At 71.9% G+C, this 112375-nt stretch carries 101 protein-coding genes, 1 tRNA gene and 5 pseudogenes (1 of these 107 cut by a window edge); 43 read left to right on the top strand and 64 right to left on the bottom strand.

Going from position 1 to position 112375, the window contains the following annotated elements; translation table 11 throughout:
- Positions 1–231: 231 nt before the first annotated feature.
- The 4 genes from whiA to uvrC are packed head-to-tail and all read right to left on the bottom strand — an operon-like array spanning position 232 to position 5382.
- On the bottom strand, positions 232–1221 hold the full coding sequence (whiA, locus tag ACFY4A_RS26240) for a DNA-binding protein WhiA (RefSeq protein ID WP_390831796.1): 990 nt from the start codon (positions 1219–1221) through the stop codon (positions 232–234).
- Positions 1212–2306, bottom strand: coding sequence for a uridine diphosphate-N-acetylglucosamine-binding protein YvcK (yvcK, locus tag ACFY4A_RS26245; RefSeq protein ID WP_390831797.1), 1095 nt, complete (start codon positions 2304–2306; stop codon positions 1212–1214). Before yvcK ends, whiA begins: the two co-directional genes overlap by 10 nt.
- The gene (rapZ, locus tag ACFY4A_RS26250; RefSeq protein ID WP_390831798.1) at positions 2303–3304 is read right to left on the bottom strand and encodes an RNase adapter RapZ; all 1002 of its coding nucleotides are present in this window, start codon (positions 3302–3304) and stop codon (positions 2303–2305) included. Before rapZ ends, yvcK begins: the two co-directional genes overlap by 4 nt.
- Positions 3301–5382, bottom strand: a complete 2082-nt coding sequence (gene uvrC / locus ACFY4A_RS26255) for an excinuclease ABC subunit UvrC (protein WP_390831799.1) — start codon at positions 5380–5382, stop codon at positions 3301–3303. Before uvrC ends, rapZ begins: the two co-directional genes overlap by 4 nt.
- 278 nt (positions 5383–5660) lie before the next feature.
- Here uvrC and ACFY4A_RS26260 point away from each other — a divergent pair, with 278 nt between their 5' ends.
- Complete coding sequence (locus ACFY4A_RS26260) at positions 5661–6608, top strand: hypothetical protein (protein ID WP_390831800.1); 948 nt, start codon at positions 5661–5663, stop codon at positions 6606–6608.
- Between the two features lie 22 nt (positions 6609–6630).
- On the opposite strand, the gene ACFY4A_RS26265 is transcribed toward ACFY4A_RS26260, so the two are convergent.
- Complete coding sequence (locus ACFY4A_RS26265) at positions 6631–7059, bottom strand: Rieske 2Fe-2S domain-containing protein (RefSeq protein WP_390831801.1); 429 nt, start codon at positions 7057–7059, stop codon at positions 6631–6633.
- Positions 7060–7223: 164 nt separating this feature from the next.
- Here ACFY4A_RS26265 and ACFY4A_RS26270 point away from each other — a divergent pair, with 164 nt between their 5' ends.
- Positions 7224–8135 (top strand): carbohydrate kinase, encoded by a 912-nt coding sequence (locus ACFY4A_RS26270; RefSeq protein WP_390831802.1) that lies wholly within the window; start codon positions 7224–7226, stop codon positions 8133–8135.
- A 66-nt stretch (positions 8136–8201) separates the two neighbouring features.
- On the opposite strand, the gene uvrA is transcribed toward ACFY4A_RS26270, so the two are convergent.
- Positions 8202–11240: an excinuclease ABC subunit UvrA gene (uvrA, locus tag ACFY4A_RS26275; protein WP_390831803.1), complete on the bottom strand. Its 3039-nt coding sequence runs from the start codon at positions 11238–11240 to the stop codon at positions 8202–8204.
- Positions 11241–11474: 234 nt separating this feature from the next.
- Here uvrA and ACFY4A_RS26280 point away from each other — a divergent pair, with 234 nt between their 5' ends.
- Together ACFY4A_RS26280 and ACFY4A_RS26285 are read left to right on the top strand one after the other, a co-directional pair.
- Positions 11475–12161 carry a maleylpyruvate isomerase family mycothiol-dependent enzyme gene (locus tag ACFY4A_RS26280; RefSeq protein WP_390831804.1) on the top strand — a complete coding sequence of 229 codons (687 nt, stop codon included), beginning with the start codon at positions 11475–11477 and terminating at the stop codon, positions 12159–12161.
- 48 nt (positions 12162–12209) lie between these two features.
- The gene (locus tag ACFY4A_RS26285; protein WP_390831805.1) at positions 12210–12866 is read left to right on the top strand and encodes an MBL fold metallo-hydrolase; all 657 of its coding nucleotides are present in this window, start codon (positions 12210–12212) and stop codon (positions 12864–12866) included.
- A gap of 245 nt (positions 12867–13111) precedes the next feature.
- Here ACFY4A_RS26285 and aroQ read toward each other — a convergent pair whose 3' ends face one another.
- From aroQ to ACFY4A_RS26320, 7 genes are all read right to left on the bottom strand, one after another.
- The gene (aroQ, locus tag ACFY4A_RS26290; RefSeq protein WP_390831806.1) at positions 13112–13585 is read right to left on the bottom strand and encodes a type II 3-dehydroquinate dehydratase; all 474 of its coding nucleotides are present in this window, start codon (positions 13583–13585) and stop codon (positions 13112–13114) included.
- An 83-nt stretch (positions 13586–13668) separates the two neighbouring features.
- Positions 13669–14769 (bottom strand): calcium:proton antiporter, encoded by a 1101-nt coding sequence (locus tag ACFY4A_RS26295; RefSeq protein ID WP_390831807.1) that lies wholly within the window; start codon positions 14767–14769, stop codon positions 13669–13671.
- Between the two features lie 70 nt (positions 14770–14839).
- Entirely contained in the window at positions 14840–15859 is a 1020-nt protein-coding gene (locus tag ACFY4A_RS26300) for a TerC family protein (RefSeq protein WP_390831808.1), read from the bottom strand.
- 124 nt (positions 15860–15983) lie between these two features.
- Positions 15984–18062 (bottom strand): TerD family protein, encoded by a 2079-nt coding sequence (locus tag ACFY4A_RS26305; protein WP_390831809.1) that lies wholly within the window; start codon positions 18060–18062, stop codon positions 15984–15986.
- Positions 18063–18124: 62 nt separating this feature from the next.
- A complete protein-coding gene (locus ACFY4A_RS26310) occupies positions 18125–18703 on the bottom strand; it encodes a TerD family protein (protein WP_141361975.1) in 579 nt (192 codons plus the stop codon).
- Positions 18704–18835: 132 nt separating this feature from the next.
- On the bottom strand, positions 18836–21010 hold the full coding sequence (gene uvrB, locus ACFY4A_RS26315; RefSeq protein ID WP_390831810.1) for an excinuclease ABC subunit UvrB: 2175 nt from the start codon (positions 21008–21010) through the stop codon (positions 18836–18838).
- A 40-nt stretch (positions 21011–21050) separates the two neighbouring features.
- Positions 21051–21929, bottom strand: coding sequence for an MHYT domain-containing protein (locus ACFY4A_RS26320; RefSeq protein ID WP_390831811.1), 879 nt, complete (start codon positions 21927–21929; stop codon positions 21051–21053).
- Positions 21930–22226: 297 nt separating this feature from the next.
- Between ACFY4A_RS26320 and ACFY4A_RS26325 the strand changes: the two genes are divergently transcribed.
- Positions 22227–23105 carry a glycerophosphodiester phosphodiesterase gene (locus ACFY4A_RS26325; RefSeq protein WP_390831812.1) on the top strand — a complete coding sequence of 293 codons (879 nt, stop codon included), beginning with the start codon at positions 22227–22229 and terminating at the stop codon, positions 23103–23105.
- 56 nt (positions 23106–23161) lie between these two features.
- Positions 23162–23716, top strand: a complete 555-nt coding sequence (locus tag ACFY4A_RS26330) for a methylated-DNA--[protein]-cysteine S-methyltransferase (RefSeq protein ID WP_390831813.1) — start codon at positions 23162–23164, stop codon at positions 23714–23716.
- A 46-nt stretch (positions 23717–23762) separates the two neighbouring features.
- On the opposite strand, the gene ACFY4A_RS26335 is transcribed toward ACFY4A_RS26330, so the two are convergent.
- Positions 23763–24191 (bottom strand): VOC family protein, encoded by a 429-nt coding sequence (locus tag ACFY4A_RS26335; RefSeq protein ID WP_390831814.1) that lies wholly within the window; start codon positions 24189–24191, stop codon positions 23763–23765.
- Between the two features lie 100 nt (positions 24192–24291).
- Between ACFY4A_RS26335 and ACFY4A_RS26340 the strand changes: the two genes are divergently transcribed.
- Together ACFY4A_RS26340 and ACFY4A_RS26345 are read left to right on the top strand one after the other, a co-directional pair.
- Positions 24292–25197, top strand: coding sequence for a pseudouridine-5'-phosphate glycosidase (locus ACFY4A_RS26340; RefSeq protein WP_390831815.1), 906 nt, complete (start codon positions 24292–24294; stop codon positions 25195–25197).
- Positions 25194–26108 (top strand): carbohydrate kinase family protein, encoded by a 915-nt coding sequence (locus tag ACFY4A_RS26345; RefSeq protein ID WP_390831816.1) that lies wholly within the window; start codon positions 25194–25196, stop codon positions 26106–26108. The genes ACFY4A_RS26340 and ACFY4A_RS26345 overlap by 4 nt, the downstream gene beginning before the upstream one ends.
- A gap of 233 nt (positions 26109–26341) precedes the next feature.
- On the opposite strand, the gene ACFY4A_RS26350 is transcribed toward ACFY4A_RS26345, so the two are convergent.
- Positions 26342–27226 carry a methyltransferase domain-containing protein gene (locus ACFY4A_RS26350; protein ID WP_390831817.1) on the bottom strand — a complete coding sequence of 295 codons (885 nt, stop codon included), beginning with the start codon at positions 27224–27226 and terminating at the stop codon, positions 26342–26344.
- A 155-nt stretch (positions 27227–27381) separates the two neighbouring features.
- On the opposite strand from ACFY4A_RS26350, the gene ACFY4A_RS26355 reads away from it, so the two are divergent.
- Complete coding sequence (locus ACFY4A_RS26355; RefSeq protein WP_390831818.1) at positions 27382–28473, top strand: magnesium and cobalt transport protein CorA; 1092 nt, start codon at positions 27382–27384, stop codon at positions 28471–28473.
- A gap of 85 nt (positions 28474–28558) precedes the next feature.
- Here ACFY4A_RS26355 and ACFY4A_RS26360 read toward each other — a convergent pair whose 3' ends face one another.
- A complete protein-coding gene (locus tag ACFY4A_RS26360) occupies positions 28559–29200 on the bottom strand; it encodes a uridine kinase (RefSeq protein ID WP_390831898.1) in 642 nt (213 codons plus the stop codon).
- Positions 29201–29281: 81 nt separating this feature from the next.
- On the opposite strand from ACFY4A_RS26360, the pseudogene ACFY4A_RS26365 reads away from it, so the two are divergent.
- Together ACFY4A_RS26365 and ACFY4A_RS26370 are read left to right on the top strand one after the other, a co-directional pair.
- Positions 29282–29976 (top strand): annotated as a pseudogene (locus tag ACFY4A_RS26365) (DUF2293 domain-containing protein).
- Between the two features lie 129 nt (positions 29977–30105).
- A complete protein-coding gene (locus tag ACFY4A_RS26370) occupies positions 30106–31593 on the top strand; it encodes a glutamate synthase subunit beta (protein ID WP_390831819.1) in 1488 nt (495 codons plus the stop codon).
- Between the two features lie 49 nt (positions 31594–31642).
- Here the strand turns inward: ACFY4A_RS26370 and ACFY4A_RS26375 are convergent, their stop codons facing one another.
- The 3 genes from ACFY4A_RS26375 to ACFY4A_RS26385 form a co-directional block, all read right to left on the bottom strand.
- Entirely contained in the window at positions 31643–32431 is a 789-nt protein-coding gene (locus ACFY4A_RS26375) for an SAM-dependent methyltransferase (protein WP_390831820.1), read from the bottom strand.
- A 92-nt stretch (positions 32432–32523) separates the two neighbouring features.
- Positions 32524–32796 (bottom strand): DUF397 domain-containing protein, encoded by a 273-nt coding sequence (locus tag ACFY4A_RS26380; RefSeq protein ID WP_390831821.1) that lies wholly within the window; start codon positions 32794–32796, stop codon positions 32524–32526.
- A complete protein-coding gene (locus ACFY4A_RS26385; protein ID WP_390831822.1) occupies positions 32797–33657 on the bottom strand; it encodes a helix-turn-helix domain-containing protein in 861 nt (286 codons plus the stop codon).
- A gap of 247 nt (positions 33658–33904) precedes the next feature.
- Here ACFY4A_RS26385 and ACFY4A_RS26390 point away from each other — a divergent pair, with 247 nt between their 5' ends.
- Together ACFY4A_RS26390 and ACFY4A_RS26395 are read left to right on the top strand one after the other, a co-directional pair.
- Complete coding sequence (locus tag ACFY4A_RS26390) at positions 33905–34555, top strand: ATP-binding protein (protein WP_390831823.1); 651 nt, start codon at positions 33905–33907, stop codon at positions 34553–34555.
- Positions 34546–34998: a hypothetical protein gene (locus tag ACFY4A_RS26395; RefSeq protein ID WP_390831824.1), complete on the top strand. Its 453-nt coding sequence runs from the start codon at positions 34546–34548 to the stop codon at positions 34996–34998. Before ACFY4A_RS26390 ends, ACFY4A_RS26395 begins: the two co-directional genes overlap by 10 nt.
- Before the next feature lie 97 nt (positions 34999–35095).
- Here ACFY4A_RS26395 and ACFY4A_RS26400 read toward each other — a convergent pair whose 3' ends face one another.
- Positions 35096–35281, bottom strand: a complete 186-nt coding sequence (locus ACFY4A_RS26400) for a hypothetical protein (RefSeq protein WP_390831825.1) — start codon at positions 35279–35281, stop codon at positions 35096–35098.
- 811 nt (positions 35282–36092) lie between these two features.
- Between ACFY4A_RS26400 and ACFY4A_RS26405 the strand changes: the two are divergent.
- Both ACFY4A_RS26405 and ACFY4A_RS26410 read left to right on the top strand, forming a co-directional pair.
- Positions 36093–36323: pseudogene (locus ACFY4A_RS26405) on the top strand (hypothetical protein); the annotation flags it as partial.
- Positions 36324–36394: 71 nt separating this feature from the next.
- Positions 36395–36517 carry a hypothetical protein gene (locus ACFY4A_RS26410; protein ID WP_390831826.1) on the top strand — a complete coding sequence of 41 codons (123 nt, stop codon included), beginning with the start codon at positions 36395–36397 and terminating at the stop codon, positions 36515–36517.
- A gap of 107 nt (positions 36518–36624) precedes the next feature.
- On the opposite strand, the pseudogene ACFY4A_RS26415 reads toward ACFY4A_RS26410, so the two are convergent.
- Positions 36625–37296, bottom strand: a pseudogene (locus ACFY4A_RS26415) (nucleotidyltransferase domain-containing protein); the annotation flags it as partial.
- A 208-nt stretch (positions 37297–37504) separates the two neighbouring features.
- Between ACFY4A_RS26415 and ACFY4A_RS26420 the strand changes: the two are divergent.
- Both ACFY4A_RS26420 and ACFY4A_RS26425 read left to right on the top strand, forming a co-directional pair.
- Complete coding sequence (locus ACFY4A_RS26420) at positions 37505–37915, top strand: RidA family protein (RefSeq protein WP_390831827.1); 411 nt, start codon at positions 37505–37507, stop codon at positions 37913–37915.
- On the top strand, positions 37912–38376 hold the full coding sequence (locus ACFY4A_RS26425) for a GNAT family N-acetyltransferase (protein ID WP_390831828.1): 465 nt from the start codon (positions 37912–37914) through the stop codon (positions 38374–38376). Before ACFY4A_RS26420 ends, ACFY4A_RS26425 begins: the two co-directional genes overlap by 4 nt.
- Here the strand turns inward: ACFY4A_RS26425 and pip are convergent.
- Complete coding sequence (pip, locus tag ACFY4A_RS26430; RefSeq protein ID WP_390831829.1) at positions 38261–39355, bottom strand: prolyl aminopeptidase; 1095 nt, start codon at positions 39353–39355, stop codon at positions 38261–38263. The two genes, ACFY4A_RS26425 and pip, sit on opposite strands and share 116 nt — an antisense overlap.
- Positions 39356–39373: 18 nt before the next feature.
- Complete coding sequence (locus ACFY4A_RS26435) at positions 39374–40114, bottom strand: uracil-DNA glycosylase (protein ID WP_390831830.1); 741 nt, start codon at positions 40112–40114, stop codon at positions 39374–39376.
- A 55-nt stretch (positions 40115–40169) separates the two neighbouring features.
- Here ACFY4A_RS26435 and ACFY4A_RS26440 point away from each other — a divergent pair, with 55 nt between their 5' ends.
- Entirely contained in the window at positions 40170–40664 is a 495-nt protein-coding gene (locus ACFY4A_RS26440; RefSeq protein ID WP_390831831.1) for an RNA-binding S4 domain-containing protein, read from the top strand.
- 26 nt (positions 40665–40690) lie between these two features.
- Here the strand turns inward: ACFY4A_RS26440 and ACFY4A_RS26445 are convergent, their stop codons facing one another.
- Both ACFY4A_RS26445 and ACFY4A_RS26450 read right to left on the bottom strand, forming a co-directional pair.
- A complete protein-coding gene (locus tag ACFY4A_RS26445; protein WP_390831832.1) occupies positions 40691–41152 on the bottom strand; it encodes a DoxX family protein in 462 nt (153 codons plus the stop codon).
- Positions 41153–41247: 95 nt separating this feature from the next.
- Positions 41248–41952 carry a class I SAM-dependent methyltransferase gene (locus ACFY4A_RS26450; protein ID WP_390831833.1) on the bottom strand — a complete coding sequence of 235 codons (705 nt, stop codon included), beginning with the start codon at positions 41950–41952 and terminating at the stop codon, positions 41248–41250.
- A gap of 142 nt (positions 41953–42094) precedes the next feature.
- Between ACFY4A_RS26450 and ACFY4A_RS26455 the strand changes: the two genes are divergently transcribed.
- Complete coding sequence (locus tag ACFY4A_RS26455; RefSeq protein ID WP_390831834.1) at positions 42095–42361, top strand: DUF6343 family protein; 267 nt, start codon at positions 42095–42097, stop codon at positions 42359–42361.
- A 67-nt stretch (positions 42362–42428) separates the two neighbouring features.
- On the opposite strand, the gene ACFY4A_RS26460 is transcribed toward ACFY4A_RS26455, so the two are convergent.
- From ACFY4A_RS26460 to rpsA, 4 genes are all read right to left on the bottom strand, one after another.
- Positions 42429–42791: a tetratricopeptide repeat protein gene (locus tag ACFY4A_RS26460; RefSeq protein WP_390831835.1), complete on the bottom strand. Its 363-nt coding sequence runs from the start codon at positions 42789–42791 to the stop codon at positions 42429–42431.
- A 65-nt stretch (positions 42792–42856) separates the two neighbouring features.
- Positions 42857–43492, bottom strand: coding sequence for a dephospho-CoA kinase (gene coaE / locus ACFY4A_RS26465; RefSeq protein ID WP_390831836.1), 636 nt, complete (start codon positions 43490–43492; stop codon positions 42857–42859).
- 95 nt (positions 43493–43587) lie between these two features.
- Positions 43588–44526, bottom strand: coding sequence for a PAC2 family protein (locus tag ACFY4A_RS26470; protein ID WP_390831837.1), 939 nt, complete (start codon positions 44524–44526; stop codon positions 43588–43590).
- A gap of 176 nt (positions 44527–44702) precedes the next feature.
- The gene (rpsA, locus tag ACFY4A_RS26475) at positions 44703–46193 is read right to left on the bottom strand and encodes a 30S ribosomal protein S1 (protein ID WP_390831838.1); all 1491 of its coding nucleotides are present in this window, start codon (positions 46191–46193) and stop codon (positions 44703–44705) included.
- A gap of 226 nt (positions 46194–46419) precedes the next feature.
- Between rpsA and ACFY4A_RS26480 the strand changes: the two genes are divergently transcribed.
- Positions 46420–47397, top strand: a complete 978-nt coding sequence (locus tag ACFY4A_RS26480) for a class I SAM-dependent methyltransferase (protein ID WP_390831839.1) — start codon at positions 46420–46422, stop codon at positions 47395–47397.
- Between the two features lie 44 nt (positions 47398–47441).
- Positions 47442–50039 (top strand): ATP-dependent helicase HrpB, encoded by a 2598-nt coding sequence (hrpB, locus tag ACFY4A_RS26485; RefSeq protein WP_390831840.1) that lies wholly within the window; start codon positions 47442–47444, stop codon positions 50037–50039.
- Positions 50040–50166: 127 nt separating this feature from the next.
- Here hrpB and ACFY4A_RS26490 read toward each other — a convergent pair whose 3' ends face one another.
- The gene (locus ACFY4A_RS26490) at positions 50167–51930 is read right to left on the bottom strand and encodes a lytic transglycosylase domain-containing protein (protein WP_390831841.1); all 1764 of its coding nucleotides are present in this window, start codon (positions 51928–51930) and stop codon (positions 50167–50169) included.
- A gap of 281 nt (positions 51931–52211) precedes the next feature.
- Between ACFY4A_RS26490 and ACFY4A_RS26495 the strand changes: the two are divergent.
- Positions 52212–53012 (top strand): annotated as a pseudogene (locus tag ACFY4A_RS26495) (DUF4184 family protein); the annotation flags it as partial.
- A gap of 172 nt (positions 53013–53184) precedes the next feature.
- Here the strand turns inward: ACFY4A_RS26495 and ACFY4A_RS26500 are convergent.
- Positions 53185–53571, bottom strand: coding sequence for a hypothetical protein (locus ACFY4A_RS26500; protein ID WP_390831842.1), 387 nt, complete (start codon positions 53569–53571; stop codon positions 53185–53187).
- A gap of 468 nt (positions 53572–54039) precedes the next feature.
- A complete protein-coding gene (polA, locus tag ACFY4A_RS26505) occupies positions 54040–56766 on the bottom strand; it encodes a DNA polymerase I (RefSeq protein ID WP_390831843.1) in 2727 nt (908 codons plus the stop codon).
- Between the two features lie 201 nt (positions 56767–56967).
- Here polA and ACFY4A_RS26510 point away from each other — a divergent pair, with 201 nt between their 5' ends.
- The 8 genes from ACFY4A_RS26510 to ACFY4A_RS26545 all read left to right on the top strand — a co-directional run bounded on the left by ACFY4A_RS26510 (position 56968) and on the right by ACFY4A_RS26545 (position 66714).
- The gene (locus ACFY4A_RS26510; RefSeq protein WP_390831844.1) at positions 56968–59247 is read left to right on the top strand and encodes an FdhF/YdeP family oxidoreductase; all 2280 of its coding nucleotides are present in this window, start codon (positions 56968–56970) and stop codon (positions 59245–59247) included.
- Positions 59248–59330: 83 nt separating this feature from the next.
- The gene (locus ACFY4A_RS26515; protein WP_390831845.1) at positions 59331–59816 is read left to right on the top strand and encodes a PaaI family thioesterase; all 486 of its coding nucleotides are present in this window, start codon (positions 59331–59333) and stop codon (positions 59814–59816) included.
- 205 nt (positions 59817–60021) lie between these two features.
- Positions 60022–60654, top strand: a complete 633-nt coding sequence (locus tag ACFY4A_RS26520) for a Tat pathway signal sequence domain protein (protein ID WP_390831846.1) — start codon at positions 60022–60024, stop codon at positions 60652–60654.
- A gap of 289 nt (positions 60655–60943) precedes the next feature.
- Complete coding sequence (locus ACFY4A_RS26525; RefSeq protein ID WP_390831847.1) at positions 60944–62176, top strand: branched-chain amino acid ABC transporter substrate-binding protein; 1233 nt, start codon at positions 60944–60946, stop codon at positions 62174–62176.
- Positions 62177–62288: 112 nt separating this feature from the next.
- Positions 62289–63221, top strand: a complete 933-nt coding sequence (locus tag ACFY4A_RS26530; protein ID WP_390831848.1) for a branched-chain amino acid ABC transporter permease — start codon at positions 62289–62291, stop codon at positions 63219–63221.
- A gap of 5 nt (positions 63222–63226) precedes the next feature.
- Positions 63227–65059, top strand: coding sequence for a branched-chain amino acid ABC transporter permease (locus ACFY4A_RS26535; RefSeq protein WP_390831849.1), 1833 nt, complete (start codon positions 63227–63229; stop codon positions 65057–65059).
- 3 nt (positions 65060–65062) lie between these two features.
- Positions 65063–66001: an ABC transporter ATP-binding protein gene (locus tag ACFY4A_RS26540; RefSeq protein WP_390831850.1), complete on the top strand. Its 939-nt coding sequence runs from the start codon at positions 65063–65065 to the stop codon at positions 65999–66001.
- Positions 65998–66714, top strand: a complete 717-nt coding sequence (locus ACFY4A_RS26545) for an ABC transporter ATP-binding protein (RefSeq protein WP_390831851.1) — start codon at positions 65998–66000, stop codon at positions 66712–66714. Before ACFY4A_RS26540 ends, ACFY4A_RS26545 begins: the two co-directional genes overlap by 4 nt.
- 84 nt (positions 66715–66798) lie before the next feature.
- On the opposite strand, the gene ACFY4A_RS26550 is transcribed toward ACFY4A_RS26545, so the two are convergent.
- Positions 66799–67470, bottom strand: coding sequence for an ANTAR domain-containing response regulator (locus ACFY4A_RS26550; protein WP_390831852.1), 672 nt, complete (start codon positions 67468–67470; stop codon positions 66799–66801).
- Between the two features lie 106 nt (positions 67471–67576).
- On the opposite strand from ACFY4A_RS26550, the gene ACFY4A_RS26555 reads away from it, so the two are divergent.
- A tRNA-Leu gene (locus ACFY4A_RS26555) sits at positions 67577–67649 on the top strand.
- Positions 67650–67678: 29 nt separating this feature from the next.
- Here ACFY4A_RS26555 and pyk read toward each other — a convergent pair.
- From pyk to ACFY4A_RS26570, 3 genes are all read right to left on the bottom strand, one after another.
- A complete protein-coding gene (gene pyk, locus ACFY4A_RS26560; protein ID WP_390831853.1) occupies positions 67679–69115 on the bottom strand; it encodes a pyruvate kinase in 1437 nt (478 codons plus the stop codon).
- Between the two features lie 158 nt (positions 69116–69273).
- Positions 69274–69738 carry an SIMPL domain-containing protein gene (locus tag ACFY4A_RS26565; RefSeq protein ID WP_390831899.1) on the bottom strand — a complete coding sequence of 155 codons (465 nt, stop codon included), beginning with the start codon at positions 69736–69738 and terminating at the stop codon, positions 69274–69276.
- Entirely contained in the window at positions 69635–70105 is a 471-nt protein-coding gene (locus tag ACFY4A_RS26570; protein ID WP_390831900.1) for an SIMPL domain-containing protein, read from the bottom strand. The genes ACFY4A_RS26565 and ACFY4A_RS26570 overlap by 104 nt, the downstream gene beginning before the upstream one ends.
- Positions 70106–70131: 26 nt before the next feature.
- Between ACFY4A_RS26570 and ACFY4A_RS26575 the strand changes: the two genes are divergently transcribed.
- Positions 70132–71955 (top strand): bifunctional metallophosphatase/5'-nucleotidase, encoded by a 1824-nt coding sequence (locus tag ACFY4A_RS26575; protein ID WP_390831854.1) that lies wholly within the window; start codon positions 70132–70134, stop codon positions 71953–71955.
- A 26-nt stretch (positions 71956–71981) separates the two neighbouring features.
- Here the strand turns inward: ACFY4A_RS26575 and ACFY4A_RS26580 are convergent, their stop codons facing one another.
- The 5 genes from ACFY4A_RS26580 to ACFY4A_RS26600 form a co-directional block, all read right to left on the bottom strand.
- Positions 71982–73403, bottom strand: coding sequence for a lysine N(6)-hydroxylase/L-ornithine N(5)-oxygenase family protein (locus ACFY4A_RS26580; protein WP_390831855.1), 1422 nt, complete (start codon positions 73401–73403; stop codon positions 71982–71984).
- Positions 73400–74785: a pyridoxal phosphate-dependent decarboxylase family protein gene (locus ACFY4A_RS26585; RefSeq protein WP_390831856.1), complete on the bottom strand. Its 1386-nt coding sequence runs from the start codon at positions 74783–74785 to the stop codon at positions 73400–73402. Before ACFY4A_RS26585 ends, ACFY4A_RS26580 begins: the two co-directional genes overlap by 4 nt.
- Positions 74786–74984: 199 nt before the next feature.
- Positions 74985–75404 carry a helix-turn-helix domain-containing protein gene (locus ACFY4A_RS26590; protein WP_390831857.1) on the bottom strand — a complete coding sequence of 140 codons (420 nt, stop codon included), beginning with the start codon at positions 75402–75404 and terminating at the stop codon, positions 74985–74987.
- 193 nt (positions 75405–75597) lie between these two features.
- On the bottom strand, positions 75598–78111 hold the full coding sequence (gene pepN / locus ACFY4A_RS26595) for an aminopeptidase N (protein WP_390831858.1): 2514 nt from the start codon (positions 78109–78111) through the stop codon (positions 75598–75600).
- A gap of 102 nt (positions 78112–78213) precedes the next feature.
- Positions 78214–78576 carry a chorismate mutase gene (locus ACFY4A_RS26600; protein WP_390831859.1) on the bottom strand — a complete coding sequence of 121 codons (363 nt, stop codon included), beginning with the start codon at positions 78574–78576 and terminating at the stop codon, positions 78214–78216.
- Between the two features lie 289 nt (positions 78577–78865).
- Between ACFY4A_RS26600 and ACFY4A_RS26605 the strand changes: the two genes are divergently transcribed.
- The 3 genes from ACFY4A_RS26605 (at position 78866) to ACFY4A_RS26615 (ending at position 81735) form a co-directional block, all read left to right on the top strand.
- Complete coding sequence (locus tag ACFY4A_RS26605) at positions 78866–79765, top strand: hypothetical protein (protein WP_390831860.1); 900 nt, start codon at positions 78866–78868, stop codon at positions 79763–79765.
- A 121-nt stretch (positions 79766–79886) separates the two neighbouring features.
- A complete protein-coding gene (locus tag ACFY4A_RS26610; protein ID WP_390831861.1) occupies positions 79887–80807 on the top strand; it encodes a rhomboid family intramembrane serine protease in 921 nt (306 codons plus the stop codon).
- A gap of 22 nt (positions 80808–80829) precedes the next feature.
- Entirely contained in the window at positions 80830–81735 is a 906-nt protein-coding gene (locus ACFY4A_RS26615; RefSeq protein ID WP_390831862.1) for a chitosanase, read from the top strand.
- A gap of 154 nt (positions 81736–81889) precedes the next feature.
- Here the strand turns inward: ACFY4A_RS26615 and ACFY4A_RS26620 are convergent, their stop codons facing one another.
- The 3 genes from ACFY4A_RS26620 to ACFY4A_RS26630 all read right to left on the bottom strand — a co-directional run bounded on the left by ACFY4A_RS26620 (position 81890) and on the right by ACFY4A_RS26630 (position 89093).
- Positions 81890–83353 (bottom strand): glutamate synthase subunit beta, encoded by a 1464-nt coding sequence (locus ACFY4A_RS26620; RefSeq protein ID WP_390831863.1) that lies wholly within the window; start codon positions 83351–83353, stop codon positions 81890–81892.
- On the bottom strand, positions 83346–87941 hold the full coding sequence (gene gltB / locus ACFY4A_RS26625) for a glutamate synthase large subunit (RefSeq protein ID WP_390831901.1): 4596 nt from the start codon (positions 87939–87941) through the stop codon (positions 83346–83348). Before gltB ends, ACFY4A_RS26620 begins: the two co-directional genes overlap by 8 nt.
- A 420-nt stretch (positions 87942–88361) precedes the next feature.
- Complete coding sequence (locus ACFY4A_RS26630; RefSeq protein WP_390831864.1) at positions 88362–89093, bottom strand: VIT1/CCC1 transporter family protein; 732 nt, start codon at positions 89091–89093, stop codon at positions 88362–88364.
- A gap of 285 nt (positions 89094–89378) precedes the next feature.
- Here ACFY4A_RS26630 and ACFY4A_RS26635 point away from each other — a divergent pair, with 285 nt between their 5' ends.
- The 7 genes from ACFY4A_RS26635 to ACFY4A_RS26665 are packed head-to-tail and all read left to right on the top strand — an operon-like array spanning position 89379 to position 96370.
- A complete protein-coding gene (locus ACFY4A_RS26635) occupies positions 89379–90482 on the top strand; it encodes an ADP-ribosylglycohydrolase family protein (protein WP_390831865.1) in 1104 nt (367 codons plus the stop codon).
- Positions 90479–90607, top strand: a complete 129-nt coding sequence (locus tag ACFY4A_RS26640) for a hypothetical protein (RefSeq protein ID WP_390831904.1) — start codon at positions 90479–90481, stop codon at positions 90605–90607. The genes ACFY4A_RS26635 and ACFY4A_RS26640 overlap by 4 nt, the downstream gene beginning before the upstream one ends.
- Positions 90559–91719 carry an ADP-ribosylglycohydrolase family protein gene (locus ACFY4A_RS26645; protein WP_390831866.1) on the top strand — a complete coding sequence of 387 codons (1161 nt, stop codon included), beginning with the start codon at positions 90559–90561 and terminating at the stop codon, positions 91717–91719. Before ACFY4A_RS26640 ends, ACFY4A_RS26645 begins: the two co-directional genes overlap by 49 nt.
- 8 nt (positions 91720–91727) lie before the next feature.
- Positions 91728–92915, top strand: a complete 1188-nt coding sequence (locus ACFY4A_RS26650) for an ADP-ribosylglycohydrolase family protein (RefSeq protein WP_390831867.1) — start codon at positions 91728–91730, stop codon at positions 92913–92915.
- Positions 92903–94267: an ADP-ribosylglycohydrolase family protein gene (locus tag ACFY4A_RS26655; protein WP_390831868.1), complete on the top strand. Its 1365-nt coding sequence runs from the start codon at positions 92903–92905 to the stop codon at positions 94265–94267. The genes ACFY4A_RS26650 and ACFY4A_RS26655 overlap by 13 nt, the downstream gene beginning before the upstream one ends.
- A 22-nt stretch (positions 94268–94289) precedes the next feature.
- Positions 94290–95507: a CaiB/BaiF CoA transferase family protein gene (locus ACFY4A_RS26660; protein WP_390831869.1), complete on the top strand. Its 1218-nt coding sequence runs from the start codon at positions 94290–94292 to the stop codon at positions 95505–95507.
- A complete protein-coding gene (locus tag ACFY4A_RS26665) occupies positions 95504–96370 on the top strand; it encodes an HpcH/HpaI aldolase/citrate lyase family protein (RefSeq protein ID WP_390831870.1) in 867 nt (288 codons plus the stop codon). The genes ACFY4A_RS26660 and ACFY4A_RS26665 overlap by 4 nt, the downstream gene beginning before the upstream one ends.
- A gap of 84 nt (positions 96371–96454) precedes the next feature.
- On the opposite strand, the gene lgt is transcribed toward ACFY4A_RS26665, so the two are convergent.
- The 11 genes from lgt to hisI form a co-directional block, all read right to left on the bottom strand.
- Positions 96455–97465 carry a prolipoprotein diacylglyceryl transferase gene (gene lgt, locus ACFY4A_RS26670; protein ID WP_390831871.1) on the bottom strand — a complete coding sequence of 337 codons (1011 nt, stop codon included), beginning with the start codon at positions 97463–97465 and terminating at the stop codon, positions 96455–96457.
- Positions 97466–97549: 84 nt separating this feature from the next.
- Positions 97550–98323, bottom strand: coding sequence for a DsbA family protein (locus ACFY4A_RS26675; protein WP_390831872.1), 774 nt, complete (start codon positions 98321–98323; stop codon positions 97550–97552).
- 89 nt (positions 98324–98412) lie between these two features.
- Positions 98413–99249 (bottom strand): tryptophan synthase subunit alpha, encoded by an 837-nt coding sequence (trpA, locus tag ACFY4A_RS26680; RefSeq protein ID WP_390831873.1) that lies wholly within the window; start codon positions 99247–99249, stop codon positions 98413–98415.
- Positions 99246–100529 (bottom strand): tryptophan synthase subunit beta, encoded by a 1284-nt coding sequence (trpB, locus tag ACFY4A_RS26685; RefSeq protein ID WP_390831874.1) that lies wholly within the window; start codon positions 100527–100529, stop codon positions 99246–99248. The genes trpA and trpB overlap by 4 nt, the downstream gene beginning before the upstream one ends.
- Positions 100530–100739: 210 nt before the next feature.
- Positions 100740–100928 carry a tryptophan biosynthesis modulator TrpM gene (trpM, locus tag ACFY4A_RS26690; RefSeq protein WP_390831875.1) on the bottom strand — a complete coding sequence of 63 codons (189 nt, stop codon included), beginning with the start codon at positions 100926–100928 and terminating at the stop codon, positions 100740–100742.
- A 47-nt stretch (positions 100929–100975) separates the two neighbouring features.
- The gene (gene trpC, locus ACFY4A_RS26695) at positions 100976–101785 is read right to left on the bottom strand and encodes an indole-3-glycerol phosphate synthase TrpC (RefSeq protein ID WP_390831876.1); all 810 of its coding nucleotides are present in this window, start codon (positions 101783–101785) and stop codon (positions 100976–100978) included.
- Positions 101786–101959: 174 nt separating this feature from the next.
- Entirely contained in the window at positions 101960–102367 is a 408-nt protein-coding gene (locus ACFY4A_RS26700) for a DUF2752 domain-containing protein (protein ID WP_390831902.1), read from the bottom strand.
- A 178-nt stretch (positions 102368–102545) separates the two neighbouring features.
- On the bottom strand, positions 102546–102791 hold the full coding sequence (locus ACFY4A_RS26705) for an HGxxPAAW family protein (protein ID WP_390831877.1): 246 nt from the start codon (positions 102789–102791) through the stop codon (positions 102546–102548).
- 139 nt (positions 102792–102930) lie between these two features.
- Complete coding sequence (locus tag ACFY4A_RS26710) at positions 102931–103578, bottom strand: TIGR02234 family membrane protein (RefSeq protein WP_390831878.1); 648 nt, start codon at positions 103576–103578, stop codon at positions 102931–102933.
- Between the two features lie 25 nt (positions 103579–103603).
- Positions 103604–105145 carry an anthranilate synthase component I gene (locus ACFY4A_RS26715; RefSeq protein WP_390831879.1) on the bottom strand — a complete coding sequence of 514 codons (1542 nt, stop codon included), beginning with the start codon at positions 105143–105145 and terminating at the stop codon, positions 103604–103606.
- Positions 105146–105156: 11 nt separating this feature from the next.
- Complete coding sequence (gene hisI, locus ACFY4A_RS26720; protein WP_390831880.1) at positions 105157–105558, bottom strand: phosphoribosyl-AMP cyclohydrolase; 402 nt, start codon at positions 105556–105558, stop codon at positions 105157–105159.
- Between the two features lie 160 nt (positions 105559–105718).
- Between hisI and ACFY4A_RS26725 the strand changes: the two genes are divergently transcribed.
- The gene (locus ACFY4A_RS26725; protein ID WP_390831881.1) at positions 105719–106354 is read left to right on the top strand and encodes a TIGR03085 family metal-binding protein; all 636 of its coding nucleotides are present in this window, start codon (positions 105719–105721) and stop codon (positions 106352–106354) included.
- A gap of 24 nt (positions 106355–106378) precedes the next feature.
- Here the strand turns inward: ACFY4A_RS26725 and ACFY4A_RS26730 are convergent.
- The 9 genes and pseudogenes from ACFY4A_RS26730 to hisD all read right to left on the bottom strand — a co-directional run.
- Positions 106379–106702 (bottom strand): annotated as a pseudogene (locus ACFY4A_RS26730) (MFS transporter); the annotation flags it as partial.
- 6 nt (positions 106703–106708) lie between these two features.
- Positions 106709–107464, bottom strand: a complete 756-nt coding sequence (gene hisF, locus ACFY4A_RS26735; protein WP_390831882.1) for an imidazole glycerol phosphate synthase subunit HisF — start codon at positions 107462–107464, stop codon at positions 106709–106711.
- Entirely contained in the window at positions 107461–107865 is a 405-nt protein-coding gene (locus tag ACFY4A_RS26740; RefSeq protein WP_390831883.1) for a RidA family protein, read from the bottom strand. The genes hisF and ACFY4A_RS26740 overlap by 4 nt, the downstream gene beginning before the upstream one ends.
- Positions 107862–108587: a bifunctional 1-(5-phosphoribosyl)-5-((5-phosphoribosylamino)methylideneamino)imidazole-4-carboxamide isomerase/phosphoribosylanthranilate isomerase PriA gene (priA, locus tag ACFY4A_RS26745; RefSeq protein ID WP_390831884.1), complete on the bottom strand. Its 726-nt coding sequence runs from the start codon at positions 108585–108587 to the stop codon at positions 107862–107864. Before priA ends, ACFY4A_RS26740 begins: the two co-directional genes overlap by 4 nt.
- A gap of 4 nt (positions 108588–108591) precedes the next feature.
- A complete protein-coding gene (gene hisH / locus ACFY4A_RS26750; RefSeq protein ID WP_390831885.1) occupies positions 108592–109242 on the bottom strand; it encodes an imidazole glycerol phosphate synthase subunit HisH in 651 nt (216 codons plus the stop codon).
- Positions 109233–109397 carry a hypothetical protein gene (locus ACFY4A_RS26755; protein ID WP_225074244.1) on the bottom strand — a complete coding sequence of 55 codons (165 nt, stop codon included), beginning with the start codon at positions 109395–109397 and terminating at the stop codon, positions 109233–109235. The genes hisH and ACFY4A_RS26755 overlap by 10 nt, the downstream gene beginning before the upstream one ends.
- The gene (hisB, locus tag ACFY4A_RS26760; RefSeq protein ID WP_225074245.1) at positions 109394–109996 is read right to left on the bottom strand and encodes an imidazoleglycerol-phosphate dehydratase HisB; all 603 of its coding nucleotides are present in this window, start codon (positions 109994–109996) and stop codon (positions 109394–109396) included. Before hisB ends, ACFY4A_RS26755 begins: the two co-directional genes overlap by 4 nt.
- Positions 109993–111108, bottom strand: a complete 1116-nt coding sequence (locus ACFY4A_RS26765) for a histidinol-phosphate transaminase (RefSeq protein ID WP_390831886.1) — start codon at positions 111106–111108, stop codon at positions 109993–109995. Before ACFY4A_RS26765 ends, hisB begins: the two co-directional genes overlap by 4 nt.
- On the bottom strand, positions 111105–112375 hold the 3' portion of the coding sequence (gene hisD, locus ACFY4A_RS26770; protein WP_390831887.1) for a histidinol dehydrogenase. Its footprint extends 55 nt past the window's final position; only the last 1271 of its 1326 coding nucleotides appear in the window; its start codon lies beyond the right edge, outside the window; it ends in the stop codon at positions 111105–111107. Before hisD ends, ACFY4A_RS26765 begins: the two co-directional genes overlap by 4 nt.

A 112375-nucleotide genomic window follows, 5' to 3' on the forward strand; every position in this document is an offset into this window, starting at 1 on the left:
GGTCCGCCCCCGGGGGTGGGGCCCGCGCGGCCGCCGGGGGGGGGGGGGGCGGGGGGGCCCGCCCCCCCCCCGCCGCCCCCCCCCCCCCCCCCCCCCGGGGGGGGTGGCCGGGGGGGCCCCGGCAGGGGGTGCGGTGACAGTCGATATGAGGTAGCAGGGCGGTCGCGGACGATCAGGACGCGACGAGGGCCGGTCAGGACGTGGGGCCGGGCCGGTCGCGGTCGGTGGCGGTCAGCCCGCCAGGTTGTCCGCCAGTTCCTCGGAGAGGTTCGCATCGGTGCCGGGGATGCCGAGGTCGGAGGCTCGCTTGTCGGCCATGGCCAGCAGACGGCGGATGCGGCCGGCGACGGCGTCCTTGGTCAGCGGGGGGTCGGCGAGGGCGCCGAGCTCTTCCAGCGAGGCCTGCTTGTGCTCCATGCGCAGGCGCCCCGCGGCGGCGAGGTGCTCGGGGACGTCGTCGCCGAGGATCTCCAGGGCGCGGGCCACCCGCGCCCCGGCGGCGACGGCCGCGCGCGCCGAGCGGCGCAGGTTGGCGTCGTCGAAGTTGGCGAGGCGGTTGGCCGTGGCGCGGACCTCGCGGCGCATCCGCCGCTCCTCCCAGGCGAGCACGGACTCGTGGGCGCCCAGACGGGTCAGCAGGGCGCCGATCGCGTCGCCGTCGCGGACCACCACTCGGTCCACGCCCCGCACCTCGCGGGCCTTCGCGGCGATGGCCAGCCGACGCGCGGCACCGACCAGGGCAAGTGCCGCCTCCGGGCCCGGGCAGGTCACCTCCAGGGAGGAGGAACGGCCCGGCTCGGTGAGCGAGCCGTGGGCCAGGAAGGCACCGCGCCAGGCGGCCTCGGCGTCGCAGGTGGCCCCCGAGACCACCTGCGGCGGCAGACCGCGGATCGGCCGGCCCCGCCCGTCGACCAGACCGGTCTGGCGGGCCAGCTGGTCGCCGCCCGCGACGACGCGCACGACGTAGCGCGAGCCCCGGCGCAGCCCGCCCGGAGCCATCACGATCAGCTCGGAGCTGTGACCGAAGATCTCCAGGATGTCCCGCTTCAGGCGCCGTGCCGCCATGGCGGTGTCCAGCTCCGCCTCGATCACGATCCGCCCGCTGACCAGGTGGAGGCCGCCGGCGAACCGCAGAAGGGCGGAGACCTCCGCCTTCCTGCAGCAGGTCCGGGTGACGGGGAGCCGGGAGATCTCGTCCTTCACCGCTGCCGTCATCGCCATGGGCCGATCCTTCCATGCATCCGAAAAATACGGTCGTACGCGGCGGCCAGCAGCTCCGGGTCGTGCCGCGGAGTTCCGTCCCTCCGGGCCACCGGCGCGAGCTCGACCGCGGCGCCGAACCGCTTGGCGGCCTCGGTGAGCACTTCGCGGTCGGGCACAGCGGCCTCGTCGGCCAGCACCACGTCCAGGGCGAGTTTAGGGGCGTGTCGTCCCAAAACCTCCAAATGACGCTGCGGGGAGAAGCCCTCGGTTTCTCCCGGCTGCGGCGCGAGGTTCAGGGACAGTACCCGGCGTGCTCTGGTCTCGGTGAGCGCGTCGAGAAGCTCGGGCACCAGCAGGTGCGGGATGACCGAGGAGAACCAGGAGCCGGGTCCGAGCACCACCCAGTCCGCGTCCAGGACCGCGTCGACGGCCTCGGGCACGGCGGGCGGGTCGTGCGGCACCAGGTGCACGGACTGCACCTCGCCCGAGGTGAGCGCGACGGTGGCCTGGCCGCGCACGGTGCCGACCTCCTTGGGCCGCTCCGGGTCGTGCCCCTTGACGAGGGCCTGGAGCTCCAGGGGCACGGCGGACATGGGCAGCACGCGCCCGTGCGCCCCCAGCAGCTTGCCCACCAGGTCCAGCGCCTGGACGTGGTCGCCGAGCTGTTCCCACAGGGCGACGATCAGCAGGTTGCCCACCGCGTGGTCGTGCAGGTCGCCCTGGGAGGTGAAGCGGTGCTGGATCACTCGGGCCCAGGTCTGGCCCCAGTCGTCGTCGCCGCACAGCGCGGCCAGCGCCTTGCGCAGGTCCCCGGGCGGCAGTACGCCCAGCTCGTCGCGCAGGCGCCCGCTGGAGCCCCCGTCGTCGGCCACGGTGACGACGGCGGTGAGATCGCCGGTGATCCGGCGCAGTGCGGCGAGCGAGGCGGACAGGCCCATGCCGCCGCCGAGGGCGACCACCTTGGGCTGGGCGCCGCGGCGGCGCGCCCGGCCGCCCCGGGCCTCGGCCGGGCGCCCCGCGCGCGCCGCGTTCGCCTGCCGCGCCGAACGCCCCTCCGGCACCACCCGGCGCAGCCTGCTCAGCCGCGGAGTACGTCCGCTCACTCGCGCCCCATGTCCCGGTGGACGACGACGGTCTCCACGCCCTCGGCCGCGAGCCGCGCGGCGAGCTTCTCCGACATGGCCACCGAGCGGTGCTTGCCGCCCGTGCAGCCGATCGCGATGGTCACGTACCGCTTGCCCTCACGCCGGTAGCCGGCCGAGATGAGCCGTAGCAGCTCGGCGTAGCGGTCGAGGAACTCCTTGGCGCCGGGCTGGTTGAAGACGTACGCGGCGACCTCGTCGTTCAGGCCGGTGTACGGGCGCAGTTCGGGGACCCAGTGCGGGTTGGGCAGGAACCGCATGTCGGCGACCAGGTCGGCGTCGACCGGCAGGCCGTACTTGAAGCCGAACGACATCACGGTGGCCCGCAGTTCGGGCTCCTCCTCACCGGCGAACTGGGCGTCCATCTTGGCGCGCAGTTCGTGCACGTTGAGGCTGGAGGTGTCGATCACCAGATCGGCGTCGCCGCGCAGTTCGCGCAGCAGCTCCCGTTCGGCGGCGATGCCGTCGACGATACGGCCGTCGCCCTGGAGCGGGTGGGGCCGGCGCACCGACTCGAAGCGGCGCACCAGGGCCTCGTCGGAGGACTCCAGGAAAACGATCCGCCGGGTGACGTTCTTGGCCGCCAGGCCGGCCAGGGACTCGCGCAGGTTGTCGAAGAAGCGGCGGCCGCGGACGTCGACGACGACCGCGATGCGTGCCACGTTGCCCTGCGAGCGGGCACCGAGCTCCACCATGGTGGGGATCAGCGCCGGCGGCAGGTTGTCGACGACGAACCAGCCGAGGTCCTCCAGACACTTGGCGGCCGTGGACCGGCCGGCCCCGGACATGCCGGAGATGATCACCAGCTCGGGAATGGCCGTGTCGGGGACGCCGGCCGTGTCGATGCCCGTACTCACCTGTGCTCCGTTTTCCTTGGACGCGCGCTCGTGCTGTTCCTCGCGCGGTCCCTCGTGGGACTGATCTCGCTCGGCGCTTCGCCGTGCGTCGTGCTCGGTCATGTCTCCTGCCCCCGTCGGTCGTCCGGGACGCCCGTGGGCACGGGCGTCTCCGCGTCACCCGCCGCCGTCGCCGGTGGCGCTTCTTCCACGTCTTCCATGATCTCTCCAGTCGCCGTGTTGACGGCGGGTGCGGCCGGGGCCGCCTGGGCGAGGGCCGCGGCGATGGTCTCGGCCGTTTTGCGGCCTATACCGGGTACCCCGCAGATCTGGTCGATTGTCGCGGACCGCAGCCGCTTCACCGAGCCGAAATGCTTGATCAGCGCCTGTTTGCGTGTCTCGCCGAGGCCCGGCACGTCGTCCAGGGGCCCGGCCCGGAAGCGCTTGGCCCGTCTGGTGCGCTGGTAGGTGATCGCGAACCGGTGGGCCTCGTCGCGCACGCGTTGCAGCAGGTACAGGCCCTCGCTGCTGCGGGGCAGGACCACCGGGTCGTCGTCGCCGGGGAGCCACACCTCCTCCAGGCGCTTGGCCAGTCCGCACACGGCGATGTCGTCGATGCCGAGTTCTTCCAGGGCCCGCTGGGCGGCCCCCACCTGGGGCTGCCCGCCGTCGACGACGACGAGCTGGGGCGGGTAGGCGAAGCGCTTGGGGCGGCCGTCGTCCTCGGTGAGGGCGCCGGCGGGGCCGGCGAGTGTGCCGTCCACGGGGACGTCCTCGCCGTCGGCCCACTCGCCGGTCTTCTCCTTCTCGGCGAGGTAGCGCCTGAAGCGGCGGGTGATCACCTCGTGCATGGAGCGTACGTCGTCCTGGCCCTCGAAGCCCTTGATCTGGAAGCGGCGGTACTCGCTCTTGCGCTGGAGGCCGTCCTCGAAGACGACCATGGAGGCCACCACGTCGTCGCCCTGGAGGTGGGAGATGTCGTAGCACTCGATCCTGAGGGGGGCGCTGTCCAGGCCGAGGGCCTCGGCGATCTCCTCCAGGGCACGCGAGCGCGTGGTGAGGTCGGAGGCGCGCTTGGTCTTGTGCAGGACGAGCCCCTGCTGGGCGTTGCGCTGCACGGTCTCCATGAGCGCCTTCTTGTCGCCGCGCTGCGGGATGCGCAGCGAGACGTTCGACCCGCGGCGCTCGGCGAGCCACTGCTGGACCGGCTCGACCGGGTCGGGCAGGGCCGGGACGAGGACCTCCTTGGGGACGGCGTCCCCGCTCTCCTCGCCGTACAACTGCTGCAGGGCGTGCTCGACGAGGGCGCCCGTGGTGACGTCCTCCACCTTGTCGGTCACCCAGCCGCGCTGGCCGCGCACCCGTCCGCCGCGCACGTGGAAGATCTGCACCGCGGCCTCCAGCTCGTCCTCGGCGACGGCGATGAGGTCGGCGTCGGTCGCGTCGGCGAGCACGACCGCGTTCTTCTCCATGGCCTTCTTCAGTGCCTCGATGTCGTCGCGCAGGCGGGCGGCCCGCTCGTACTCCATCTCCTCGGCCGCCTCCGTCATCTGCTTCTCCAGACGGCGCAGATACGTGCCGGTGCGGCCGGCCATGAAGTCGCTGAAGTCCTCGGCCAGTTCGCGGTGCTCCTCGGCGGAGACGCGGCCGACGCAGGGCGCGGAGCACTTGCCGATGTAGCCCAGCAGGCAGGGGCGGCCGGTGCGGGCGGCGTTCCTGAAGACACCGGCCGAGCAGGTGCGCACCGGGAAGACGCGCAGCAGCAGGTCGACGGTGTCGCGGATGGCCCACGCGTGCGCGTACGGCCCGAAGTAGCGCACGCCCTTCTTCTTGTGGCCGCGCATCACCTGCACGCGCGGGAACTCCTCGTTCATCGTCACCGCGAGATACGGGTAGCTCTTGTCGTCGCGGTACTTGACGTTGAACCGGGGGTCGAACTCCTTGATCCAGGAGTACTCCAGCTGCAACGCCTCTACCTCCGTGGACACCACCGTCCACTCCACGGACTGGGCCGTGGTGACCATGCTGCGGGTGCGCGGGTGGAGGTTCGCGAGGTCCTGGAAGTAGTTCGCCAGGCGCTGGCGCAGACTCTTGGCCTTTCCGACGTAGATGACCCGGCGGTGCTCGTCACGGAAGCGGTAGACCCCGGGGGAGTCCGGGATGTCTCCCGGCTTGGGGCGGTAGCTGGAGGGGTCGGCCATGTCTCAACCCTACTGTCGAGCGCTGACACCGCGGCGGCCCTCCACGACCCGGGCCGCGGCGCGCCCCGGCCAGGGGTGCCTCCTCGGCCAGGAGCGCACTCCTGTCGGGTCTCAGGTGTTGTCGGGACTTGGTCAACACGCTTCAATGCGGGGGAACTCGGGGCCGTGAACGACGGCGTACGGATGTGAAGAACCCCTGCCTTGGCGCGGGGCGGCCCCGACGACCCGCGTGAAGGGTCCGCCGCCGAGCCGCCCGCACTTCACAGAAAGGCCCGCGCATGCCGCACGCCCCACAGCAGGCGGACGTCGCCACCGCGGAACTGGACACGGCCCTGCGGGGCGGCCCCTTCCACGTGGCGCTGCGCGCCGCGATCGCCGCCCGTGGGCTGCCGTTGCAGCGCGTGCAGCACCATCTGACGCGCTACGGGGTGAAGGTCGGCGTCACCAGTCTCAGCTACTGGCAGCAGGGTGCCCGGCGCCCGCAGCGCCCGGAGTCGCTGCGGGCCGTACGGGCGCTGGAGGAGATCCTGCGGTTGCCGGACGAGTCGCTGATCCGGCTGCTGGCCGACGCCGACGAGCACTCGGCCGCCGGGCGGCCCGCCGTCCGCTCCTACCGCTCCCTGGTTCAGGCCTCGGACGTGCTGCGCGGGCTGCTGGCGGAGCTGGACTGCCCGCCCGGTGGCGGGCTGCACGTGCTCGGGCACCACGAGCGGGTGCTGATCGGGGCGCGGCGCGAACTGGCGGGACGCGAGTCCCAGCACATCGTGCGCGCCCACCGGGACGGCGTGGACCGTTTCGTGGCCGTCCACCACGGCGATCCGGGGTGCGCCCCGGAGCGGATGACCGTGCACGCCCTGGAGAACTGCCGTACCGGGCGGATACGCCGGCACCACGCCACCGGGGTGCTGGTGGCCGAGCTGCTCTTCGACACCCGGCTGCGGGCCGGGGACACGTTCCTGTTCCAGCACGGCGTGGAGGACGGAACGGCCGGGACGACCCGCGAGTACGTCCGGGAGTTCGCCTCCGCCGGCGGCCAGTACGCCCTTCAGGTGCGGTTCGACGCCGGCACCCTGCCGGTGCGCTGCCACCGGTTCACGCAGGCGTCGGCTGCGGCTCCGCGCAGCGGCCGCCGGGAGCTGCCGGTGAGCGAGCGGCACCGTTCGGTGCACCTCGTGGAGCCGCGCGTGCGGTCGGGGACCGTGGGGGTCGGCTGGGACTGGGAGTGAGCGGGCCGGCCGGCGGCGGACGTCAGGCGCCGGGTCCGGCGACGAGCCTGCCGCCCTGGGCGCGCACGGGCAGTTCGGGCAGCGGCGCGCTGGCCGGGGAGCGCACCACCTCGCCGGTCGTGGCGTCGAACTCGCTGCCGTGGCAGGGGCAGATCAGCTTCGTTCCCTGGAGCTTGTTGATCGGGCACTGCGCGTGCGTGCAGATCGTGCTGAACGCCTTGAGGCTGCCGTCCGCGTCCCGGCTGACCACCACGTTGTGGTCCCGGTACAGCTTGGCGCCGCCCTTGGGGACCTCGCTCTCGGCGCCGAGGTCGACCGGCGCGGTGGGCGTGGCGGGGGTCGAGACGCCGCCGCCCATCGGACCGCAGGCGGTGAGCCCGAGCGCGACGGCGGGGGTGAGGGCCGCTCCCCGCAGGATCGTGCGGCGGCTCGCGGAGGGACGGCCGGACATGAAGGCCTCCACTGGTCAAGGGGCTGGACACGCCGACGATACCCAGCGGGCCCGGACAGGCCGGGGGCGGGTCGGGCGGGCGCAGGCACCGGGCGCCGACGTTTACCTTCGCCGTTCGATGGGATAGCTTCCCGGCCCGAGCTGTCCGAGAGAGGAACCGACTCGTGATCGTCGTCGCCGGTGAGGCCCTGATCGACCTGGTACCGCAGGGACGGGGCGCCCTCGCGGACCTCAGACCGGCGCTCGGCGGCGGCCCGTACAACACGGCCGTCGCGCTGGGCCGCCTCGGCTCGCCCACGGTGTTCTGCTCCCGCACGTCGTACGACGCCTTCGGCGAGGCACTGCTCGACGGGCTGCGGGGGGCCGGAGTGGACGTGTCCGGTGTGCAGCGCGGCGCCGAGCCGACCACGCTGGCGGTCGCCACGGTCGGCACCGACGGCTCCGCCGCGTACTCGTTCTACGTCGACGGCACCGCCGACCGTCTGTTCACGGGGCCCGCCGCGCTTCCCGCCGGAACCCGCGCGGTGTCCTTCGGTACCTGTTCGCTGGTGCTGGAGCCGGGCGCGAGCGCCTACGAGGAGCTGATGCGGACGGCGTCCGCGCAGGGTGTGTTCACCGCGCTGGACCCGAACATCCGGCCCGGACTGATCGCGGACGCGGACGCCTACCGGGCGCGCTTTTCGAGCTGGCTGCCTTCCGTGTCTCTGCTGAAGCTCTCCGGGGAGGACGCGCGGTGGCTGGGCGGCACTCCGCGCCAGTGGCTGGCCGCCGGGCCCGCGGCGGTGGTGATCACCCACGGCGGCGACGGGCTCACCGCGTACACCCGGGACGGCGCGGAGCACTCCGTGCCGGGCGAGAAGGTCGACGTGGTCGACACCATCGGCGCGGGCGACACCGTGAACGCGGCCCTGCTGCACGGACTCTCCGTCCAGGACGCCCTCTCTCCCGAGGCCCTTGCGGGCCTCGGCGCCTCCGGCTGGAGCCGGCTGCTGCGGTTCGCGGCCCGCGCGGCGGCGGTCACCTGCTCGCGCGCGGGAGCGGAGCCGCCGTACGCGGCGGAGGTGGGCGCGCCGTAGGCGTCCGGTGCGAGCAGTGCCCCGCGGGAGTGCCCGCGGGGCGCGACGGGCCTGCCGGACGGTGCCTCAGGCCTTGCGGGCCCGCGCCGTCTTCTTCGCGGGCGTCGCCTTCTCGCTCGCCGTGTTGTTGGCGGTCTTGGTCGTCGTCCTGGCCGTCGTCGTCCTGGCCGTGGCCGTCTTGCGGGTCGTCGACGCGGCCGCGACGGCCTTCTTGGCGGCGCTTCCGCGCGGGGCCGTGGCCGAGGAGGCGGCGTCGCTGATGCGGTCCGGCTGAAGGATCTCGCGCAGGAACTTCCCGGTGTGGCTGGCCGGGACGCCGGCGACCTGCTCGGGCGTGCCCTCGGCGATGACCAGGCCACCGCCGGCGCCGCCCTCGGGGCCCATGTCGACGACCCAGTCGGCGGTCTTGATCACATCGAGGTTGTGCTCGATGACGATGACCGTGTTGCCCTTTTCGACCAGTCCGGACAGCACCTTCAGCAGCTTGCTGATGTCCTCGAAGTGCAGACCGGTGGTGGGCTCGTCCAGGACGTAGACCGTGCGTCCGGTCGAGCGGCGCTGCAGTTCGCTGGCGAGCTTCACGCGCTGCGCCTCACCGCCGGACAGGGTGGTCGCGGACTGGCCGAGCCGGACGTAGCCGAGGCCGACGTCCTTGAGGGTCGTGAGGTGGCGGGCGATCGCCGGGACCGCCTCGAAGAACTCGGTCGCCTCCTCGATCGGCATGTTGAGCACGTCGGCGATGGACTTGCCCTTGTAGTGGACTTCCAGGGTCTCCCGGTTGTAGCGGGCGCCGTGGCAGACCTCGCAGGGGACGTAGACGTCCGGCAGGAAGTTCATCTCGATCTTGATGGTGCCGTCGCCCGCGCAGTTCTCGCAGCGCCCGCCCTTGACGTTGAAGGAGAAGCGGCCGGGCTGGTAGCCCCGGACCTTCGCCTCGGTGGTCTCGGCGAACAGCTTGCGGATGTGGTCGAAGACGCCGGTGTACGTCGCCGGGTTGGACCGCGGGGTGCGGCCGATGGGCGACTGGTCGACGTGCACCACCTTGTCCACGAGGTCGTCGCCGTCCACGCGCGTGTGCCGGCCGGGCACGTTGCGCGCGCCGTTCAACTCGCGGGCCAGGTGGGTGTACAGGATGTCGTTGACCAGCGTCGACTTGCCGGAGCCGGAGACTCCGGTGACCGCCGTGAACAGGCCGAGCGGGAAGGACACGTCGATGTCCTTCAGGTTGTTCTCCCGGGCGCCGTGCACGGTGAGCTGCCGCGACGGGTCGAGCGGGCGCCGGATGTCGGGCAGCGGGATCGCCTTCTTTCCGGACAGGTACTGCCCGGTCTGCGACTCGGCGTTCGCGAGCAGTTCCTTCAGGGAGCCGCTGTGCACGACCTTGCCGCCGTGCTCGCCCGCGCCGGGGCCGATGTCGACGATCCAGTCGGCGGTCTTGATGGTGTCCTCGTCGTGCTCGACGACGATGAGCGTGTTGCCCATGTCGCGCAGCCGGACCAGGGTTTCGATCAGCCGGTGGTTGTCGCGCTGGTGCAGGCCGATGGACGGCTCGTCGAGGACGTACAGGACGCCGACGAGGCCGGAGCCGATCTGGGTGGCCAGACGGATGCGCTGGGCCTCGCCGCCGGAGAGCGTGCCGGCCGCGCGGTTCAGCGAGAGGTAGTCGAGGCCGACGTCGACCAGGAACCGGAGCCGCTCGTTGACCTCCTTGAGGACGCGCTCGGCGATCTTCTTGTCGCGGGCGTCGAGCTTCAGCCCGCGCAGGAAGTCCGCGCAGTCGCTGATGGACATCGCGGAGATCTCGGCGATCGACTTGCCCATGAGCGTGACCGCGAGGACGACCGGCTTCAGGCGCGTGCCCTCACAGGTGGGGCAGGGCACCTCGCGCATGTACCCCTCGAAGCGCTCGCGGCTGGCGTCGCTCTCGGCCTCGCTGTGCCTGCGCTTGACGAACGGCACAGCGCCCTCGAACGGCGTGGTGTAGACGCGCTCGCGCCCGTACCGGTTGCGGTAGCGGACCTCGATCTGTGTCTTGTGGCCGTAGAGCAGGGCCTTCTTGGCGCGCTGCGGCAGGCCCGCGAAGGGGATGTCGGTACGGAAGCCGAGTGCGTCGGCCAGGGCCCCGACCAGCCGGCCGAAGTAGTCCTTGGTGTGCCCGTGCGACCAGGGGTGGATGGCACCCTCGTCGAGGGTCTTCTCCTCGTCCGGGACGATCAGCTCCGGGTCGACCTCCATGCGGGTGCCGATGCCGGTGCACTCGGGGCAGGCGCCGAAGGGCGAGTTGAAGGAGAAGGAACGGGGCTCCATCTCCTCGAAGGACAGGTCGTCGTACGGGCAGTACAGGTGCTCCGAGTACATCCGCTCGCGCTCGGGGTCGTCCTCGGGCAGGTCGACGAAGTCGAGCACGACCATGCCGCCGGACAGGCCGAGCGCGGTCTCGACGGAGTCGGTGAGGCGGCGCTTGGCGGAGTCCTTGACCGTGAGTCGGTCGACGACCACCTCGATGGTGTGCTTCTCCTGCTTCTTCAGCGTGGGCGGGTGGGAGAGCTGGATGGTCTCGCCGTCCACGCGTGCGCGGGAGTAGCCCTTGGTCTGAAGGTCGGCGAAGAGGTCGACGAACTCGCCCTTGCGCTCGCGCACCAGCGGCGAGAGGACCTGGAAGCGGCTCCCCTCCGGCAGTTCCAGCACCTTGTCGACGATGGCCTGCGGCGACTGCCGTGAGATCGGGCGGCCGCACTCGGGGCAGTGGGGCCTGCCGATACGGGCGAAGAGCAGGCGCAGGTAGTCGTAGACCTCGGTGATGGTGCCGACCGTCGAGCGCGGGTTGCGCGAGGTCGACTTCTGGTCGATGGAGACCGCCGGGGACAGGCCCTCGATGAAGTCGACGTCCGGCTTGTCCATCTGGCCGAGGAACTGGCGGGCGTACGAGGAGAGCGACTCCACATAGCGCCGCTGGCCCTCGGCGAAGATCGTGTCGAAGGCCAGGGAGGACTTGCCCGACCCGGACAGGCCCGTGAAGACGATGAGCGAGTCCCGAGGCAGGTCGAGCGAGACGTTCTTCAGGTTGTGCTCGCGCGCGCCACGGACGATGAGACGGTCGGCCACGCCGGTCCGCACCTTTCTTGAGAGAAGTGACAGGGGCGGGGCCCCCGTGCTTTCTCAGACTAGGGGGAGCCACTGACAACGCCGGGCGGGATTCCCGGATGCGCCCGGATACACAACAATCCCCGGCTCTCCAGCATGCCCGATGCCACACCCGACCTTATAGCACGTACATTCGATTTACGGCCGTCCTTCACCGCCTTCACCCGAAGGTGTGGCGGGACTAGGGTCGGCGTCATGATTGATCACGCGCGCGACCTGGCGTCTGTGCAGGACGCAACCGAACGACTGCTGACCGCTGTCGGCAGGCTGGACAACGCGGCTGTGACCGACCAGTCACGACTGCCCGGCTGGACCCGGGGCCATGTCCTGGCCCACCTCGCCCGCAACGCGGACGCGCTGGTGAACGTCTTCGAGGGCCGTCCCATGTACGCGTCCGCCGAGGCCCGGGACGCCGACATCGAGCGGGACGCCCCGCGCCCCCTCGACGTCCAGCTCGCCGACGTGCGGGAGAGCGCGGCCCGCTTCCAGCGGACGGGGGCCGAGCCCGCGGACTGGTCGCGGACCGTGGAGCTGCGCAACGGCGTCACCGACTCCGCGTCCCGGGTGCCGTTCCGGCGCTGGGTGGAGGTCGAGCTGCATCACGTGGACCTCGGCATCGGCTACGAGCTCGAGGACCTGCCGCCGGAGTTCGTAGAGCGGGAGATCGAGTTCCTGGCCCAGCGGTTCTCCGGGCACACGGAGGTGCCGCCGACCCGGCTGACGGACGGCACGCACGCGTGGGACACGGGCCGGACGGCGGACGGGCCCGCGGTCACCGTCACGGGGGACCGGGCGGACCTGCTCGGCTGGCTCGCGGGACGCCGCGACGGATCCGCCCTGACGGTGGCGGGCGGCGCGCTCCCGGCACTGCCGCCGCTGTAGCCGCGTGCACGGTCCCCGGGCAGCTGCCCCCGCTATAGGCTGGCGGCCATGACGTACAGCGGAGAGGTGAAGGTCGGCGGCCCGGCGGACGTCCACGAGCTGAAGGACCTGATGATCACCAAGATCGCGGTCGGCCCGATGGACAACAACGCCTATCTGCTGCGCTGCCGGGCCACGGACGAGCAACTGCTGATCGACGCGGCGAACGACGCGCACACGCTCCTCGGCATGATCGGTGACGACGGCATCGCCTCCGTCGTCACCACCCACCGGCACGCCGACCACTGGCAGGGGCTGGCGGAGGTCGTGGCGGCCACGCGTGCGCGTACGTACGCGGGCCGGGAGGACGCCGAGGGCATCCCGGTGCCGACCGACGTCCTCGTGGACGACGGGGACACCGTGCGGGTGGGGCGGGTGGAACTCACCGCGCGCCACCTCGTCGGCCACACCCCCGGCTCGATCGCGCTGGTCTACGACGACCCGCACGGGCATCCGCACGTGTTCACGGGCGACTGCCTCTTCCCCGGCGGGGTGGGCAACACCCGCAAGGACCCGAAGGCGTTCGCCAGCCTGATCCACGACGTGGAGACGAAGATCTTCGACGTCCTCCCGGACGAGACCTGGGTCTACCCGGGCCACGGCAACGACACCACGCTGGGCGCCGAGCGCCCGCATCTGTCGGAGTGGCACGCGCGCGGGTGGTGAGCGGACGGCGGATGGTGAGCGAACGCGGGTGGCGGGTGGCGTACGGTCGCACGCCACCGTACGCCACGTGCGCCCCGTGTGAATCCTGCGCACACACCGGCGGCGCACACCCGCTCCCCCTCAGCCTCGTCACGCAGTCGACTGGGGGCAGCCCCGCGCGGGAAGACGGCTCCCGCACGGTACGGGCCGCCGGTCTCCCGTTGTCCCGCCCTCGGCCGACGGCCCCGGCCGCGCACGGCGGGCGGCTACGCGTCCGCCCGCTGTGCGCCGGCCAGTGCCGCGACCCGCTCCACCGCGAACGCGTAGCCCTGCACTCCGCACCCGGCGATGACACCGTCGGCGCGCAGGGAGACGTAGGAGTGGTGCCGGAACTGTTCGCGCTGGTGGATGTTGGAGATGTGCACCTCCACCACCGGCAGCCGGTCACAGGTGTTGAGCGCGTCGAGGATGGCGACGGAGGTGTGCGAGTAGGCGGCGGGGTTGATGACGATGCCGCAGTGGTTCAGCCGGGCCTCGTGGATCCAGTCGACCAGTTCGCCCTCGTGGTTGGACTGGCGGAAGTCGACCGTCCCGCCGTGCGCGGCGGCTGCCTCTGCGCACAGTGCCTCGACGTCCGCGAGCGTGTCGGAGCCGTAGATCTCCGGCTGCCGCTGCCCGAGCAGGTTCAGGTTGGGGCCGTTGAGAATCATGATCGGGGCGTTGGCCAGGGTGCGGGGCACGGTTCCTCCGGTCCGTTCGTCCGACGGCGGCCGATGGGCGACCGCCGCTCGAGCCCCCGTCCTATCACGACACGTTGGCGCGCCTAGGGGTTGATCGCCAGCTCCAGGTAGGCCGCGAAGATCACCAGGTGGACGCCGCCCTGGAGCGGCGTGGCCCGTCCCGGCACCACGGTCAGCGAACTGACCACCACGGTGAGCAGAAGCAGCAGCATGTAGGTGGAGCCGAGGCCGAGGACGAGCGGCCCGGACAGCCACAGCGACGCCAGCGCGACGGCCGGGATGGTCAGGCCGATGCTGGCCATAGCGGATCCCAGCGCGAGGTTGAGGCTGGTCTGCACCCGGTCGCGCCGCGCGGAGCGCAGCGCGGCGATGGTCTCGGGCAGCAGCACGAGCAAGGCGATGATCACGCCGACGACCGCGTGGTGCAGACCGGCGGCCTCCACCGCGGACTCGACGGTGGGCGACACGCCCTTGGCCAGTCCGACCACACCGACCAGGGCCATGCCCAGCAGTCCCAGGCTGATCCAGGCGGTGCGGGCGGACGGTGCCGCCGCGTGGTTCTCAGAGGTGATCACCTCTCCCTGCCGGGTGATCGGCAGGAAGTAGTCGCGGTGCCGCACGGTCTGGGTGGTCACGAACAGGCCGTACAGGACGAGCGAGGAGATCGCGGCGAAGGTGAGCTGCACTCCGGAGAACCGCGGCCCCGGCTGGCTGGTGGTGAACGTCGGGAGCACCAGGCTGAGCGTGGCCAGGGTCGCCACGGTGGCGAGGGCGGCGCCGGTGCCCTCGGCGTTGAAGACGGCCGTGCCGTGGCGCAGGGAGCCGACCAGCAGGCTCAGTCCGACCACGCCGTTGCAGGTGATCATCACCGCCGCGAACACCGTGTCCCTGGCGAGCGTCGAGGACTTGTCGCCGCCGTCCGCCATCAAGGTCACGATGAGCGCGACCTCGATGACCGTGACGGCGATCGCGAGGACCAGGGAGCCGAAGGGCTCGCCGACCCTGTGGGCGACCACCTCCGCGTGGTGCACCGCGGCCAGGACCGAGCCGGCGAGGACGAGGGTGATCACGCCGACGAGCGCGCCGGGAAGGGAACGCCCCCAGGTGAGGATCAGCAGGACGACCGCAAGCGCCGGCACGATAATCGTCCACGCCGTCAGGAGTCCCCTGAGCCGCGTGATCATGCTGCGATCGTCGCAGAGTCCAGAGACGTTCGCATACGCGATCCGGGGGCGAGTGCGCTCCCGCTCGCGCTCAAGCATCGACCCGGTCCTTCGCCGCGTCCCCGTGGCGCTCTTCCCGTGCCTGCGTCTCCCGCACCTCCTCTGCGTCCTGCTTCCTGGCGGCCAGCAAGCTGGTGACGGTGGTGACGGCGAGAACCGCGCAGATCACGCCGAGGGAGACCGGGATGCCGATCTCGGGGACGTGCACGCCGGACTCGTGCAGCGCGTGCAGCACCAGCTTGACGCCGATGAATCCGAGGATCACCGAAAGGCCGTAGGACAGGTGGACCAGCTTCTTGAGCAGGCCGCCTATCAGGAAGTACAGCTGCCGGAGGCCCATCAGCGCGAAGGCGTTGGCGGTGAAGACGATGTACGGGTCCTGGGTGAGGCCGAAGATCGCGGGGATCGAGTCGAGGGCGAACAGGATGTCGGTGGTGCCGATCGCGAGCATCACGACCAGCATCGGCGTCATCACACGCTTGCCGTTCTGCCGGATCCACAGCCGGGTGCCGTGGTAGCGGTCGGCCACGCCGAAGCGGCGCTCGGCGGCCTTGAGCAGCTTGTTCTCCTCGAAATCCTCTTCCTCGTCCCCGCCGGAGCGGGCCTCCTGGATGAGCTTCCAGGCGGTCCAGATCAGGAAGGCGCCGAAGAGGTAGAACACCCACGAGAAGCTCGCGATGATCGCGGCTCCGGCGGCGATGAAGCCGGCCCGCAGCACCAGGGCTATGAGAACGCCGATCATCAGCACCCGCCGCTGGTACTGCGACGGCACGGCGAACTTGGCCATGATCAGGACGAAGACGAAGAGGTTGTCGACGCTCAGCGACTTCTCGGTGATGAAGCCGGCGAAGAACTCGCCCGCCGGCCGGCCGCCGCCGAAGACGAGCAGACCGAGCCCGAAGAGACCGGCCAGGACGACCCATACGGCCGTCCAGATGCCGGCTTCCTTGATCGACACGTCATGGGGTTTGCGGCCGATGAAGAAGTCGACGGCGATCAGGGCGGCCAGGCCGACGATGGTCAGGACCCACAGGGACAACGAGACATTCACAGGACAAAAGGGTACCCGAATGACCAAGGAATGGTAAAGAGTAAGGCAAAGAAATGTTCAAAGCCGCAGGTCTGGCGAGTTTACGATCCCTTGAGACGAGGTGTGCGGAGGTGTGTGCCCCGGCTCAGCGGTTCCAGTCACGACGGGCCGTCGCGACCTCGGTGAGCACCATCTGGAGCACCTGGCTGCCCGGCGGCACCACCGGCGGCTCGTACGTCCAGGCATGTCCGACCCACGGGTCGGCGAGGTGGTCGTCGGGCTCCGGGGTCAGTCGCATCAGCGAACGCCACAGCGGGTCGAGCAACGGACCGTAGGCGGCGGCGTCCTCGCGGTCGGCGACCATCATCAGGTGGACGCCCACGGCCGGGCCCTCGTCGGCGAGGTAGCGCAGCTGGGTCACGGCACGGTCGTCGAACCCGTGCGGGAAGTCGTTGACGATCAGTAGCTGTTCGGCGGCGTCGAAGCCGGGGGGCAGCGCGTCCGGACCGCCCCCGCGCATGGCCATCTGCACCAGGTCGACCCGCTGGGTGAGCCGGCTCAGGACGTCCGCGACCCCGGCGGCACCGGCTGCGGGCGGTCCCGCGAGCACGCCCGTGCGCACCAGGGGCGCGAGTGCCCGCGCTCCGGATCCGGCCGGGTCGATGACATGGACGCCGAACTCGCCCGGCGGGTAGACGGCGATCAGCCGGGCCGCGTGCGCCACCGCCGTCTCCATCGCCAGCCGGCGACGTTCGCCCGCGTCGGCGAAGGATGCGTCGGGGGACGCCCAGCGGCCGCTGTCGATCCACAGGCCGCGCTCCAGCGGCAGCCGGATCAGCATGGGGATGCGCAGGGACGGGTCCTCGGGCAGGTGGAGGTCGCCGAGGCGTACCGCCATGGGGATCTCCATCGGCACGCGGTAGCCGTGCCAGACCGGGTTGTCCCAGCGGGCGTACGCCGGTGGCAGGGCCGGCTCGACGACCTCGGACTCGTCGGTGAGCTGGGCCAGGTCCCTGTCGAGCGCCGCTCTGGCCTGGTCGACGAGCTGCGCGTGCTTGGCGCGGGCCGCCTCCCGGGCGGCGTCGCCCTGACCGCCGATGCGGCTGCGCGGGTCGGACAGGACCTGGTCCAGCTCCTTGTCCATGCGCGAGTCGGCAAAGTCGACGGCGCTGCGGTAGGCGGCCGTGGTGCGGGCCAGGTCCTCGAACATCCCCCAGACCTGGTTGTAGAGCCGCTCCTCCATCGACCACCCGGTCGCGTCCCCCGCGACGGGCCGCGCGGGCCGCCCGTCGTGGCCGGGAGGCGTGGCCGACGCGGCCGGCGGCGCCGCGGGTTGCCCGGGCGGAGCAGGGGGCTGTCCGGGCGGGGGCGGGGGTGCGGGCCGTCCGGAAGGGGCCGGGGGCGCGGGCTGCCGCCGCGGGTGCCGGTAGTCGATGGTTCCGCCCGCGGGCGGAGAGGGTGGTGATCCGGCCGCGGGGGTCCCGCCTCCGGATTCCCGCGGACCCGCCGGCTGCGGCGCCGAAGGGCCGGCGGTCCGGGAGACCTGTCCCTCGTGGGAAGAACCGTCGTGGGAGGAAACGGAAGCAGTCGGGTTCGGCCGGGGCGGCGCCGAGGCCTGGTGGGAGCGGGCGTCGTCCGTCGTACGGGGCGGGGGTGCGGCCACCGAGCGGGCCAGCCCCTGGGCCACCGCCTCCTCGGCGGCGGCGGCCAGTTCACGGGCCTGGGTCAGCCCCAGGTCGGTGAGCAGTTCGGTGAGGCCGCCCGTGTAGCCCTGGCCGACGGCGCGCACTTTCCAGGCGCCCTGGCGGCGGTACAGCTCCACGGCGATCACAGCGGACTCGGCGTCCAGGCCGGTGATCGTGTAGCTGGCGAGCTCGGTGCCGTCCAGGCCGGTGACCGCGACGAAGGGGGCGGCGACCGCGCCGAACCGGGTCGGGCCCCCACCCGCGGCGGGCAGGGCCAGCAGCACGTCGACGCGGTGCACCGCCTCGGGCATGGCACCCAGGTCGACGGCGAGCCGGTGGTCGGCGGCGGCCTGGCGGGAGACCTCCAGACCGTGCAGGACGGGAGCGCCGGGGTGCACCACCCACTCGGCGCCCCGCGCCCTGCCGCTGTCGTCGCTGAGCGTGGCCGCCGCCACGACCGGCCGGCCGGCCGAGATCCGGATCTCCAGGCGGACCTCGGAGAGCGGGTGGTTCTGCCCCCGCACCAGCTCGGCCGTCATCGCCTTCGTCCCCCTGGTGTCATGTGCTGTCGTGCGCTGCTCGCCGGACTGTCCGGACCGTTCTACAGGTGCGGCAGGATCGTCGGCATCAGGTCCTGGAAGGTGCGGCCGTTGGCGGGGGCGCCGAGGGCCGTCATCGTCCAGGCGCCGTTCACGCGGTGCACCTTCGCCATGATCTGGGCGGTGTAGTTGCCACCGCCCGCGAGGGTGTAGCGGGCGAGCTCCTGGCCGTTGGTCTCGTCGACCAGGCGGCAGAACGCGTTCTGCACCTCCTGGAAGGTCTGGCCCGTGAAGGAGTTCACGGTGAAGACGATCTGGTCGATGTGGACCGGGACGCGCTGCAGGTCGACGAGGATCGACTCGTCGTCACCGCCCTGGCCCGCGCCGCCGACCAGGTTGTCGCCGGTGTGGCGCACGGAGCCGTCGTCGCTCACCAGGTGGCGGAAGAAGACCACGTCGACCGGCTGCTTCTCGGCGAAGAGGACGGCGGAGGCGTCGAGGTCGATCTCGCGCGTGCGCGAGCCGAACAGACCCCGGCGCGGGGCCGCCTGCCAGCCGAGACCCATGCGGACCGCGGTCAGGCTGCCCCCGTCGTTCTTCTGCAGACTGATGGCCTGACCCTTGGTCAAGTTGACGGTCACGGCTGATTCCCCTCTCGAGCTACGCCCCTGTCGCCGCCGGTTCCGCGGCTGCCAAGAACCCTACGCAGTGGCGGCGGCATCGCCGCCCACGGGTCCGCACTTTGTGTCGGTCTTGCAACACAGCGCAGTCGGTCAGGACAGCCCCGCCTCGCGCATCTGGCGCAGTTCCTTCTTCATCTCCGCGACCTCGTCGCGCAACCGGGCCGCGACCTCGAACTGGAGGTCGGCGGCGGCGGCGCGCATGCGCTCCGTCATCTCCTCGATCTGTTCGGCGAGTTCGGCGGCGGGACGGTCGGTGGGCACCGTCTCCTCGGCCTTGCCCTTGGCCGACTTCGCGGGCTTGGCGGACTTGGCCGGCTTGGCGGCACCGGCGGCCTTGGCGCCGTTGCCGCCGAGGGCCGGCACGGGGGTCTTCGCGCCCTTGCCGTCCTTCCCCTTGCGGTACCCGGTGCCGAGCAGCTGCTCGGTGTCGACCTCCTCGCGGGCGATCCGCGCGACGATGTCGTTGATCTTCTTGCGCAGCGGCTGCGGGTCGATGCCGTTCTCCTCGTTGTACGCGATCTGCTTCTCCCGGCGGCGGTTGGTCTCCTCGATGGCCTTCTCCATCGCCGGGGTGATCTTGTCGGCGTACATATGGACCTGGCCGGAGACGTTGCGCGCGGCGCGGCCGATGGTCTGGATCAGCGAGGTGCCCGAGCGCAGGAAGCCCTCCTTGTCGGCGTCGAGGATCGCCACCAGGGACACCTCCGGCAGGTCTAGGCCCTCACGCAGCAGGTTGATGCCGACCAGGACGTCGAACTCGCCGCTGCGCAGCTCGCGCAGCAGCTCGACCCGGCGCAGGGTGTCGACATCGCTGTGCAGATAGCGGACCTGGATGCCGAGTTCCAGGAAGTAGTCCGTCAGGTCCTCGGCCATCTTCTTGGTCAGCGTCGTGACCAGAACGCGTTCGTCCTTCTCCACGCGTCCGCGGATCTCGTGCACCAGGTCGTCGATCTGGCCCTCGGTGGGCTTGACGACGACCTGCGGGTCGACCAGGCCGGTGGGCCGGATGATCTGTTCGACCTGACCGTCCGAGCGCGACAGCTCGTACGTGCCCGGCGTCGCCGACAGGTACACCGTCTGGCCGATGCGTTCCTGGAACTCCTCCCACTTCAGCGGCCGGTTGTCCAGGGCGGACGGCAGCCGGAAGCCGTGCTCGACGAGGGTGCGCTTGCGGGAGGCGTCGCCCTCGTACATCGCGCCGATCTGGGGCACGGTGACGTGCGACTCGTCGATGACGAGCAGGAAGTCGTCCGGGAAGTAGTCGAGCAGGGTGTTGGGCGGGCTGCCGGGCGCGCGGTCGTCGAAGTGCATCGAGTAGTTCTCCACGCCGGAGCAGGTGCCGATCTGGCGGAGCATCTCGACGTCGTAGGTGGTGCGCATGCGCAGCCGCTGGGCCTCCAGCAGCTTGCCCTGCTTCTCCAGCTCGGCCAGGCGCTCCTCGAGCTCCTTCTCGATGCCCCTGATCGCCCGCTCCATGCGCTCGGGGCCGGCGATGTAGTGCGAGGCCGGGAAGACGTACAGCTGCTGGTCGTCGCTGATGATCTCTCCGGTGATGGGGTGCAGGGTCGACAACGCCTCGATCTCGTCGCCGAACATCTCGATGCGGACGGCCAGCTCCTCGTAGACCGGGAAGATCTCGATGGTGTCGCCGCGCACCCGGAAGGTGCCGCGGGTGAAGGCCATGTCGTTGCGCGTGTACTGGATGTCCACGAAACGGCGCAGCAGCTCGTCGCGGTCGATCTCGTCACCGACCCGGAGCGGGACCATGCGGTCCACGTACTCCTGCGGGGTGCCCAGGCCGTAGATGCAGGAGACGGAGGCGACCACGACGACGTCGCGGCGGGTGAGCAGCGAGTTGGTCGCCGAGTGGCGCAGGCGCTCGACCTCCTCGTTGATCGAGGAGTCCTTCTCGATGTAGGTGTCCGACTGCGGGACGTAGGCCTCGGGCTGGTAGTAGTCGTAGTACGAGACGAAGTATTCGACCGCGTTGTTCGGGAGCAGTTCGCGGAACTCGTTGGCCAGCTGGGCGGCGAGCGTCTTGTTCGGCGCCATGACGAGGGTCGGGCGCTGAAGCTTCTCGATCATCCACGCGGTGGTGGCGGACTTGCCGGTGCCGGTGGCGCCGAGCAGGACGACGTCCGGCTCCCCCGCCTCGATGCGCTGGGCGAGTTCGGCGATGGCCTGCGGCTGGTCGCCGCTGGGCTGGTAGGGGCTGACGACCTCGAAGGGCGCCACCGTGCGTTCGATGTGAGAGACGGGCCGCATGACATCCACCGTACGACCCGCCACTGACAACGGGTCCGGATCAGCGGTTCTGCGGAGCGCGGGAGCGTTCGCGGGCCGTCTCGCGGTCGGGGTCGCGGTGGGCGCGGGCCGGGTGGCGGCCGGCGGAGTGGGCGACCAGTTCACGCGCCGGGACGCCCGGCTTGTGCTCGACGGGGGTCCAGCCGGACCTGCCCGTGATCATCAGCGGGTCGAACAGTACGACGGCGCCGGTGAGCAGCAGGAAGACGAGCGGGCCGATCAGCATCGGCGTGAGCAGGGCGGCCGGCGACTCGCCGGTGGCGGCGCCGCCCGTGTCGTGCAGGTGGACGCTGACGGCGGCCATGCCCGTGTAGTGCATGCCGACGACGGCGAGTCCCATGACGAGGCTGGCGCCGACGCTCCAGAGGAACCCCTTCGCCCGTCCGGCCGCCCAGAGGGCCGCGGTCGCGGCGACGACGGCGATCACCACGGAGGCGGCGACGGTGAAGGTGTTGTACTCGAGCGTGCCGTCGAGCCGCATCCCGGCCATACCCAGGTAGTGCATGCTGGCGACACCGAGGCCGGTGATCGTGCCTCCGGTGAACAGGGCGGAGCCGGTCGCGCCCCGGTAGCCGACCATGAAGATCCCGATTCCCGCCATGACGACGGCGACGGCCAGGCTCGCGTACGTCGTCGGCCGGTCGTAGCCGATCGACGCCTCTTCGACGGTGAAGCCGGTCATCGCGACGAAGTGCATGGTCCAGATGCCCGAGCCGATCGCGGCCGAGCCGAGGGCGAGCCAGCCGGGCCGCCAGGAGCGGGCGACGAGCAGGGCGCGGGTCGTGCAGCGCAGGCCGAGGGCCCCGCCGAGGCAGGCCATGAGACAGGCCACGAGCGGGGTGACGATCCCGTAGCTGAATCCGTCGACGGTGCCGTGCATGCGCGGTTGCCCTTCCGCCCTCTTGAGTCCCGGAAATCGTGGATGCCCCCGTGAATGCCCCCGTCCCAGGACCGCCACGCGGTCAGGGTTGACGCTGAGAGTATGACTGCCACCGGAATGGCCGAACGACTTTCCGGCAAAGAAGCACGGCCTCGTCGCAGATGTGCGGCACCCGTGAGCGGGCCCGGCCGGCTCCGTGCGGTTCGTGACTTCACCCGTGGCCCTTCTGCGAGCGCCTCGTTGACTCTGTGCTGTCACTCTTGTGCTGTCCGTGATCACTAGTCGCGAGGAGTACTTATGCACACGCGCGCCGTCGCCGCCCTGGCCGCCGCTCTTGCGGCGGCCACCGCCCTGTTCCTGCCCACCTCGGAGGTACGAGCTGTCGACGCCCACCGGCCGCAGCCCATGGTCGTCGCCCACCGGGGCGCCTCCGCCTACGCCCCGGAGAACACGCTGCCCGCCATCGACAAGGCGGCGGCCCTCGGCTTCTCCTGGGTGGAGAACGACGTGCAGCGCACCAAGGACGGCGAGCTGGTGGTCATCCACGACACCACCCTGAAGCGGACGACCAACGTCGAGCAGGTCTTTCCCGGCCGGGCCCCGTGGAAGGTGAAGGACTTCACCGCCGCCGAGATCGCCCGCCTGGACGCGGGCAGCTGGTTCTCCCCCGCGTTCGCGGGCACGCGCGTGCCGACGCTCGGCCAGTACATGCGTCGGCTCGAGCGCAACCACGAGAAGCTGCTCCTGGAGATCAAGAAACCCGAGCTGTACCCGGGGATCGAGGCACAGACCCTCAAGGTGCTCGCCAACGGCGGCTGGCTCGACCACCGGCACCTGGCGAGCCGGCTGATCGTGCAGAGCTTCAGCGCAGGCAGCGTGCGGACCGTGCACGAGCTGAAGCCCGCCGTCCGGACCGCTTTCCTCGGCCGCCCGGACAAGGCGGACCTGCACCGGTACGCGGCCTTCGTGGACCTGATCAACCCCTCCTACCGCACGCTGTCGGCGGACTACATGGCAGCCGTCCGCGCGCACCGGGGACCGCACGGGGCTCCGCTGGGGGTCTTCGTCTGGACGGTGAACGACGCCGCCGGCACCCGGACCGTCGCCGGCTACGGCGTGGACGGCATCATCACGAACAAGCCGGAAGTGGTGCGCGCGGCGCTCAAAACCCTCTGATCCCGCGGCGGCGCAGGTCAGCGGGCGTTGTCAGTGGCGGGCCGTACCGTAATCGCATGGACAGCCACGAGCAGGACGAGCAGCGGGTCGTGTGGGCCGTAGTCGGTACCGGCATCGGCCCTCTGCTGCTGGCCGCGACCCCCGAAGGCCTGGTCAACGTCGTCTTCCACGCCACGGACGCGATACGGGAGCGTGCGCTGGCCCGGCTGGCGTCCCGGCTGGGCACCGAGCCGGTCGAGGCGCCCGGCTCCCCGCTGCTCGCGGAGGCGATACGCCAGGTACGGGCGTACTTCGCGGGCGAGCGGCAGGACTTCGAGCTGCCGCTGGACTGGTCGCTGATCTCTGGCTTCAACCGGCAGGTGCTGCGCGAACTGGCGTCGACCGTGCCGTACGGCACGGTCGTCGGGTACGGCGATCTGGCCGACCGGGTGGGGCAGCCGGGTGCCGCCCAGGCGGTGGGCGCGGCGATGGGCGCCAATCCGCTGCCGGTGGTGGTGCCGTGCCATCGGGTCGTGGAGAGCGACGGGGGCATCGGCGGCTTCGGCGGCGGCCTGGAGGCCAAGCGCAGACTGCTCGCGCTGGAAGGCGTGCTGCCCGAGCCGCTGTTCTGAGGTGCCGGGGCGAGGTGCGCGCTACTCGTAGTGGACCGCGGGTGCGCTACGCGTAGTGCCGGGCCTCGAAGACGTTGCCGTCCGGGTCCCGGAAGTAGAAGCTGCGCCTGGCTTTGCCGCGCGCGCCGAAGGCGTCGTGGGAGAAGTCCGAGACGGGGACGGCCCGCTCCTCCAGACGGGCGCGCAGGGCGTCGAAGCCGTCGGCGGGCAGGGACAGGCAGACGTGGTTCACGGGGTGGCCCGCGCTGCCGGCCGCGCCGGGGACCATGTTCATGCGCTCGGCCATGTCGAGCGGGGCGAGGTCGAGGATCGTCTCCTCGTTCAGGCGTACGGAAGGGAAGGACACCTCGCCCGCGGCGAACTCGGCGACCCTGACCGGCTCCAGGCCGACCGTCTGCTCGTAGAAGCTTGCCGCGGCGACCGGGTCGCGCACCCAGAGGACGACGTGGTCGAGGCGTGGCGTGTTGTCGCTCATACGCCCCAGGCTGGTGCCGTGCGGTGCGGGCCGCAAGGGTTTGACCCGGTGCGGCACCCGCCAGAGATGAGGGAGAGCGCGACAGACGGGAGGCAGGCACGTGCTGGTGGTGTCCGAAGAGGTGCGGGAGGCGCTGGCCGCGCGTCGTCCCGTGGTGGCCCTGGAGTCCACGATCATCGCCCATGGGCTGCCGCGCCCGCGCAATCTCCAGGTGGCGCTGGAACTGGAGGACGCGGTGCGGCAGGAGGGCGCCGTGCCCGCGACCATCGCGGTGCTGGACGGCCACCCTCAAGTCGGCCTGGCCAAGGGGCAGCTGGAGCGGGTCGCGAACGAGGAGGGGATGCGCAAGCTCGGCCACCGCGACCTGCCGCTCGCGATGGCCGCGGGGGCGAGCGGGGCTACGACGGTGTCGGCGACGGCGCTGCTGGCCTCGCTGGCGGGCATCCGCGTGTTCGCCACGGGTGGGCTCGGCGGAGTGCACCGGCAGTGGACGGTGACGCAGGACGAGTCCGCCGACCTCGGCCTGCTGGCGCGCACGCGGATCACGGTCGTGTGCGCGGGGGTCAAGTCGATCCTGGACGTGCCGGCGACGTTGCAGCGGCTGGAGACGCTGGGGGTCGCGGTCGCCGGGTACGGTACGGACCGCTTCCCCGGCTTCTACCTGTCCGACTCCGGTCATCCGGTGGACTGGACGCTGCGGACTCCGGAGGACGTGGCCGAGGCCATGCGGGCGCAGAACGCGCTGCGGGCGCCGGAGTCGGCGCTGATCATCGCCAACCCGGTGCCGCCGCAGGAGCAGTTGGATCCCGAACTGCACGCGCGTGTGCTCGCCGACGCGCTGCACGTGTGCGCGGAGGAGGGCGTCACGGGGCAGGCGGTCACCCCGTTCCTGCTCGACTACCTGGTGCGGCACACCGACGGCGCCTCGCTGCGCGCCAACCTCGCGGCGGTGCGCGGCAACGTACGGCTGGCGGCGCGGATCGCGGCGGCCTGGGCCCTGCCGTGACAGACGGCGGGGACGGGGCGCTGCTGGTGGTCGGGGACGTCGTGACGGATGTCGTCGTACGGCATCGCGGGCCTCTCTCGACCGGCACCGACACCTCCGCTGCGGTTCGGATGCTGCCGGGCGGGGCGGGGGCCAACGTGGCCTGCTGGGCGGCCCACAGCGGGTGCCGGGAGGTCCGGCTGCTGGGGCGGGTGGGCGCGGAGTCGGCGGTCTGGCACGAACGGGCGCTGGTCGCCTCGGGGGTGCGTCCCCACCTGGTGATCGATCCCGGGGCGCCGACCGGGACGGTGGTCTGCCTCGTCGACTCCTCGGCAGCGGCCGAGCGCACGTTCCTCACGGACAGCGGGGCGTCACTGCGCCTGAAGGCGGGTGACTGGTCCGACGCGCTGCTCGACGGGGTGGCCCGGCTGCATCTGTCGGGCTATCTGCTGTTCTCCGGTACGGGCCGGGCGCTGGTGGCGAGCGCCGTCGCGGCGGCCCGCGCGCGTGGTGTGCCGGTGAGCCTGGATCCCGCGTCGGCCGGATTCCTCGTCGCGCTGGGCGTGGACCGGTTCCTCGCGCTCACCGAGGGGGTGGACGTGCTGCTGCCGAGCCGCGACGAGGCCTGCCTGCTGACGGGCCTGCCCGACCCGGCGGACGCGGCGGCCGAACTGAGCCGCCACGTCCCTCTGGTGGTCATGAAACAGGGCGCCGCCGGGGCACGGGTGGCGCACACGGGCGCCGTCCGGCACCACGTACCCGCGGTGCCGGCCACCCCGTGGGACACCACCGGCGCGGGCGACGCCTTCACCGGCGCGTTCCTCGCCGCTCTTCTGGCCGGCGCCACCCCCGAGACCGCGGCAGCCCGTGGCTGCGCGGCGGGCGCGCTCGCGGTGGCACGGGTGGGCGGGAGACCTCCGAGCGCCCGGTGACACTCTCTCCGCCGTGTCGAGCAGAGTTTTCTCCAGAGCGAGCATGATCGGGATCGCATCGGCCTCCGCACTGCCCTGCGCTCGCTCCACATCGGCGACCAGGTCCTTCGCATGGCTCTCGCCCTCTTCATGGAGGATCTGGGCCTTGGCGATGAGATCGGCGCAGACAGCCGTCCACGTCAGGACGCGAGGCTCCGGAAGCCCGGTGACATTCCGGTCGGCGGGCCGAGGTGCTACGGCTTGGTGCCCCACGCGGAGATCATCGGCGCTGTGGTCAGATCCATGGTGCCGGAGGCCACATTGGTCAGGTGCTGGTCGATCTCCTCGTCGGTGGCCAGGCCCGCGGCGACGAGGCGGGTGCGGATCTGCCGGACGGTGGCGGACTCCAGGGCAGTACAGGCCGGGGAGGTGACCGGGAAGTAGGCGTCGGCCTCCACCTGGCGCAGACCGGCCTCGCGCAGCAGGCGCGGGAGTCTGCGGCCGTAGGACAGGTCGGCGCCGCGGTCGGCCAGCAGGCGGCGGAAGCCGCGGCGCAGCCGGTTGGCCAGTTCCTCCGCGGGGCCGTGTTCGTCCGGGCAGAGCAGGGGCTGGAGGGCGGGGTCGGCGTCCTCCAGCAGCAGCCGGCCGCCGGGGCGCAGCGCCTTGATCATGGACCTCAGTGCCCGTTCCCGGTCCGGCACGTGGACCAGGACGAGCCGGGCGTGCACGAGGTCGAAGCCCTCCCCTGGCGAAGGCGGCTCCTCGGTGCCCACGTCGTGGACCCTCACCTCCACCGGCGGGTGGGCGGCCCCGGCGACCAGTGAGGTGTCGATGTCGGTCGCGACGACCGTGCCGGTGGGGCCGACCCGCTCGGCCAGCCAGGAGACGACGGAGGTGCCGCCGACGCCGACCTCCCAGCAGCGCCACCCGGGTCCGACGCCTAGTCCTTCGAGGTGGCGGAACGTTGTGGGATCGAAGAGGGTCGCGAAGGCGTCGAAGCGCTCGCCCGCCTCGGTCTGCCGGTTCTCGAGCAGATATCCGCCCCCGTCCGGACCCTGGCCCCGGCCCTCGTCCCCGTCCTTGTCCTGGTCGGTGTCCGCGCCCGAATGCCCGTCCGGTTGCCCGTCGCTGTGCGTCATACCGGGATCATCCCAGCCTCCGCCGGCGCCTGCCGCGCCCGTCCACAGGCGGGAACAAAGCGGAATGTGCGGTTTCCACAGGCTTACCCGGCGCTCACGTGAGCCTGGCAGACTGGCTCGACCAGGCGGCAAGAGGTGCACGCAAGGAGATCCGGATGTCCATGGCGGGGAATCTGCGGAAGGTGGCTCGGCTGGCCCGAGGGCGGCGCCGGGTCGACCTGAGCCATCCTGCCCGGTCCCCGCTGGGCTCCTCCGTGGTGAACTGCGTGGTCTACCGGGACGGCGAGCGGGTCCCGGAGGCCGGCGATCTGGTGGAGGCCGTGACACGGGTGCGCAAGGCCCGTGACGGTTTCGTATGGCTGGGACTGCACGAGCCGACGGACGAGGAGTTCGCGGGTATCGCGGACCTCTTCGACCTGCACCCGCTGGCGGTGGAGGACACCGTCAAGGCGCATCAGCGCCCGAAGGTGGAGCGGTACGGCGAGACGCTGTTCGCGGTGTTCAAGACGGTCTGCTACCTCGAGCACGAGAAGCTGACGGCGACGAGCGAAGTGGTGAGCACCGGCGAGATCATGGTGTTCACCGGGCAGGACTTCGTGATCACCGTGCGGCACGGCCGGCACGGCTCGCTCGGTCCGCTGCGCGAGGAGCTGGAGTCCGATCCGGGGCAGCTCGCCAAGGGGCCGGCGGCGGTGCTGCACGCGATCGCGGACCACGTGGTCGACGACTACCTGAGCGTCACCGACTCGTTCCAGGAGGACATCGACGAGGTGGAGACCGAGGTGTTCGCGGAGGACGGCGCGCGGGTCGATCCGGGGCGGATCTACCAGCTCAAGCGGGAGCTGCTGGAGCTGAAGCGGGCAGTCGTGCCGCTGGGCCGCCCGCTGGAGGAGCTCTCCGCCCGGCCGATGCGGGTGGTCGGACCGGAGATACAGGCGTACTTCCGGGACGTCCTCGACCACCAGACCCGGGCCAAGGAGCAGATAGCCGCCTTCGACGAACTGCTGAACTCGATTCTGCAGGCCCATCTCGCGCAGGTGACGGTGGCGCAGAACGAGGACATGCGCAAGATCACGGCATGGGCCGCGGTGATTGCCGTGCCGACCATGGTGTGCGGGGTGTACGGCATGAACTTCCAGGTGATGCCGGAGCTCCACTGGCGGTTCGGCTATCCGCTGGTCATCTGCCTGATATCGGCCGTGTGTCTGTCGCTGTACCGCGGCTTCCGCCGCAACGGCTGGCTCTGAGCCGTCGGCCCTCCCCGAGAGACGGCTGCCTCGCGAACCGGGTGTCGCAGGGACCGACAGCCGGGGTGACCAGGTGGCCCCGGGCTCAGCCGCTCCAGGCCGGGTGCCGGGGGTCGTCGGCGCGTACCAGGACGTCGGCGGTGCGGGCCGGGTCGGTCTCGGCGTCGTAGCGCTCGAAGGCGGGCAGCGTCCAGTGCTCCGCCTCCGGGGTACGACGGCGCAGGGCGCCCGGGGAGAGGAGGACGTGGACGGTCAGGTCGAAGGGGAACCAGTGACGCAGCAGGAGGGGGCCATGCAGCAACAACAGGGCGCCGGGCGGGAGCTGGACGTAGGCGCTGCGGGTGGCGCGGTCGGTGACCGGGTCCCACAGGTCGGGCAGGACGCGGCCGTCACCGCCGGGTTCGAGCGGACCGAAGACCTCGCGCCACAGGGCGCTGGTGTCGAGCCAGCCGTCGTAGTAGGACTCCTCGTCCCGGTGGCCGTGTTCCAGGCGGAGGGAGGCCGGACGCAGGAAACCCTCGGTGCCCACGACCAGCGCGGGGCGGCCGAGCGGCCGCAGCGCCTCGGCGACGCGGTGGGCCAGGTCGCCCGGGAGCGCGGCGGGGGCACCGTCGAAGGCGACGCGAGGCCAGGGGCTGCCGTCGGCGGGCTTCAGGTCGAGCAGGCGCTCGGCGAGCAGGTCGCCGAGCCGTTCCCACGTGATCGCTTGAAGTCGCACACGGCCCATCATGCGCCAAGGCGAGAGGGGGGTGCGGCGGGAGGAGCGTCCGGGCACGCGCCAGGGAATGCACGTCGTATGGCCCCACGTATGGCGTCGCTCCCGGTCCCCCGGCCGTCCGACGGCCTTCTCGTCGTCCAGCCGCTGCGGCGCAAGCACTGCGCCGCGTGCGGACGCGGCCCGCTGCCGCTGCTCGTGCTGGAGGAGGGGGTGCCGCGGTGCCTGGACTGCGCCGACCTCGGGCACCTCGTCTTCCTGCCGCGCGGCGACACCGCGCTGACGCGCCGGTCGCGGGAGGAGAGCGCGCTGTCCGCGGTGGTGGTGCGGTTCAACCGGCGCAGGAGCCGGTACGAGCGGCAGGGCGTCCTCGTCGAGGAGGCGGCGCTCGCCCGCGCGGAGCGGCGGTGCCTGGCGGACGCCGAGGCCCGGCGCCGTCGCCGGGCGCGCGACGCACGACGGCGGGCGACCGAGGACATACGCTTCGCGGACGCGTTCGCGGCGGAGATCCTGCGGCTCTTTCCCGCCTGCCCGCTCCGGACCGCGCGCGGGCCATCGCCGGGCACGCCTCCCTGCGCGGCAGCGGACGGGTCGGCCGCAGCGCATCGGGCCGCGCCCTGTCCGAGGCCGCGGTCACCTCGGCGGTCGCGGCGTCCGTACGCCACCTGGACACGCCGTACGACCGGCTGTTGATGAGCGGGGTGGCACGGCCCGAGGCCCGGCGGCGGATCAGGACTGCCGTGGACTCGGTGCTGCGGGCCTGGCGGGAGCAGGAACTGCAGGCGTAGCGCCCGCCCGAGCCGCCGCTCGGCGCGCACCGCACGACCGACAGCGACAGACATACGGGCTCTGCGTCTGGTGCGCGGCGGACGTATCGTGGCCGGAAAGAGGTGGTGCCCGAGGCAAGGGGGACGGCCATGGCCGATCCCAAGGGTTTCATGACCACACCCCGCCGGGAGTGGCCCCGCAGGCCGGTCGAGGAGCGGGTGCGGGACTGGCACGAGGTGTACGTGCCGGGCGGGCTGCTGCCGATCATCAGCAAGCAGGCCGACCGGTGCATGGACTGCGGGGTGCCGTTCTGCCACGAGGCCTGTCCGCTGGGCAATCTGATCCCCGAGTGGAACGACCTGGTGTCCCGGGAGGACTGGCGGGCGGCCGCCGACCGGTTGCACGCGACGAACAACTTCCCCGAGTTCACCGGGCGGTTGTGTCCGGCACCGTGCGAGGCGGGGTGCGTGCTGGCGATCAACCAGCCGGCGGTCACCATCAAGAACGTCGAGTGCGCGATCGCCGACCGGGCCTGGGAGGAGGGGTTCGCCCCGCCGCGCCCGCCGGACCGGCTGTCCGGGCGGACCGTCGCGGTGATCGGGTCGGGGCCGACCGGGCTCGCCGCGGCCCAGCAGCTGACCCGCGCGGGGCACACGGTCGCCCTGTACGAGCGGGACGACCGGCTCGGCGGGCTGATGCGGTACGGCATCCCCGCCTTCAAGATGGAGAAGCATCATCTGGAGCGGCGGTTGGAGCAGATGCTGGCCGAGGGGACGAAGTTCCGTACGTCGACGGAGGTCGGGCGGGACGTCGGGGCCGGGGAGCTGCGGGCGCGCTACGACGCCGTGGTGATCGCCACGGGCGCCACGGCCTGGCGTGAACTCCCGGTACCCGGACGTGAGTTGACCGGCATCCACCAGGCGATGGAGTACCTGCCGCTGGCCAACCGGGTGTGCGAGGGCGACATGGAGACCTCTCCGGTGTCCGCGGCCGGCCGGCACGTCGTGATCGTGGGCGGCGGGGACACGGGAGCCGACTGCCTGGGCACGGCGGTGCGGCAGGGCGCCGCGTCCGTGACCCAGCTGGACATCTACGCCCAGCCCGGCACGGAGCGCGACGAGGACCTCGAGCCGTGGCCGACCTACCCGAAGATCTACCGGCTGTCGCCCGCGCACCAGGAGGCGGGCGACCTGGGCACGGCACCGGTCGCGGACGCCGACGCACGGCTGTTCGCCGCGTCGACGCTCCGCTTCACCGGTGACGCCGACGGGCAGGTGCGCGAGCTGCACCTGGTGGAGGTGGACGCGGCGCGGCGCCCCCTGCCGGGCACCGAGCGCACGATCCCGGCCGATCTGGTGCTGCTCGCGCTGGGTTTCTCCGGCCCGTCCCAGGAGGACGGCCTCATCGGCCAGTTGGGCCTGCGGCTCACCCCCCGGGGCACGATCGCCCGCGACCCCGCCTTCGCGACCAACGTCCCGGGCGTGTTCGCCGCCGGGGACGCCGCACGCGGCCAGTCGCTGATCGTCTGGGCCATCGCCGAGGGCCGCGCGGTCGCGGCGGCCGTTGACCACCACCTGACGGGCGCCTGGAGCCTCCCGTCCCCGATCGGCCCGTACGACCGTCCGATGCGGGTGTGACGTCGACGGCGCCCCACCTGGCCGGTGGGGCGCCGCGGACGTCACTGCGTCATGGCTTCCGTGCCACCGCCCCGTACCCCGGGATGACTCCGTCGTCCTGGCCCGGGACCGGTTCGCCCAGTTCCGGGTGCCACTTGTGGACGACCTCCACGCCGGGGTCGACGAGCTCCAGGCCGTCGAAGAAGCGGGTGAACTCCTCGCGGGAGCGGAGGGCGAGGGTGACGCCCCCGGCCTTCAGTCTGGCCGTGGCCACCGCCGACGCCTCCGGGGTGAAGTCCGAGGTGGCGTGGGTCATCATCAGGTAGCTGCCGGAGGGCAGTTCGGCGAGGAGACGGCCGACCAGGTCATGGGCGCCGTCCTCGTCGCTGATGAAGTGGAGCAGTGCCACCAGGGACAGGGCCACGGGTTGGCTGAAGTCCAGGATCTTCCTGGCGCCCTCCAGGATCGTGGCCGGGTCGCGGACATCGGCCTGGATGTACTCGGTGATGCCCTCCGGCGCGCTGCGCAGCAGGGCCGCCGCGTGGGCCAGCACGATCGGATCGTTGTCGCAGTAGACGACGCGCGCGTCGGGCGCGACCGACTGGGCGACCTGGTGCAGGTTCGGCTCGGTCGGGATGCCGGTGCCGATGTCCAGGAACTGCCGTACGCCCCCGCCGGCCAGCCACCGCGTCGCCCGTTGCATGAAGGCCCGGTTGACCTTGGCCATCACCGGCACTCGCGGGTCGAGTGCCAGCATCTGCCGGCCCAGTTCCTCGTCGACGGGGTAGTTGTCCTTGCCGCCGAGATACCAGTCGTACATCCGCGCGGGATGCGGCTTGCTGGTGTCGATCTCGGTCATACGGCACCTCGTAAGCATCTGAAGTGAGCAGTAGTCATGATCAAGTCGGTACCAAGATTAGGGAGTTGAGATAGCCAACAGACAGGGGTCGTTCAGGTCAGCAGGAAGTCCGCCTCTCCGGCCTTCGCGCCCTCGATGAACGCCGTCATCTCGTCGGTCGTGTAGATGAGGGCCGGTCCGTCCGGGTCCGTCGACTGACGGACCGCGATCCGGCCGTCGTCCAGCTTCATCGCCTCCAGGCAGTTGCCTCCGTTGCCCCCGCTCCACGGCTTGTGCCAGCCCTCACTGCCGAGTTCGCGGGCGGGCATGCCGTTGTAGATGCCGCCGCGCAGCCGCGGCTTGGGCTGGGACGTGATGCGTTCCATTCACAGCTCCTTGCGGAAATCCCGGAGGATCTCCTTCGTGCGATGTGCAGTAGCGGCCTGCGCCGCCATGCGGTCCATGACCTCGAGGTGGCTCGCCACCTCCTGACGCGCGTCCAGGTAGACCGCGCCGGTCAGGTACTCGCTGTAGACCATGTCCGGCAGTTCGGGCATGGCGAATCGGAACAGCACGAAGGGTCCGTACGTGCCGGCGTGCGGCCCCGCGGAGAACGGAGCGATCTGCAACGTCACGTTGGGCAGCCTCGCGGCCTCCAGCAGCCTGTCGATCTGAGCACGCATCACCTCGGGGCCGCCGACCTGGCGGCGCAGCGCGGTCTCGTCCATCACCACCCAGAACCTGGGGGCGTCAGGGCGGGTGAGCAGGTCCTGGCGTTGCATGCGCAGCGCGACATGGCGTTCTATGTCCTCGGGGCTGGTCTGGCCGACGGCGCCGGACTTGAGCACCCCGCGCGCGTAGTCCTCGGTCTGCAGCAGTCCGGGGACGAAGTGCGGTTCGTAGGACCGGATGAGCGCGGCGGCGCCCTCCAGGCTCACATGCATCGAGAACCAGCCCGGCAGGATGTCGTGGAACCGCTGCCACCACCCCGGCTGGTTGGCGTCCTCGGCCAGCCGCAGGAAGGCCTCGGCCTCCTCGTCGGAGACGCCGTACGCCTTCAGCAGCAGCTGGAGGTACGGGATTTTGAGGGCGACCTCGGCCATCTCCATACGGCGCACGGTGGCGGGGGCCACGTGCAGGATGCGGGCGGCCTCCTCACGCTTGAGCCCCGCGCTCTCCCGCAGGTCCAACAGGCGCCGGCCGAGCACGACCTGCCCGACGGTCGGCGCGGACCGCGGCTCGCTCACACTCCACCTCCACTGACCCGGAGCGAACTGTACGGACGGACGCGAGGATTCCGGAGGTTCCCGTAAGGAATCCCGCACAGCCCACGGCAACCGCTCGAAGGCCCGTTCGAAAATCCGGTGCACCGGCAGTCTCAACTGGCGCCGTTCGACGTGCTGTTGCGAGCAGTGTGCCATGGCCTCTGAGCGCGTCACCAACACTCTGCAATTTTCAGAGTGGCACTTGCCAAGTGTTCACGGCGGGGCGATAGTGGCAAGCGTGATTCCGTCTCCGCCCTTAGGAACAGACGCCGCCGCGAGCCCGCTGAGCCGTGGCGCGAGTACGGGAGCGAGCCCCGGCGGGGCCGTTGCCGAGCGTCGGTTCCGTTTCGAGCTGGCCGCGCATCCCGGTTCCCCCGCGCAGGCAAGGCGCCTGACCCGGACCCGGCTGACCGGCTGGTCCGTGTGCGAGGACACCTGCGACGCGGCGACCCTGGTCGTCTCCGAGCTGGTCACCAATGCCATCGTGCACACCGCCAGCAGGCAGATCGTGTGCGAGCTGCACGACGAGGACGAGCTGGTGCGCATAGCCGTGCATGACGAGGGGTGCGCCCCGGGTGAGCCGCAGCCGTCGCCGCGGCAACCCGAGGAGGAGCATGGGAGGGGACTGCTCCTCGTCGACGCCATGTGTCTGGCCTGGGGAGCCCAGGAGCAGGGCACCGGCCTGGTGGTGTGGGCGGAGCTGCCGCGTCGCACCGCGCCCGCCCGGAGCGACCTGGGCTGGGGCGCCCGGCCGAAGCCGGCTCCCGCCCGCGACACGGGCGACAAGAACGGTCCGCAGGCGCACGGGCAGGAGCACGGTCAGACGCATCCGCAGGACCACCGGCAAGCACCTCACGAAACGGGAACCGCATGGCTGTGACCGGCGCCGGCGCCTTGGGCGGCTCCGGCCAGTCGCTCAACCTGGACACACTCGTACGCCTGGGGCGCGGTCTGCGCACCCATGGCGCACCCCGGCGGCTGTCCGCGCCCGAGGGCATGACCGCCCCCCTGGGCTGCGACGCGGTCGCGGTCCCCGCCCACCTCGGCCCGCAGCTGATGCCCCGGCTGCCCCGCGTGGGCTGCGTCTACGCCGACCGCGCGCACTGGTGGTGGATCGTCCCCGCGGACTCCGACTACGCCCTGCGCTGGCCCGCCCCCGCCCACTACTCCCCGGGCGCGACGCTCCCCGCCTCGCCGACGGCCCCCACGCTCATCCACCGCCCGGCGGGCACGATCCCCTACACCCCGCCGATCCCCCTCTACCTGGCCATGTGCCGGATCACCGGGACGACCCCGGCCTGGTCCAGCACCGTCAGCGCGTAAGGAAACCGGAGAGGCGCGGAAGCCGGAGGGGTGCCCGCCGCCCATTCACGGGCGGGGGGACGACTCGACTGATCTGGTCGTTGGCTGCGGGGTCGGGTCACGCAGTGGCGTCACCACCGGAGTCTCCGCTCCGGACGATCACCAGGAACGTGTCCGTCGCTAGGTCCATGACAACCTCGGCGGGCAGGCCTTCCAGACGCCGCGCATGCGCGAACTCCTCCGCCGGCCACGACCCGCGCGGACCGCCGGCGGGAAAGCGCTCGAGCACCGTTCGCCCGTTCACCCTGCACCTCCACGTTCAATGCTGTACTTGCAGATTTAAACGCCATGCAGGGGGCGAACGCCTCTCCTGGTGACCCTACTGAGACGTACGTGACACCAGTCCACCACCAAAGGTGCGTCGCGCCTCACATTTCCCACCCGGTCGATCACCCACGGCTTCGCTCTGCGTACGCCTCGTGTTCACCCTCCGGCATACCGGCTCGCAGGGCACGGGCCTACACCCCCTTGCGGAAAATACGGTTCAGGGCCTCGCCCACGCGGGGATCGGGGGCCGGGCCGGGCCGGGAACGGTGACACCCAACTCCGCCGCCAACGTTTTCAGGTGCAGGTCGACACTCGACTCGATGAGCTCCGCGTGCAGCGCGTCGGCCGCGGCTCCAGGCCACAAGTCCCCGGCGACCGGTCACAACATCGTCGCGCGCGAGGAATCGCCCGAAGGCAGCATGGCGACCGCCCGGCGCCTCTGGTGGAGCGCGGCGGCCCTCAGCCCCCTCGGATCGCCCTCGTCGTCGTCGAGGTCGGCCACCGCGGCCAGAGCCGTGCCGAAATGGAAGGTGATGACCGCCTCCGACTCCGTTCCCCGCGCCCCTTCCCGGCCTTGGCCAGGAGCGCCGCGGCCAGCGTGACGCCGTCCACCTCTTCGGCCGGTCCGCTTGCCAGGAACAGCGCGTGGCCGACCGCGTGCAGGATCTCGCACACGGGCACCAACGGCGGCGGTCTCTCCCCGAACGCCTCGCGCAACGGCCGAGGCACCGCGTCCGGACGCCGTGCGTGCACCACCGCGATGCCGGACAGGTCGTCCACGACCTTGGGAAGGCCCCACGTACTCGCCCGACGGTTCGCAGCTGTGGCTGGGCCAGGCCGACGGCTACACCAGGTTCACGGTGAACCCGGACGGCAGCGTCGCCAACCCGACGTCCGTCAAGATCCCGGCGGACCGGTCCAAGCGCGCCCTGGTGGGTGCGGCGGTGTTCTCGGCCGACGACTCCACCGTGTACTCCGCGGTCAACGGCCAGAACCGGGTGGTCGCCATCGACGCGAGTGGGAGAGCTGGAAGTCGAAGCAGCGGCTGACCGGGCCCGACGCCAGGCCCGACTTCGCGAACCCGGCTCAGATGAACCACTTCACCTGGTACGAGACGCACGGGTGGAGCAAGCCGTACCCCGGCGAGAAGAAGATCTTCGCGCCCGAGGACGTGCCGGGCGCGTACATCCCGTCGCCGGAGTCGGACGGCTGACGGCTGACGGCCGCCTGATCGCGTGAAGGGGCCCCTGACCGGCGGTGATGCCGGTCAGGGGCCCTTGCGGCTCGTATCTCAGGCCTCCCCTCACACCAGGCCTCCCCTCACACCTTCGGCATGCAGCCGCCCAGCAGGGCTTCAGCGTCGGTGACGGCGGCGGTCAGGGCCCCGGGTCCCGGTTCGAGTCCTGCCACGATGTCGTCGACCGCACACAGGCCCGCGCGAGCGATCAGGCCCTTGTCGTTGGTGGTCCACTCCCCCCGCGCTGCCAGCACCGCGTGGGCGGTCTGGGTCGCGGCGAGGGCGATCGCACCGGCGACCTGGGTGAGGTCGCCTTTCGGGGCGTGTCCGGCCTTCGCGTAGGCCAGGGTGGCAGTGGCCAGGCCGTACCAGTGGTCGGGCGCCGAACGTCGAAGGGCGGGCGGGTAGGCGGCGGGGCGGGGCAGTTCGCCGCGCAGCAACCGGTTGACGGCGAGCTCCGCGACGACCAGATAGCTGGGGATCCCCGCGAGATGGAACAGCAGCGGCTCCACGCGGAACCGCCCTTCCTCCGCCTCCGCGCACTCGTGCTCCACCACGTCCAGGTCGCGATAGTGCACGTCGACACGCCGCCCGTCGACGGTCAGCCATGCGCCCCCGTTGAACACGCCCCCACCCCACGCCCCGATCTCGGACACCTCGCCCTCCCAGCCGACCGCCCGCAGGTCGGCGGGGTCGAAGCGGCCCCGGTAGTAGACGGCCAGGTCCCAGTCGCTGTCGGGCCGGTGGGTGCCCTGGGCACGCGAGCCTCCGAGAGCCACGGCCCGGACTCCGGGGAGGGCGGCGAGGCGGTCGGCGGTGGTGTCGAGGAAGGGCTGGTCCGGCTGTGTCATCAGCGAGTCAGCATAACCAGGCGGGGTCGGGTTCGGCCGTGAAATTCGGCTGCGGCATCGGGTGCGGGCGTGGAGGATGGGAAAGCTGCCCGCTCCCGTCCAAGGAACTCACGTGATCCGACGCGTCGCCACCGCTCCCGGTCTTTTTCCGCCGCCCATGTACGCCCACGTCTCCGTCGTCGAGGCCGGGACCGGGCTGGCGTTCCTCGCCGGGACCGTCCCGCTGGACGCCGACGGGCGGGTGGTCGGGCCGGGGGATGCCGTGCGGCAGGCCGAACAGGTGATCGCGAACCTCGAGCAGCAGCTGCGGTCGGTGGGGAGCGACTTGGCACACGTGCTGTCGACCGACGTGTACGTCGTCAGCAGCGACCCCGCCGTGCTCTCCGCCGTCTGGGAGGTCGTCGAGGCCTCCGGACTCAGCACGGGACCGCACTCGTCGACGCTGATCGGGGTCGCCTGCCTCGGATACCCGGGGCAACTCGTGGAGATCACGGCGACGGCGGTCGTGCCGGAGGGCACATGAGCGCCGAGAGCACCGTCGCTCTGCGTCGGGCGCGTGGCACGGATGCCCGGGCCGTCGCCGATGTCTGGCTGCGGTCTTTCGCCACCGCGCTGCCGGGCGTCGAGAGGCCGCACTCCGACGACGCGGTGCGTGCCTGGTTCCGTGATGTCGTGGTGCCCCGCCAGGAGACCTGGGTCGCCGACGCGGGCGGTGATGCCGGCATCGTGGGCCTGATGGTGCTCGACGACGACCTGCTGGAGCAGTTGTACCTTCACCCGGACTGGCGCGGACGCGGCCTCGGCGACCGTTTCGTCGCCCTGGCCAAGGAGCGGAGGCCCAGGGGTCTGTCCCTGTGGACCTTCCAGGTCAACCGGCCCGCCCACCGCTTCTACGAGCGCCACGGCTTCGTGGCCGCCGAGTACACCGACGGCAGCGGGAACGAGGAGCGGGAGCCGGACGTGCGGTACGTGTGGCGGCCGTGAGACCGGGCCGGGCCGCCTGGCGTCGGGCGTACGTGTCCGTCGCCGCCACCAGGGCCTCCACCACGCCCGGTGCTCCCCAGTCGTGACCGGCCTCGTCCACGACGGTCAACTCGCTGTCCGGCCAGGCCCGGTGGAGGCGCCAGGGAGTGCCGAGGAGGTTGCCGAAGTCGAGGCTGCCCTGGACGAGGGTGCCGGGAACGCCCTTGAGTCTGTGGGTGTCACCCAGCACCACGCCCTCGTCGTTGCCCTCGCCGAGGAAGTGGTCGTTGCCGAAGTAGTGCGTGACCGTACGGGCGAAGCCCATGCGGAACGCGGGGTCCTCGTAGCGCTCGACGGAGCGGGGCGGAGCGGGGATGATCGCCGTCTCCCAGTCGGTCCAGGCGCGCGCGGCCCGCTCGCGCACGGCGGGGTCGGGCGACTCGAGCAGCCGGTTGAACGCGGAGGCGAGGTTTCCGGTGCGGTCCGGCTCGGGCAGCTCGGCGAGGAACCGCTCGAAGGCCTCGGGGAAGATCCTCCCCAGGCCGTGGGTCAGCAGGGTCGCCTCGGGGTTGGAGCCGGTCGCGATTCCCGTCAGCACCAGCTCGGAGACCACACCGGGATGCGTCTGCGCGTAACGCAGCCCCAGCACCGACCCCCACGAGGCCCCCCACACCAGCCACCGCTCGATGCCCAGGTGCCGCCGCAGCAGCTCCAGGTCGGCCATCAGGCGCTCGGTCGTGTTGACGCTCATGTCGGTGCCGTACACGCTCGCGTGCGGCGTGGAGCGGCCGCAGCCGCGCTGGTCGAGCAGCACGATCCGGTACGCGGCGGGGTCGCAGTAGCGCCGGTGGCCCGGCGTGCACCCTGAGCCCGGCCCGCCGTGCAGCATCACCGCCGGCTTGCCGCGGGGGTTGCCGCAGACCTCCCAGTACACGCGGTTGCCGTCGCCCACGTCGAGCATGCCCTGGTCGTACGGTTCGATCTCCGGATACAGGCCCATCGGGGCACCGTAACGGGCCTACGGCGTCCGCGTCGTCTCATTTCCCCGGGTGACCGGGGGCGGCTCCACCGGCAGCCCCGCCGCCCGTGCCGCCGTCCGCAGGACGTCCCGGAGCATGTCGGGGGTGAGTCTGCCGGTGAAGGTGTTGCGCTGGCTGACGTGGAAGCAGCCGAAGAGGTCGAGGCCGTCGAGGGACACGCGGGTGCCGTGGGCGAAGGGCGGGCGGGGGCGGGGTACGGGCCAGCCGGCTTCGCCGAAGGCCGGGAGGGCCGCCTGCCAGCCGAAGGCGCCCAGGACGACCGCCGCGCGGAGGGCGGGACGCAGCAGGGTCAGTTCCTGGACCAGCCAGGGGCGGCAGGTGTCGCGTTCGCCTGGGGTGGGTTTGTTGGCGGGGGGCGCGCAATGCACGGGGGAGGTGACGCGCACCCCGTGCAACTCCAGGCCGTCGTCGGCGGAGGTGGAGGTGGGCTGGGAGGCCAAGCCCAGCTCGTACAGGGCCTCGTACAGCACGTCGCCGGAGCGGTCGCCGGTGAACATGCGGCCGGTGCGGTTGCCGCCGTGTGCCGCCGGGGCCAGTCCCACGATCAGCAGGCGGGCGTCCGCCGGTCCGAAGCCCGGTACCGGACGGCCCCAGTACGTCCAGTCGGCGAACGCGGCCCGCTTGGTGCGGGCCACCTCCTCCCGCCAGGCGACCAGTCGCGGGCAGGCCCGGCAGCCGGCGATCCGCTCGTCGAGGGCGGCGAGGCTGCTGCTGTCCATGGCTCAACGGTAATTGCCTCCGGGCTGGAGCGGTCGGGCCGCTAAGGTCGGATGCATGGCTTCCCAGGACGACCGAGACGTGGATCCGAGGACCGCCGCCGCTGTCGCCGCCGCCGAGGCGGCCGGTCCGGCGAGCGGGGAGAACGTGCGGATCGACAGCTGGATCTGGGCCGTCCGGCTGGTCAAGACCCGCTCCATCGGCGCCACCGCGTGCCGGGGCGGGCACGTCCGGGTGAACGGGGAGCGGGTGAAACCCGCCCACTCGGTGCGCGTCGGTGACGAGGTGCGGCTGCGGCACGAGGGCCGCGAGCGGATCGTCGTCGTCAAGCGGCTGATCCGCAAGCGCGTGGGCGCTCCCGTCGCCGTCCAGTGCTACGTCGACAACTCCCCGCCGCCCCCACCCCGCGAGGCCGTCACCCCGATCGGCATCCGCGACCGCGGCACCGGCCGCCCCACCAAGCGCGACCGCCGCGAGCTGGAACGCCTGCGGGACCTGGGCGGTCCGGGTGGTTTCGGAGACAGCCCGGGGAGCCGTCCCAGGGGGCGGTGACCCCGGTCCGGGCGGTCGCGCCCGTCTCACGCCTGCCGCCGCGCCAGCCGCAGCAGCTGTGCGTTGTGGCCCCGTCGCGCCCAGGCGATGACCGCCAGCGGCACGATCAGGACGACCGGGGTCGCCGCGTTCTGCCCGTCGAAGGCGGTCAGCTGCACGATGAACGCCCCCACCAACAGCGCGCTCAGCGCCACCGCCGACACCGACTGGAGCACCGGGATCAGCAGCGCCACGCCCCCGGCCAGCTCCAGCAACCCGATGCTGTACATGCCCGCGCTGCCCCAGCCCATCTCGTCGAAGGTCTCGACCGCTGCCGGATGCGCGATGAGCTTGGGCAGCGCGCTGGCGAACACGAAGAACAGCGCGAGCAGCACCTGCACGGCCCGCAGTGCGAGACGGGCGGCGCGGCGGCGGGAGGCGGGCGGTGCGGCGGCGACGGACGCCGGGACGGACGTGGTGGGTGCGATGGACGCGGTGCGCTCGGACATCAGGGTCTCCTGTGTGTGGCGATGAGGAACGGCCGTGGTGCTTTCAGAGAGGGAGACCGATCCGCGCTCCGGAACTCATCGCTGTCCGGGCTCCGTCAAAGGCGCTCCTCCAGCTCCGCCGGCACCTCAGGCACCGCCCTCACCCATGTCCCGTCCTCGGTCAGATACCTGTCCACCCTCAGGCCCGCCTCCGCCAGCGCCTCCTCGAACTGCTCCTTGGTCAGCGGCCGGGACCGGAAGGTCTGGGTCCAGGTCGCGTCCGGGAACACGTACTCCGCGCGCACCCTGTTCACACCGTCCCCGACCGGCTCCGCCGACAGGATCCGCACCGTGAAACCAGCCGGGTCCACCCGCTCGCGCGGCAGATTGATGTGGTAGTCACCGCCCTCCCGCTGGATCAGTACGCAGCCGCCGTCCACTACATGCCGTGCGCAGGTGCGCAGCAGCCCTCGCCGTACCTCGGGGTCGCCCGTGTGCACCAGGAACGACGCCAGCATCACGACGTCGAAGGTCTCCCCCACGTCCAGATGCTCGATCGGGCTGCATATGGTCCGCGCCCCGCGCACCCGCTCCAGCATGTCCGATGACTCGTCCACCGCCGTGACGGTGAAGCCGCGCTCCAGCAGCGGATGGGTCACGCGGCCCACACCGCAGCCCAGCTCCAGGATGTGCGCTCCCGCGGGCACGGCCGCGGCGATGACGTCCGGCTCGCTCCCCACGGGCAGCCGCGCGTACAGCTCCACCGCGCAGCCGTCCGGCGTGATCGCTCCCGGTCCCGTTCCTTGATGGCCCTCGCGCATTCTCAGCTCCATGCCCGGACAACGGCCTGCCTCCGCACGGCGGTTCCCCTCCCGGCGCGCTTCACCCGTCCGAGTGAGCCGGGCATGCCTTTGGTGTGCAGGCCGGGCGAGAGTACGTTTCAAAGAGGAGTGGAGATCGGCGATGCGTACAGGCAGTGAACCCACCACCGCGCGCAGTGCTCTGCGGGCGCGGTTCTGGCTGAGCGTGTGGGGGCTGGTCTGGGCGGGCTTCGGCACGGTGGTGTTCGTGCTGGTCGGACGGCCCGGTTGGGCGGCGGCCTGCGGGGTGCTGTGGCTGGTGATGGCCGTCGACTTCATGCTGATCGTCCGGCATCTGCGGCAGGGCCCGCACTACCAGCCGGGGCGGGACGTACCGCCGTACTGGCCGCCGGACGACCGGCAGCGGTAGCCGCCGGCGGGGATGGCCGGCCGGCGGGGATGGCCGGCCGGCGAGGACGGTCGGCCACGGGCGGACGTCAGGTGTCGAACCGGGCCCGCTGCAGGTACTCCGGGTTCGGGTCCAGCGCGGCGGCCAGCCGGAAGTGCCGCCTGGCCTGGTCGGGGCGGCCCTGCCGCTCGTAGGTGCGGGCGAGCGCGAAGTGCGCGTACGCGTTGTCCGGTTCACGCTCCAGCACGATGGTGAACTCCAGCTCCGCGGGCCGGAGCTGGGCGGACGCGAAGAAGGCGCGGGCGCGCAGGAGTCGGGCCGAGGTGCTCTCTGGATGGGCGGCTATGACTCTGTCGAGCAGCTTCACCGCGCCCCGCGGGTCCCGCGCGGCAAGCAGCTTCTCGGCGGCGCGGTAGTCGATGACGTGGGTCTCCGGAGTACGTTCGGGCACGACTGCTTCCTTCCCTCACCGCAGTGGTTCAACGCGCCGGGCGGGCAGCCCCTGTTCCTGGGCCCCTACTCCTGGGGCCCCTGTTCCCGGTGCGCCTGTCGGGGCCGGTGGGCCCTGCGGACCAGCTCCGCCCACACCTCCCGCACCCGCCGCTCGAGCCGCTCCAACGGTACGTCGTTGTCGATGACGATGTCCGCGATCTCCAGGCGCTTCTCACGGGTGGCCTGCGCGGCCATGCGCGCGCGTGCGTCCTCCTCGGTCATCCCGCGCAGCCGCAGGAGCCGGTCGAGCTGGGTCGCAGGGCTCGCGTCCACGACGATCACGAGGTCGTAGAGCGGGGCCAGGCCGTTCTCCGTGAGGAGCGGGACGTCGTGGACCACGACGGCGTCCTCGGCGGCGGCCTCCTCCAGTTCGCGGGAGCGGGCGCCCACCAGGGGGTGCACGATCGAGTTCAGGACGGCCAGCTTCCCGGAGTCGGCGAAGACGATGGAACCCAGCCTGGGCCGGTCCAGGCTCCCGTCCTCGGCCAGCACCTCCGGGCCGAAGGCGTCGACGACCGCCGCGAGGCCGGGCGTGCCCGGGGCGACGACCTCGCGCGCGATGCGATCGGCGTCGATCAGCACGGCCCCGCATTCCACGAGCAGCCGCGACACCTCGCTCTTACCGGCACCGATGCCCCCGGTGAGGCCCACTTTCAGCATGAGCGGCAGCTTAGGCCCTGTCTCCGGCGGCCCGCCCGGCAGGAGGGCGTCAGCTCACGCCCTCCCACGTCAGCTCACGCCCCCGCGGTCGGGTGTCAGTTCTCGCCCTCCCGCTCCGCCAGGAAGCGTTCGAACTCGCGGCCGATCTCGTCCGCCGACGGGATCTCGACGGGCTCGGCAAGCATGTTGCCCCGGGTCTCCGCGCCCGCGGCGGCGTCGTACTGGTGCTCGAGGCCCTGGACGAGGGAGGTGAGTTCCTCGTCGCCCTCGCGGATCTGCCGGTCGATCTCGGTCTGGGTGCGGTGGGCCTCGTTGCGCAGGGAGTGGGCGGCGCTCGGCAGGACCAGCCCGGTGGCCGAGGTGATGGCTTCCAGGGCCGTCAGCGCCGCGTCCGGGTACGGGGAGCGCGCGATGTAGTGCGGCACGTGCGCGGCCACGCCCAGCACGTCGTGCCCGGCCTGCATCAGGCGGTACTCCAGCAGCGCCTCCGCGCTGCCCGGCACCTGCGCCTCCTCGAAGGGGCTGCGGTGGCCCGGTACCAGGTCACTGCGGTTGCCGTGCGGGGTCAGGCCCACCGGGCGGGTGTGCGGGACACCCATGGGGATGCCGTGGAAGTTCACCGACAGGCGTACGCCGAGGCGCTCGACGATCTGCCGTACGGCCGCCGCGAAACGCTCCCACTCCACGTCGGGCTCGGGCCCGGACAGCAGCAGGAACGGCGCGCCGGTGGCGTCCTGGACGAGACGCACCTCGATGCCCGGCACCTCGTACTCGGTCCAGCGGTCCCGCTGGAACGTCAGCAGCGGGCGGCGGGCCCGGTAGTCCACGAGCCGGTCGTGGTCGAAGCGCGCCACGACCTGGTGGGGCTGCGAGTCCAGCAGCCGATCGACGATCTGGTCGCCGGTCTCCCCCGCGTCGATGTATCCGTCGAAGTGGTAGAGCAGGACAAGACCGGCCGACTCCTGGGCGAGCGCCATGTCGACGACGGCCAGACCCTTCGGCTCCCATGCGTACAAACCCTGCGGATCAAGCACTGTGTGACCGCCCCTCCTCGTATTCGTAGGTTCACAACGAGCTGTGGGACGTTCGCATTCCCCGCCGGCCGCACGGAGCCGCGGGCACTCTGAACAGCTCGAGGGGCCGCACCCGGAAAGGTGCGGCCCCTCAAGTCATCGGCTGAGCCTCAGCGGCTGGGCCCCTGTGGGGGAGCTCAGCTCTGGCCGCCGGCCAGCTTCTCGCGGAGCGCGGCCAGCGCCTCGTCCGACGCCAGGGCGCCGGAGTTGTCGCCGCCCTCGGAGGAGTACGAACCGCCGGACGCGGCCGGAGCGGCGGCCTCGCCACCCTCGGCGGCGGCAGCGGCGTCCGCCTCGCGGGACTTGATGACCTGCTGCTGGTGCTGCTCGAAGCGGGCCTGCGCCTCGGCGTACTGGCGCTCCCACTCCTCGCGCTGCTTCTCGTAGCCCTCGAGCCAGTCGTTGGTCTCGGGGTCGAAGCCCTCGGGGTAGATGTAGTTGCCCTGGTCGTCGTAGGACGCGGCCATGCCGTACAGGGTCGGGTCGAACTCGACCGCGGACGGGTCGGCACCGAAGGACTCGTTGGCCTGCTTCAGCGAGAGGCTGATGCGACGACGCTCGAGGTCGATGTCGATGACCTTGACGAAGATCTCGTCGTTGACCTGGACGACCTGCTCCGGGATCTCCACGTGACGCTCGGCCAGCTCGGAGATGTGGACCAGACCCTCGATGCCCTCGTCCACGCGGACGAACGCACCGAACGGAACCAGCTTCGTGACCTTGCCGGGCACGACCTGGCCGATCTGGTGGGTGCGGGCGAACTGCTGCCACGGGTCTTCCTGGGTCGCCTTCAGCGACAGGGAGACGCGCTCGCGGTCCATGTCGACGTCGAGGACCTCGACGGTGACCTCCTGGCCCACCTCGACGACCTCGGACGGGTGGTCGATGTGCTTCCAGGACAGCTCGGAGACGTGGACCAGACCGTCGACGCCACCCAGGTCCACGAAGGCACCGAAGTTGACGATCGAGGAGACCACACCGGAGCGGACCTGACCCTTCTGGAGGGTCGTGAGGAACGTCTGGCGGACCTCGGACTGGGTCTGCTCCAGCCAGGCACGGCGGGACAGGACCACGTTGTTGCGGTTCTTGTCCAGCTCGATGATCTTGGCCTCGAGCTCCTTGCCGACGTACGGCTGGAGGTCGCGGACACGGCGCATCTCGACGAGGGAGGCCGGGAGGAAGCCACGGAGGCCGATGTCGAGGATGAGACCACCCTTGACGACCTCGATGACGGTACCGGTGACGATGCCGTCCTCTTCCTTGATCTTCTCGATGGTGCCCCAGGCACGCTCGTACTGGGCGCGCTTCTTCGAGAGGATCAGGCGGCCTTCCTTGTCCTCCTTCTGGAGGACCAGGGCCTCGATCTCGTCGCCGACGGCCACGACCTCGTTCGGGTCGACGTCGTGCTTGATCGAGAGCTCGCGGCTCGGGATGACACCTTCGGTCTTGTAACCGATGTCGAGCAGGACCTCGTCCCGGTCGACCTTCACGATGACGCCGTCGACGATGTCGCCGTCGTTGAAGTACTTGATCGTCTCGTCGATCGCTGCGAGGAAGGCTTCCTCGTTACCGATGTCGTTGACCGCTACCTGCGGGGTGGTGGCGGTGGTCTCGGTGCTGCTCGTCATGTGGGAAAGGGCTCCGGTACGGACATTGAAGTCGTAGGTACTGCGTTACGCCGGGAGCCCGTTTCGCTCTGTAGAAGCCGGACAGCCAAGGAAGCGCCACACGAAACACTGGTGGCGCCTCGACAACCGAGGGGACATACAACAGATGCGAGCGCAGCCTGCTCCGTCTGAGGCGCGCAGGCCCGCAGCGCAACTTGTAGCATACGGGGGCAGCCGGACAGGGTCAATGCGCGAAGCCGCACAGCCGGGGCGGATCACCCCATATCCGGCAGAAAACCCGTCTCCCGAGGCCGCGCCGACCCGGGCGAGTCCCTGCGGTGACACCGCCGGGGCGGTCGGGCGGGAGAGCCCGCAGATTAGTACGAGGGAGCCGATCATCCAAGAGCCAGCACCGTCCGAACAGTTCGAACCGGCCGAACCGGAGGCCACCCGGCGCGAGGCCGGTGCCGCGGAGAGCTCCCGGGCCAACCGGGGCTGGTGGGACCGCAACGCGGACGAGTACCAGATCGAGCACGGCACCTTCCTCGGCGACGACCGTTTCGTGTGGGGCCCGGAGGGCCTGGACGAGGTGGGTGCGGAGCTGCTCGGCGACCCCGAGGACCTCAAGGACAAGGACGTCCTGGAGATCGGCGCCGGCGCGGCGCAGTGCTCGCGCTGGCTGGCCGGGCAGGGCGCGCGCCCGGTCGCCCTCGACCTGTCCCACCGCCAGCTCCAGCACGCGCTGCGCATCGGCGGAGCGTTCCCGCTGGTGTGCGCCGACGCGGGCGCGCTGCCGTTCGCGGACGGCTCCTTCGACCTGGCGTGCTCGGCGTACGGGGCGCTGCCGTTCCTCGCCGACCCCCGCGCGGTGCTGCGGGAAGTGCGCCGGGTGCTGCGGCCGGGCGGGCGGTTCGTGTTCTCGGTGACGCACCCCATCCGCTGGGCGTTCCCGGACGAGCCCGGCCCCGAGGGGCTGTCGGTCGCCGCCTCCTACTTCGACCGTACGCCGTACGTCGAGGAGGACGAGGACGGCCGCGCGGTGTACGTCGAGCACCACCGGACCGTCGGGGACCGGGTGCGCGACGTGGTGGCGTCCGGCTTCCGGCTGGTGGACCTGGTCGAGCCGGAGTGGCCGGCCTGGAACACCTCCGAATGGGGCGGCTGGTCGCCGCTGCGCGGGAACCTGATCCCGGGAACGGCGATCTTCGTCTGCGTACGGGACTGAGCGCGGGACCGAGTGACCGAGTGCGGGAGTACGGGACTGAGCGCGTGATCCGTCACGACGAGCTGGACGCGCTGCCGGTGCGCGGCGCGCTGCCGGCCCTGCACGACGCCCTGGACCGTCACGGGACCGCGGTCCTGGTGGCGCCGCCCGGCACCGGCAAGACCACGCTGGTGCCGCTGGCGCTGGCCGGGCTGCTGGGCGAGGGACACGCGCGGCGGGTGGTCGTGGCCGAGCCGCGGCGGATCGCGGCGCGTGCGGCGGCCCGGCGAATGGCGTGGCTGCTGGGCGAGAAGGTCGGCGAGAGCGTCGGCTACACCGTGCGCGGGGAGCGTGTCGTCGGGCGCCACGCGCGCGTGGAGGTCGTCACGACCGGTGTGCTGCTCCAGCGGTTGCAGCGGGACCAGGAGCTGGCCGGCGTCGACGTGGTGGTGCTCGACGAGTGCCACGAGCGGCATCTGGACGCGGACACGGTGGCGGCGTTCCTGTGGGACGTGCGCGAGGCGCTGCGGCCGGAGCTGCGGCTGGTGGCCGCCTCGGCCACCACGGACGCGCAGGTGTGGGCGCGGCTGCTGGGCGGGGCGCCGGTGGTCGAGGCGCACGGCGTGTCGCATCCGGTGGAGGTGGTGTGGGCGCCTCCCGCCCGGCCGGTACGGCCGCCGCACGGGATGCGGGTGGACCCCGCGCTGCTGACGCACGTGGCGTCGGTGGTGCGGCGGGCGCTGGCCGAGCGCGCGGGGGACGTGCTGTGCTTCCTGCCGGGCGTGGGCGAGATCGGGCGTGTCGCCGGTCTGCTGGGGGATCTCGGGGACGTGGACGTGCTCGAGGTGCACGGGCGGGCGCCGGCGGACGTGCAGGACGCTGTGCTTGCGCCGGGGCGGCGGCGCCGGGTGGTCCTCGCGACCGCGGTCGCCGAGTCGTCGCTGACGGTGCCCGGGGTGCGGGTGGTCGTCGACTCGGGGCTCGCGCGGGAGCCCCGCGTGGACCACGCGCGCGGGCTGAGCGCGCTGACGACGGTACGGGCCTCGCGGGCCTCCGGGCGGCAGCGGGCGGGGCGCGCCGGACGCGAGGCGCCGGGCGCGGTGTACCGGTGCTGGGCGGAGGCCGAGGAGGCGCGTCTGCCCGCCCATCCCGCGCCGGAGATCAAGGTGGCCGATCTGACGGCGTTCGCCCTTCAGGCGGCCTGCTGGGGCGATCCGGACGCCTCGGGGCTTGCGTTGCCGGACCCGCCGCCGGGCGGCGCGATGGCGGCGGCGCGGGAGGTGCTGACGGCCGTGGGCGCGGTGGACTCCGCCGGGCGGGCCACGGACCGCGGCCGGTCGCTGGCGCGGCTGGGGGTGCATCCGCGGCTGGGGCGGGCCCTGCTCGACGCGTCCGCCGTCGGCGGGGGCGAGCGGGTCGCGGAGGTCGTCGCACTGCTGAGTGAGGAACTGCCGCGGGAGTACGGGGACGATCTCGCCGCGGCCTTGCGGGGTGCCCGGCGCGGCGGTGACGCGTACGCGGCGCGGTGGCGGGCGGAGGTCCGGCGGCTGCGGGCCGCCGTGTCGGAGGTTTCCCACGGGCCACGCTCCCGGAAGGACCGCGAGGTGGGGCCGGTGACCCCGGAGGGGAAGGCCTCGGAACCGCTGTCCCGCGCCCGGGACGGCAGCGTGCCCCGACCGGGGGCGGCCGGGGACGCGGGCCTCGTCGGGCTCGTCGCCGCTCTCGCCTTTCCGGAGCGGGTGGCCCGGCTCGACGGCGGCTCGTATCTCATGGTCTCCGGGACCCGGGCGGAGCTCACGGACGGGTCCCCGCTGTGGGGCGCGCCCTGGATCGCCGTCGCCGTGGCCGATCGGCCGGTGGGCAGGCGGCACGCGCGCGTGCAGCTCGCCGCGGTGGTCGACGAGGACGTCGCCGGGTTCGCGGCCGGGGCGCTCCGCGCGGCACGGGGCGAGGTGCGCTGGGGCGACGGCGACGTGGTCGCGCGTCGGGTCGAGCGGCTGGGGGCCGTGGAGCTGGCGGTGCGGCCCCTGGCGGACGCCGAACCCGGTCTCGTACGGGCGGCGCTGCTCGACGGGTTGCGGCAGGAGGGGTTCGGGCTGCTGCGCTGGTCGGAGGAGGCAGGCGTGCTGCGGCAGCGGCTCGCCTTCCTGCACCGGCACATCGGGGAGCCCTGGCCCGACGTGTCCGACGAGGCGCTGCACGCGCGCGTGGACGAGTGGCTGGAGCCGGAGCTCGGGCGGGCCCGGCGGCGTGCGGACCTGGCGCGGATCGACGCCGGGCGGGCGCTGGCCCGGCTGCTGCCCTGGGCCTCCGGTGCCGCCGTCCGGCTGGACGAGCTGGCGCCGGAACGGCTCACGGTGCCCAGCGGGTCCCGGATCCGGGTCGACTACGCGGATCCCGAACGGCCCGTGCTCGCCGTGAAGCTCCAGGAGATGTTCGGCCTGGACGACTCGCCCGCGGTCGCCGGGGTCCCGGTCCTGGTGCACCTTCTCTCCCCGGCCGGGCGTCCCGCCGCCGTCACCGCCGACCTCGCCTCCTTCTGGAGAACCGGCTACCGGGCCGTACGGGCGGAGCTGCGCGGCCGGTACCCGAAGCACCCCTGGCCCGAGGACCCGGCGTCCGCGGAGGCGACCCGGCACACCAACGCCCGGCTCAGGCGCTGACCGGTGCGGGGCTCCGTTCGGCTTCCGTCCTCTGGGCGGGGATCGAGCGGGCGGTCACCGGACACATGAGGGCGCCCCGCCGCCGTGGCGGAGGGGCGCCCTCGTGGTGTTCGTGCCGGTGCCGGTGCTACGAGGAGGCCGACTGGCTGGGGGACGGCTCGGCCGAGGTGGCCGCCGCCACCTTCAGCTCCACGGTCAGCGTCGCGCCGCCGGCGGTGGTGATGCGCAGCAGGAAGGTGCCCGTGGTGTCGTCCGCGTACAGCTTCGGCAGCTTCAGCAGGCCGTTGGCGTCCGTCTGAAGGCCCTTCAGGGTGCGCAGGGGCGTGCCGTCGGCGTCCTTGAAGTAGGGACCCTTGTCGTTCTGCGCGGGGTCGTCGGCCGACTTGATCAGGGTGGCGGTGGCCGCGACCCGGTCCGCGACGGCGCCCTTGTAGCTAGCCTTGACCTCGACCTGGTCGGCGAACTCGCCGCCCGGGGTGCAGACCAGCGCGGTGTCGCTGGTGCGGGCGAGGGCGTCGGCGGCGCGCTCGGTGACCGTGGCCGTGTAGTCGACGCCGGGAAGCATACGGCCGACGACCGCCGCCCGGACGGTGAAGTCGCCCGTCTTCTCGCCGGCCCGGAGCGCGGGTGCGACGGCCACGCCGGAGGCGTCGGTGGCGACGGTGGCGACCTTCTCGCCGCCGGTGAAGGCGGCGTCGGTGTCGCCGTTGATCGTGAACCGGATCCGTACCTTGGCGACGGCCTTGCCGTCCTTGGTCACGGCACGGGTGCTGATCCTCTCCGCGAACGCGTCGCCGGCCATGGCGGAGAGCTTGTCCGTGCCCGCGTCCTGGAGGTGGTGCACACTGTCGGTCGCGGTCGGCGGCGCGGTGGGCGTGCCCGGGTTGGATGGCGGGGTCGGCTCGGACGGCGGGGACGGGATCGGGCTCGGGGAACCGCCGCCCTGTTTGCCGGGCGCGGCGGGCTTGCCGGGGCTGCCGGAGCCCCCGGAACCGCCGGGCTTGCGGCTCGCCGGCGGGGTGGGCGGCTGCGGCGTCGGACCGGGGTTCGCGCCGGGGGTGTGGTCGCTGCGGCGGGACGGCAGGGGGCCGGTCCCGTCCGGGACGGAGTGGCTGCCCTTGCGGTAGAACTCCAGCCACGTCAGGACGGTGTTCAGGTAGTCCGTCGAGTTGTTGTAGCTGAGGATCGCGCGCCGGAGGTCGGCGTCGGTCGACAGGTCCCAGCCGTTGCGGCACAGGTAGTGGCCGGCGGCGAGGGCTGCGTCGTAGATGTTGTTGGGGTCCTTCTTGCCGTCGCCGTTGCCGTCGCGGCCCGCCCAGGCCCAGGTGGAGGGGATGAACTGCATGGGCCCGACCGCGCGGTCGTACCTGCTGTCCCCGTCGTACAGGCCCCGGTCGGTGTCGCTGATGTGGGCGAAGCCGTTGCCGTCGAGGACCGGGCCGAGGATCGGGGACACCGTGGTGCCGTCGGCGCCGACGTTGCCACCGCGGGCCTGTCCGGACTCCACCTTGCCTATGGCGGCGAGGAGTTGCCAGGGCAGGTTGCAGCCCGGCTTGGACGCGCGCAGTTCCGCCTCGGCCTTCTTGTAGGCGTCGAGCACGGTGGCGGGTATGCCGGCCTCGGCGGGGCCCTTGGAGATCGGGGTGCCGACGACGGGCGCCGGGCTGGGGCTGTTGAGGGGTGGCAGGTCCGTGTAGTACGGCGAGTCGCCGGTCGCGCTGCCGCCGGTGTTCCCCTCGGGCTGGGGCGTCGCCCCGGCGGCGGACTGTCTGCCGTGGTCGTCGACGGTGACGCCGGGAGCCTGCGAGGCGGACAGAGCCGCGACCGCCGCTGCGGCCACGGCCGTGGTTGCCGCTCCCTTGCGCAGCCTGCTGCCGAAATGCGCCGCCATAGAGTGAGCCCCTCCTGTGGACGCCCGAGCGTCCGTCTCTGTCTGTCCGTTCGCCCTGTTGTGACGATCGACCCGTGTGACTGGTTGTGCTCGCGGATCCGTGCGGTTGACGATCGAAGTGACCCTACGACAACTTCCTTCGCATCGGGACCCGTTCGCGTCCGATTTTCACCGGTTGGCCACGACTGGTTAACGGGTGCGCCCCTCATGTGACGCGCATACTGGGCGGCGATGATCACACGGGCCCCCGGCCCGGTCGGCCCGCGCCAGGAGGAGCCCCGTTGCCGTTCACTCTGAGCCATGCGGCGGCCGTACTGCCCGCGGTGCGAGGCGACGGAACGGGGCGGGGCCGGCTGGTCCCGTCGGTGCTCGTGGCGGGCTCCTTCGCGCCCGATCTGACCTATTACACGGCGGGGGTTGTGCCCGGGGCGATGGAGTTCGGCGCGGTCACCCACTCCTTCGCCGGGGTCTTCACCCTCGATGTGCTCGTCGCCTGGCTGCTGGTCGGGGTGTGGCTGCTGCTGCGCGAGCCGCTCGTCGCGCTGCTGCCGCGCGCGCGTCAGGGGCGGACGGCGGCGCTGACGCGGTGCGGTACGCCCCGGGCTCGTCCGCGCCCGGCGTCGGTGCCGTGGTGGTACGCCTCCGCCGCGCTGGGCGCGCTGACGCACGTGGTGTGGGACGCGTTCACCCACCACGACCGGTGGGGGATGCGGCTGTTCCCGGTGCTGGGCCGGCACTTGGCCGGGGCCCCCGTCTACTGGTACCTGCAGTACGGCGGCTCGGCGGTGGCGGCGATCGTGATCGCCGGGTTCCTGGTGTACGCGCTGCGGCGGGCTCCGGCGGACGAGCCGGTGGGAGTCCCCGAGTTGTCGGTACGGGACCGGCGGCGAGCCTGCGCCGTGATCGCGGCCTGCGCGGTCGCCGGTGCCGTCCAGCGGACCTGGCACTGGGGGACGGGCCGGGGGGCGACGGCCGCTCTCTGGGAGCTGATTCCGACCCTGTGCTTCGGCGCGGGTGCGGGCCTGGCCGTGGGCCTGCCCCTGTACGCCCTGGACGTCGGGCTCCGGCGCGGTGCCCGGCCTCCGGGCTGCGGGGAGGGCGTGACGGGGCCGGTCGGATCGGTCGGTTCAAGCCGCGAAGGTGACTGTGCCGGTGCCGGTGCCTCCGCAGGTTCCCCTGGCGGATCCGGCGGTGGGAGCGGTTCAGCCTCGGCTGGTCAGCCGGTCCGGTCACTTGGGGCCGCGTCGGCCGGTCTCAGCGGTTCCGGCGGCCTTGGCGGGGGCGGTGTGGGGGCGGGCCGCCCGGCCGGTCGCCGGTGCTGGCCGCGGTGGCGACGAAGACGGTGACGCCGCGCACCGGGCGGGGCCGGTGCAGCGGGGAGAGGAGCAGCGCGAGGTAGCCGCGTGCGGTGTCCGCCCACAAGCACCAGGGGCGTGTTTCCCCGAGGAAGGGATCGCCGGGGCCGAACCAGTCGCGGAGCCCGCTCACGGCACGGCGCAGGGTCGTCGTCAGATCCGCCGGAACGCGGGCGGTGCTGGCGTCGGCCGCGACGGGCCGCACCGACGGGGGTGGCCCCTCGGGGACCTCGCCGATGTCCGCCCGTATCACCGCCGGCCGGCGGTTGAGCATGCGTATACCCATGCCCGCATCCTGTCGGCCACGGCTCACGGCTGCGCCTGGGCGGGGTCCACGTGAGTGACGGGCCTCACAACGGGCTCCGCCACGAGAGGGAGGACCCCGCTGTGAGCGCATCGAAGCTCGCGGAGCCACCCCCAGGGGCCATCGCGGCACACGGGCGGCGGCCTGTGCGCAGCGCGCCATGGGACGGCCCGGGGCTCCGGCTCCGGCTCCGGCTCCGGCTCCGGCTCCGGCTCCGGCTCCGGCTCCGGCTCCGGCTCCGGGGCATGGTGCCCACGGCGAGGACCGCCCCGTGCCATGACGCGCCCCGTCGCGGGGGTTTCCGAGACGGGCGGTTGCCCGCGCGGGCGGCGCTGCGGTTGCCCGCACGACGGGCGGCGCTGCGGGGCCGCCGAGAGGCACGGCAGCCCGCGCCCCCGTCGTTCTCGGGGGCGCGCGGCGCCCAGCCGCCCCCGCCGTGCGGCCGCGGGGCTAGTGCGCCGCCGACTCCCAGTCCGGGCCCACGCCGACCGAGACGTCAAGGGGAGCCCTGAGCCGTACCGCGCCGGCCATCTCACGGCGGACGATCTGCTCCACGGTCTCGCGTTCGCCGGGGGCGATCTCCAGGACGATTTCGTCGTGGACCTGGAGGAGCATGCGGGAGGCGAGGCCGGCCTCGCGCAGGGCGCGGTCCACGTGAAGCATGGCGATCTTGACGATGTCGGCCGCCGTGCCCTGGATCGGCGCGTTGAGGGCCATGCGCTCGGCCATCTCGCGGCGCTGGCGGTTGTCGCTGTTGAGGTCGGGCAGATAGCGCCGGCGACCGAAGAGGGTCTCGGTGTAGCCGGTGGCCCGCGCCTCGTCGACCACGCGGCGCAGGTAGTCCCGTACGCCACCGAAGCGCTCGAAGTAGGCGTCCATCAGGGCGCGTGCCTCGGCCGCCTCGATGTTCAGCTGCTGGGAGAGGCCGAAGGCCGACAGCCCGTACGCCAGGCCGTAGGACATCGCCTTGATCTTGCGCCGCATCTCCGCGTCCACCGCCGGGCGGTCGACGCCGAAGACCTGCGAGGCCGCCGTGGTGTGCAGGTCCTCGCCAGAGGTGAACGCCTCGATCAGGCCCGCGTCCTCAGACAGGTGGGCCATCACGCGGAGCTCGATCTGGCTGTAGTCGGCCGTCATCAGCGACTCGAAGCCCTCGCCGACCACGAAGCCGCGCCGGATGGCCCGGCCCTCGTCGGTGCGGACGGGGATGTTCTGCAGGTTGGGGTCCGTCGACGACAGACGGCCGGTCGCGGCGACCGTCTGGTTGAACGTGGTGTGGATGCGGCCGTCGGCCGCGATCGTCTTGATCAGGCCCTCGACGGTGACGCGCAGCTTCGCCTGCTCGCGGTGGCGGAGCATGATGACCGGCAGTTCGTTGTCCGTCTGGGTGGCCAGCCACGCCAGGGCGTCGGCGTCAGTCGTGTAGCCCGTCTTCGTCTTCTTCGTCTTCGGCAGGGCGAGCTCGCCGAAGAGGACTTCCTGGAGCTGCTTGGGCGAGCCGAGGTTGAACTCGCGCCCGGCCGCCGCGTGCGCCTCCTTCACGGCCTGCTGCACGGCGCCCGCGAACATCTGCTCCATCGCCTCGAGGTGGGGCCGGTCCGCCGCGATGCCGTGCCGCTCCATGCGGGCCAGCAGTGCGGATGTCGGCAGTTCCACGTCGCGCAGCAGGTCCGCCGCGCCGACCTCCGCGAGCCGGGCCTCGAAGGCCTCGCCGAGGTCGAGGACGGCCCTGGCCTGGATCATCAGGGCCTCGGCCTCGGCGCCCTCGTCGGCGCCGAAGGCGAGCTGCCCGTCGGCCGCGGCGGCGGGGGCCAGCTCCCGGTGCAGGTACTCCAGGGACAGCGCGTCCAGGTCGAAGGAGCGGCGGCCCGGCTTGACCAGGTAGGCGGCGAGCGCGGTGTCCATGGTGGCGCCCTCGATGGTCCAGCCGTGCTCGGCGAGGACCCGCATGGCGCCCTTGGCGTTGTGGAAGACCTTGGGCCGGTCCGCGTCGGCAAGCCAGGCCGCGAACGCGCTCTCGTCCGCCTCGTCCAGCTGCGACGGGTCGAACCAGGCGGCCGCTCCCCCGGTCGCGGCGAGCGCGATCTCGGCGACCGAGCCCGCGCCCAGCGCCCAGGCGTCGACGGTGGCGACACCGAGCACCTGTGTGCCGTGCCCGGCGAGCCAGCCGGCCAGCTCGCCGGTGCCGAGCACGGTCCCGTCCAGCTGCACCCCGTCCGTCGCGATCGGGATCGACTCGGCCTCCTCGGCGCCCGGGTCCACGGCGAAGAGCCGCTCGCGCAGGGAGGGATTGCGGATCTCCAGGGTGTCCAGGACCATCGCGACGGCCTTGCGGTCGTACGGCGTGCGGACGAGGTCGGTGACCGCCCTCGGCAGCTCCACGCCCCGCTCCAGCTCGGTGAGCCGGCGGTTGAGCTTGACGGACTCCAGGTGGTCGCGCAGGTTCTGGCCCGCCTTGCCCTTGACCTCCTCGACCCGCTCCACGAGCTGGGCGAACGAACCGAACTGGTTGATCCACTTCGCGGCCGTCTTCTCACCGACGCCGGGGATGCCCGGCAGGTTGTCCGACGGGTCGCCGCGCAGCGCCGCGAAGTCCGGATACTGGGCCGGCGTCAGTCCGTACTTCTCGAAGACCTTTTCCGGGGTGAACCGGGTCAGCTCGGAGACGCCCTTGGTGGGGTAGAGCACCGTCGTGTGCTCGGAGACCAGCTGGAAGGAGTCCCGGTCGCCGGTGACGATCAGCACCTCGAAGCCCTCGGCCTCGGCCTGGGTGGCGAGGGTGGCGATCACGTCGTCCGCCTCGTACCCCTCGACGGCGAAGCGGGAGGCGTTCATCGCGTCGAGCAGTTCGCCGATCAGCTCGACCTGGCCCTTGAACTCGTCCGGGGTCTTGGAGCGGTTCGCCTTGTACTCGGTGAACTCCGCGGAGCGCCAGGTCTTGCGGGAGACGTCGAAGGCGACCGCGAAGTGCGTCGGCGCCTCGTCACGCAGGGTGTTGGCCAGCATCGACGCGAAGCCGTAGATGGCGTTCGTCGGCTGGCCCGTCGCGGTCGTGAAGTTCTCCGCGGGCAGCGCGAAGAACGCGCGGTAGGCCAGCGAGTGCCCGTCCATGAGCATCAGCCGCGGCCGGGCGCCGCCGGGGGTGGTGTCGGTCTTCTTCGATGCTGTCTCTGCCACGTCCCCGATCCTGCCACGTGCCACTGACAGCCGGGGCCCACGGGCCCACCGCCCGCCTCCGCGGCCTCCGGGACGAGCCGCCCCGGGTCCGGCCGGCGCGCGCGGCCGTCGTGGTCCGCGTCCCCGGCCGTCAGCCCTGCCACAGGGCCGTGCGAGGATCGGAGACGTTCTTCACATGCCGCAGTCGAAGGAGAGCGTGCGATGGCCACGAAGCCGCCCATGGGTGATCCGGTTCAGGACGCGCCGCAGGTAGCCGAGCCGCAGCACGCGGCGGCCGGACTGCCGGCCATCGGGCACACACTGCGGATCGCCCAGCAGCAGATGGGGGTGAGGCGCACCGCGCTGACCCTGCTGCGGGTCAACCAGAAGGACGGCTTCGACTGCCCGGGCTGTGCCTGGCCGGAGCCGGAGCACCGGCACACGGCGGAGTTCTGCGAGAACGGCGCGAAGGCGGTCGCCGAGGAGGCCACCCTGCGCCGGGTCACCCCGGAGTTCTTCGCCGCGCACTCCGTATCCGACCTGGCGGACCGCAGCGGGTACTGGCTGGGCCAGCAGGGACGGCTCACCCACCCCATGTACCTGCCCGAGGGCGCCGATCACTACGAACCGGTCACCTGGGAGCGCGCCTTCGACATCGTCGCCGAGGAGATCGCCGCCCTCGACTCCCCCGACGAGGCCCTCTTCTACACCTCCGGCCGCACCAGCAACGAGGCCGCGTTCCTCTACCAGCTCTTCGCGCGCGAGCTCGGCACCAACAACCTGCCCGACTGCTCCAACATGTGCCACGAGTCCTCCGGCTCCGCCCTGTCGGAGACGATCGGGGTCGGCAAGGGCAGTGTGCTCCTGGAGGACCTCTACCAGGCCGACCTGATCATCGTCGCCGGGCAGAACCCGGGGACGAACCACCCCCGGATGCTCTCCGCCCTGGAGAAGGCCAAGGCGGGCGGCGCGAAGATCATCAGCGTCAACCCGCTGCCGGAGGCCGGTCTGGAGCGGTTCAAGAACCCGCAGACCCCTCAGGGCATGCTCAAGGGCGCCGCGCTCACCGACCTGTTCCTGCAGATCCGCATCGGCGGCGACCAGGCCCTCTTCCGCCTCCTCAACAAGCTGGTCCTCGACACCGAGGGCGCGGTGGACGAGCAGTTCGTCCGCGAACACACCCATGGTTACGAGGAGTTCGCGCAGGCCGCCCGTGCCGCCGACTGGGACGAGACGCTCACCGCGACCGGGCTCACGCGCGCGGAGATCGACCGCGCGCTGGAGATGGTCCTCGCCTCCAGGCGCACCATCGTGTGCTGGGCGATGGGCCTGACCCAGCACAAGCACTCGGTGCCGACCATCCGCGAGGTGGTCAACTTCCTGCTGCTGCGCGGCAACATCGGCCGCCCGGGCGCGGGCGTGTGCCCGGTACGCGGCCACTCCAACGTGCAGGGCGACCGCACGATGGGCATCTTCGAGCGCCCCGATCACGACTTCCTGGACGCCCTGGAGAAGGAGTTCGCCTTCGCACCGCCGCGCGAGCACGGCTACGACGTCGTACGGGCCATCCGGGCCCTGCGCGACGGCGACGCGAAGGTGTTCTTCGCCATGGGCGGCAACTTCGTCTCCGCCTCCCCCGACACCGGCGTCACCGAGGCCGCCATGCGCCGGGCCCGGCTGACGGTGCACGTGTCGACCAAGCTCAACCGCTCCCACGTGGTCACGGGCGCGCGTGCGCTGATCCTGCCCACCCTCGGCCGCACCGAGCGGGACGTGCAGGACGGCGGCGAGCAGTTCGTCACCGTCGAGGACTCCATGGGCATGGTGCACGCCTCCCGGGGCCGGCTGCGGCCCGCGAGCGCGCAGCTGAGGTCCGAGCCGGCCATCGTGTGCGGGCTGGCCCGCCGGGTGCTGGGCGAGAAGAGCGTGGTGCCGTGGGAGGAGTTCGAGAAGGACTACGCGGCGATCCGCGACCGGATCGCCCGGGTGATCCCCGGCTTCGAGGACTTCAACGCGCGCGTGGCCCGCCCCGGCGGCTTCGCGCTGCCGCACGCGCCGCGCGACGAGCGCCGCTTCCCGACGGCCACCGGCAAGGCCAACTTCACCGCCGCGCCCGTGGAGTTCCCCGAACTGCCCGAGGGCCGCCTGCTGTTGCAGACGCTGCGCTCGCACGACCAGTACAACACCACGGTCTACGGCCTCGACGACCGCTACCGGGGGATCAGGAACGGCCGGCGGGTGGTGCTGGTCAACCCGGAGGACGCGCGGGCGCTGGGGGTGGCCGACGGGTCCTACGTGGACCTGGTCGGCGAGTGGAAGGACGGCGTGGAGCGGCGGGCGCCGGGCTTCCGGGTCGTGCACTATCCGACGGCCCGGGGCTGTGCCGCGTCGTACTACCCGGAGACCAACGTGCTGGTGCCGTTGGACGCCACCGCTGACACCAGCAACACCCCGGCCAGCAAGTCGGTCGTGGTGCGTCTGGAACAATCGGCGGCCGACTGAGCGTTCGCTCAGTGAATACGGTGGCCGATCGACCCCGAGCCGATCGGCGCCGAGCCGATCAAGGACGAACGGAGCCGGGCCCCATGGGCGAGCAGCAGAACGTGAAGTTCCCGCAGGAAGTCGTCGACGAGTACGCCGCGCTCGGCGTCGACCTGCCCGCCCTTTTCTCCGCCGGACACCTCGGCACCCGCATGGGCGTGCAGATCCTGGAGGCGTCGGCCGAGCGCGTCGTCGGAACCATGCCGGTGGAGGGCAACACCCAGCCCTACGGGTTGCTGCACGGCGGCGCCTCCGCCGTCCTCGCCGAGACCCTCGGCTCGGTCGGCGCCATGCTGCACGGCGGCAGCTCCAAGATCGCCGTCGGTGTCGACCTGAACTGCACCCATCACCGCGGGGCGCGCTCCGGTCTGGTCACCGGCGTGGCCACACCCGTCCACCGGGGACGTTCGACGGCGACGTACGAGATCGTGATCAGCGACGAGGAGGGACGGCGGGTGTGCAGCGCCCGCCTGACCTGCCTGCTGCGCGACGTGAGGCCGGGCGACGGCCCCGTCGGCGCGGCCGGCTGAGCCGCGGAGCCGCCTCCTCTACCGTTGCCCCCGGCCACCGGGCCGCCTAGCTTCTTGCCATGACAACGGGAGGAGCGCCCCGGCCGGGGGCGCGGTCGAGGCGATCCCGCCCCCAAACGGCGCCCTCGCCAAACGAACTGACTTGCCGTCAACTCCAGCGCACCGGCCCGCACCAAGTCGGCACGCCCGACAGGAGGCCGCGGCCGTGAACGGTGTCGGGCCGCTCGAACCGGGCGAGGGCACGCGCGCGTGGGGCACGCCCGACCCGGACGATCCACCCCGCACCGGCGGCCTCGCGCACACCCCTCTCGCGCGGCTGTACCGACGGCACCGCCGGGCCGCCCTCACCACCCTGACGCTCGCCCTTCTCCTCGCGGGCGGCGGCTACCTGTTCGCCACCCGTCAGGACGCGCCGCAGCCCCGGCCGCAGCCCCCGGCGCCGCCCTACCCCTCCCAAGTGACCGACGTGTCCTACCTGGAAGAGGTCGCCGCACCCCACGGCGCCGGAACCGGGACATTCAGCTTCGCGGTGCTGGTCAGCGTGCGGTCCGGCCCGCCCGTGACCGTCACCGGCATCGCCCAGCCGTACGCGGGACTTTCCCTCACCTCCGAGCCCCGCCCCCCTTTCCGCACCAGGGCGGGATCCGCCCACAAAATTGTGATCACCATGCATGTGAAGGAATGCGGAAAAGTGCCGGAGGACGCCGGGCTCCCTTTCCTGGACGTAACACTGCGTAATAAGCGCGCAATCCAGGTGCACAGTTTCATCCTCGGGCCACGCTATGCACAGAGCCTCTCCCAAGCCCTGCGAGACGCCTGCGGCAACAGCCTCAGGTAATCACCAAAACCGTTGAGACACCTGAACGCAGCCCCCGCACGTCCTGCGAGTTCTCAGAATCCGGACCGGGCGAATCGGCCTGAATTCCGCTGTTCCACCCTCCACCTACCGCTCTGCAATACGTCGTGTCATAACAAGAGCGTCACAGCCTTGGCCAGACCCTCCTCCACGTTCCCTGAGCACGCCTAGAGTCACCGCCAGTCACGGCGCCGTCGGAATACCCCTTCGACTCCGCGCTCGACTCGACCTCTTCCAGGGGGGAGGGGCCGTGCCAGGGAAAGGACTGATCGTGCGTCAACGTTCACTCATCGCCATTACCGCAGCACTGGCAGCGGGAGCACTCACCCTCACCGCCTGCGGCTCGCGGGGTGGCGGAGACAAGGGTTCGGACTCCGGCGACGGTGGCACCACCGTGATCATCGGCGTCGACGCCCCGCTGACCGGCGACCTGTCCGCACTGGGCCTCGGCATCAAGAACTCCGCCGACCTGGCTGCCAAGACGGCCAACAAGCAGAAGTTCGTCAAGGGCGTCACTTTCAAGATCGAGGCCCTGGACGACCAGGCCCAGCCCTCCTCGGGCCAGCAGAACGCCGTCAAGCTCGTCGCCAACAAGGACGTCCTCGGCGCCGTGGGCCCCCTCAACTCCTCGGTCGCGGAGTCCATGCAGCGGGTCTTCGACGACGCCAAGCTGGTCCAGGTCTCCCCCGCCAACACCGGCCCCTCGCTCAGCCAGGGCGCCGACTGGCGGACCAAGAAGGTGCGCCAGTACAAGTCGTACTTCCGCACCGCGACCACGGACGCCATCCAGGGTCCCTTCGCCGCGCAGTACGTCTTCAACACCTCGAAGAAGACGAAGGTCTTCGTCATCGACGACAAGAAGACCTACGGCGCCGGCCTGGCGGGCACCTTCACCGACGAGTTCAAGAAGCTCGGCGGCAAGGTCGTCGGCACCGAGCACATCGACCCGGACACCAAGGACTTCTCCGCGGTCGCCACCAAGGTCAAGAAGTCCGGCGCGGACGTCGTCTACTACGGCGGCGAGTACCCGCAGGCCGGCCCGCTCAGCAAGCAGATCAAGGCCGCCGGCGCCAAGATCCCGCTCATCGGCGGCGACGGCATCTACGACGCCAAGTTCATCCAGCTGGCCGGCGCCGAGAGCAACGGCGACCTCGCCACCTCCGTCGGCGCCCCGGTCGAGGAGCTCGACTCCGCCAAGCAGTTCATGGCCGACTACAAGGCCGCCGGCTACAAGGACGAGTACTCCGCCTACGGCGGCTACTCCTACGACTCGGCCTGGGCCGTCATCGAGGCCGTCAAGAAGGTCGTCGACGACAACGGCGGCAAGCTGCCGTCCGACGCCCGCGCCAAGGTCACCGAGGCCATGCAGAACGTCTCCTTCGACGGAGTGACCGGCAAGGTCTCCTTCGACGAGTTCGGCGACGCCACCAACAAGCAGCTCACCGTCTACGCCGTCAAGAACGGCGCGTGGAACCCGGTCCACTCCGGCACCTACACGGGCTGAGCCGCACCAGCACCGCTCACCAGTCGCGCGGGGCGCTGTTCCACTGGCGCCCCGCGCGCACTCGCATCCGGCCACAATCCGTCGAACATCCGAACGTCTCGGAGGACATGCGGTGAACGAACTGCCGCAGCAGCTGGTCAACGGCCTGCTACTGGGATCCATGTACGGGCTGGTCGCCATCGGCTACACGATGGTCTATGGCATTGTCCAGCTCATCAACTTCGCCCACGGCGAGATCTTCATGACCGGCGCCTTCGGCGCGCTCTCGGTCTATCTGTGGGTGCTTCCGAACGGCACGTCCATGTGGATCGCGCTGCCGCTCATGCTTCTCGGCGCCATCATCGTCGCCGTCCTCGTCGCCATCGGGGCGGAACGGTTCGCCTACCGTCCCCTGCGCGGCGGCCCTCGCCTGGCGCCCCTGATCACCGCCATCGGTCTCTCCCTCGCGCTCCAGCAGGCGGTGTGGGCCTGGTACCCGGACGCCAAGTCCGCCCGCACCTTCCCGCAGATCGCCGGAGGCCCCTTCGAGATCGGTAGCGTCACCATCCAGACCGGTGACATCTTCCTCTTCTGCGCCGCCCCCATCAGCATGGCCATCCTCGCCTACTTCGTCATGAAGACCCGTACCGGACGGGGCATGCAGGCCACCGCGCAGGACCCGGACACCGCCAAGCTCATGGGCGTCAACACCGACCGCATCATCGTGGTCGCCTTCGCCCTCGGCGCCACGTTCGCCGCCGTCGGATCCGTCGCCTACGGCCTCAAGTACGGCGAGATCCAGTTCCGCATGGGCTTCATCCTCGGCCTGAAGGCGTTCACCGCGGCCGTCCTCGGTGGCATCGGCAACATCTACGGCGCCATGATCGGCGGCATCGTCCTCGGCGTCGCCGAGACCCTCGCCACCGCCTACATCTCCGACATCCCCGGCATGCACCAGTTCGGCAGCCAGTCCTGGGCCAACGTCTGGGCGTTCGTACTCCTCATCCTCGTGCTGCTGTTCAGGCCCCAGGGTCTGCTCGGCGAGCGCGTGGCGGACAGGGCGTGACACCGATGACCACACAGACCACCGCACCCGACGCCGCCGGCGCACCCGCCGCCGGCAACGCCACCGCCACCGGCATCATCCGCCTGCCGGAGCGCGTCGGCCTCGCCCTGGCCACCGGCGGCGCCGTCCTGACCGTCGTCTCCGCCTTCCTCGCCTGGACGTGGACCTCCGAATTCCCCGGCGACCTCACGGTCTACGGCTACCCCGGCGGCCTCCAGGTCCTGGTCCTCATCGGCGCGGCGCTCACCGCCCTGCTGGGTCTCGCCTCCTACGGCGTCAAGGGCCTCGGCTGGCTCGTGCCCGCCGGCGGCACCGGCGCGCTCACCCTGGCCGCACTCGGCACCTTCGGCACCGCCTGGTACACCATCCTCGCGATCAGCGGGAAACTCGGCGGGCTGGTCAACCTCGAACCGGGCGCCTGGATCCTCGCCGCGGCCACCGTCCTCACCGTGATCGGCGTGCTCTCCCTGCCGTTCGAGCGGCCGGCGGCCGAGCCCGCCGACCCCGAGGACAGCACCTGGGACCAGATACGGCACAACACGCGCAACAAGCTCGCCGTGGCCCGGGCCGCGATCGCCTCCGGCACCCCCGCCCCGGCCCGCGCCCTGCCGGTCTACGCCGAGATCCTCGTCATCATCGCGGCCATGGCCATCGGCCTCACCGTCTTCACGTACGGCATCAGCACTTCGTACGACGAGCTCTTCGTCGGCTTCCTCATCACCGTCGGCTTCTGCTTCGCCGCGCTCTTCAAGGCCGGACTGGTGGCCCGTGTCTCGGCGATCACCGCCAAGCACCGCAACGTCACCATGCTCAGCGCCTTCGTTGCCGCCGCCGCCTTCCCCTTCACCCAGTCCGACGACCAGTACGCGACGATCGGCGTCTACATCCTGATCTTCGCGACCGTCGCACTCGGCCTGAACATCGTCGTCGGCCTCGCCGGCCTGCTCGACCTCGGTTACGTGGCCTTCCTCGGTGTCGGCGCCTACACGGCGGCCCTGGTCTCCGGCTCGCCGTCCTCGCCCCTGAGCCTCCATCTGCCGTTCTGGGCCTCCGCGTTGCTCGGCGGCGTGGTCGCCATGATCTTCGGCGTCCTCATCGGCGCCCCCACCCTGCGGCTGCGCGGCGACTACCTCGCCATCGTCACCCTCGGCTTCGGAGAGATCTTCCGGATCGCGGTCCTCAACATGGACGGCACCTCCGGACCGGACGTCACCAACGGCTCCAACGGCATCTCCTCCATCCCCAACCTGAACATCCTCGGCTTCGACTTCGGCCAGGAGCACACCTTCCTCGGGTTCACCATCGCCCGCTTCGCCAACTACTTCCTGCTGATGCTCCTCATCACGCTGATCGTCGTCGTGGTGTTCCGGCGCAGCAGCGACTCCCGCATCGGCCGCGCCTGGATCGCCATCCGCGAGGACGAGACCGCCGCACGCGCCATGGGCATCAACGGCTTCCGCGTCAAGCTCATCGCCTTCGCCCTCGGCGCCACGCTGGCCGGCCTCGCCGGCGCCGTCCAGGCCCACGTCACCTACACCGTGACCCCGGAGCAGTACCAGTTCGCCCACGTCGTGCCGCCCAACTCCGCCTTCCTGCTCGCCGCGGTCGTCCTCGGCGGCATGGGCACCATCAGCGGTCCCCTGGTCGGCGCGGCGCTGCTCTACCTCATCCCGGCCAAGCTGCAGTTCCTCGGCGACTACCAGCTCCTGGCCTTCGGTCTCGCACTCGTACTGCTGATGCGCTTCCGTCCGGAAGGCCTCATCCCCAACCGGCGCCGCCAGCTCGAGTTCCACGAGCAGTCGGAGGCACCCGCGGTCCTCAGCAAGGCAGGGGTCTGACCCATGACTACCGACACCACCACCAGGGACACCACACCCGCCGCGGCCGCCCCCGGCGAGACCGTCCTCGACGCACGCGGCGTGACCATGCGCTTCGGGGGCCTGACCGCCGTACGCGGAGTGGACCTCACCGTCCACAGCGGCGAGATCGTGGGACTCATCGGCCCCAACGGCGCCGGCAAGACCACCTTCTTCAACTGCCTCACCGGCCTCTACATCCCGACCGAGGGCGAGGTCCGCTACAAGGGCGAGGTCCTGCCGCCCAAGTCCTTCAAGGTCACCGCCGCAGGCATCGCCCGCACCTTCCAGAACATCCGCCTGTTCGCCAACATGACGGTCCTGGAGAACGTGCTCGTCGGCCGGCACACCCGCACCAAGGAAGGACTGTGGTCCGCCCTGCTGCGCGGCCCCGGATTCCACCGGGCCGAAGCCGCCTCCCGCGCGCGGGCCATGGAGCTGCTGGAGTTCGTGGGCCTCGCCCACAAGGCCGAGCACCTCTCGCGCAACCTGCCCTACGGCGAGCAGCGCAAGCTGGAGATCGCCCGCGCCCTGGCCAGTGAGCCGGGCCTGCTGCTCCTGGACGAGCCCACCGCCGGCATGAACCCGCAGGAGACCCGGGCCACCGAGGAACTGGTCTTCGCCATCCGGGACATGGGCATCGCCGTGCTCGTCATCGAGCACGACATGCGGTTCATCATGAACCTCTGCGACCGCGTCGCCGTACTCGTCCAGGGCGAAAAGCTCATCGAGGGCGACAGCGCCACCGTCCAGCGCGACGAGCGCGTCATCGCCGCCTACCTCGGCGAACCCTTCGAGGGCGCGCCCGGCGCCGAGGAGGCCGCCGAGGTCGAGAACGCCGAGACACAAGCCGAGGCGGCCGAGGCGCAGGCAGAGGCCGACACCCCGCAGGACGCCGCGCCCGGCAAGGAGAACGACCGATGACCGCACTGCTCGAAGTAGAGGACCTCCGCGTCGCCTACGGCAAGATCCAGGCCGTCAAGGGCATCTCCTTCACGGTCGAGGCCGGTCAGGTCGTCACCCTCATCGGCACCAACGGCGCCGGCAAGACCACCACGCTGCGCACCCTGTCCGGGCTGCTCAAGCCGGTCGGCGGGCACATCAGGTTCAACGGCAAGTCGCTGAAGAAGGTCCCCGCCCACCAGATCGTCTCGATGGGACTCGCCCACTCCCCCGAGGGGCGGCACATCTTCCCGCGGATGACGATCGAGGACAATCTCCGGCTCGGCGCCTTCCTGCGCAAGGACAAGGAAGGCATCGAAAAGGGCATTCAGCACGCCTACGATCTCTTCCCCATCCTGGGCGAACGCAGAAAGCAGGCCGCGGGCACCCTCTCCGGCGGCGAGCAGCAAATGCTCGCCATGGGCCGGGCGCTGATGTCCCAGCCGAAACTGCTCATGCTCGACGAGCCCTCCATGGGCCTTTCCCCGATCATGATGCAGAAGATCATGGCGACCATCGCCGACCTGAAATCCCAGGGCACGACGATTCTGCTCGTCGAGCAGAACGCCCAGGCGGCTCTTTCCCTCGCCGACCAGGGACACGTCATGGAAGTCGGCAACATCGTGCTCTCCGGCACCGGCCAGGACCTGCTGCACGACGAATCGGTCCGCAAGGCGTACCTGGGCGAGGACTGACCCCCGGGTAACCGCCGAAACGAGAGTGGGCCCGCGTCCCGTAAGGGGAAGCGGGCCCATTCCCCGTGTACTGGTCTGCCCGGCTCAGTCCTTGTCGGACTTGGCGCCCTTCGCGGCCTTCTTCTCCTCGCTGTCCTGGATGACCGCCTCCGCGACCTGCTGCATCGACATGCGGCGGTCCATCGAGGTCTTCTGGATCCAGCGGAACGCGGCCGGCTCGGTCAGCCCGTACTCCGTCTGAAGGACCGACTTGGCACGGTCGACCAGCTTGCGGGTCTCCAGCCGCTGGGCGAGGTCAGCGACCTCCTTCTCCAGCTCCTTCAGCTCGGTGAACCGCGAGACGGCCATCTCGATGGCGGGGACGACGTCGCTCTTGCTGAACGGCTTCACCAGGTACGCCATCGCCCCGGCGTCCCGGGCGCGCTCCACCAGGTCGCGCTGCGAGAACGCGGTGAGCATGAGCACGGGCGCGATCCGCTCCTCGGCGATCCGCTCCGCCGCCGAGATGCCGTCGAGCTTGGGCATCTTCACATCGAGGATCACCAGGTCCGGGCGGTGCTCGCGGGCCAGCTCCACGGCCCGCTCACCGTCCCCGGCCTCACCGACGACCCGGTAGCCCTCTTCCTCCAGCATCTCTTTGAGGTCGAGCCGGATCAGTGCCTCGTCCTCGGCGATGACGACCCGGGTCGTCAGCGGAGGCACGTGCGACTTGTCGTCGTCGGACACGTCTACGGGCTCGGGCGACTCGGCGGTCACGGGGGCGCTCCTTGTTCCGGGGCGGGCGGGTACTGCTCCAAGAGCGTACCCAGCTGCGGTAAGGTAGGGGGACGGCGGGTGACCGTCGATCTTTGTTTCAAAGGGGGCCCCGGTAGCCCAGCGGTAGAGGCAATGGTCTCAAACACCATCCAGCGTCGGTTCGAATCCGACCCGGGGTACGTTTCCTCCGAATTCAAGGTCGCAAGTTCTACTTGGGAGTGTCGTCCTCCCCGATGTGGTGAATCCTGACCAGGTTCGTCGAGCCCGGCACCCCCGGAGGCGAGCCCGCTGTGATCACCACCACGTCGCCCTTCTCGCACCGGCCGTACCGCAGCAGCAGTTCGTCGACCTGCTCGACCATGGCGTCGGTCGAGTCGACACGCGGGCCCAGGAACGTCTCCACGCCCCAGGTGGCGCTGAGTTGGGAGCGGGTGGCCGGCTCCGGGGTGAAGGCCAGCAGCGGGATGGGGGAGCGGTAGCGGGAGAGCCGGCGGGCGGTGTCACCCGACTGGGTGAAGGCGACCAGGAACCTGGCGCCGAGGAAGTCGCCGATCTCCGCCGCGGCGCGGGCCACGGCGCCGCCCTGGGTGCGGGGCTTGTTGCGGTCGGTCAGCGGAGGCAGTCCCTCGGCGAGGAGGTCCTCCTCGGCCGCCGCGACGATGCGGGCCATCGTCCGCACCGTCTCCACCGGGTGCTTGCCCACGCTGGTCTCGCCCGACAGCATCACCGCGTCCGTGCCGTCGAGCACCGCGTTGGCCACGTCCGAGGCCTCCGCGCGGGTCGGGCGGGAGTTACCGATCATCGAGTCGAGCATCTGGGTGGCGACGATCACCGGCTTGGCGTTCCGCCTGGCCAGCTTGATCGCGCGCTTCTGGACGATCGGGACCTGCTCCAGCGGCATTTCCACGCCCAGGTCGCCGCGGGCGACCATGATGCCGTCGAAGGCGGCCACGATGTCGTCGACGGCCTCCACCGCCTGCGGTTTCTCGATCTTGGCGATGACAGGGAGGCGGCGGCCCTCGTCGTCCATGACGCGGTGGACGTCGAGGATGTCCCGGCCACCGCGGACGAAGGACAGCGCGACGACGTCGAAGCCGGTGCGCAGCGCCCAGCGCAGGTCGTCCTCGTCCTTCTTGGACAGGGCGGGGACCGAGACGGCGACGCCCGGCAGATTGAGCCCCTTGTGGTCGGAGATCACGCCGCTCTCGATCACCCGGGTGCGGACATGGGGGCCGTCGACGGCGGTGACCTCGAGGCCCACCTTGCCGTCGTCGACGAGAATGCGCTCGCCGGGGGTGACGTCCTCGGCGAGGCCGGCGTGGGTGGTGCCGCAGATGTGGCGGTCGCCCTCGACGCCCTCTTCGACGGTGATGGTGAAGGTGTCACCGCGTTCGAGGAGTACGGGTCCTTCACGGAAGCGGCCGAGCCGGATCTTCGGGCCCTGAAGGTCGGCGAGGATTGCGACGCTGCGTCCGGTCGCGTCGGCGGCCCTGCGTACGTGCCGGTAGCGCTCCTCGTGTTCGGCGTGGCCGCCGTGGCTGAGGTTGAATCGGGCGACGTCCATTCCGGCGTCGACCAGTGCCTTGATCTGGTCGTACGTGTCGGTGGCGGGCCCCAGAGTACAGACGATCTTTGCTCGGCGCATGATGTGAGCCTAGGCCTTACCAGTGGGTAGACGATTGGTACGACGTGACTACTCAACAACCTTTGCATGAAGGAGTTTTGACAACTGTTGAACTGTGCGGGGCGGCGCTCCGACGAGCGTTCGCCCCGTTCGCGGACCAAAAGACGCAACTGACGTAATCACAGTCTGGGCGGTGCCACGGTGAATCGCGCGTCGAGTTGCGCGTGGACGTGCTGCCGCTCGGGTTCGAGGTCCAGGGGCGCGGCCTCGTCCCGCTCCACGGACGCGCCGTGGCCGGAGACCATGCGCGTCCGGCCTCGGGACTGCGACGAGCCCTGAGGGCGCCCCAGGCCGACGTCGGCGATCTCGACCAGGGCGGTGAGCGAGGTGCCCAGCGCCTCGGCGTACTCCCTGGCCCGCTGAACGGCCTCCTGCACGGCCTGCCGGCGTGCCTCCCGGTGGGCCGGTGAGCCGGGGCGCAGCGCCCACCAGGGGCCGTCCACCCGGGTGAGTTCCAAGTCGGCCAGTCGGGTGGTGAGTTCACCGAGGGCGGTGAAATCGGAGAGTTCGGCGGTGAGACGGACGGCGCCGTGGTAGATGCGGACGCGCTCGCCGCGGCCGTGCCGGGTCGGCTCGGGGCTGATGGAGAAGGCGCCCGTCTTCCAAGTGCTCCACCGCCGGGCCGTAGGACTTGACGAGGTCGAGGACGCGGGCGTTACGCCGGGTGAGGTCGTCGAGGGCCGAACGGCGGTCCTTGCCGCGGGCGGTGACGGTGATGCCGATGCGGGCGATCTCGGGGTCGACTTCGAGGTGCGCCTCGCCGCGGACGGCGATCCGGGGTGCGTCGGGGGTGCCGTAGGGGACGGCTGGGCCGGGTTCCGGTGCGGAGGCTGAGGCCATACGCCCCACTCTGTCACCGATGCCCGGTTTTACGCGCTCGCCGGTCACCAGATCGCAACCTTCCGGGGGTGTTGCGGTTCGCCGCGGACCGCCAGAATCTACGCGCGTCATCGACCTGTTCACGAGGAGAACCAGACATGCCGTTGAACCGCCGGAAGTTCCTGACCAAGTCCGCCGCCACCGGGGCCGGGGTCGCGCTGGCCGGCGCCGTGGCGGCTCCGGCGGCCCAGGCCGCGCCCGCCGCGACTCCCGCGGCGGGCGACAAGCCCGGAACGGGCAAGCGCTACTCCCTCACCGTCATGGGCACGACCGACCTGCACGGGCACGTGTTCAACTGGGACTACTTCAAGGACGGCGAGTACAGCGACTCGGCGGGCAACGCCCAGGGCCTGGCCCGGGTCTCCACGCTGGTGGACCAGGTCCGCGAGGAGAAGGGCCGTGAGAACACGCTGCTCCTGGACGCCGGTGACACGATTCAGGGCACCCCGCTGACGTACTACTACGCGAAGGTCGACCCGATCACCGCCGAGCGCGGTCCGGTGCACCCGATGGCCAAGGCCATGAACGCCATCGGGTACGACGCGGTGGCGCTCGGCAACCACGAGTTCAACTACGGCATCGAAACGCTGCGCAAGTTCGAGGAGCAGTGCGACTTCCCGCTGCTCGGCGCGAACGCGGTGGACCACAAGACGCAGAAGCCGGCCTTCCCGCCGTACTTCATGAAGAAGTTCCACGCGCCGGGTGTCGCCGCACCGGTGACGGTGGCCGTGCTCGGTCTGACCAACCCGGGCATCGCGATCTGGGACAAGGCCTACGTCCAGGGCAAGTTGGACTTCCCAGGTCTTGAGGAGCAGGCCGCGAAGTGGGTGCCCAAACTGCGTTCGATGGGCGCGGACGTGGTCATCGTGTCGGCGCACTCCGGCACGTCCGGCACCTCGTCGTACGGCGACCAGCTGCCGTACGTGGAGGACGCCGCCGCGAACATCGCCCGGCAGGTGCCCGGCATCGACGCGATCCTGGTGGGCCACGCGCACAAGGAGATCGCGGAGCTGAAGGTCACCAACGACAAGACCGGCAAGACGGTCGTGCTGTCGGAGCCGCTGTGCTACGCCGAGCGGCTCTCCCTCTTCGACATCGAGCTGGTGTTCGTCAAGGGCGAGTGGGAGGTGGAGTCGGTCTCCGCCTCGCTGCGCAACGCCAACACCGTCGCCGACGACCCGGAGATCACCAAGCTGCTGTCGGACGAGCACGCGAAGGTCGTGGAGTACGTCAACCAGGTGGTCGGCCGGGCGACGGAGACCCTCACCACGGTCGACGCCCGCTACAAGGACGCCCCGATCATCGACCTGATCAACAAGGTGCAGGAGGACGTGGTCAAGGCCGCGCTGGCGGGCACGCAGTACGCCGCGCTGCCGGTCGTCTCGCAGGCCTCGCCCTTCTCGCGCACCTCCGAGATCCCGGCCGGCAATGTGACGATCCGGGACCTGTCGAGCCTGTACGTGTACGACAACACGCTGGTCGCCAAGTTGATGACGGGTGCCCAGCTGCGGGCGTACCTGGAGTACTCGGCGGAGTACTTCGTGCAGACGGCCGCCGGCGCGCAGGTCGACGTGAACAAGCTGACGAACGCGGGCGGCCGCCCGGACTACAACTACGACTACGTGTCGGGGCTGCAGTACGACATCGACATCGCCCAGCCGGCCGGTTCGCGGATCAAGAACCTCACGTTCAACGGCGCGGCGCTGGACGACGCCCAGGAGTTCGTGATGGCGGTGAACAACTACCGGGCAAACGGCGGTGGCGCGTTCCCGCACGTGGCCTCGGCGAAGGAGCTGTGGGCGGAGTCGACCGAGATCCGCACGCGGATCGCGGAGTGGGTCACGGCGAAGGGCGTGCTGGACCCGAAGGACTTCGCATCGCTGGACTGGAAGCTGACGCGTAACGGCACGCCGGTGTTCTGATCGGCTTCCTTCTTCTCAGGACGGCCTCAGATCCCGTCCGCCAGGGGCGTCAGCGCCTTGATCTGGCGCGACGGCGGGATCTGGGGCCGTCGCCGTTCCAGGCCGAAGGTGGTGAAGGCGGTGCGGGCGGGCAGCGGGTAGGCCTGCGTTCCGGTCACCGCGTTGAGGATGCTGGCGCTGCGCCAGGCGGCGAGGCCCAGGTCGGGGGCGCCGACGCCGTGGGTGTGGCGTTCGGCGTTCTGCACGTAGACGTGGCAGCCGGTGGCGGTGATGGCCGGGTCGAGGGCGAGGCGGAACTGCTCGTCGACACACAGGCGTTCCTTGCCGTCGCGGTGCAGGTGGGGATCGAGTCCGGTGAGCAGGTGCGTGACGGGACGTTCGCGGTAGCCGGTGGCGAGGACGACGGCGTCGGTGGTGAGGCGGGTGCGGGTGCCCTGCTGCATGTGTTCCAGGTGGAGTTCGATCCGGGAGCCGGCGACCCGGCCTGCGGTGCGGACCCGGACACCGGGGGTCAGTACGGCGTCGGGCCAGCCGCCGTCCAGCGTGCGGCGGTAGAGCTCGTCGTGGATGGCGGCGAGGGTGTCGGCGTCGACGCCCTTGTGGAGCTGCCACTGGCCGGCGACGAGCCGGTCGCGCACGGGTTCGGCCAGGGCGTGGAAGTAGCGCATGTAGTCGGGGGTGAAGTGCTCCAGGCCGAGCTTGGAGTATTCCATCGGGGCGAAGGCCTCGGTGCGGCCGATCCAGTGCAGCCGCTCGCCGCCGGCCCGGCGGTGGCGCAGCAGGTCGAGGAAGACCTCGGCACCGGACTGTCCGGAGCCGACGACGGTGATGTGGCCGGCCGCGAGCAGGGTGTCGCGGTGGTCGAGGTAGTCGGCGGCGTGGACGACGGGGACGCCGGGGGCGTCGGCGAGGGGCCTCAGCGGGGCGGGCACGTGAGGTTCGGTGCCGATGCCGAGGACGACGTTGCGGGTGTGGGCGCGGCCGACGGCCTCCGCTTCGCCGTCGGCGTCGAGCTGGGTGAAGTCGACCTCGAAAAGGCGGAGTCCGGGGTTCCAGCGGACGGCGTCGACGTGGTGGCCGTAGCGCACCGCGGGCAGGTTCTCGGAGACCCAGCGGCAGTAGGCGTCGTATTCGGCGCGCTGGATGTGGAAGCGCTCGGCGAAGTAGAAGGGGAAGAGCCGGTCGCGGGTCTTGAGGTAGTTGAGGAAGGACCAGTCGCTGGCCGGGTCGGCGAGGGTGACCAGGTCGGCGAGGAAGGGCACCTGGACGCGGGAGCCGTCGATGAGCAGGCCGGGATGCCAGTGGAAGCGGGGGCGCTGTTCGTAGAAGACGGTGTCGAGACCGGTGAGCGGGTGGGCGAGCGCGGCCAGGGAGAGGTTGAACGGCCCGATGCCGATGCCGACCAGGTCGCGAGGGGCCTGGGAAGTGTGGTGTGCGGGATGGTTCATCGGGGGGTGCTTCCTTCCACCAGTTTCAGCAGAGCGGCCAGGTCTTCGGTCCGGATGTCCGGGTTGAGCAGGGTGGCCTTGAGCCAGAGCCGGTCGTCGAGGCGGGCACGGCCGAGGACGGCGCGGCCTTCGGTGAGGAGTCTGCGGCGCACGGTGGCGACGGCGTCGTCGGTGGCGCCGGCGGGCCGGAACAGGACGGTGCTGATGGTGGGCCGGTCGTGGAGTTCGAAGCCGGGGTGGTCGTGGATGAGGTCGGCGAACTCGCGGGCTCGGGCGCAGACCTGGTCGACGAGGGCGCCGAGGCCGCTGCGGCCGAGCGCCTTGAGGGTGACGGCGATCTTGAGGACGTCGGGGCGGCGGGTGGTGCGCAGGGAGCGGCCGAGCAGGTCGGGCAGGCCGGCCTCGGTGTCGTCGCCGGCGTTGAGGTAGTCGGCGCGCTGGTGCAGGACGGCGAGGTCGCGGGGGTGGCGGACGGCGAGGAGTCCGGCGGCGACCGGCTGCCAGCCGAGTTTGTGCAGGTCGAGGGTGACGGTGTGGGCGGCTTCGAGTCCGGTCAGCTTGTCCCTGTGGCGTTCGCTGAACAGCAGTCCCCCGCCGTGGGCTGCGTCGATGTGCAGCCGGGCGCCGTGGGCGGCGCACAGTCCGGCGATCTCCGGGAGGGGGTCGATGAGGCCGGCGTCGGTGGTGCCGGCGGTGGCGGCCACGAGGAGGGAGCCGCGCGGTCCGCCGGGGTCGGTGAGGACGCCGTGCAGGGCGGCCGGGTCGAGGGTGCCGGAGGGGGCGGGCACGATCAGGGGTTCGGGCAGGCCGAGCAGCCAGGCGGCGCGGGGCAGGGAGTGGTGGGCGTTGGCACCGCAGACCAGGCGGACGTCGCCGCAGGACTCGCGTGCGAGCAGCAGGGCGAGTTGGTTGGACTCGGTGCCGCCGGTGGTGACGACGGAGTCGGCGAGGCCGGTCTCGTGGGCGAGCGCGCGGGTGACGAGGGCTTCGAGTTCGGAGGCGGCGGGTGCCTGGTCCCAGGAGTCCAGGGAGGGATTGAGGGCGCTGACGGCGAGGTCGGCGGCGATGGCCACGGCGAGCGGCGGGCAGTGCAGGTGGGCCGCGCACAGCGGGTCGGCGGGGTCGGCGGCGCCTTCGGCGAGGGCGTGCACGAGGCCGCGCAGGGCGTCCGGGTCGCCGTGCTCGGGCAGGACGGCGCCCACGGCGTCGCGCACCCGGGCGGCGACCGCCTCGGGCCCGCCCGCGGGCAGGGGTCCGCCGCGGGCGCGGCGGCCGCTGTCGAGGGCGTCGAGCACGGTGTCGAGCAGGGGCCGCAGGGCGTGCGGGCCGTCGGGACCGGAGGCGAGGCGGGCGGGGTGGTCCAAGGGCGGCGGGGTGCTCATGGGACTGTCCTCCTTGACATCCTCCCCGTCTTTTCAGAGGAGGGGGATTCCAACCCAGGTGGGTTGAGGTTCACGGGCGCTCGAGCGGCTGCTCGCCGCTGTCGCCCCTCCGGCACCGGCTGTGCGCCGGGGGCAGGGAATCCCGCCCTGTCCCGCCGCGACGTTGGTTGCTGCGTTCACCTTGCGCTCCAGCCCGAAGTCACCACCCTGGTACAGGTTCAGTGGAGCCGGGGTAGGCCTTGGGCGACTTCGGAACGTGCGTGATTGCGTGCGTGGATCGCAAGAAGCTGCGGAAGGCGTGGGCGTGCTGTTGGTCCCTGACGGCTGGATGAAGGGCTGTCTCGGATGATCCGCCAGCGCGCTCCACGATCGTTCCGTCTGCGGCGACGAATCCGCACCAGTGGAGTGCGGCCGGGGGGAGTACGCCGAAAGCGTGCGCGTGCTGCTCGACGGCCAGGTTCCACACATACCGGGCGTGCGCACAGTGTTTGGGCATGACGCCCGCCTGCTCGCTCGTCGGGTGCATACGGAAACGTGACATGCCGCCAACGTAGCCCCACGACTCGCTCCCCTCTTCGAATCCCACCAGGCCCACACGAACGAGTGATCGCCGCATCATCCCCCTGAACGGCCGGGCAACCCGCTCGGAAAGCGGGAGTGGACGGGCTCGTACCGCCGGTCTTCGGGGCGGAGAGCAGGAGAAGGTGCCGGACGTCGGCTTCGCCGGCTGCCCGAAGCAGAGCGGTGATCCCGCTCGCCGTCGGCCCGCAGACCGGCGGCGAGCGGGATCACCGGCGGCAACCGGCCATGTCCTACGCCTCCCGGACGCGCAGTGCGCGGGTCAGGTCGTCGAGCTGGTCGGCGAGCTTGCGGCGCAGCGCCGGGGTGGGGTCGCCGTCGCGCAGGCAGGCCTCGCCCAGTCGCAGGTGGTCGGCGTCGACGGCGTGCACCGGGAACGCCCAGCGTCCGGCGGCCTCGGCGATGGCGGGGCCGCGGCGGGCGGCGAGGGCGACCGCGTCCTGGTAGAAGCGGGGGACGTAGTCCCGTACGAGATCGGCCTGTTCGGGCTGCCAGAAGCCCTGCGCGGTGGCGGTGAACAGGTAGTTCGACAGGTCGGTGCGCTCGTCGGTGGCGAACATCGACTCCCAGGCCGCGCGCTTGGCCTCGGCGTCGGGCAGCGCGGCCCGGCAGCGGGCGGCGCCCTCCTGTCCGGTGGCGGACGGATCGCGGTCGAGTTCTCGGGCGATGGCGACCTCGTCGACGGCGCCGAGGACGGCGAGGCGGCCCAGGACGCGCCAGCGCAGCTCCGGGTCGAGTTCGGGGCCGCCGGGGACGGTGCCGTCGGCGAGCCAGGCGGCGATGGTGTCCGGGTGGGCGGCGACGTCGATGAAGTGGCGCACGGCGATCAGGCGCAGTCCGGGGTTGTCGCCGTCCTCGGTGCGGCGGATGAGGTCGCGGCACAGGGAGCCGAGGGCGGTGAGGGCGGCGGGCCGCTGCCCGGGGTCCACGTACCGGTCGGCGATCTGCCCCGTGGCGAAGGCCAGGACGCCCTGGACGAGGGCGAGGTCGGTCTCCTCGGGCAGGTGGGCGGAGGCGGTCGCCAGGTAGTCGTCGGGGGCGAGTTCGCCGTCGCGGACCATGTCGCGCAGCGTGTTCCACAGCACGGCGCGGGTGAGCGCGTCGGGGATGCCGGACAGGCCGCGCAGGGCGGTCTCCAGGGAGGTCCCGTCCAGGCGGATCTTGGCGTAGGTCAGGTCCTGGTCGTTGGGCACGACCAGGGCGGGCCGGGTGCCGGAGCGGGGGCGGCCGGTGCCGTCCTGCGGGACGTCGGTCTCGTAGCGTTCCCGGACGACCAGGCTGCGGCCGTCGCCGAGGTCGCGGTCGTAGACGCCGACGGTGACGCGGTGCGGGCGGCTGCCGTCGCGGTCGAGGGCGAGGGTCCACTGGCCGGGCACGGCGTCGACGGACGCGGTGAGCGTGTCCACGCCGGTGGTGCGCAGCCAGGCCTCGGCCCAGGCGTGCACGTCGCGGTCTGTGGCGGCGGCGAGGGAGTCGATGAAGTCGGCGAGGGTGGCGTTGGCGAACCGGTGCCGCTCGAAGTGGGTGTTGATACCGGCCAGGAAGTCCTTCTCGCCGAGCCAGGCGACCAGTTGGCGCAGGGCGGAGGCGCCCTTGGCGTAGGAGATGCCGTCGAAGTTGAGCAGGGCGGAGGCGGTGTCGTCGACGGCGTCGGGAGCGACGGGGTGGGTGGAGGGGCGCTGGTCGGCGTCGTAGCCCCAGGACTTGCGGGCGACGCCGAAGTCGGTCCAGGTGCCGGTGAAGCGGGTGGCCTCGGCGGTGGTCTGGTAGCCCATGTACTCGGCGAAGGACTCGTTCAGCCAGATGTCGTCCCACCACTTGAGGGTGACCAGGTCCCCGAACCACATGTGGGCCATCTCGTGGGCGATGACCATGGCGCGGGTCTGCCGCTCGGTGTCGGTGACGGCGGAGCGGTAGACGAACTCGTCGCGGAACGTGACCAGTCCGGGGTTCTCCATGGCGCCCGCGTTGAACTCGGGGACGAAGGCCTGGTCGTAGGAGTCGAAGGGGTAGGGCTCGTCGAACTTCTCGTGGTAGCGGTCGAAGCAGGCCCGGGTGACGTCGAGGATCTCCTCGGCGTCCGCGTCGAGGTGGGGCGCCAGCGAGCGGCGGCAGTGGATGCCGAAGGGCAGGCCGCGGTGCTCGGTGCGTACGGAGTGCCAGGGGCCGGCGGCGACGGCGACGAGGTAGGTGGAGATCAGCGGGGTGAGGGCGGCCTTCCAGCGGCCGTCGCCGGTGTGCTCGGTGACGCCGTTGGCGAGGACGGTCCAGCCCTCGGGGGCCGTGACGGCGAGTTCGAAGACGGCCTTGAGGTCTGGCTGGTCGAAGGCGGCGAAGACGCGCTGGACGTCGTCCAGGAACAGCTGCGTGTAGACGTAGGTCTCACCGTCGGTGGGGTCGGTGAAGCGGTGCATGCCCTCGCCGGTGCGGGAGTAGCGCATGGCGGCGTCGACGCGCAGCTCGTGCTCACCGGGGGTGAGGTTCTTCAGCGGCAGGCGGTTCCCGGTGAGGTCCCGCGGGTCGAGGGGCTGTCCGTCGAGGGTGGCGGAGCGCAGGTGGGCGGGCTTGAGCTCGACGAACGTGTCCGTGCTGTCCCGGTCTGCCCGTACGGTGAACCGGATCACGGTCAGGGAGTCGAAGGTGTCGTCCCCTCCGGTCAGGTCGAGGTCGACGGTGTAGCGGTGGACGTCGAGGAGCTTGGCACGGGTCTGCGCTTCGTCGCGCGTGAGTACGGACATGGACGCCATGCTGCCTGATGGCCCGGAGCGGGCACGAGGGGGTGTCGCCGACGGACGCGGGGCTTGCGGCCCGCGGAGGGGGGCGCGTTCGGCGGCGCGCGGGGCGGGAGGTCAGGTCGCGGGGGTCTCGCCGTTGCCGGCGTCCTCGGCGATGCGCTCATGGTGGCGGATCACCTCGGCGATGATGAAGTTCAGGAACTTCTCGGCGAACGCCGGGTCCAGTTTGGCGTCCTCGGCAAGGGCGCGCAGCCGGGCGATCTGCCGGGCCTCGCGCGCCGGGTCGGCGGGCGGCAGCTGGTGGGCGGCCTTGAGGTGGCCGACCTGCTGGGTCGCCTTGAACCGCTCGGCGAGCATGTGGACGACGGCCGCGTCGATGTTGTCGATGCTGTCGCGCAGCCGCGCGAGCTCGTCGTGGACGGCGGGGTCGACGTCACCGGTGGCGGTGTTGCTGGTGGCGGTGTTGCTGGTGGTCATGGGCTCCAACCCTACGGGGTGGGCGGCGCTCCGATCATGAGCGGCCGACGGGTGGTGGACGGCGGCGGGCGCGGCGGGGCGCGGACGGCGGGCAGGCGGCGGACGGCGGGCAGGCGGCGGGGGGCGCGGACGGCGGGCAGGCGGCGGGGGGCGCGGACGGCGGGCAGGCGGCGGGGGGCGCGGACGGCGGGCAGGCGGCGGACGGCGGACGGGCGCGGACGGCGGGCGAAAATCCGCTTCCCCGCGCATAAAGTGGGAGAGGGTTCAGGGCGTCTTTGGGGGTTCGGACGTGGCGAACGGCGGACCGGTGGTGCACGGCTACCCGCATCTGGAGACGGTGCGGGCCGCCATCACCTCGCTCTACAAGCGGCTCTCGTACGGCACCGTGCAGACGTTCGCGACCAGCGTGCCCCCGGCCGACGTGGCCTTCTGCGACACCGACGACCTGCATCTGGGGGCCCAGCGCGTGGCCCACGAGCTGGTCCGCCACTACCGGCTGCCGGACGCCCGCATGATCGTCAGCTTCCGCGAGATGACGCACGCGGCGAACGTCGAGCTGGCGGCGGGCCCCGAGTACTTCGTCGAGCTGAACGACCGCTTCCGCACCCACCGCCGGGACATCGGCGCGGCCCTCGCCCACGAGGTGACCCACGTCTACCTGCACCGCCTGGACCTGTCCTTCCCCGGCACCCGCGACAACGAGATCCTCACGGACACGGTGGCGACGTACCTGGGCGCGGGCTGGCTGCTGCTGGACGCCTTCCGGGAGGACGGCGTGTCGTCGCAGAAGCTCGGCTACCTCACACCGGAGGAGTTCGGCTACGTGCTGGCCAAGCGGGCGCTGGTGTTCGGCGAGGATCCCTCGACGTGGTTCACCAGCCCGCAGGGATACGAGGCGTACGTCAAGGGCATGGCCCGGGCCCGCCGCGACGAGCAGCAGCCGCCCCTGACGGCGGCGGGCTGGGCGGGCCGCCGCCGGTACGCGCGCGACCGCCGGCACGCCCAGGACCACGGCCATGTGCCGCTGCCCCAGCCGGAAGCGCCGTACTCCTTCAGCTGCGGCGGCCGCGAGCCACTGCGGGTGTCCTTCTCCTGCCCCACGTGCCACCAGCGCATCAGGGTCCCGGTGGGAGGCCGTATGCGCGCCCGGTGCGCCCTGTGCCGCACGGTTCTGGAGTGCGACACCTGACCCGTCCTCGGTTCGGGGATCGTGGACCCCACCTTTACCATCTGTCACAGCAGTTCGCTATTTTGTTCGCCGCCGTCCCCACCGGCTCAGCCATGTCCCCGCGTTTCCCGAGGAGCCGGCCGTGGATGCCGAGTCCGCCGTCACCACCTGCTACCGCCACAGCAAGGTGGAGTCCCACGTCCGCTGCGTCCGCTGCGACCGGTACATCTGTCCGGACTGCATGCGGGAGGCCGCCGTCGGCCACCAGTGCGTGGAGTGCGTGAAGGAGGGCGCCCGGTCGGTGCGGCAGGCGCGGACGGCGTTCGGCGGCCGGATCAACGCGGTGCCGGTCGTGACCTATGTCCTCATCGGGCTCAACATCCTCGCCTATCTGGGCGAGTTGGTGCGCCCGGCGGTCGTGGACAGTCTGGGGATGCTCGGGCGCGGACTGGCGGGGACCGACGGCGGGCACTACCTGTGGCAGTACCCGCACGGCTCGGACGTGCACGCGGAGGGGCTGGTCGGCGGCGAGTGGTACCGGCTGCTGACCGGCACGTTCCTGCATCTGCCGGCCACCGAGGGTACGTTCGGCATCCTGCACATCGTGATGAACATGACGGCGCTGTGGAGCACCGGCCGTGTGGTCGAGGCGCAGTTGGGCCGCGCCCGCTACCTCGCCCTGTACCTGCTGTCGGCGCTCGGCGGGTCGGTGCTGGTCCTGCTGATCGCCCCGGACGCCCTGACGGTCGGCGCGTCCGGCGCGATCTTCGGTCTCGGCGCCGCGTACTACGTCATGGCCCGCCGGCTGGGCTACGACATGAGCGGCGTCAACCGGTACATGGCGGGCCTGCTGCTGTGGCTGGTGATCTCCGCCGGGCTCACTTCCTGGCAGGCGCACCTCGGCGGCCTGCTGGCGGGCGGTGTGGTGACCCTGGCGTACGCGTACGCGCCGCGCGGCGACCGTCGCACTCTGGTCCAGGCGGGTGTGTGCGTGGCCCTGCTGGTCCTGCTCATGGCGCTCAGCTGGGCGAAGGTCTCGGAACTGTCAGGAGGGGCGGCCTGATCAGGCCGTACGGGTATCTGTCATGAAACGTCCTGGAATATTGCTTTTGGCGGCCACCCCGGTGCTCGCGTTGGCGGTGCTGCTCGCCGTCGCTCCGCAGGACCGGGACCCGTCCGCGGCGAAGCAGCACACGGCCGCGCACGAGTCCCGCGAGGACGCCAAGGCGCGGGCCGAAGGGCCGGAGGGGGACCAGGACGACGAGGTGGTCGCCGAGGCGCCGCCGGGCCTGGCCGCGCCCGCGAAGAAGGAACTGGCCCAGCGGCTCGTGGCGAGCGCCGAGAACTCCACGCTCGACTGGCGCAGCACCTACGGCTACATCGAGGACACCGGCGACGGCGACGGCTACACCGCGGGGATCATCGGCTACTGCACCGGCACCCACGACCTGCTCACCCTGGTCGAGCGCTACACCAAGGCCCACCCGGACAACGGCCTCGCCCGGTTCCTGCCGGCGCTGCGCGAGGTCGACGGCACGGACTCCCACGAGGGCCTGGACCCGGACTTCACCGCGGCGTGGAAGGCGGAGTCGGAGCGTCCGGCCTTCCGCGAGGCCCAGGAGGACGAGCGCGACCGCGCCTACTTCGATCCGGCGGTCCGCCTCGCCAAGCTCGACGGCCTCGGCACGCTGGGCCAGTTCATCTACTACGACGCGATGGTCTTCCACGGCCCCGGCATCGACAAGGACGGTTTCTACGCCCTGCGCGAGCATGCCCTGAAGGAGGCCGACACCCCGGCCGCGGGCGGCCGGGAGAAGTCCTACCTCGACGTCTTCCTGGACATTCGCCGGGAGGCCATGAAGGCCAGGAAAACGAACCGCGACACCAGCCGTATCGACACCGCCCAGCGGCAGTTCCTGTACGACGGGAACATGGACCTGGAGACACCGCTGGTGTGGAAGGTGTACGGGGAGACGTACAAGGCCCCCTGACGCCTTGGGACATGCGGCGGCGCCTGCCCTGTGGTCCGGTCGGGGACTGGGCAGGCGCCGCCTCGGGGGGTCTGGGGGGTATCCCCCAGATATCCCGCCCGTACGCCTTTGTACGGGGCGAACGTGAGTGACCGTCAGGTCACCGTTGTGGCCGTCAGGCCGTCAGCGCGCGGTCCGTCGGGCGGATCGGGGCCGGCAGGTCGCCGGCGCCCATGAGGTGGCGGTCGACGCCGCGGGCGGCCGAGCGGCCCTCGGCGATCGCCCACACGATGAGGGACTGGCCTCGGCCGGCGTCGCCGGCGACGAAGACACCGGGCACGTTGGTCTGGAAGTCGGCGTCACGGGCGATGTTACCGCGCTCGTCCAGTTCCAGGCCGAACTGGTCGACCAGGCCGTTCTCCCGGTCGGTGCCGGTGAAGCCCATGGCGAGGGTGACCAGCTGGGCCGGGATCCTGCGCTCGCTGCCCGGCTTGGGGACCGGCCTGCCGTCCACGAACTCGACCTCGGCCAGGTGCAGCCACTGCACGTTGCCGTCCTCGTCGCCCTCGAAGTGGGTCGTGGAGGCCGAGTAGATCCGCTCGCCGCCCTCCTCGTGGGCCGAGGTGACCTTGTAGAGGATCGGGAACGTCGGCCAGGGCTGGTCGACCGGGTGCCGCTCGTCGTTCGGGCGGGCCATGATCTCCAGCTGGGTGACGGAGGCCGCGCCCTGACGGTGGGCGGTGCCCACGCAGTCCGCGCCCGTGTCACCGCCGCCGATGACGACGACGTGCTTGCCCTCCGCCGAGATCGGCGACACCACGTAGTCGCCCTCCTGGACCTTGTTGGCCAGGGGCAGGTACTCCATCGCCTGGTGGACGCCCTTGAGTTCGCGGCCGGGGACGGGCAGGTCGCGGGCGGTGGTGGAGCCGGCGGCGATGACGATCGCGTCGTAGCGCTTCTTCAGGTCGGTCGCCCTCAGGTCGCGGCCGATCTCGACGCCGGTACGGAAGCGGGTGCCCTCCGCGCGCATCTGCTCGATACGGCGGTTGATGTGCCGCTTCTCCATCTTGAACTCGGGGATGCCGTAACGCAGGAGGCCTCCGACGCGGTCCGCGCGCTCGTAGACGGCGACCGTGTGGCCCGCCCTGGTCAGCTGCTGGGCGGCGGCCAGGCCCGCCGGGCCGGAGCCGATGACCGCGACGGTCCTGCCGGACAGCCGCTCGGGGATGCGCGGGGCGACGTCGCCGTTCTCCCACGCCTTGTCGATGATCGAGACCTCGACGTTCTTGATGGTGACCGGCGGCTGGTTGATGCCGAGCACACAGGCCGACTCGCAGGGCGCCGGGCACAGCCGGCCGGTGAACTCGGGGAAGTTGTTCGTCGCGTGCAGCCGCTCGGAGGCGGCGGCCCAGTCCCCGCGGTAGGCGTAGTCGTTCCACTCCGGGATCAGGTTCCCGAGCGGACAGCCGTTGTGGCAGAACGGGATGCCGCAGTCCATGCACCGGCCGGCCTGCTTGCTGATGATCGGCAGCAGCGAGCCGGGGACGTAGACCTCGTTCCAGTCCTTCGTGCGCTCCTCGACCGGGCGGGACTCGGCGACCTCCCGGCCGTGGTTCAAAAAGCCCTTCGGGTCAGCCATGGATCGCCGCCTCCATCATCTTCTCGGTGATCTCGGTCTCGGAAAGACCGGCCCGCTCGGCGGCGTCCTTGGCGGCGAGCACTGCCTTGTAGGTGCTGGGAATGATCTTGCTGAAGCGCTCCACCGCCGTGTCCCACTCGGCGAGCAGCTTCTCGGCGACGGTCGAGCCCGTCTCCTCCTGGTGCCGGCGCACCACGTCGTGCAGCCACTGCCGGTCGGAGTCGTCCAGCGGCTCGACCGACGCCGCGTTGCCGGGGTTGACGTTGTCGCGGTCGAGGTCGACGACGTAGGCGATGCCGCCGGACATGCCGGCCGCGAAGTTGCGGCCGGTCTCGCCGAGGACCACCGCGCGCCCGCCGGTCATGTACTCGCAACCGTGGTCGCCCACGCCCTCGGAGACGACCAGCGCGCCGGAGTTGCGCACGCAGAACCGCTCACCGGTCTTGCCGCGCAGGAACATCTCGCCGCCGGTCGCGCCGTAGGCGAGGGTGTTGCCCGCGATGACGCTGTACTCGGCGAGATGGTCGGCGGCGCGGTCCGGACGGACCACGATCCGGCCGCCCGAGAGGCCCTTGCCGACGTAGTCGTTGGCGTCGCCCTCCAGGCGCAGGGTGATGCCGCGCGGCACGAAGGCGCCGAAGGACTGGCCGGCCGAGCCGGTGAAGGTGATGTCGATGGTGTCGTCGGGCAGTCCAGCACCGCCGAACTTCTTCGTCACCTCGTGGCCGAGCATGGTGCCGACCGTGCGGTTGATGTTGCGGATGGCGACCTGGGCGCGCACCGGCTGGGCGTCGGCGGCGCCGGTCGCCGCGAGGGAGTCGGCGGCGAGCCTGATCAGCTCGTTGTCGAGCGCCTTCTCCAGGCCGTGGTCCTGGGTGGTCACCTGGTGGCGCACCGCTCCCTCGGGCAGCTCGGGCACGTGGAACAGCGGCTCCAGGTCCAGGCCCTGCGCCTTCCAATGGTCGACCGCCCGGGTCACGTCGAGGACCTCGGCGTGGCCGACGGCCTCCTCGACGGAGCGGAAGCCCAGCCCGGCGAGCAGCTCGCGGACCTCCTCGGCGATGAACTGGAAGAAGTTCACCACGTACTCGGCCTTGCCGGAGAACCGCTCGCGCAGCACCGGGTTCTGGGTGGCGATGCCGACCGGGCAGGTGTCCAGGTGGCACACGCGCATCATGACGCAGCCGGAGACGACCAGCGGCGCGGTCGCGAAGCCGAACTCCTCGGCGCCCAGCAGCGCGGCGATCACCACGTCACGGCCGGTCTTGAGCTGGCCGTCGGTCTGCACGACGATGCGGTCCCGCAGTCCGTTGAGCAGAAGCGTCTGCTGGGTCTCGGCCAGGCCCAGCTCCCAGGGGCCGCCCGCGTGCTTCAGCGAGGTCAGCGGGGCGGCACCGGTACCGCCGTCGTGACCGGAGATCAGGACCACGTCCGCGTGCGCCTTGGAGACGCCCGCGGCGACCGTGCCGACGCCGACCTCGGAGACCAGCTTGACGTGGATCCGCGCCCGCGGGTTCGCGTTCTTCAGGTCGTGGATCAGCTGGGCCAGGTCCTCGATGGAGTAGATGTCGTGGTGCGGCGGCGGGGAGATCAGGCCGACGCCGGGGGTCGAGTGCCGGGTCCTGGCCACCCACGGGTAGACCTTGTGGCCGGGCAGCTGGCCACCCTCGCCGGGCTTGGCGCCCTGGGCCATCTTGATCTGGATGTCGTCGGAGTTGACCAGATACTCGCTGGTCACCCCGAAGCGGCCGGAGGCCACCTGCTTGATGGCGGACCTGCGGGCCGGGTCGTACAGCCGCTCCGCGTCCTCGCCGCCCTCACCGGTGTTGGACTTGCCGCCCAGCCGGTTCATGGCGATGGCGAGGGTCTCGTGCGCCTCCTTGGAGATGGAGCCGTACGACATGGCGCCGGTGGAGAAGCGCTTGACGATCTCGGAGACCGGCTCGACCTCGTCGACGGGGATCGGCGCGCGGTCGGAGGTGAAGCCGAACAGGCCGCGCAGCGTCATCAGACGCTCGGACTGCTCGTTCACCCGGTCCGTGTACTTCTTGAAGATGTCGTAGCGGCCGGTGCGCGTGGAGTGCTGGAGGCGGAAGACCGTCTCCGGGTCGAACAGGTGCGGCTCGCCCTCGCGGCGCCACTGGTACTCGCCGCCGATCTCCAGCGCGCGGTGCGCCGGGGCGATGCCGGAGGCCGGGTAGGCCTTGGCGTGGCGGGCGGCGACCTCCTTGGCGATGACGTCGATGCCGACGCCGCCGATCTTGGTGGTGGTGCCGTTGAAGTACTTCTCGACGAAGGCGTCGTCCAGGCCGACGGCCTCGAAGACCTGGGCGCCGCGGTAGGAGGCGACGGTGGAGATGCCCATCTTGGACATGATCTTCAGCACGCCCTTGCCGAGGGCGTGGATGAGGTTGCGGATGGCGTTCTCGGGCTCGCCGCCCGGCAGGAAGGTGCCCGCGCGGACCAGGTCCTCGACGGACTCCATCGCCAGGTACGGGTTGACCGCGGCGGCGCCGTAGCCGATGAGCAGGGCGACGTGGTGGACCTCGCGGACGTCGCCGGCCTCGACCAGCAGGCCCACGTGGGTGCGCTGCTTGGTGCGGATCAGGTGGTGGTGGACGGCCGCGGTGAGCAGCAGCGACGGGATCGGCGCGTGCTCGGCGTCCGAGTGGCGGTCGGACAGGACGATCAGCCGGGCGCCGTTGTCTATGGCGGCGTCGGCCTCGGCGCAGATCTCGTCGATGCGGGCGGCCAGCGCCTCGCCGCCGCCGGAGACCCGGTACAGGCCGGAGAGGGTCGCGGCCTTGAAGCCGGGCATGTCGCCGTCGGCGTTGATGTGGATGAGCTTGGCCAGCTCGTCGTTGTCGATCACCGGGAAGGGCAGGACGACGCTGCGGCAGGAGGCCGCGGTCGGCTGGAGCAGGTTGCCCTGCGGGCCGAGCGAGCTGCGCAGGGAGGTGACCAGCTCCTCGCGGATCGCGTCCAGCGGCGGGTTGGTGACCTGCGCGAACAGCTGGGTGAAGTAGTCGAAGAGCAGCCGCGGGCGCTCGGAGAGGGCCGCGATCGGCGAGTCGGTGCCCATGGAGCCGATCGGCTCGGCACCGGTCTTGGCCATGGGCGCGAGCAGGACGCGCAGCTCCTCCTCGGTGTACCCGAAGGTCTGCTGGCGGCGGGTGACCGAGGCGTGGGTGTGCACGATGTGCTCGCGCTCGGGCAGGTCGCCCAGCTCGATCTCCCCGGCCTGGACCCACTCGGCGTAGGGCTGCTCGGCGGCGAGGGTCGCCTTGATCTCGTCGTCCTCGATGATGCGGTGCTCGGCGGTGTCGACGAGGAACATGCGACCGGGCTGGAGCCGTCCCTTGCGGACGACCCTGGCGGGGTCGATGTCGAGCACGCCGACCTCGGAGCCGAGGACGACGAGGCCGTCGTCGGTGACCCAGTAGCGGCCGGGGCGCAGGCCGTTGCGGTCGAGCACGGCGCCGACCTGGGTGCCGTCGGTGAAGGTGACGCAGGCCGGGCCGTCCCAGGGCTCCATCATCGTGGAGTGGTACTCGTAGAAGGCGCGCCGGGCCGGGTCCATGGCGTCGTGGTTCTCCCACGCCTCCGGGATCATCATCAGCACGGAGTGGGGCAGCGAGCGGCCGCCGAGGTGAAGCAGTTCCAGGACCTCGTCGAAGGAGGCGGAGTCCGACGCGCCCGGCGTGCACACCGGGAAGATCCGCTCCAGCCTCTCCTGGGCGCCGAACAGGTCGGAGACCAGCCGGGACTCCCGGGCGCGCATCCAGTTGCGGTTGCCCTGGACGGTGTTGATCTCGCCGTTGTGCGCGACGAAGCGGTACGGGTGCGCGAGCGGCCAGCTCGGGAAGGTGTTCGTGGAGAAGCGGGAGTGGACGAGCGCGATGGCCGAGGCGAAGCGGCGGTCGGACAGGTCCGGGAAGAAGGGCTCGAGCTGGCCGGTGGTGAGCATGCCCTTGTAGACGAGGGTGCGGGCCGACAGCGACGGGAAGTAGACGCCGGCCTCGCGCTCGGCGCGCTTGCGCAGCACGAACGCCTTGCGGTCCAGGGCTATGCCCTCGCTCACGCAGTCGGTGACGAACAGCTGGCGGAAGACGGGCATCGTGGAGCGGGCGGTGGCACCGAGCAGCTCGGGGGCGACCGGGACCTCGCGCCAGCCGAGGACGGTCAGGCCCTCGTCGCCCGCGATCGCCTCGACGCGCGAGACGGTGTCCTCGGTGCCGTCCTCGGGCAGGAAGGCGATGCCGACGGCATAGGCTCCGGCCGCGGGCAGTTCGAATCCGGCCACCTCGCGCAGGAACGCGTCGGGCACCTGGGAGAGCAGTCCGGCGCCGTCGCCGGAGTCGGGCTCGGAGCCGGTCGCGCCGCGGTGTTCCAGGTTGCGCAGAACCGTGAGCGCCTGTTCGACCAGCGCATGGCTCGCCTCGCCGGTGAGGGTCGCCACGAAGCCGACGCCGCAGGCGTCGTGCTCGTTGCGGGGGTCGTACATACCCTGCGCGGCAGGGCGAGCATCCATGAACGACCAGTTCTGGCCATTCGCGGGATGCTGGGACGGCTGGCGCGGCATACGCATCGGCTCTCCCGTCGTCGTCATGTGGCTGGGGGTCCCTCCCAGGCCGTTCAGGCTCTGGGGGAGCGAGTGCCGAGGGACGACGTTGGCCCTCTGCCGGAAATGCGAAATTTCACGCAGGTTACATGATGGACGGCTTCTCGAGAATCGGAAAATCCGTTCCAGCATGCGGGCACCTCGGGCTGACGGCGGGGGTACCGCGCCCGGCGGTGAAAGCTGTGGGGCGGCGGCGGACGAGATCGGTCGGATCGGTGTCCGTCGGCCCGGGGAAACAGGGAGGGCGGAGTCGCCCGGCCCTGCGCATGCGCGACAGGCCTCATTGCCTGCGGTGCTTACGGCTCATGCCCCGTGGTCACACGGTCGAAACCCACGGGTAACGAGCAGCGGCGTACTTATACGACTATCCGCATAAGTACCAGCGCCTCATCCTACGGCGGTTCCGAACAAGGCGCCCAGGGCGTACGTCACACCGGCGGCGGCACCACCCAGGGCGAACTGCCGCAAACCGCTGTACCACCAGGTCCGCGCCGTCACCTTGGCCACCACCGCGCCACAGGCGAACAGCCCGGCGAGGGCGAGCAGCACGGCCGGCCACAACGCGGTGGCACCCAGCAGGTACGGCAGCACCGGCAGGAGCGCGCCGAGCGCGAAGGAGCCGAACGACGACACCGCGGCGACCAGCGGGGAGGGCAGGTCGCCGGGGTCGACCCCCAGCTCCTCCCGAGCGTGTATCTCCAGGGCCTGCTCAGGGTCCTTCGACAGCTGCCGTGCCACCTCCTCGGCGAGTCCGGGTTCCACGCCGCGCGAGACGTAGAGGGCGGCGAGCTCCCGCTCCTCGTCCTCCGGGTGCTTGCGCAGCTCGCGGCGCTCGACGTCCAGCTCGGCCTCGACCAGCTCGCGCTGCGAGGCGACGGAGGTGTACTCGCCGGCGGCCATGGAGAAGGCACCGGCGGCCAGGCCCGCGAGGCCGGTGAGGACAATGGTCTGCTGGCCCACCGAGCCGCCCGCCACACCGGTCATCAGGGCGAGGTTGGAGACCAGGCCGTCCATCGCGCCGAAGACCGCGGGGCGCAGCCAGCCACCGTTCACGTCGCGGTGCGTGTGGTTGTCGCGGTGCGCCTCGTGGAGCGTCGCCCCGGTGTCGATGATGGCCATGACGTGGTCCCCCCTGAGAGTTGGCAAGAACTTAGGTAAGGCTGACTTTTGGACGAGTTCTATTTTTCGACAACACCGAATCTACGCTCGAAATTCCACCGCCGCCAGCAAGGGAAGGCTGGGCTAACCTGCGGTTTTGCGTCATGGCGCTCATCCGAGAATAGAGGCGCACAAATGTCGTACGGGTGATGGTGAGGCTCCCGAGGCTGCACCGGGCCCCGCGCCGGGGACAGTTCCGCCGAGGGGTCCCCGCCCTGCGGGGGCGCCCCGAGAGGAGAGCCCGCCATGGGATCCACCATCCGCGCCCCGCAGACCCCGGCGCCGGCCCCGGCCGCATCGCGCGAACGGGCACGCGGCGCGCTGCTCGGCCTCGCCGTCGGAGACGCGCTCGGAGCGCCCGCGGAGAACCTGAAGCCGTCCGAGATCCGCGCCCGCTGGGGCCGGATCACCGGCTACGTCACCGACCGGCCGGCCGGCACGGACGACACCGAGTACGCCATCTTCTCCGGGCTCCTGCTGGCCCGGCACGGTCATGCGCTCACCCCGGCCCGGGTGGATGCGGCCTGGCACGAGTTCATCGCCGACCGCGCCGAGGGCCCCTTCCGCGGGGCCGGGTTCAGCGAGCGGGGCACGCTGGAGAATCTGCGGCGGGGGCTGGCCGCCCCCATCTCCGCCCAGCACCGGCACGCCTGGAGCGACGGGCTCGCCATGCGGGCGGCGCCGTTCGGTGTGTTCGCCGCCGGGCGTCCCGCCGAGGCGGCCCGGCTGGTGGCGATCGACGGCTCGGTCAGCCACGAGGGCGAGGGCATCCACGGCGGCCGGGCGGTGGCCGCCGGGGTCGCGGCGGCGATGGCGGGCGCGCCGCCGGTCGCGGTCGTGGCAGCCGCTCTCGCCGTCGTCCCCGACGACTCCTGGACGGCCCGCTCGCTGCGCCGGGCCACGGCCGCCGCCCACCGCGGCGAACGCGCGGTCCGCTCCGCGGTGGTGATCGGCGGCTACCCCTGGTCCGACCTGGCCCCCGAAGCGGTCGCCCTCGCCTTCGGCGCGTACGCAGCCGCCGACGGCGACTTCCGCGAGGCGGTCCTCACCGCCGTCAACATGGGCCGCGACGCCGACACCACGGCGGCGGTCACGGGCGCGCTGGCCGGCGCGACGCAGGGCCTCTCGGCCATCCCGGACGAATGGGCGACGGCCATCGGCCCCGCCCGGGGCACCTGCCTGCCGTCGATGGCGGGCCGGCACGTACTGGACGTGGCCGACCTGCTGGTGAACGCGAGCGCCTCCACCGGTCTCCCCCGCCACGAAGCCCCCGGACGACGCGAGGCGCTCCCCGTTCCGGACCGCGCGGCCTACGCCCTCACGGCCGGCGACGAGGAGACACAGCCATGAACCACCGGACCGAGGGGCCGGTGGCCGACCACCCGGCACGGAGCAGCCACCCGTCGGTGACGGCAGGCCCGCACGCATGGCAGAGCCACACCCCCACCAGCGACGAAGGCGAGGTACGACCGTGACGCGGCGGGTCGAAGGGCTGTTGCTGGGGCTGGCCGCCGGGGACGCCGCCGGGTGGCCCGCCGCGCGGCATCGGGCCGCTCGTATGCCGGAGTGGACCCGGCGGCTCACCCGGGAACTGGACACCTTCGCCGAGCTGAACGCGACGACGACGCTGCCCGTGCCCATCGCGCTCAACCAGCCTCCGGAGCCGCTGCGCCTGGGCCCCTCCGACGACGCCGAGTGGGCGGTGTTCGCCGCGGAGGCCCTGCTTCGGGCGGGGGACGACGGGGCGTTCGGCGACCTCGGCCGGGAGCGGCGTGTCCGGGCTGCGATCGACCTGACCTGGAACGCCGTCGCCGGTGAGGTCGCGGCGGCGGCCGAACGCGCCCCCGAGGTCGAGTCGGCGGTGCTGCCGCTGCGCGCCCGCATCTCCGTCCGGGCCGGGCTCGGTAACCTGGCGACCGGACTGCGCCCGCCCGCCAGCGGGCACGACAACCCGCACTACTTCGACGACGCCGCCTGCGTACGGGCGTGTGTGCTGGCCACGGCCCACCCGGGCGACCCCCGGTGCGCCGCCGACCTGGCCGAATTCGACGCCCGGTACACCCAGGACGGCGACGGCGTCCACGGCGCCCGCGCGATGGCGGCGGCACTCGCCGAAGCGCTGGCGGGCGCGGAGGTCGGGGCGTGCGTCATGGCGGCGCTGGCCGAACTGCCCGAGCAGACGGAGATCGGCCGCAACGCCCGGCACGCGCTGCGCCTGGCCCAGGACGCCGAGGGCGCGTTCGCGCTCGTCCCGCTGCTGGAGCACCGGATCGTCGACCACGTCTACAGCTACGGCATCGCCGCCGCCGAGACGGTTCCTGTCGCCCTCGCCCTGACCGCGGCGGCGGACGGCCGGATCGCCGAGGCGCTGCCGGCCGCGGCCTGCCTGTCCCGGGTCGCCGACTCCGCCCCGGCGCTGGCGGGCGCCCTGACCGGCGCCCTGGGCGGCGGCGAGTCGATCCCGGCGTCCTGGCGGGAGGCCTGCCGCACCCTGTCCGGCTGTGTGCTGCCCCGTCTCACCGGCACCGACCTGGTGGAACTCGCCGAACTCCTGGAAGCCGCACAACCGACCCCTCCAGGAGGATGATTCCGGGCATGACGCCCAAAGCAGAACAGAGCCGAGGCGCGGTCCGGGACGCGGACCTGGAGGAGCGGATCACCGGCGCGCTCGTGGGAGCAGCCGTCGGCGACGCGCTCGGCGGCCCCGTCGAGGGCTACTCCCCCGACCAGATCCTCGAGCGCCACGGCGGCCGCGTGCACGGCGTCGTCGGCCCCTGGCACGGCGAGCGGTGGCGCACCGCCCGCCCCATCGCCCCCTACCACAAGGGCGACGGCCACGTCACCGACGACACGTTGATGACGCACGCCCTGGTCCGGGTGTACGCGCGCGTCCGCGACCACCTCGACGCCTACGCGATCGCCGACCACCTGGTGCCCGACCTGATGACGAAGCCCCGCTGGATCCCGGAGCTCCAGGCGGAGGCGCTGCCGCTGCACCGGGTCTTCCTGGCGGAGAAGTGGCTGGTGGCGCGGCTGCACTACGGCCACGTCGACCCGCGCGAGGCCGGTACCGGAAACATCGTCAACTGCGGTGCCGCGATGTACATGGCCCCGGTGGGCCTGGTCAACGCGGCCAACCCGGCGGCCGCTTACGCCGAGGCCCTGGACATCGCGGGCGCCCACCAGTCGTCCTACGGCAGGGAGGCGGCGGGCGTCCTGGCGGCCGCGGTGGCGGCGGCGTGCGCGCCGGGGGCGAGCCCGGACTCGGTGGTGACGGCGTGCCTGTCGCTGGCGAAGGACGGCACCCGCGCCGCGATCGAGCGGGTCTGCGAAGTGGCCCGCGGCCGCACGGACTTCGAGTCGGCGCTGGCCCCGCTGCGGGAGGCGGTGGCGCCGTACGACACGGTCGGGCCGGACTACCGGAACCCGTCCCTGGGTGCCCGTCGCCCCTCCCGCCTGCACGCGATCGAGGAACTGCCCGTCGCGCTGGGCATGTTGACGGTGGCGCGCGGCGACTTCCGCGAGGCCGTCCTCGGCGCGGTGAACTACGGCCGCGACTGCGACTCCATCGCGACGATGGCCGGGGCGCTGGCGGGAGCGCTGGGCTCGCCCGTCCCGGAGGACTGGGCGAAGACGGTGGCCGGGGCCAGCCGCCTGGACCTGTGGGAACCGGCGCGCACGCTGGCCGGGGTGACCCGGGAGATCTTCGAGAGGGACGTACGGCGGCGACGCGCCCACGAGCGGGCGTTCGCCGGGATGGGAAGCCCGGAATGCTCCGACTGACCTGGGTCCAGCCGGAGGACCTGCTCGGCCACGAGCTTCGCCAGGCGGTGCAGGACGGCCGCGAACCGTCGGCGATCGCCGCCCGCTGGCGCGCGGCGGGCGGCCCCGAGGCCCCGGCCCGCGCGGGCGCGTCCCCCGGGCGCGCCTCCCGTTACCTGCGCCTCCTGGCGGAGGACCTCCTGGACGAACTGGCCGAACTCCCCAGCCGGCTGGCGGACTCGGAACCCACGGACCTGGCCGGGATCAAGGCCCTGTGCCCGGACTGGCCGGGGCAGCCGGGCGCCGTCGCACCCTCGGGGGCCGCCGAGCGCCTGGAGGCCGCCTGGCTCGGCCGGGCCGCGGGCTGCCTGCTGGGCAAACCCGTGGAGAAGCTGCCCCTCACCGGCATCCGCCAACTCGCCCAGGTCACCGGCAACTGGCCCGTCCACACCTGGTTCACCGGCAGAGGCGTGCCCGAGGACCTGGCCGCCGCGCACCCCTGGAACCGCCGTTCGGCGGCCAACTCGCTGGCCGAGAACATCGACGGCATGCCCGAGGACGACGACCTCAACTACCCCCTGATCAACCTTCTCCTCCTGCAACGCCACGGGAAGCGGTTCACGACCACCGACACCGCCCGCCTCTGGCTGGACGAACTCCCCGCCGGCCGCACCTTCACCGCCGAACGCGTCGCCTACCGCAACCTGCTGCTCGGCATCGAGCCCCCGCACACCGCCCGGCACCGCAACCCCTTCCGCGAGTGGATCGGCGCCCTGATCCGCGCCGACATGCACGGCTGGACCAACCCCGGCGACCCGGCGGCCGCGGCCGCGCAGGCCCACCGCGACGCCACCCTCACCCACACCGCGAACGGCGTCTACGCCGCGATGTTCGCCGCCGCCGTCATCGCCACCGCGGCGACCGGAACCCGCGACGTCCACACCTGCCTGGCCACCGGCCTGACCGTCGTGCCGCCCGGCTCCCGGCTCGCCCGCGCCGTGCGTCACGCCGTCCAACTGGCTGATACGCACGAGGACTTCGACATGGTCGTGGATGAACTCCACGCCGCCCACGCCGGCTGCCACTGGGTCCACGCCGTCCCCAACACCGCGCTGATCGCCGCCGCACTGACCCACGCCGGCGGCGACTTCACCGGCTCCGTCTGCCGTGCCGTCTCCGGCGGCTGGGACACCGACTCGAACGGTGCCACGGCCGGCGGTGTCGCGGCCGTCCTCGCCGGTTCCCCGGACGCGCTGCCCGACCGCTGGACGGCGCCGCTCAAGAACCGGCTGGCCACCTCGGTGGGCGACTTCGACGGTACCGGCTTCGACACCCTGGCCCACCTCACGCACCTGGAGGCGTCCCGCCCATGAGCGACTTCGACCGGCTCACCTCATGACCGCGCCCCACGACGCCGCGCCCGACGCCACCGGCCCACTCGCCGGTCTGCGCGTGCTCGACCTCGCCACCCTCTTCGCCGGGCCCATCGCCGCCACCATGCTCGGTGACTTCGGCGCCGAGGTGATCAAGGTCGAGCACCCGGTCAAGCCGGACCCGTCCCGGGGCCACGGGCCGTCGAAGGACGGGGTCGGCCTGTGGTGGAAACTGCTCGGCCGGAACAAGCGCACCATCACGCTGGACCTGTCGAAACCCGGTGGCCGCCGCACCCTGCTGCGGCTGGCCGCCACCGCCGACGTGGTCGTCGAGAACTTCCGGCCCGGCACCCTGGAGAAGTGGGAGCTCGGCTGGCCGGAGCTGTCGGCGGCCAATCCGCGCCTGGTGCTGGCCCGGGTCACCGGGTTCGGGCAGTTCGGCCCGTACGCGGCCCGGCCCGGGTTCGGCACCCTGGCGGAGGCGCTGAGCGGGTTCGCCGCGATCACCGGCGAACCGGACGCGCCCCCGACGCTCCCGCCGTTCGGGCTCGCCGACTCGATCGCGGGCCTGGCCACGGCGTACGCGGTGATGACCGCGCTCGCGGCGCGGGAGCGCACCGGGGCGGGCCAGATCGTGGACATGGCGATCATCGAGCCGATCCTGACGGTCCTCGGCCCGCAGCCCCTGTGGTACGACCAGCTCGGCTACGTCCAGCCCCGCACCGGCAACCGCACCCGGAACAACGCGCCGCGCAACGCCTACCGCACCAGTGACGGCACCTGGGTGGCGGTCTCCACCTCGGCGCAGTCGGTCGCGGAACGCGTGATGCGGCTGGTGGGCCGCCCGGAGCTGATCGACGAGCCCTGGTTCGCGACGGGCGCGGAGCGGGCCGCGCACGCCGACGTGCTCGACGAGGCGGTGGGGGGCTGGATCGCCCGCCACACCCGCACCGAGGTCCTGGCCGCCTTCGAGAAGGCTCAGGCGGCGATCGCGCCGATCCAGGACGTACGGGACGTGATGGCCGACCCGCAGTACCGGGCCCTCGGCACCTTGACCACCCTGCACGACCCGGAACTCGGCCGGATGCGCATGCAGAACGTCCTCTTCCGGCTCTCCGCCACCCCGGGTGCGATCCGCTGGGCGGGCCGCCCGCACGGCGCCGACACGGACTCGGTCCTGACCGAACTCGGCCTCACCCGGGAGGAACTGGCCTCGCTGCGCGCGGAGGGCGCCCTGTGACGGCCGCCGCCCTCTGCCCGCTCACCTGGCTGTACGCCCCCGGAGACCGCCCGCACGTCGTGGCCAAGGCCCTCGCCTCCGGTGCCGACGTGGTGGTCGTCGACCTGGAGGACGCGGTCGCGCCGGACCGCAAGGAGTACGCCCGCGCGGCCACCGCCGAGTTGCTGACCGAGCCGCCGCCGGTCCCGGTGCACGTGCGGATCAACGCGGTCGACGGGCCGCTGGCCGCCGAGGACCTGGCGGCGGTGGCGCCCCGGCCGGGCCTGGCCGGGCTGCGGCTGCCGAAGGTGACGTCCGCCGGGCAGGTCGCCCGGGTCGCGGCACGGACGGAGACCGCGCAGGGCCTGCCGCCGACGAACGGTTCGGACGGTTCGGGGCCCTCGCTGTACGCCCTCCTGGAGACCGCGCTGGCCATCGAACGCGCATACGCCATCGCCGCCGCGCACCCCTCGCTGCGCGGCATCTCGATCGGCGAGGCGGACCTGCGCGCCGACCTGGGCGTACGGCAGGACTCCGGCCTCGACTGGTGCCGAGCCCGGGTCGTCGTGGCCGCCCGCGCGGCCGGTCTCGCCCCGCCGCCCCAGTCCGTCCACCCCGACATCCGGGACCTGGAGGGCCTGGCGGCCTCCTGCGCGCACGGCCGCGCCCTCGGCTTCCTCGGCCGCGCGGCCATCCATCCGCGCCAGCTCCCGATCATCGAGCGCGCCTATCTGCCGACCGACCGGGAACTGGAGGAAGCCGAGACGATCATCAAGGCCGCCACCGCGGACCGGGGCGCGCAGGCTCTCCCGGACGGCCGATTCATCGACGCGGCGGTGGTGGCGGCGGCCCGGCGTACCCTGGCACTGGCCCGGCGGTGCTGAGCCGACAGCGCTGGCACGAGGCTGACACGGCGAGGGCGCCCCGGTGGTCCGGGGCGCCCTCGTCCATGTACGACCGGCCGGCCGTCAGCTCTTCCGCGCCGACTCGGCCCCGTCCTTCGTGTCGTCCTCTGAGCTGTCGCCCGCGCCGTCCTTCGCCTCGGGAGCCGCGCCGGCGGCCGCACGCGTGTCCTCCGTGCCCTGCGCGTCCCGTCCCTCCGCCGGCTCCTCGTCCTCGGCGCCCGCCCCGGTCCCGGGCGCGGCCTTCTCCTCGGAGGGCGCCGGCTCCCGCTCGACCTGCGGCTCCCGGCCCGGCCGCTTCTTGGCGGACACCCAGATGTAGGCCACCGCGAGCAGGAAGACCAGCAGCGCCGTCCAGTCGTTCAGCCGCACGCCCAGGAAGTGGTGGGCGTCGTCGACGCGCATGTACTCGATCCAGGCGCGGCCCACGCAGTACGCGGCGACGTACAGCGCGAACGCCCGTCCGTGGCCCAGCTTGAAGCGGCGGTCGGCCCAGATGACCAGGAAGCCGACGCCGACGCACCACAGGGACTCGTACAGGAACGTGGGGTGGTAGTACCCCGGCACCCGGCCGTCCGTCGCGGAGGTGATGTGCAGCGCCCACGGAACGTGCGTCTCACGGCCGTACAGCTCCTGGTTGAACCAGTTGCCCCAGCGGCCGATCGCCTGCGCGAAGGCGATGCCCGGTGCCACGGCGTCGGCGTACGCGGGCATCGGGATGCCCCGTCGCCGGGCGCCGATCCACGCGCCGAGCCCGCCGAGCGCGATCGCGCCCCAGATGCCGAGGCCGCCCTCCCACACCTTGAAGGCGTCCACCCAGTCACGGCCCTCGCTGAAGTACAGCTCGTAGTCCGTGATCACGTGGTAGAGCCGGCCGCCGACCAGGCCGAAGGGCACGGCCCAGACCGCGATGTCGGCCACCGTGCCGGCCCGCCCGCCCCGGGCGATCCAGCGCTTGTTGCCGAGCCATACGGCAACGAAGACGCCGATGATGATGCAGAACGCGTAGCCGCGCAACGGAATCGGGCCGAGGTACAGCACACCGCGCGACGGGCTGGGAATGTAGGCAAGTTCCATGGCAGGGTCGACGCTACCGCAGCCGGAGCGGCGCCAAGGCAGGCAGCCCGGCAACGGGTCCGTAACGGGCGACTCGCGCCTCACTCATTTGCTCTCGGCCGCCTCCACCATCTGCCTCAGCTTCGCCGGGGTCATCGTCTGGTCCTGGAGGATGTTCTTCCCGTTCAGCAGGACGGTCGGGGTACCCGAGAAGCCGCCGGCCTGGAAGGCCTGGTGGGACTTGTCGACCCAGCTGTCGTGCGTGCCGTTCTTGACGCACTTGTCGAAGGCCGGGGTGTTCAGGCCGCTCACCTTGCCCGCGAGCTGGATGAGCTTGTTGTTGTCGGCGAAGGCGTCGTCGGTCTCCTTGGGCTGGTTCCGGTAGAGCACGTCGTGGTAGGCGGGGAACTTGCCCGCGTCCTGGGCGCAGGCCGCCGCGTTGGCCGCGCGCAGGGAGCCGGTGCCCCCGAGGTTGCCGTCGATCAGTCTGACCAGGTGGTACTCGACTTTGAGCTTGCCGGCGTCGGCCAGCTCGTGGACCGTCGGCCGGTACATCGTCTCGAAGGCCTGGCAGGCCGGGCAGCGGAAGTCCTCCCACACGGTGAGCGTCGACTTGGCTCCGTCCCGGCCGACCGGGATCGCCAGGCTGTCCTTGCCCCGCGCGCCGGAGGGTGTCACGACCGGGCCCGCGCTGCTGCTCTTGTGCTTGTCGGAGTTGGCGGCGACCACGCCGATCACCGCCGCCAGGCCCAGGACGCAGACGACGGTCGCGGCCACGATCAGCGTGCGCCGTCGCCTCTCCGTGGCCTTCTGCTTCTCGCGCTCGGCCGCCAGGCGCTGCCGGGCGGTGCGCTTTCCCTGATGGTTCTTCTCGCTCACACCCCCTGAACGAACCGGGGAGGCGCGTTGCGCCTCCCCGGTGCCAGGACCACCCGTTCGGGCGATCGAAGGATGTGCCGCGGCCGTCGTTACGCCTGTCCGCGCACGCCGCTCGCCAGCTCGCCCGCGAGGGCGCGGACGGCCTCGACACCGGCCGCCGGGTCCGGGGCCTCCAGCATCCGCTTGACGAAGGCCGAACCGACGATCACGCCATCGGCGAAGCCGGCGACCTCCGCTGCCTGGGCGCGGTCGGAGACGCCGAGGCCGACGCAGACGGGCAGGCCCGTACCGGTGGCCCGGGTGCGTTCCACCAGGTCCTGGGCCTGCGTGCCCACCGACTCACGGGTGCCGGTGACGCCCATCAGGGAGGCGGCGTAGACGAATCCGGAACCGGCCGCGGTGATTTCGGCGAGCCGCTCGTCCTTGCTGCTGGGCGCGACGACGAACACCGTCGCCAGGCCGTGCTTCTCGGCGTGCTCCCGCCACAGGGCCGACTCCTGCACCGGCAGGTCCGGCAGGATGCAGCCGGCGCCGCCCGCCTCGGCGAGTTCGGCGGTGAACCGCTCGACGCCGTAGCGGTCGACCGGGTTCCAGTACGTCATGACGAGCACCGGCTTGCAGGTGGCCGCGTGGGCCTCCTTCACCGTCCGCATGACGTCCGCGATCCTGACGCCGCCGCGCAGCGCGATGTCGTCCGCGGTCTGGATGACCGGGCCGTCCAGGACCGGGTCGCTGTGCGGCAGCCCGACCTCGACGACGTCGGCGCCGCCGTCGAAGACGGCCTTGATCGCCTCGATGCCGCCGTCCACGGTCGGGAACCCGGCCGGCAGGTACGCGATGAGGGCGGACCGGCCCTCCGCCTTGGCGGCGGCCAGGGTGTCGGCCAGCAGCCGGCCCTGTCCACCGGTCGGTGCGGTCCCGCTCACTTGGCGTCCCCCTCGATCTCGGCGGTGTCGGCTTCGTCGGCGGCCACCTCGGCGTCGGTGTCGTACAGGCCGAAGTAGCGGGCGGCGGTGTCCATGTCCTTGTCGCCGCGGCCGGAGAGGTTGACCACGATCAGCCCGTCCTCGCCCAGTTCCCGGCCCACCTCCAGGGCGCCGGCCAGCGCGTGCGCGCTCTCGATCGCCGGGATGATGCCCTCGGTCCGCGACAGCAGGCGCAGCGCCTGCATGGCCGCGTCGTCGGTGATCGCGCGGTACTCGCCGCGGCCGGAGTCCTTGAGGTAGGAGTGCTCGGGGCCGATGCCCGGGTAGTCCAGGCCGGCGGAGATGGAGTACGGCTCGGTGATCTGGCCCTCGTCGTCCTGGAGGACGTAGGAGCGGGAGCCGTGCAGGATGCCGGGCTCGCCCGCGGTCAGGGTGGCCGCGTGCTCGCCGGTCTCGACGCCGTGCCCGGCGGGCTCGCACCCGATGAGGCGGACGCCGGTGTCCGGGATGAAGGCGTGGAAGAGGCCGATGGCGTTGGAGCCGCCGCCGACACAGGCGACGGCGGCGTCGGGCAGGCGCCCGGCGCGCTCAAGGAGCTGGCGGCGCGCCTCGACGCCGATGACCCGGTGGAAGTCGCGGACCATGGCCGGGAAGGGGTGCGGTCCGGCGACGGTCCCGAACAGGTAGTGGGTGTGGTCGACGTTGGCGACCCAGTCGCGGAACGCCTCGTTGATGGCGTCCTTCAGGGTGCGGCTGCCGGACTTCACGGCGACGACCTCGGCGCCGAGCATGCGCATCCGGGCCACGTTCAGGGCCTGCCGCTTCGTGTCGATCTCACCCATGTAGATCGTGCACTGGAGGCCGAAGAGCGCGCAGGCGGTGGCGGTCGCGACGCCGTGCTGTCCGGCGCCGGTCTCGGCGATCACCCGGGTCTTGCCCATCCGCTTGGTGAGCAGGGCCTGGCCGAGCACGTTGTTGATCTTGTGGGACCCGGTGTGGTTGAGGTCCTCGCGCTTGAGGAACACGCGGGCCCCGCCGGCGTGCTCGGCGAAGCGGGGCACCTCGGTGAGGGCGCTGGGACGGCCGGTGTAGTGGGCGAGCAGGTCGTCGAGTTCGCGGGCGAACTCGGGGTCGGCCTTGGCCTTGTCGTACTCGACGGCGACCTCGTCCACGGCGGCGACCAGCGCCTCCGGGATGAACTTGCCGCCGAACGCACCGAAGTAGCCCTCGGCGCTCGGCACCTGGCCCTCCGGGTCGGGAATGAAGAACTCGCTGGGCATGCGGATACCTCACAGGGGCGTCTGCCCCGGAATCGGTCGGACTGAGGGTCACGGTAGTCGCGTGCGCGTGCCGTGCTCCGGGCGTACGGGCACGGGCGTCAGCGGGCGGGCCACTCGGCCGGCGGCCGGACCGCGGTCGCGGTACGACGGCAGGGGCCGGGAGCGGCGGGCACCGGGCGACCGGTCCGGGACCGGACGACGCGGCTCAGCTCACCGCTGGTGGCGCGCACGCGGGCGGCGCCATCGCATGCCGTTGACCTGGCCCGGTTCGTCGCCGATGACGTACCGCACCCTGCGGCCGTGCACACGGCGTGCGGGCGCGCGGCAACCGCGGGGCCGGCAGCCGCGCGCGAGGCGGGCGTACGGGTCCCGGGAGGGTTCGGCGATCGGGAGGCTCATCGGGGCACACTCTACCGGCGTACGGCCACTCGGGTGAGCGGCTCGCGTCAGCTACGGCCGTGCCGCAGCGCCGGGTGCACCCCCGCCGCCACCAGGTCGGCGACGGCCGTCTTCGGGTCGCGGCCGGTGACGAGGGACTCGCCGACCAGGACCGCGTCGGCGCCGGCGTTGGCGTAGGCGATGAGGTCGTGCGGGCCACGCACCCCGGACTCGGCGACCTTGACGAGACCGTCCGGGATCTCCGGGGCCACCCGCTCGAAGGTGTCGCGGTCGACCTCGAGCGTCTTCAGGTTGCGCGCGTTGATGCCGATCACCTTGGCGCCCGCGTCCACCGCGCGCTCGGTCTCCTCCTCGTCGTGGACCTCGACGAGCGGGGTGAGTCCGATGGACACCGCGCGCTCGATCAGCGACTCCAGGGCCGGCTGGTCCAGGGCGGCGACGATCAGCAGGGCGAGGTCGGCGCCGTAGGCCCGGGCCTCCCACAGCTGGTACGAGGTGACGATGAAGTCCTTGCGCAGGACCGGGATGTCCACACGCGCGCGGACCGCCTCCAGGTCGGCCAGCGAGCCGCCGAAGCGGCGCTGCTCGGTCAGCACCGAGATGACGGAGGCGCCGCCCGCCTCGTAGTCCGCGGCGAGCCCGGCCGGGTCGGCGATCGCGGCCAGTGCGCCCTTGGACGGGCTGGAGCGCTTGACCTCGCAGATGACCTTGACGCCGTCGCCGCGCAGCGCGGCGGCTCCGTCCTTGGCCGCGGGTGCCTTCGCCGCGCGCTCCTTGAGCTCGTCGAGGCTGACGCGCGCCTGCCGCTCCGAAAGGTCGGCACGGACTCCGTCGATGATCTCGTCGAGCACACTCACGCGAGCGGCCCCCTTCCAGACGGTGGACTGTTCCAGCGGGTCGAGCGCCCCCGGCGGCCCGCCGCGAACCGATCAGGCGGGGAAACCGGTGGTCACTGCGATGGTATCCGGAGGCGGGCGCCGACCTCGCATCCGGTGGACGGCGGTCCCACTACCTGGACATACCGTGCCCGATCAAGGACGGAGCAGGCCACTGAACGGCAGGTTCCGGACAACGGTGAAGGCCAGCAGCAGGGCACCGAGGCTCCACAGGTGCGCCGGTCCGAGTACGAGGCGCGGCGGCCGCCCGCGCGCGGCGCGCAGGACCCACAGCGTCCAGCCCACGGCGAGGACCAGGTAGCCCGCGACGGCCAGGGCGTTGTCGTGCAGGGCCGTCGCGAAGTCCCCGTGGACAAAGGCGTGGGCGCTGCGCAGCCCGCCGCAGCCGGGGCAGTAGACACCGGTGTAGCGCAGCAGGGGGCAGACCGGGTAGTGGCCGGGCTGGTTGGGGTCCACGACCCCGACGTAGGCGAAGGCCCCGGCGACGGTGGTCAGGACCCCGACGGGGACGGCGAGCCGCCTGAGCACGGCCGTGGCGTGCATGGGGACGGCGGTGGCGTCCTGGGTGCGCCGCGGGCGGGGTACGGGCGTCCGGCCGTGCGTCACCCTCTGGCTGTCGGGGTTCACGCCTCGCATTCTGCCCCGGACCGGGTACACGCGCGCGAGGGGCGGCACCGGGCCGCCCCTTCCACTGTCGACTCGTGCGGGTCCCGTGCGGACCTCAGCCCTCGGCGCGGGCCGGCTCGCGCGGGCCGACCTGGTGCACCGGGTGCTCGTTCTTCTGGCCGAGGCCCATCATGCGCATGATGCCGCCGACGGCGCCGCCGGCCAGCACGATCCCCATGCCGGCCCAGAAGCCGACCGGCTGGGCCATCACCATGAAGGCGCCCGCGACGCAGAAACCGATGAAGGCGATGATGACACCGGTCCAGGCGGCCGGGGTGTGACCGTGGCTGCTGCCCGCCATGACTTGCTCCTCGTTGCTGTGTTCTTGTCTGAGCCGGACGCTCGGCTCCATTGTCCCGCACGCGTGCACACGACGTGATCGGGGGTGGCTCCTCGCGACCGCCGGGCAGGGCAGGTGGTACGCCCCGGCCGGGCCGCGGTCAGGCGGGTCCGGTGCCGGTAGGGTCCTCGCCGCGGTCGAGGGCCTTCCACAGGTCCTCGGGGCGATCGGGGTCGGCCGGGCGCGGCGCGCGGGAGCGGGGGGCGCCGGAGCGCTCGTAGCGGCCGGACATGGCCGGCCACAGGCGGCCGTAGCGCAGGGCGAGCAGGCCGGCCAGGAGCAGCAGCACCCCGCCCACGGCCGCGACGTAGGGCCAGCCGGTGTGGCTGAGCGCGGCGGCGGTCGCGGCGGTGTCGCCGGAGACCTGGGCGGCCTTCTCGTCGAGGGCGGCGCCGTCGGTGGCGCCGAGCAGGGCGGCGGCGATCGTGCCCGCGCCGGAGAGCGCGAGCAGCACGGCGACCAGGACGCGGCCGGAGCGGCGGACGGCGAAGACGGCGACGAGCGCGGCCAGGCCCACTATGGCGAGTGCCGCGGGCACGCCCGTGACCTCGCTGCCCTTGGCGGTCAGCGGGAAGGCGCCGCCGGCCACCGTCGCGGTGCCCTCCGCCCAGCGCTGCCGGGTGGCGAGCAGCGCCACGGCCGCGCCGAGCGCGCCGCACAGCAGGGCGACGGCGAGGCTGCGGCGGCCGGACCGGGCGGGGGCGGCGGCTTCGGAACGGGGGTGAGGTACGGCAGTCACGTACTCCACTATCGCTCGGACCGCGGGCGCGGCGTCATCCGGGGTTCATGTGCCGGACGTGAGAAACGCCCTGCCGCCCCAGCCGGTTCGCGGTGTGCACCGCCCGCAGCACCGCCGCCGCCTTGTTGCGGCACTCGGTGTCCTCGGCCACCGGGTCGGAGTCGGCGACGATGCCGGCGCCGGCCTGGACGTAGGCGGTGCCGTCGCGCAGCAGGGCGGTGCGGATGGCGATGGCGGTGTCGGAGTCGCCGGCGAAGTCCAGGTAGCCCACGCAGCCGCCGTACAACCCCCGCCGGGACGGCTCGAGTTCGTCGATGATCTGCATGGCCCGCGGCTTCGGCGCGCCCGACAGGGTGCCGGCCGGGAAGCAGGCGGTCAGCACGTCGAAGGCGGTGCGGCCCGCCGCGACCCGTCCGGTGACGGTGGAGACGATGTGCATGACGTGCGAGTACCGCTCGACGGACATGAAGTCGACGACCTCCACGGAGCCCGGCTCGCAGACCCGGCCCAGGTCGTTGCGCCCGAGGTCGACGAGCATCAGGTGCTCGGCGCGCTCCTTGGGGTCGGCGAGCAGTTCCTCGGCGAGGGCCTGGTCCTGCTGCGGAGTGGCGCCGCGCGGCCGGGTGCCGGCGATGGGGTGGACCATGGCCCGCCCGTCCTCGACCTTCACCAGGGCCTCCGGACTGGACCCGACGACGTCGAAGGCGTCTCCGTCCCCGCAGGGGAACCGGAACAGGTACATGTACGGCGAGGGGTTGGTGGCCCTGAGCACCCGGTAGACGTCCAGCGCGCTCGCCGTGCACGGCGTCTCGAAGCGCTGCGAGGGGACGACCTGGAAGGCCTCGCCGGCGCGGATGCGCTCCTTGACGTCCTCCACGGCCGCCTGGAAGTCCTCGCCGCCCCACAGCGCGGTGTACTCGGGCAGCTCGGAGGGCGGCAGCGCGGCGGGCGGCTGGACGACCGGGCGGGACAGGTCCGCCTCCATGGCGTCCAGGCGGGCCACCGCGTCGGCGTACGCCTCGTCGACGCCGGTGTCCAGGTCGTTGTGGTTGATCGCGTTGGCGATCAGCAGGACCGTGCCGTCCCAGTGGTCGAGGACCGCGAGGTCGGAGGTGAGCAGCATGGTCAGCTCGGGCAGCCGCAGGTCGTCGCGCTCGCCGGGGCCGATCTTCTCCAGGCGGCGCACGATGTCGTAGCCGAGGTAGCCGACCATGCCGCCGGTGAAGGGCGGCAGGCCCAGGTCGTGGGCGAGGTCGCGAGGGGTGTGCAGGGTCTCGACGGTGGTGCGCAGCGCGGCGAGCGGGTCGCCCTCGGCGGGGACGCCGACGGGCGGGACGCCGAGCCAGTGGGCCTGGCCGCCGCGCTCGGTGAGGGTGGCGTCGCTGCGGACGCCGACGAAGGAGTACCGGGACCAGGAACGGCCGTTCTCTGCGGACTCCAGCAGGAAGGTGCCGGGGCGCTCGGCGGCGAGCTTGCGGTAGAGGCCGACCGGGGTGTCGCCGTCGGCGAGGAGCTTGCGGGTGACCGGGATGACGCGGCGGTCGGTGGCCAGCTTGCGGAACGTCTCGAGGTCCATGGCGGCTGACCCTACTGACCTTCGGCGGCCGCGCCGGAACCGGCGTCCTTCAGCAGGACGTCGGCGTCGAAGCAGGTGCGGTCGCCGGTGTGGCAGGCGGCGCCCACCTGGTCGACCTTGACCAGCACGGTGTCGGCGTCGCAGTCCAGGGCGACGGACTTGACGTACTGCACGTGCCCGGAGGTGTCGCCCTTGACCCAGTACTCCCGGCGGCTGCGCGACCAGTAGGTGCAGCGGCCGGTGGTCAGCGTGCGGTGCAGCGCCTCGTCGTCCATCCAGCCGAGCATCAGTACCTCGCCGGTGTCGTACTGCTGGGCGATGGCGGGCAGGAGCCCGTCGGCGCTGCGCTTGAGGCGGCGGGCGATCTCCTGGTCGAGGCTGCTGGGCGTGGGGGTACCGGGCGTGCTGGTCATGGGTGCCATTGTGCCGCGCGGGACCGCCGGCCGGGGCGGCGTTCCACTGGGTGAGCGCCGTGTCACGACCGGGGCCTCCGGGCTCCTGGGGCAGCCTCGTCGCCGTGGGGTGGCCGGTCGACGGGTGGGCGGACGCGGTACGCGGTCGTAGGCTGACCACATGTCGACCTTTGCCAAGCGTGAACGGCTCCTTCTCGCCGATCTCTTGGAGACCGCCGGTCCTCAGGCGCCCACCCTCTGCGAGGGGTGGCTCACCCGTGATCTGGCGGCGCACGTGGTGGTGCGCGAGCGGCGTCCCGACGCTGCCGGGGGCGTGCTGATCAAGCCGCTGGCGCCCCGCCTCCGGAAGGTGATGGAGGAGTACGCGGCGAAGCCGTACGAGGAGCTGATCCAGCTGATCCGTACCGGCCCGCCCCGCTTCTCACCCTTCCAGCTCAAGCAGATCGACGAGGCGGCCAACACCGTCGAGTTCTACGTCCACACCGAGGACGTGCGCCGCGCCCAGCCCGACTGGACGCCGCGCGAGCTAGACCCGGTCTTCCAGGAGACCCTGTGGTCCCGGCTGGAGCGCACCGCCCGGCTGCTGGGCCGGGGCGTCCCCACCGGTCTGGTCCTGCGCCGCCCCGACGGCCGGACGGCCGTCGCGCACCGGGGCACGCCGGTGGTGACGGTGACGGGCGAGCCGTCGGAGCTGCTGCTGTTCGCGTTCGGCCGGCAGAGCGCGGCCCGGGTCGAGACGGTCGGCGACCAGGACGCGATCACGAAGCTGTCGGAGACCAAGCAGCTGGGGATCTGAACCCCGCCGCGCCGCCGTGCGGGGTCAGCTGGGCAGTTCGGCGCGGCGCAGGGCGGGGGCGGCCAGGGCCACGACCCCGCCCAGGGCGCACACCGCCGCGCTGCCCGCGAAGACCGGGCCGGTTCCCCAGGCACCGATCGCGGCGGCGGACAGCGGCATGCTGAGCGGGGCGAAGCCGAGGCTGACCAGACCCGCGACGGCGGTGACCCGTCCTAGGTAGGCGGGTTCGGACTGGGTCTGCAGCAGCGCCCCGCACAGGGCGCCGCTCAGGCCGGTGAGGAGGCCGACCAGTGCGGCCACCGCGGTGGCGCCGAGGGCGCTGGGTACGTAGGCGAGGGCGCCGACGGCCTCGAACTAGCGAACGGGGTGGCCCGCCTCCCGCAGAGTCTCCTTGACCTGGGCGATGCGCAGGTCGCCGAAGTGGAAGACCGAGGCGGCCAGGACCGCGTCCGCGCCCGCTGTGACGGCCGGGGGGAAGTCGGCGAGCTTGCCGGCGCCGCCCGAGGCGATCACCGGTACGGTCACGTGCTTGCGGACGGCCGCGATCATCTGCAGGTCGTAGCCGTCCTTCGTGCCGTCCGCGTCCATCGAGTTGAGCAGGATCTCGCCCGCGCCCAGCTCCGCCGCCCGGTGCGCCCACTCCACCGCGTCGATGCCGGTGCCACGACGGCCGCCGTGGGTGGTCACCTCGAAGTTCCCGGAGGGAGTGCGGCGGGCGTCCACCGACAGGACCAGCACCTGGCGGCCGAAGCGCTCGGCGATCTCGCGGATCAGGTCCGGGCGGGCGATCGCGGCCGTGTTGACGCCCACCTTGTCCGCGCCCGCCCGCAGCAGCCTGTCCACGTCCTCGGTGGTGCGGACGCCGCCGCCCACCGTCAGCGGGATGAACACCTGCTCGGCGGTGCGGCGCACCACGTCGTACGTCGTCTCCCGGTCGCCCGAGGACGCGGTGATGTCCAGGAACGTCAACTCGTCGGCGCCCTCGGCGTCGTACACCTTGGCCATCTCGACAGGGTCGCCGGCGTCACGCAGGTTCTGGAAGTTGACGCCCTTGACCACCCGGCCGCCGTCCACGTCCAGGCAGGGGATGACTCGGACCGCCAGGGTCATGAATCCACGGCTCCTCTGTATGCCTCTAGCTCGATCTCGACCAGGATGCGCGGATCCACGAAGCCCTCGACCACCAGCAGGGTCGAGGCCGGACGCACCGAGTCGAACAGTTCCTTGTGGGCCCTGCCCACCTCGTCCACGTCCCGCAGATGGGTCAGGTACATCCGGGTCCGGACCACCGCCTCGGGGCCCAGGCCGAACTCGGCGATCGCTTCCAGCGCGCTGGTGAACGCGACCTTCGCCTGCTCGTACGGATCGCCCTCTCCGTACAGCACACGGTCCTTGAAGGCCGTCGTGCCGGCCACCAGGACCCGGTCGCCCGCCGCGACGGCGCGCGCGTGACCGAAGCTCTCTTCCCAAGGACTTCCGCTCTGCAAGCGCCGTACGGCTTCCGACGTCATGACGCCACTGCCTCCAAGGCCTCTTCCAGGGTGAACGCCTTCGCATACAGGGCCTTCCCGACGATGGCGCCCTCGACACCGAGCGGCACGAGGCCGGCGAGCGCCCGCAGGTCGTCGAGCGAGGAGACACCGCCCGACGCCACCACCGGGCGGTCGGTGGCCGCGCAGACGTTCTTCAGCAGATCCAGGTTGGGGCCCTGAAGGGTGCCGTCCTTGGCGATGTCGGTGACGACGTAGCGCGCGCAGCCCTCCTTGTCGAGGCGCTCCAGCGTCTCGTACAGGTCGCCGCCGTCGCGGGTCCAGCCGCGGCCGCGCAGCGTGGTGCCCCGTACGTCCAGGCCGACCGCGATCCGGTCGCCGTGCTGGGCGATGACCTTGGCGACCCACTCGGGGGACTCCAGGGCGGCGGTGCCGAGGTTCACACGGGTGCAGCCGGTGGCCAGGGCGGCGGCGAGGGTGTCGTCGTCGCGGATGCCGCCGGACAGCTCCACCTTGATGTCCATGGCCCGGGCGACCTCGGAGATCAGCTGGCGGTTGTCGCCGGTGCCGAACGCGGCGTCCAGGTCCACCAGGTGCAGCCACTCGGCGCCCGCGCGCTGCCAGGTCAGGGCGGCCTCCAGCGGAGAGCCGTACGAGGTCTCCGTGCCGGACTCGCCGTGCACGAGGCGCACGGCCTGGCCGTCGCGGACGTCGACGGCGGGGAGGAGTTCGAGCTTGGCCATGTCTCTACAGGGTTCCGATCCAGTTGGTGAGCAGTTGCGCTCCGGCGTCGCCGGACTTCTCGGGGTGGAACTGGGTGGCCCACAGGGCGTCGTTCTCCACGGCGGCCACGAACGGCTTGCCGTGCGTCGCCCAGGTCACCCTGGGCGCGCGCAGCGCTGGGTTGTGGGTCTCCAACTGCCAGTCGTGGACGGCGTAGGAGTGCACGAAGTAGAAGCGGGCGTCCGCGTCCAGGCCGGCGAACAGCTCCGAGTCGGCCGGCGCCTGCACGGTGTTCCAGCCCATGTGGGGCACGACGTCCGCCTGGAGCGGCTCGACCGTGCCGGGCCACTCGTGCAGGCCCTCCGCCTCGACACCGTGCTCGATGCCGCGCGCGAAGAGGACCTGCATACCGACGCAGATGCCCATCACCGGGCGCCCGCCGGACAGCCGGCGGTCGATGATCCAGTCGCCGCGCGCGTCCTTCAGGCCACGCATGCAGGCGGCGAAGGCACCCACGCCCGGCACCAGCAGACCGTCGGCGTTCATCGCCGCGTCGTAGTCGCGGGTGATCTCGACGTCGGCTCCCGCGCGGGCGAGGGCCCGCTCGGCGGAGCGGATGTTGCCGAAGCCGTAGTCGAAGACCACCACCTTTTTCGCAGCGGTGCTCAATTCCACACCTCCAGCCGCATCACGCCCGCGACGAGGCACATCGCCGCGCCGATGGACAGCAGCACGACGAGGCTCTTCGGCATCTGCTGCTTGACGAAGGAGATGATGCCGCCGAGCAGGAACAGGCCGACGACGATCAGCAGGGTGGACAGACCGGTCACAGCGCGCCCTTCGTCGAAGGGATGATGCCGGCCGCGCGCGGGTCGCGTTCGGACGCGTACCGCAGGGCCCGGGCCAGCGCCTTGAACTGGCACTCCACGATGTGGTGGGCGTTGCGCCCGTAGGGCACGTGCACGTGCAGCGCGATCTGCGCCTGGGCGACGAAGGACTCCAGGATGTGGCGGGTCATCGTGGTGTCGTACTCGCCGATCATGGGCGCCATGTTCTCGGGCTCGGTGTGCACGAGGTACGGCCGGCCGGACAGGTCGACGGTGACCTGGGCGAGGGACTCGTCCAGCGGGACCGTGCAGTTGCCGAAGCGGTAGATGCCCACCTTGTCGCCGAGCGCCTGTTTGAAGGCGGCGCCCAGCGCGAGGGCGGTGTCCTCGATGGTGTGGTGGGAGTCGATGTGCAGGTCGCCGTCGGTCTTCACGGTCAGGTCGAACAGACCGTGCCGGCCGAGCTGGTCGAGCATGTGGTCGTAGAAGCCGACGCCGGTGGCGATGTCGGTCCTGCCGGTACCGTCGAGGTCGATCTCGACCAGGACCGAGGTCTCCTTGGTGGTGCGCTCGACCCTTCCGACGCGTCCCTCGCGAGTCATCCGCTCCGCTCCTGTTCCTTCTTCAGTTCCCGTACCGCGTCGAGGAACGCGTCGTTCTCCTCCGGCGTTCCGGCGGTGACCCGCAGCCACCCCGGTACGCCGTTGTCCCGGACCAGGACGCCCCGGTCCAGGATCTGCCGCCAGGCGGTGTGGGCGTCCTCGAACCGCCCGAACTGGATGAAGTTGGCGTCCGACTCGACCACGTCGTAGCCGGTCGCGCGCAGTTCGCCGACGAGCCGGTCCCGCTCGGCCTTCAGCTGCTCGACATAGCCCAGCAGCGTGTCGGTGTGCTCCAGGGCGGCCAGCGCCGTCGCCTGCGTGATCGCCGAGAGGTGGTAGGGCAGCCGGACCAGCTGCACGGCGTCCACGACCGCCGGGTGCGCCGCGAGGTAGCCCAGGCGCAGGCCGGCGGCGCCGAACGCCTTGGACATGGTGCGGGAGACGACCAGGTGCGGCCTCCCCTCGAGCAGCGGCAGCAGCGAGGCGCCGTGACTGAACTCGATGTACGCCTCGTCCACGATCACCATGGACGGCTTGGCCGCCTGCGCGGCCTCGTACAGCGCGAGGACCGTCTCCGGCGACACCGCGTTGCCGGTGGGGTTGTTGGGGGTGGTGACGAAGACGACGTCCGGGCGGTGCTCGGCGATCGCCCGCTCGGCGGCGGCGAGGTCGATCGTGAAGTCCTCGCGGCGCGGCCCGGAGATCCAGCCGGTGCCCGTTCCGCGCGCGATGAGCGCGTGCATGGAGTACGACGGCTCGAAGCCGATCGCGGTGCGGCCCGGACCGCCGAAGGTCTGCAGCAGCTGCTGGATGACCTCGTTGGAGCCGTTGGCCGCCCAGACGTTCTCGACGCCGACCCGGTGGCCGCCCGTCCTCGTCAGGTACTTGGCGAGCTCGGTGCGCAGCTCCACCGCGTCCCGGTCGGGATAGCGGTTGAGGTGGCGGGCAGCCTCGCGCACCCGCTCGGCGATCCGCTCGACCAGCGGCTCGGGCAGCGGGTAGGGGTTCTCGTTCGTGTTCAGCCGTACGGGGACGTCCAACTGGGGCGCGCCGTAGGGGGACTTGCCGCGCAGCTCGTCCCGTACGGGAAGATCGTCGATTCCGAAGCTCACTTGCTCGTCGGTACCTTCCAGCCGAACCTCGCCTTGATCGCCGCGCCGTGCGCCGGCAGGTCCTCCGCCTCCGCCAGCGTCACCACGTGGTGGGCGACCTCGGCGAGCGCGTCCCGGGTGTAGTCCACGATGTGGATGCCGCGCAGGAAGGACTGGACGGACAGGCCCGAGGAGTGGCAGGCGCAGCCGCCGGTGGGAAGCACATGGTTGGAACCGGCCGCGTAGTCGCCGAGCGAGACCGGCGCCCAGGGGCCGACGAAGACCGCTCCGGCGTTGCGCACCCGGTCGGCGACCGCGGCGGCGTCGGCGGTCTGGATCTCCAGGTGCTCGGCGCCGTAGGCGTCGACCACCTGTAGGCCCTCGTCGAGGCCGTCGACCAGGACGATCGCGGACTGCTTGCCGGACAGGGCCGGACGGATCCGGTCCTCGATGTGCTTCGTCGCCGCGACCTGCGGCTCCAGCTCCTTCTCGACCGCGTCGGCGAGCTCCACGGAGTCGGTGACCAGGACGGCGGCGGCCAGCGGGTCGTGCTCGGCCTGGCTGATCAGGTCTGAGGCGACGTGCACCGGGTCGGCGGTGGCGTCCGCGAGGATCGCGATCTCGGTGGGGCCGGCCTCGGTGTCGATGCCGATCTTGCCGGTGAAGTAGCGCTTGGCGGCGGCGACCCAGATGTTGCCGGGACCGGTGACCATGTTCGCGGGCGGGCAGGACTCGGTGCCGTGGGCGAACATCGCCACGGCGGTGGCGCCGCCGGCCGCGTACACCTCGTCGACGCCGAGCAGGGCGCAGGCGGCGAGGATCGTCGGGTGCGGCAGCCCGCCGAACTCGGCCTGGGGAGGCGAGGCGAGCGCGATCGACTCGACGCCGGCCTCCTGGGCGGGCACGACGTTCATGACCACGGAGGACGGGTAGACCGACCGGCCGCCCGGCGCGTACAGCCCGACACGCTCGACCGGCACCCACTTCTCTGTCACCGAGCCGCCGGGCACCACCTGGGTGGTGTGCGTGGCCCGGCGCTGCTCGCGGTGGACGAGCCGGGCGCGCCGGATGGACTCCTCCAGAGCCGCGCGCACGGCCGGGTCGAGCCGCTCCAGCGCGTCCTTGAGTGCCTGGACCGGGACCCGCACCGACTCCAGACGTACACCGTCGAACTTCTCGGCGAAGTCGATCAGCGCCGCGTCGCCGCGATGATGCACGGCCTCGCAGATCGGACGCACCTTCTCCAGGGCGGCCGAGACGTCGAAGTCGGCTCGGGGCAGCAGGTCGC

The sequence above is a fragment of the Streptomyces sp. NPDC001292 genome (assembly GCF_042896465.1).
Classification (GTDB): Bacteria; Actinomycetota; Actinomycetes; order Streptomycetales; family Streptomycetaceae; genus Streptomyces.

Excerpts from the sequence above, each read along its gene's own strand:
- whiA (WP_390831796.1), bottom strand. The coding sequence starts at position 1,221 with ATGGCGATGACGGCAGCGGTGAAGGACGAGATCTCCCGGCTCCCCGTC.
- rapZ (WP_390831798.1), bottom strand. The coding sequence starts at position 3,304 with ATGACCGAGCACGACGCACGGCGAAGCGCCGAGCGAGATCAGTCCCAC.
- uvrC (WP_390831799.1), bottom strand. The coding sequence starts at position 5,382 with ATGGCCGACCCCTCCAGCTACCGCCCCAAGCCGGGAGACATCCCGGAC.
- ACFY4A_RS26260 (WP_390831800.1), top strand. The coding sequence starts at position 5,661 with ATGCCGCACGCCCCACAGCAGGCGGACGTCGCCACCGCGGAACTGGAC.
- ACFY4A_RS26265 (WP_390831801.1), bottom strand. The coding sequence starts at position 7,059 with ATGTCCGGCCGTCCCTCCGCGAGCCGCCGCACGATCCTGCGGGGAGCG.
- ACFY4A_RS26280 (WP_390831804.1), top strand. The coding sequence starts at position 11,475 with ATGATTGATCACGCGCGCGACCTGGCGTCTGTGCAGGACGCAACCGAA.
- ACFY4A_RS26285 (WP_390831805.1), top strand. The coding sequence starts at position 12,210 with ATGACGTACAGCGGAGAGGTGAAGGTCGGCGGCCCGGCGGACGTCCAC.
- ACFY4A_RS26295 (WP_390831807.1), bottom strand. The coding sequence starts at position 14,769 with ATGATCACGCGGCTCAGGGGACTCCTGACGGCGTGGACGATTATCGTG.
- ACFY4A_RS26305 (WP_390831809.1), bottom strand. The coding sequence starts at position 18,062 with ATGACGGCCGAGCTGGTGCGGGGGCAGAACCACCCGCTCTCCGAGGTC.
- uvrB (WP_390831810.1), bottom strand. The coding sequence starts at position 21,010 with ATGCGGCCCGTCTCTCACATCGAACGCACGGTGGCGCCCTTCGAGGTC.
- ACFY4A_RS26320 (WP_390831811.1), bottom strand. The coding sequence starts at position 21,929 with ATGCACGGCACCGTCGACGGATTCAGCTACGGGATCGTCACCCCGCTC.
- ACFY4A_RS26325 (WP_390831812.1), top strand. The coding sequence starts at position 22,227 with ATGCACACGCGCGCCGTCGCCGCCCTGGCCGCCGCTCTTGCGGCGGCC.
- ACFY4A_RS26330 (WP_390831813.1), top strand. The coding sequence starts at position 23,162 with ATGGACAGCCACGAGCAGGACGAGCAGCGGGTCGTGTGGGCCGTAGTC.
- ACFY4A_RS26335 (WP_390831814.1), bottom strand. The coding sequence starts at position 24,191 with ATGAGCGACAACACGCCACGCCTCGACCACGTCGTCCTCTGGGTGCGC.
- ACFY4A_RS26350 (WP_390831817.1), bottom strand. The coding sequence starts at position 27,226 with ATGACGCACAGCGACGGGCAACCGGACGGGCATTCGGGCGCGGACACC.
- ACFY4A_RS26355 (WP_390831818.1), top strand. The coding sequence starts at position 27,382 with ATGTCCATGGCGGGGAATCTGCGGAAGGTGGCTCGGCTGGCCCGAGGG.
- ACFY4A_RS26360 (WP_390831898.1), bottom strand. The coding sequence starts at position 29,200 with ATGGGCCGTGTGCGACTTCAAGCGATCACGTGGGAACGGCTCGGCGAC.
- ACFY4A_RS26370 (WP_390831819.1), top strand. The coding sequence starts at position 30,106 with ATGGCCGATCCCAAGGGTTTCATGACCACACCCCGCCGGGAGTGGCCC.
- ACFY4A_RS26375 (WP_390831820.1), bottom strand. The coding sequence starts at position 32,431 with ATGACCGAGATCGACACCAGCAAGCCGCATCCCGCGCGGATGTACGAC.
- ACFY4A_RS26380 (WP_390831821.1), bottom strand. The coding sequence starts at position 32,796 with ATGGAACGCATCACGTCCCAGCCCAAGCCGCGGCTGCGCGGCGGCATC.
- ACFY4A_RS26395 (WP_390831824.1), top strand. The coding sequence starts at position 34,546 with ATGGCTGTGACCGGCGCCGGCGCCTTGGGCGGCTCCGGCCAGTCGCTC.
- ACFY4A_RS26410 (WP_390831826.1), top strand. The coding sequence starts at position 36,395 with ATGAACCACTTCACCTGGTACGAGACGCACGGGTGGAGCAAGCCGTAC.
- ACFY4A_RS26425 (WP_390831828.1), top strand. The coding sequence starts at position 37,912 with ATGAGCGCCGAGAGCACCGTCGCTCTGCGTCGGGCGCGTGGCACGGAT.
- pip (WP_390831829.1), bottom strand. The coding sequence starts at position 39,355 with ATGGGCCTGTATCCGGAGATCGAACCGTACGACCAGGGCATGCTCGAC.
- ACFY4A_RS26435 (WP_390831830.1), bottom strand. The coding sequence starts at position 40,114 with ATGGACAGCAGCAGCCTCGCCGCCCTCGACGAGCGGATCGCCGGCTGC.
- ACFY4A_RS26440 (WP_390831831.1), top strand. The coding sequence starts at position 40,170 with ATGGCTTCCCAGGACGACCGAGACGTGGATCCGAGGACCGCCGCCGCT.
- ACFY4A_RS26445 (WP_390831832.1), bottom strand. The coding sequence starts at position 41,152 with ATGTCCGAGCGCACCGCGTCCATCGCACCCACCACGTCCGTCCCGGCG.
- ACFY4A_RS26450 (WP_390831833.1), bottom strand. The coding sequence starts at position 41,952 with ATGCGCGAGGGCCATCAAGGAACGGGACCGGGAGCGATCACGCCGGAC.
- ACFY4A_RS26455 (WP_390831834.1), top strand. The coding sequence starts at position 42,095 with ATGCGTACAGGCAGTGAACCCACCACCGCGCGCAGTGCTCTGCGGGCG.
- coaE (WP_390831836.1), bottom strand. The coding sequence starts at position 43,492 with ATGCTGAAAGTGGGCCTCACCGGGGGCATCGGTGCCGGTAAGAGCGAG.
- rpsA (WP_390831838.1), bottom strand. The coding sequence starts at position 46,193 with ATGACGAGCAGCACCGAGACCACCGCCACCACCCCGCAGGTAGCGGTC.
- ACFY4A_RS26480 (WP_390831839.1), top strand. The coding sequence starts at position 46,420 with ATGCGCGAAGCCGCACAGCCGGGGCGGATCACCCCATATCCGGCAGAA.
- ACFY4A_RS26490 (WP_390831841.1), bottom strand. The coding sequence starts at position 51,930 with ATGGCGGCGCATTTCGGCAGCAGGCTGCGCAAGGGAGCGGCAACCACG.
- ACFY4A_RS26500 (WP_390831842.1), bottom strand. The coding sequence starts at position 53,571 with ATGGGTATACGCATGCTCAACCGCCGGCCGGCGGTGATACGGGCGGAC.
- ACFY4A_RS26510 (WP_390831844.1), top strand. The coding sequence starts at position 56,968 with ATGGCCACGAAGCCGCCCATGGGTGATCCGGTTCAGGACGCGCCGCAG.
- ACFY4A_RS26515 (WP_390831845.1), top strand. The coding sequence starts at position 59,331 with ATGGGCGAGCAGCAGAACGTGAAGTTCCCGCAGGAAGTCGTCGACGAG.
- ACFY4A_RS26535 (WP_390831849.1), top strand. The coding sequence starts at position 63,227 with ATGACCACACAGACCACCGCACCCGACGCCGCCGGCGCACCCGCCGCC.
- ACFY4A_RS26540 (WP_390831850.1), top strand. The coding sequence starts at position 65,063 with ATGACTACCGACACCACCACCAGGGACACCACACCCGCCGCGGCCGCC.
- ACFY4A_RS26545 (WP_390831851.1), top strand. The coding sequence starts at position 65,998 with ATGACCGCACTGCTCGAAGTAGAGGACCTCCGCGTCGCCTACGGCAAG.
- pyk (WP_390831853.1), bottom strand. The coding sequence starts at position 69,115 with ATGCGCCGAGCAAAGATCGTCTGTACTCTGGGGCCCGCCACCGACACG.
- ACFY4A_RS26570 (WP_390831900.1), bottom strand. The coding sequence starts at position 70,105 with ATGACGCGCGTAGATTCTGGCGGTCCGCGGCGAACCGCAACACCCCCG.
- ACFY4A_RS26575 (WP_390831854.1), top strand. The coding sequence starts at position 70,132 with ATGCCGTTGAACCGCCGGAAGTTCCTGACCAAGTCCGCCGCCACCGGG.
- ACFY4A_RS26580 (WP_390831855.1), bottom strand. The coding sequence starts at position 73,403 with ATGAACCATCCCGCACACCACACTTCCCAGGCCCCTCGCGACCTGGTC.
- ACFY4A_RS26585 (WP_390831856.1), bottom strand. The coding sequence starts at position 74,785 with ATGAGCACCCCGCCGCCCTTGGACCACCCCGCCCGCCTCGCCTCCGGT.
- ACFY4A_RS26590 (WP_390831857.1), bottom strand. The coding sequence starts at position 75,404 with ATGATGCGGCGATCACTCGTTCGTGTGGGCCTGGTGGGATTCGAAGAG.
- pepN (WP_390831858.1), bottom strand. The coding sequence starts at position 78,111 with ATGGCGTCCATGTCCGTACTCACGCGCGACGAAGCGCAGACCCGTGCC.
- ACFY4A_RS26600 (WP_390831859.1), bottom strand. The coding sequence starts at position 78,576 with ATGACCACCAGCAACACCGCCACCAGCAACACCGCCACCGGTGACGTC.
- ACFY4A_RS26615 (WP_390831862.1), top strand. The coding sequence starts at position 80,830 with ATGAAACGTCCTGGAATATTGCTTTTGGCGGCCACCCCGGTGCTCGCG.
- ACFY4A_RS26620 (WP_390831863.1), bottom strand. The coding sequence starts at position 83,353 with ATGGCTGACCCGAAGGGCTTTTTGAACCACGGCCGGGAGGTCGCCGAG.
- gltB (WP_390831901.1), bottom strand. The coding sequence starts at position 87,941 with ATGCGTATGCCGCGCCAGCCGTCCCAGCATCCCGCGAATGGCCAGAAC.
- ACFY4A_RS26630 (WP_390831864.1), bottom strand. The coding sequence starts at position 89,093 with ATGGCCATCATCGACACCGGGGCGACGCTCCACGAGGCGCACCGCGAC.
- ACFY4A_RS26635 (WP_390831865.1), top strand. The coding sequence starts at position 89,379 with ATGGGATCCACCATCCGCGCCCCGCAGACCCCGGCGCCGGCCCCGGCC.
- ACFY4A_RS26640 (WP_390831904.1), top strand. The coding sequence starts at position 90,479 with ATGAACCACCGGACCGAGGGGCCGGTGGCCGACCACCCGGCACGGAGC.
- ACFY4A_RS26645 (WP_390831866.1), top strand. The coding sequence starts at position 90,559 with ATGGCAGAGCCACACCCCCACCAGCGACGAAGGCGAGGTACGACCGTG.
- ACFY4A_RS26650 (WP_390831867.1), top strand. The coding sequence starts at position 91,728 with ATGACGCCCAAAGCAGAACAGAGCCGAGGCGCGGTCCGGGACGCGGAC.
- ACFY4A_RS26655 (WP_390831868.1), top strand. The coding sequence starts at position 92,903 with ATGCTCCGACTGACCTGGGTCCAGCCGGAGGACCTGCTCGGCCACGAG.
- ACFY4A_RS26660 (WP_390831869.1), top strand. The coding sequence starts at position 94,290 with ATGACCGCGCCCCACGACGCCGCGCCCGACGCCACCGGCCCACTCGCC.
- lgt (WP_390831871.1), bottom strand. The coding sequence starts at position 97,465 with ATGGAACTTGCCTACATTCCCAGCCCGTCGCGCGGTGTGCTGTACCTC.
- trpB (WP_390831874.1), bottom strand. The coding sequence starts at position 100,529 with ATGCCCAGCGAGTTCTTCATTCCCGACCCGGAGGGCCAGGTGCCGAGC.
- trpM (WP_390831875.1), bottom strand. The coding sequence starts at position 100,928 with ATGAGCCTCCCGATCGCCGAACCCTCCCGGGACCCGTACGCCCGCCTC.
- ACFY4A_RS26700 (WP_390831902.1), bottom strand. The coding sequence starts at position 102,367 with ATGCACGCCACGGCCGTGCTCAGGCGGCTCGCCGTCCCCGTCGGGGTC.
- ACFY4A_RS26705 (WP_390831877.1), bottom strand. The coding sequence starts at position 102,791 with ATGGCGGGCAGCAGCCACGGTCACACCCCGGCCGCCTGGACCGGTGTC.
- ACFY4A_RS26715 (WP_390831879.1), bottom strand. The coding sequence starts at position 105,145 with ATGGACCTCGAGACGTTCCGCAAGCTGGCCACCGACCGCCGCGTCATC.
- hisI (WP_390831880.1), bottom strand. The coding sequence starts at position 105,558 with ATGACCAGCACGCCCGGTACCCCCACGCCCAGCAGCCTCGACCAGGAG.
- ACFY4A_RS26725 (WP_390831881.1), top strand. The coding sequence starts at position 105,719 with ATGTCGACCTTTGCCAAGCGTGAACGGCTCCTTCTCGCCGATCTCTTG.
- hisF (WP_390831882.1), bottom strand. The coding sequence starts at position 107,464 with ATGACCCTGGCGGTCCGAGTCATCCCCTGCCTGGACGTGGACGGCGGC.
- ACFY4A_RS26740 (WP_390831883.1), bottom strand. The coding sequence starts at position 107,865 with ATGACGTCGGAAGCCGTACGGCGCTTGCAGAGCGGAAGTCCTTGGGAA.
- priA (WP_390831884.1), bottom strand. The coding sequence starts at position 108,587 with ATGGCCAAGCTCGAACTCCTCCCCGCCGTCGACGTCCGCGACGGCCAG.
- hisB (WP_225074245.1), bottom strand. The coding sequence starts at position 109,996 with ATGACTCGCGAGGGACGCGTCGGAAGGGTCGAGCGCACCACCAAGGAG.